The sequence below is a fragment of the Curtobacterium sp. NPDC090223 genome (assembly GCF_044746585.1).
GTDB lineage: Bacteria > Actinomycetota > Actinomycetes > Actinomycetales > Microbacteriaceae > Curtobacterium.
In genome coordinates, this window is record NZ_JBIVCN010000006.1 from 1 (window position 1) to 115,343 (window position 115,343).

Annotated in this window: 103 protein-coding genes and 1 tRNA gene (1 of these 104 running past the window's edge); 72 read left to right on the plus strand and 32 right to left on the minus strand. The window is 71.1% G+C overall.

All coding sequences use genetic code 11. The features are described 5' to 3' along the window. The 4 genes from ACIPJY_RS15010 to ACIPJY_RS15025 all read left to right on the plus strand — a co-directional run. On the plus strand, window positions 1–374 hold a 374-nt coding region (locus ACIPJY_RS15010; protein ID WP_400465186.1), incomplete at its 5' end, for an RHS repeat-associated core domain-containing protein. A gap of 594 nt (window positions 375–968) precedes the next feature. Beyond that, window positions 969–1,424: a hypothetical protein gene (locus tag ACIPJY_RS15015; protein WP_400465875.1), complete on the plus strand. Its 456-nt coding sequence runs from the start codon at window positions 969–971 to the stop codon at window positions 1,422–1,424. 1,594 nt (window positions 1,425–3,018) lie between these two features. Beyond that, the gene (locus ACIPJY_RS15020) at window positions 3,019–3,249 is read left to right on the plus strand and encodes a hypothetical protein (protein ID WP_400465189.1); all 231 of its coding nucleotides are present in this window, start codon (window positions 3,019–3,021) and stop codon (window positions 3,247–3,249) included. Window positions 3,250–3,292: 43 nt separating this feature from the next. Continuing rightward, window positions 3,293–3,514, plus strand: coding sequence for a hypothetical protein (locus ACIPJY_RS15025; protein ID WP_400465192.1), 222 nt, complete (start codon window positions 3,293–3,295; stop codon window positions 3,512–3,514). Window positions 3,515–3,619: 105 nt separating this feature from the next. Here ACIPJY_RS15025 and ACIPJY_RS15030 read toward each other — a convergent pair whose 3' ends face one another. From ACIPJY_RS15030 to ACIPJY_RS15040, 3 genes are read right to left on the minus strand one after another with little or no spacing between them, the layout of a single operon-like run. Next, complete coding sequence (locus tag ACIPJY_RS15030) at window positions 3,620–4,120, minus strand: DUF427 domain-containing protein (protein ID WP_400465195.1); 501 nt, start codon at window positions 4,118–4,120, stop codon at window positions 3,620–3,622. Then, the gene (locus ACIPJY_RS15035) at window positions 4,117–4,944 is read right to left on the minus strand and encodes an alpha/beta fold hydrolase (RefSeq protein WP_400465197.1); all 828 of its coding nucleotides are present in this window, start codon (window positions 4,942–4,944) and stop codon (window positions 4,117–4,119) included. Before ACIPJY_RS15035 ends, ACIPJY_RS15030 begins: the two co-directional genes overlap by 4 nt. Further along, window positions 4,944–6,329, minus strand: coding sequence for an FAD-binding oxidoreductase (locus ACIPJY_RS15040; protein ID WP_400465200.1), 1,386 nt, complete (start codon window positions 6,327–6,329; stop codon window positions 4,944–4,946). Before ACIPJY_RS15040 ends, ACIPJY_RS15035 begins: the two co-directional genes overlap by 1 nt. A gap of 246 nt (window positions 6,330–6,575) precedes the next feature. Here ACIPJY_RS15040 and ACIPJY_RS15045 point away from each other — a divergent pair, with 246 nt between their 5' ends. Together ACIPJY_RS15045 and ACIPJY_RS15050 are read left to right on the plus strand one after the other, a co-directional pair. Further along, window positions 6,576–7,148, plus strand: coding sequence for a TetR/AcrR family transcriptional regulator (locus tag ACIPJY_RS15045; RefSeq protein ID WP_400465203.1), 573 nt, complete (start codon window positions 6,576–6,578; stop codon window positions 7,146–7,148). A gap of 40 nt (window positions 7,149–7,188) precedes the next feature. Next, window positions 7,189–8,160: an AraC family transcriptional regulator gene (locus tag ACIPJY_RS15050; protein WP_400465206.1), complete on the plus strand. Its 972-nt coding sequence runs from the start codon at window positions 7,189–7,191 to the stop codon at window positions 8,158–8,160. Between the two features lies 1 nt (window position 8,161). Here ACIPJY_RS15050 and ACIPJY_RS15055 read toward each other — a convergent pair whose 3' ends face one another. Beyond that, window positions 8,162–10,162 carry a GMC oxidoreductase gene (locus ACIPJY_RS15055; protein ID WP_400465209.1) on the minus strand — a complete coding sequence of 667 codons (2,001 nt, stop codon included), beginning with the start codon at window positions 10,160–10,162 and terminating at the stop codon, window positions 8,162–8,164. A 40-nt stretch (window positions 10,163–10,202) separates the two neighbouring features. Further along, window positions 10,203–10,574 (minus strand): VOC family protein, encoded by a 372-nt coding sequence (locus ACIPJY_RS15060; RefSeq protein WP_400465212.1) that lies wholly within the window; start codon window positions 10,572–10,574, stop codon window positions 10,203–10,205. Window positions 10,575–10,620: 46 nt separating this feature from the next. On the opposite strand from ACIPJY_RS15060, the gene ACIPJY_RS15065 reads away from it, so the two are divergent. From ACIPJY_RS15065 to ACIPJY_RS15080, 4 genes are all read left to right on the plus strand, one after another. Then, window positions 10,621–11,298: a TetR/AcrR family transcriptional regulator gene (locus tag ACIPJY_RS15065; RefSeq protein WP_400465214.1), complete on the plus strand. Its 678-nt coding sequence runs from the start codon at window positions 10,621–10,623 to the stop codon at window positions 11,296–11,298. Window positions 11,299–11,303: 5 nt separating this feature from the next. Beyond that, window positions 11,304–11,813: a hypothetical protein gene (locus ACIPJY_RS15070; RefSeq protein ID WP_400465216.1), complete on the plus strand. Its 510-nt coding sequence runs from the start codon at window positions 11,304–11,306 to the stop codon at window positions 11,811–11,813. 297 nt (window positions 11,814–12,110) lie between these two features. Further along, window positions 12,111–13,064, plus strand: coding sequence for a manganese catalase family protein (locus ACIPJY_RS15075; RefSeq protein ID WP_400465218.1), 954 nt, complete (start codon window positions 12,111–12,113; stop codon window positions 13,062–13,064). 119 nt (window positions 13,065–13,183) lie between these two features. Further along, entirely contained in the window at window positions 13,184–14,956 is a 1,773-nt protein-coding gene (locus ACIPJY_RS15080; RefSeq protein WP_400465221.1) for a DEAD/DEAH box helicase, read from the plus strand. 155 nt (window positions 14,957–15,111) lie between these two features. Here the strand turns inward: ACIPJY_RS15080 and ACIPJY_RS15085 are convergent, their stop codons facing one another. Continuing rightward, window positions 15,112–16,044 (minus strand): NAD-dependent epimerase/dehydratase family protein, encoded by a 933-nt coding sequence (locus tag ACIPJY_RS15085; protein WP_400465223.1) that lies wholly within the window; start codon window positions 16,042–16,044, stop codon window positions 15,112–15,114. 128 nt (window positions 16,045–16,172) lie between these two features. Here ACIPJY_RS15085 and ACIPJY_RS15090 point away from each other — a divergent pair, with 128 nt between their 5' ends. The 4 genes from ACIPJY_RS15090 (at window position 16,173) to opgC (ending at window position 21,952) form a co-directional block, all read left to right on the plus strand. Further along, window positions 16,173–16,907 (plus strand): TetR/AcrR family transcriptional regulator, encoded by a 735-nt coding sequence (locus tag ACIPJY_RS15090; RefSeq protein WP_400465225.1) that lies wholly within the window; start codon window positions 16,173–16,175, stop codon window positions 16,905–16,907. Window positions 16,908–17,112: 205 nt separating this feature from the next. Beyond that, entirely contained in the window at window positions 17,113–19,071 is a 1,959-nt protein-coding gene (locus ACIPJY_RS15095; protein WP_400465878.1) for a glycosyltransferase, read from the plus strand. Then, window positions 19,068–19,469, plus strand: coding sequence for an ATP-binding protein (locus ACIPJY_RS15100; protein ID WP_400465227.1), 402 nt, complete (start codon window positions 19,068–19,070; stop codon window positions 19,467–19,469). Before ACIPJY_RS15095 ends, ACIPJY_RS15100 begins: the two co-directional genes overlap by 4 nt. Continuing rightward, window positions 19,466–21,952 carry an OpgC domain-containing protein gene (opgC, locus tag ACIPJY_RS15105; protein WP_400468225.1) on the plus strand — a complete coding sequence of 829 codons (2,487 nt, stop codon included), beginning with the start codon at window positions 19,466–19,468 and terminating at the stop codon, window positions 21,950–21,952. Before ACIPJY_RS15100 ends, opgC begins: the two co-directional genes overlap by 4 nt. Window positions 21,953–22,027: 75 nt before the next feature. Here opgC and ACIPJY_RS15110 read toward each other — a convergent pair whose 3' ends face one another. The 5 genes from ACIPJY_RS15110 to ACIPJY_RS15130 all read right to left on the minus strand — a co-directional run bounded on the left by ACIPJY_RS15110 (window position 22,028) and on the right by ACIPJY_RS15130 (window position 27,900). Continuing rightward, window positions 22,028–22,900: a hypothetical protein gene (locus tag ACIPJY_RS15110; protein ID WP_400465232.1), complete on the minus strand. Its 873-nt coding sequence runs from the start codon at window positions 22,898–22,900 to the stop codon at window positions 22,028–22,030. Between the two features lie 96 nt (window positions 22,901–22,996). After that, window positions 22,997–23,629 (minus strand): response regulator, encoded by a 633-nt coding sequence (locus tag ACIPJY_RS15115; RefSeq protein ID WP_400465234.1) that lies wholly within the window; start codon window positions 23,627–23,629, stop codon window positions 22,997–22,999. Then, a complete protein-coding gene (locus ACIPJY_RS15120; RefSeq protein WP_400465237.1) occupies window positions 23,626–25,020 on the minus strand; it encodes a sensor histidine kinase in 1,395 nt (464 codons plus the stop codon). Before ACIPJY_RS15120 ends, ACIPJY_RS15115 begins: the two co-directional genes overlap by 4 nt. A 110-nt stretch (window positions 25,021–25,130) precedes the next feature. Then, a complete protein-coding gene (locus tag ACIPJY_RS15125; RefSeq protein ID WP_400465240.1) occupies window positions 25,131–25,742 on the minus strand; it encodes a TetR/AcrR family transcriptional regulator in 612 nt (203 codons plus the stop codon). Window positions 25,743–25,746: 4 nt separating this feature from the next. Continuing rightward, window positions 25,747–27,900: an MDR family MFS transporter gene (locus ACIPJY_RS15130; RefSeq protein WP_400465243.1), complete on the minus strand. Its 2,154-nt coding sequence runs from the start codon at window positions 27,898–27,900 to the stop codon at window positions 25,747–25,749. A gap of 165 nt (window positions 27,901–28,065) precedes the next feature. Here ACIPJY_RS15130 and ACIPJY_RS15135 point away from each other — a divergent pair, with 165 nt between their 5' ends. After that, entirely contained in the window at window positions 28,066–28,530 is a 465-nt protein-coding gene (locus ACIPJY_RS15135; protein WP_400465245.1) for a MarR family winged helix-turn-helix transcriptional regulator, read from the plus strand. A 66-nt stretch (window positions 28,531–28,596) separates the two neighbouring features. Here the strand turns inward: ACIPJY_RS15135 and ACIPJY_RS15140 are convergent, their stop codons facing one another. From ACIPJY_RS15140 to ACIPJY_RS15160, 5 genes are read right to left on the minus strand one after another with little or no spacing between them, the layout of a single operon-like run. Next, entirely contained in the window at window positions 28,597–29,664 is a 1,068-nt protein-coding gene (locus ACIPJY_RS15140; protein ID WP_400465881.1) for a Gfo/Idh/MocA family protein, read from the minus strand. 35 nt (window positions 29,665–29,699) lie between these two features. Beyond that, entirely contained in the window at window positions 29,700–30,491 is a 792-nt protein-coding gene (locus ACIPJY_RS15145; RefSeq protein WP_400465248.1) for a ThuA domain-containing protein, read from the minus strand. Between the two features lie 35 nt (window positions 30,492–30,526). Further along, complete coding sequence (locus ACIPJY_RS15150; RefSeq protein ID WP_400465251.1) at window positions 30,527–31,393, minus strand: carbohydrate ABC transporter permease; 867 nt, start codon at window positions 31,391–31,393, stop codon at window positions 30,527–30,529. Further along, on the minus strand, window positions 31,386–32,369 hold the full coding sequence (locus ACIPJY_RS15155) for a carbohydrate ABC transporter permease (RefSeq protein ID WP_400465255.1): 984 nt from the start codon (window positions 32,367–32,369) through the stop codon (window positions 31,386–31,388). Before ACIPJY_RS15155 ends, ACIPJY_RS15150 begins: the two co-directional genes overlap by 8 nt. A 2-nt stretch (window positions 32,370–32,371) precedes the next feature. Further along, window positions 32,372–33,607 carry an extracellular solute-binding protein gene (locus ACIPJY_RS15160; RefSeq protein WP_400465258.1) on the minus strand — a complete coding sequence of 412 codons (1,236 nt, stop codon included), beginning with the start codon at window positions 33,605–33,607 and terminating at the stop codon, window positions 32,372–32,374. 134 nt (window positions 33,608–33,741) lie between these two features. Here ACIPJY_RS15160 and ACIPJY_RS15165 point away from each other — a divergent pair, with 134 nt between their 5' ends. Then, window positions 33,742–34,758: a LacI family DNA-binding transcriptional regulator gene (locus ACIPJY_RS15165; RefSeq protein ID WP_400465261.1), complete on the plus strand. Its 1,017-nt coding sequence runs from the start codon at window positions 33,742–33,744 to the stop codon at window positions 34,756–34,758. A 98-nt stretch (window positions 34,759–34,856) separates the two neighbouring features. On the opposite strand, the gene ACIPJY_RS15170 is transcribed toward ACIPJY_RS15165, so the two are convergent. Further along, the gene (locus ACIPJY_RS15170; protein WP_400465263.1) at window positions 34,857–35,006 is read right to left on the minus strand and encodes a hypothetical protein; all 150 of its coding nucleotides are present in this window, start codon (window positions 35,004–35,006) and stop codon (window positions 34,857–34,859) included. Window positions 35,007–35,161: 155 nt separating this feature from the next. Beyond that, window positions 35,162–35,620 carry a MarR family winged helix-turn-helix transcriptional regulator gene (locus ACIPJY_RS15175; RefSeq protein ID WP_400465266.1) on the minus strand — a complete coding sequence of 153 codons (459 nt, stop codon included), beginning with the start codon at window positions 35,618–35,620 and terminating at the stop codon, window positions 35,162–35,164. A gap of 119 nt (window positions 35,621–35,739) precedes the next feature. Here ACIPJY_RS15175 and ACIPJY_RS15180 point away from each other — a divergent pair, with 119 nt between their 5' ends. Continuing rightward, window positions 35,740–36,681, plus strand: coding sequence for an AraC family transcriptional regulator (locus tag ACIPJY_RS15180; protein ID WP_400465269.1), 942 nt, complete (start codon window positions 35,740–35,742; stop codon window positions 36,679–36,681). Window positions 36,682–36,813: 132 nt separating this feature from the next. On the opposite strand, the gene ACIPJY_RS15185 is transcribed toward ACIPJY_RS15180, so the two are convergent. Further along, the gene (locus ACIPJY_RS15185) at window positions 36,814–37,872 is read right to left on the minus strand and encodes a LacI family DNA-binding transcriptional regulator (protein WP_400465272.1); all 1,059 of its coding nucleotides are present in this window, start codon (window positions 37,870–37,872) and stop codon (window positions 36,814–36,816) included. Between the two features lie 160 nt (window positions 37,873–38,032). Here ACIPJY_RS15185 and ACIPJY_RS15190 point away from each other — a divergent pair, with 160 nt between their 5' ends. The 9 genes from ACIPJY_RS15190 (at window position 38,033) to ACIPJY_RS15230 (ending at window position 47,684) form a co-directional block, all read left to right on the plus strand. Then, window positions 38,033–39,328: an ABC transporter substrate-binding protein gene (locus ACIPJY_RS15190; RefSeq protein ID WP_400465275.1), complete on the plus strand. Its 1,296-nt coding sequence runs from the start codon at window positions 38,033–38,035 to the stop codon at window positions 39,326–39,328. Window positions 39,329–39,336: 8 nt separating this feature from the next. After that, on the plus strand, window positions 39,337–40,359 hold the full coding sequence (locus ACIPJY_RS15195; protein WP_400465278.1) for a carbohydrate ABC transporter permease: 1,023 nt from the start codon (window positions 39,337–39,339) through the stop codon (window positions 40,357–40,359). Continuing rightward, complete coding sequence (locus tag ACIPJY_RS15200; protein WP_400465281.1) at window positions 40,356–41,240, plus strand: carbohydrate ABC transporter permease; 885 nt, start codon at window positions 40,356–40,358, stop codon at window positions 41,238–41,240. The genes ACIPJY_RS15195 and ACIPJY_RS15200 overlap by 4 nt, the downstream gene beginning before the upstream one ends. Next, on the plus strand, window positions 41,237–43,777 hold the full coding sequence (locus tag ACIPJY_RS15205; protein WP_400465284.1) for a glycoside hydrolase family 3 N-terminal domain-containing protein: 2,541 nt from the start codon (window positions 41,237–41,239) through the stop codon (window positions 43,775–43,777). Before ACIPJY_RS15200 ends, ACIPJY_RS15205 begins: the two co-directional genes overlap by 4 nt. Window positions 43,778–43,988: 211 nt before the next feature. After that, a complete protein-coding gene (locus ACIPJY_RS15210; protein ID WP_400468228.1) occupies window positions 43,989–44,321 on the plus strand; it encodes a hypothetical protein in 333 nt (110 codons plus the stop codon). After that, the gene (locus tag ACIPJY_RS15215; protein ID WP_400465290.1) at window positions 44,318–46,219 is read left to right on the plus strand and encodes an alpha/beta hydrolase; all 1,902 of its coding nucleotides are present in this window, start codon (window positions 44,318–44,320) and stop codon (window positions 46,217–46,219) included. Before ACIPJY_RS15210 ends, ACIPJY_RS15215 begins: the two co-directional genes overlap by 4 nt. Before the next feature lie 95 nt (window positions 46,220–46,314). After that, window positions 46,315–46,809 (plus strand): hypothetical protein, encoded by a 495-nt coding sequence (locus ACIPJY_RS15220; protein WP_400465293.1) that lies wholly within the window; start codon window positions 46,315–46,317, stop codon window positions 46,807–46,809. Between the two features lie 51 nt (window positions 46,810–46,860). Further along, window positions 46,861–47,400, plus strand: coding sequence for a hypothetical protein (locus ACIPJY_RS15225; protein WP_400465296.1), 540 nt, complete (start codon window positions 46,861–46,863; stop codon window positions 47,398–47,400). Then, complete coding sequence (locus ACIPJY_RS15230) at window positions 47,397–47,684, plus strand: hypothetical protein (protein ID WP_400465299.1); 288 nt, start codon at window positions 47,397–47,399, stop codon at window positions 47,682–47,684. The genes ACIPJY_RS15225 and ACIPJY_RS15230 overlap by 4 nt, the downstream gene beginning before the upstream one ends. 274 nt (window positions 47,685–47,958) lie before the next feature. Here the strand turns inward: ACIPJY_RS15230 and ACIPJY_RS15235 are convergent, their stop codons facing one another. Continuing rightward, window positions 47,959–48,774 (minus strand): hypothetical protein, encoded by an 816-nt coding sequence (locus tag ACIPJY_RS15235; RefSeq protein WP_400465300.1) that lies wholly within the window; start codon window positions 48,772–48,774, stop codon window positions 47,959–47,961. A gap of 237 nt (window positions 48,775–49,011) precedes the next feature. Here ACIPJY_RS15235 and ACIPJY_RS15240 point away from each other — a divergent pair, with 237 nt between their 5' ends. The 7 genes from ACIPJY_RS15240 to ACIPJY_RS15270 all read left to right on the plus strand — a co-directional run bounded on the left by ACIPJY_RS15240 (window position 49,012) and on the right by ACIPJY_RS15270 (window position 57,566). Continuing rightward, entirely contained in the window at window positions 49,012–50,898 is a 1,887-nt protein-coding gene (locus ACIPJY_RS15240; protein ID WP_400465303.1) for an arabinofuranosidase catalytic domain-containing protein, read from the plus strand. A gap of 126 nt (window positions 50,899–51,024) precedes the next feature. After that, entirely contained in the window at window positions 51,025–51,783 is a 759-nt protein-coding gene (locus ACIPJY_RS15245) for a VanZ family protein (RefSeq protein ID WP_400465306.1), read from the plus strand. A gap of 164 nt (window positions 51,784–51,947) precedes the next feature. Next, on the plus strand, window positions 51,948–52,997 hold the full coding sequence (locus tag ACIPJY_RS15250) for a LacI family DNA-binding transcriptional regulator (RefSeq protein WP_400465309.1): 1,050 nt from the start codon (window positions 51,948–51,950) through the stop codon (window positions 52,995–52,997). A gap of 115 nt (window positions 52,998–53,112) precedes the next feature. Beyond that, the gene (locus tag ACIPJY_RS15255; protein WP_400465312.1) at window positions 53,113–54,375 is read left to right on the plus strand and encodes an extracellular solute-binding protein; all 1,263 of its coding nucleotides are present in this window, start codon (window positions 53,113–53,115) and stop codon (window positions 54,373–54,375) included. Then, window positions 54,372–55,340: a carbohydrate ABC transporter permease gene (locus ACIPJY_RS15260; RefSeq protein WP_400465315.1), complete on the plus strand. Its 969-nt coding sequence runs from the start codon at window positions 54,372–54,374 to the stop codon at window positions 55,338–55,340. The genes ACIPJY_RS15255 and ACIPJY_RS15260 overlap by 4 nt, the downstream gene beginning before the upstream one ends. After that, a complete protein-coding gene (locus ACIPJY_RS15265) occupies window positions 55,330–56,247 on the plus strand; it encodes a carbohydrate ABC transporter permease (RefSeq protein ID WP_400465317.1) in 918 nt (305 codons plus the stop codon). The genes ACIPJY_RS15260 and ACIPJY_RS15265 overlap by 11 nt, the downstream gene beginning before the upstream one ends. Then, window positions 56,244–57,566, plus strand: coding sequence for a family 1 glycosylhydrolase (locus ACIPJY_RS15270; protein WP_400465319.1), 1,323 nt, complete (start codon window positions 56,244–56,246; stop codon window positions 57,564–57,566). The genes ACIPJY_RS15265 and ACIPJY_RS15270 overlap by 4 nt, the downstream gene beginning before the upstream one ends. An 84-nt stretch (window positions 57,567–57,650) precedes the next feature. Here the strand turns inward: ACIPJY_RS15270 and ACIPJY_RS15275 are convergent, their stop codons facing one another. The 3 genes from ACIPJY_RS15275 to xylA form a co-directional block, all read right to left on the minus strand. Next, the gene (locus ACIPJY_RS15275; protein WP_400465322.1) at window positions 57,651–58,655 is read right to left on the minus strand and encodes an acetylxylan esterase; all 1,005 of its coding nucleotides are present in this window, start codon (window positions 58,653–58,655) and stop codon (window positions 57,651–57,653) included. Between the two features lie 116 nt (window positions 58,656–58,771). Then, on the minus strand, window positions 58,772–60,241 hold the full coding sequence (gene xylB, locus ACIPJY_RS15280) for a xylulokinase (protein WP_400465324.1): 1,470 nt from the start codon (window positions 60,239–60,241) through the stop codon (window positions 58,772–58,774). After that, complete coding sequence (xylA, locus tag ACIPJY_RS15285; RefSeq protein ID WP_400465327.1) at window positions 60,241–61,434, minus strand: xylose isomerase; 1,194 nt, start codon at window positions 61,432–61,434, stop codon at window positions 60,241–60,243. The genes xylB and xylA overlap by 1 nt, the downstream gene beginning before the upstream one ends. Before the next feature lie 130 nt (window positions 61,435–61,564). On the opposite strand from xylA, the gene ACIPJY_RS15290 reads away from it, so the two are divergent. From ACIPJY_RS15290 to ACIPJY_RS15335, 10 genes are all read left to right on the plus strand, one after another. Further along, window positions 61,565–62,746 (plus strand): Gfo/Idh/MocA family protein, encoded by a 1,182-nt coding sequence (locus ACIPJY_RS15290; protein WP_400465330.1) that lies wholly within the window; start codon window positions 61,565–61,567, stop codon window positions 62,744–62,746. 20 nt (window positions 62,747–62,766) lie between these two features. Further along, on the plus strand, window positions 62,767–63,462 hold the full coding sequence (locus ACIPJY_RS15295) for a ThuA domain-containing protein (protein ID WP_400465884.1): 696 nt from the start codon (window positions 62,767–62,769) through the stop codon (window positions 63,460–63,462). Further along, on the plus strand, window positions 63,459–64,544 hold the full coding sequence (locus ACIPJY_RS15300; protein WP_400465887.1) for a Gfo/Idh/MocA family protein: 1,086 nt from the start codon (window positions 63,459–63,461) through the stop codon (window positions 64,542–64,544). The genes ACIPJY_RS15295 and ACIPJY_RS15300 overlap by 4 nt, the downstream gene beginning before the upstream one ends. Before the next feature lie 79 nt (window positions 64,545–64,623). Next, window positions 64,624–65,649, plus strand: coding sequence for a sugar phosphate isomerase/epimerase family protein (locus ACIPJY_RS15305; RefSeq protein ID WP_400465333.1), 1,026 nt, complete (start codon window positions 64,624–64,626; stop codon window positions 65,647–65,649). An 11-nt stretch (window positions 65,650–65,660) separates the two neighbouring features. Beyond that, complete coding sequence (locus ACIPJY_RS15310; protein ID WP_400465336.1) at window positions 65,661–66,971, plus strand: ROK family protein; 1,311 nt, start codon at window positions 65,661–65,663, stop codon at window positions 66,969–66,971. Then, window positions 66,968–68,035 carry an NAD(P)-dependent alcohol dehydrogenase gene (locus ACIPJY_RS15315; protein ID WP_400465338.1) on the plus strand — a complete coding sequence of 356 codons (1,068 nt, stop codon included), beginning with the start codon at window positions 66,968–66,970 and terminating at the stop codon, window positions 68,033–68,035. The genes ACIPJY_RS15310 and ACIPJY_RS15315 overlap by 4 nt, the downstream gene beginning before the upstream one ends. 213 nt (window positions 68,036–68,248) lie before the next feature. Then, window positions 68,249–69,622 (plus strand): MFS transporter, encoded by a 1,374-nt coding sequence (locus tag ACIPJY_RS15320; RefSeq protein WP_400465341.1) that lies wholly within the window; start codon window positions 68,249–68,251, stop codon window positions 69,620–69,622. Window positions 69,623–69,978: 356 nt separating this feature from the next. Beyond that, a complete protein-coding gene (gene glmU / locus ACIPJY_RS15325; RefSeq protein ID WP_400465344.1) occupies window positions 69,979–71,406 on the plus strand; it encodes a bifunctional UDP-N-acetylglucosamine diphosphorylase/glucosamine-1-phosphate N-acetyltransferase GlmU in 1,428 nt (475 codons plus the stop codon). A 91-nt stretch (window positions 71,407–71,497) separates the two neighbouring features. Continuing rightward, window positions 71,498–72,475, plus strand: a complete 978-nt coding sequence (locus tag ACIPJY_RS15330; protein WP_400465347.1) for a ribose-phosphate diphosphokinase — start codon at window positions 71,498–71,500, stop codon at window positions 72,473–72,475. 8 nt (window positions 72,476–72,483) lie between these two features. Further along, complete coding sequence (locus tag ACIPJY_RS15335) at window positions 72,484–73,263, plus strand: putative protein N(5)-glutamine methyltransferase (RefSeq protein WP_400465350.1); 780 nt, start codon at window positions 72,484–72,486, stop codon at window positions 73,261–73,263. A gap of 153 nt (window positions 73,264–73,416) precedes the next feature. Here the strand turns inward: ACIPJY_RS15335 and ACIPJY_RS15340 are convergent, their stop codons facing one another. Further along, window positions 73,417–74,919: a molybdopterin-dependent oxidoreductase gene (locus ACIPJY_RS15340; protein WP_400465890.1), complete on the minus strand. Its 1,503-nt coding sequence runs from the start codon at window positions 74,917–74,919 to the stop codon at window positions 73,417–73,419. Window positions 74,920–75,176: 257 nt separating this feature from the next. Between ACIPJY_RS15340 and ACIPJY_RS15345 the strand changes: the two genes are divergently transcribed. After that, entirely contained in the window at window positions 75,177–75,773 is a 597-nt protein-coding gene (locus ACIPJY_RS15345) for a hypothetical protein (RefSeq protein ID WP_400465352.1), read from the plus strand. Between the two features lie 70 nt (window positions 75,774–75,843). Here ACIPJY_RS15345 and gndA read toward each other — a convergent pair whose 3' ends face one another. Then, entirely contained in the window at window positions 75,844–77,301 is a 1,458-nt protein-coding gene (gene gndA, locus ACIPJY_RS15350) for an NADP-dependent phosphogluconate dehydrogenase (protein ID WP_400465354.1), read from the minus strand. A gap of 112 nt (window positions 77,302–77,413) precedes the next feature. Between gndA and ACIPJY_RS15355 the strand changes: the two genes are divergently transcribed. Beyond that, a complete protein-coding gene (locus tag ACIPJY_RS15355; RefSeq protein WP_400465357.1) occupies window positions 77,414–77,941 on the plus strand; it encodes a gluconokinase in 528 nt (175 codons plus the stop codon). Between the two features lie 3 nt (window positions 77,942–77,944). On the opposite strand, the gene ACIPJY_RS15360 is transcribed toward ACIPJY_RS15355, so the two are convergent. Further along, complete coding sequence (locus ACIPJY_RS15360) at window positions 77,945–78,184, minus strand: hypothetical protein (RefSeq protein WP_400465360.1); 240 nt, start codon at window positions 78,182–78,184, stop codon at window positions 77,945–77,947. Between the two features lie 215 nt (window positions 78,185–78,399). Here ACIPJY_RS15360 and ACIPJY_RS15365 point away from each other — a divergent pair, with 215 nt between their 5' ends. The 3 genes from ACIPJY_RS15365 (at window position 78,400) to ACIPJY_RS15375 (ending at window position 81,445) form a co-directional block, all read left to right on the plus strand. Continuing rightward, window positions 78,400–79,686, plus strand: coding sequence for a sensor histidine kinase (locus ACIPJY_RS15365; RefSeq protein WP_400465363.1), 1,287 nt, complete (start codon window positions 78,400–78,402; stop codon window positions 79,684–79,686). After that, window positions 79,683–80,390, plus strand: a complete 708-nt coding sequence (locus tag ACIPJY_RS15370; protein ID WP_400465366.1) for a response regulator — start codon at window positions 79,683–79,685, stop codon at window positions 80,388–80,390. The genes ACIPJY_RS15365 and ACIPJY_RS15370 overlap by 4 nt, the downstream gene beginning before the upstream one ends. A gap of 146 nt (window positions 80,391–80,536) precedes the next feature. Then, entirely contained in the window at window positions 80,537–81,445 is a 909-nt protein-coding gene (locus ACIPJY_RS15375) for a sugar phosphate isomerase/epimerase family protein (RefSeq protein ID WP_400465369.1), read from the plus strand. Here the strand turns inward: ACIPJY_RS15375 and ACIPJY_RS15380 are convergent. Continuing rightward, window positions 81,429–81,710, minus strand: coding sequence for a hypothetical protein (locus ACIPJY_RS15380; RefSeq protein ID WP_400465372.1), 282 nt, complete (start codon window positions 81,708–81,710; stop codon window positions 81,429–81,431). The genes ACIPJY_RS15375 and ACIPJY_RS15380 overlap by 17 nt on opposite strands. A gap of 402 nt (window positions 81,711–82,112) precedes the next feature. On the opposite strand from ACIPJY_RS15380, the gene ACIPJY_RS15385 reads away from it, so the two are divergent. Then, entirely contained in the window at window positions 82,113–82,301 is a 189-nt protein-coding gene (locus tag ACIPJY_RS15385) for a hypothetical protein (RefSeq protein WP_400465375.1), read from the plus strand. Between the two features lie 97 nt (window positions 82,302–82,398). On the opposite strand, the gene uxaC is transcribed toward ACIPJY_RS15385, so the two are convergent. Together uxaC and ACIPJY_RS15395 are read right to left on the minus strand one after the other, a co-directional pair. Beyond that, entirely contained in the window at window positions 82,399–83,829 is a 1,431-nt protein-coding gene (gene uxaC, locus ACIPJY_RS15390) for a glucuronate isomerase (RefSeq protein ID WP_400465378.1), read from the minus strand. Then, a complete protein-coding gene (locus tag ACIPJY_RS15395) occupies window positions 83,826–84,866 on the minus strand; it encodes a LacI family DNA-binding transcriptional regulator (protein WP_400465381.1) in 1,041 nt (346 codons plus the stop codon). Before ACIPJY_RS15395 ends, uxaC begins: the two co-directional genes overlap by 4 nt. Window positions 84,867–85,036: 170 nt before the next feature. Between ACIPJY_RS15395 and ACIPJY_RS15400 the strand changes: the two genes are divergently transcribed. The 14 genes from ACIPJY_RS15400 to mfd all read left to right on the plus strand — a co-directional run bounded on the left by ACIPJY_RS15400 (window position 85,037) and on the right by mfd (window position 102,800). Beyond that, complete coding sequence (locus ACIPJY_RS15400) at window positions 85,037–86,377, plus strand: ABC transporter substrate-binding protein (RefSeq protein WP_400465384.1); 1,341 nt, start codon at window positions 85,037–85,039, stop codon at window positions 86,375–86,377. Then, complete coding sequence (locus ACIPJY_RS15405; protein ID WP_400465386.1) at window positions 86,377–87,384, plus strand: carbohydrate ABC transporter permease; 1,008 nt, start codon at window positions 86,377–86,379, stop codon at window positions 87,382–87,384. Before ACIPJY_RS15400 ends, ACIPJY_RS15405 begins: the two co-directional genes overlap by 1 nt. Continuing rightward, window positions 87,381–88,331, plus strand: a complete 951-nt coding sequence (locus ACIPJY_RS15410) for a carbohydrate ABC transporter permease (protein ID WP_400465388.1) — start codon at window positions 87,381–87,383, stop codon at window positions 88,329–88,331. Before ACIPJY_RS15405 ends, ACIPJY_RS15410 begins: the two co-directional genes overlap by 4 nt. 82 nt (window positions 88,332–88,413) lie before the next feature. Beyond that, on the plus strand, window positions 88,414–89,250 hold the full coding sequence (locus ACIPJY_RS15415; protein WP_400465391.1) for a sugar phosphate isomerase/epimerase family protein: 837 nt from the start codon (window positions 88,414–88,416) through the stop codon (window positions 89,248–89,250). Next, window positions 89,247–90,452, plus strand: a complete 1,206-nt coding sequence (locus ACIPJY_RS15420; RefSeq protein WP_400465394.1) for a Gfo/Idh/MocA family protein — start codon at window positions 89,247–89,249, stop codon at window positions 90,450–90,452. The genes ACIPJY_RS15415 and ACIPJY_RS15420 overlap by 4 nt, the downstream gene beginning before the upstream one ends. Further along, window positions 90,449–91,318: a sugar phosphate isomerase/epimerase family protein gene (locus ACIPJY_RS15425; RefSeq protein ID WP_400465396.1), complete on the plus strand. Its 870-nt coding sequence runs from the start codon at window positions 90,449–90,451 to the stop codon at window positions 91,316–91,318. Before ACIPJY_RS15420 ends, ACIPJY_RS15425 begins: the two co-directional genes overlap by 4 nt. Beyond that, window positions 91,315–92,586: a mannitol dehydrogenase family protein gene (locus tag ACIPJY_RS15430; RefSeq protein WP_400465399.1), complete on the plus strand. Its 1,272-nt coding sequence runs from the start codon at window positions 91,315–91,317 to the stop codon at window positions 92,584–92,586. Before ACIPJY_RS15425 ends, ACIPJY_RS15430 begins: the two co-directional genes overlap by 4 nt. Beyond that, window positions 92,583–93,926, plus strand: coding sequence for a D-mannonate dehydratase ManD (gene manD / locus ACIPJY_RS15435; protein WP_400465402.1), 1,344 nt, complete (start codon window positions 92,583–92,585; stop codon window positions 93,924–93,926). Before ACIPJY_RS15430 ends, manD begins: the two co-directional genes overlap by 4 nt. Before the next feature lie 41 nt (window positions 93,927–93,967). After that, window positions 93,968–94,885: a hypothetical protein gene (locus tag ACIPJY_RS15440; RefSeq protein ID WP_400465404.1), complete on the plus strand. Its 918-nt coding sequence runs from the start codon at window positions 93,968–93,970 to the stop codon at window positions 94,883–94,885. An 87-nt stretch (window positions 94,886–94,972) separates the two neighbouring features. Next, complete coding sequence (locus ACIPJY_RS15445; RefSeq protein WP_400465407.1) at window positions 94,973–95,518, plus strand: hypothetical protein; 546 nt, start codon at window positions 94,973–94,975, stop codon at window positions 95,516–95,518. Window positions 95,519–96,161: 643 nt separating this feature from the next. After that, the gene (locus ACIPJY_RS15450) at window positions 96,162–97,577 is read left to right on the plus strand and encodes an RbtT/DalT/CsbX family MFS transporter (RefSeq protein ID WP_400465410.1); all 1,416 of its coding nucleotides are present in this window, start codon (window positions 96,162–96,164) and stop codon (window positions 97,575–97,577) included. A 280-nt stretch (window positions 97,578–97,857) separates the two neighbouring features. Next, the gene (locus ACIPJY_RS15455; RefSeq protein ID WP_400465412.1) at window positions 97,858–98,490 is read left to right on the plus strand and encodes a 50S ribosomal protein L25/general stress protein Ctc; all 633 of its coding nucleotides are present in this window, start codon (window positions 97,858–97,860) and stop codon (window positions 98,488–98,490) included. 43 nt (window positions 98,491–98,533) lie between these two features. Beyond that, on the plus strand, window positions 98,534–99,118 hold the full coding sequence (gene pth / locus ACIPJY_RS15460) for an aminoacyl-tRNA hydrolase (RefSeq protein ID WP_400465415.1): 585 nt from the start codon (window positions 98,534–98,536) through the stop codon (window positions 99,116–99,118). A gap of 88 nt (window positions 99,119–99,206) precedes the next feature. After that, window positions 99,207–102,800 (plus strand): transcription-repair coupling factor, encoded by a 3,594-nt coding sequence (gene mfd / locus ACIPJY_RS15465; protein WP_400465418.1) that lies wholly within the window; start codon window positions 99,207–99,209, stop codon window positions 102,798–102,800. Between the two features lie 234 nt (window positions 102,801–103,034). On the opposite strand, the gene nhaA is transcribed toward mfd, so the two are convergent. Beyond that, a complete protein-coding gene (nhaA, locus tag ACIPJY_RS15470) occupies window positions 103,035–104,213 on the minus strand; it encodes a Na+/H+ antiporter NhaA (protein WP_400465420.1) in 1,179 nt (392 codons plus the stop codon). 82 nt (window positions 104,214–104,295) lie between these two features. Here nhaA and ACIPJY_RS15475 point away from each other — a divergent pair, with 82 nt between their 5' ends. From ACIPJY_RS15475 to ACIPJY_RS15505, 7 genes are all read left to right on the plus strand, one after another. After that, window positions 104,296–104,994, plus strand: coding sequence for a MazG family protein (locus tag ACIPJY_RS15475; protein WP_400465423.1), 699 nt, complete (start codon window positions 104,296–104,298; stop codon window positions 104,992–104,994). A gap of 311 nt (window positions 104,995–105,305) precedes the next feature. Further along, on the plus strand, window positions 105,306–106,550 hold the full coding sequence (hisS, locus tag ACIPJY_RS15480) for a histidine--tRNA ligase (RefSeq protein ID WP_400465426.1): 1,245 nt from the start codon (window positions 105,306–105,308) through the stop codon (window positions 106,548–106,550). A gap of 98 nt (window positions 106,551–106,648) precedes the next feature. After that, a complete protein-coding gene (gene eno, locus ACIPJY_RS15485; RefSeq protein ID WP_123654205.1) occupies window positions 106,649–107,932 on the plus strand; it encodes a phosphopyruvate hydratase in 1,284 nt (427 codons plus the stop codon). A gap of 261 nt (window positions 107,933–108,193) precedes the next feature. After that, window positions 108,194–108,730, plus strand: coding sequence for a septum formation initiator family protein (locus ACIPJY_RS15490; RefSeq protein WP_400465429.1), 537 nt, complete (start codon window positions 108,194–108,196; stop codon window positions 108,728–108,730). Between the two features lie 56 nt (window positions 108,731–108,786). Next, a complete protein-coding gene (locus ACIPJY_RS15495) occupies window positions 108,787–109,335 on the plus strand; it encodes a DUF501 domain-containing protein (protein WP_400465432.1) in 549 nt (182 codons plus the stop codon). A gap of 44 nt (window positions 109,336–109,379) precedes the next feature. After that, complete coding sequence (locus ACIPJY_RS15500) at window positions 109,380–110,855, plus strand: NAD(P)/FAD-dependent oxidoreductase (protein ID WP_400465434.1); 1,476 nt, start codon at window positions 109,380–109,382, stop codon at window positions 110,853–110,855. A 74-nt stretch (window positions 110,856–110,929) separates the two neighbouring features. Then, a tRNA-Leu gene (locus ACIPJY_RS15505) sits at window positions 110,930–111,003 on the plus strand. Between the two features lie 195 nt (window positions 111,004–111,198). On the opposite strand, the gene ACIPJY_RS15510 is transcribed toward ACIPJY_RS15505, so the two are convergent. Then, window positions 111,199–112,302: a fatty acid desaturase family protein gene (locus ACIPJY_RS15510; RefSeq protein WP_400465437.1), complete on the minus strand. Its 1,104-nt coding sequence runs from the start codon at window positions 112,300–112,302 to the stop codon at window positions 111,199–111,201. Between the two features lie 170 nt (window positions 112,303–112,472). Here ACIPJY_RS15510 and ACIPJY_RS15515 point away from each other — a divergent pair, with 170 nt between their 5' ends. Together ACIPJY_RS15515 and ACIPJY_RS15520 are read left to right on the plus strand one after the other, a co-directional pair. Continuing rightward, window positions 112,473–112,751, plus strand: coding sequence for a hypothetical protein (locus ACIPJY_RS15515; protein ID WP_400465440.1), 279 nt, complete (start codon window positions 112,473–112,475; stop codon window positions 112,749–112,751). A gap of 117 nt (window positions 112,752–112,868) precedes the next feature. Then, window positions 112,869–114,197 carry a threonine/serine exporter family protein gene (locus tag ACIPJY_RS15520; RefSeq protein ID WP_400465443.1) on the plus strand — a complete coding sequence of 443 codons (1,329 nt, stop codon included), beginning with the start codon at window positions 112,869–112,871 and terminating at the stop codon, window positions 114,195–114,197. 166 nt (window positions 114,198–114,363) lie between these two features. Here the strand turns inward: ACIPJY_RS15520 and ACIPJY_RS15525 are convergent, their stop codons facing one another. After that, a protein-coding gene (locus ACIPJY_RS15525) for a class I adenylate-forming enzyme family protein (RefSeq protein WP_400465445.1) crosses the window boundary here: on the minus strand, window positions 114,364–115,343 show its 3' portion. The gene runs 694 nt beyond the window's last position; only the last 980 of its 1,674 coding nucleotides appear in the window; the start codon falls outside the window, past its right edge — the gene reads right to left on this strand; it ends in the stop codon at window positions 114,364–114,366.

Consider the following 115,343-nt stretch of genomic DNA (forward strand, 5'->3'; position numbering starts at 1 on the left):
AGTGGCAGCAGAACCCCTACGGGTACAAGACCGGCATCCACTCCAGCAACAGCGACACGAGGTTGACAAAGTTCGGGTACCGGTGGCAGTCCGCAACGACCGGCCAGTGGCTCGAGCGAGATACACTCGACGCGCCGCTCGACCCCAACAACGCTAACCGATACGCATTCGTGGGGTGCGACCCCATTAATGGTGCCGACCCCACGGGGATGGGCTGTGGTTGGGACTGGACTCTTGAAGCGATCGCATTCGCTGGCCTAGCAGTTGCAGTATTCTCGGGGCCAGCCGGTTGGCTGGCAGTCGCAGGCCTAGGGTTCGGACTTGCAGGGAGCGGCCTCGGTACCATCCCGCTCTTCCTGGATGGTTGCGTTTAGAATTGGAGTCGAGCTGATGATCAAGTTGTGGGTATCCATTCTAATAGCGGTCGCCGCAGCTGTAATGACGGCGGTTCTATGGCTCGGTGATGGGGGATTGATAGCACGTATCGTCGCGCTGATCGTTCTTGCGGGCGCAATCGTCTCCGCCGTTGTCGCATGGCGCTCCAAAAGCGCAGCGCAGTCGAGTGGCAACCGCCGGCACGATGAGCGCTGACACGAGGCTAAAAGGAACGCGGGCCGCTCGTGTTCGGGCTACGGTCGATGAAACGGCGCGCAGCAGCTGACCTCGTCAACGAAGGACGGGGTGACGACCAGCTACGAGTACGCCTGCGCGGACATGAACAAGCTGCTGTCGCAGGCCACCAGCGGGGGAACGGACGGGACCACGAGCTTGCTCGTGGTCGACGGTGATGGGAACTCCGCCGCTGCCATCACCGACCAGGGCGCCAAGGCGTACACGGTGCAGTACGCCCCGTACGGCGGCGAAACCGTCACCTTCGGTAACACGAGCGCGCAGTGGAAACAAAACCCGTACGGCTTCAAGACCGCATCCGCTCCAGCAACACCGCAACCGGCCTCACCAAGTACGGCATGCGCTGGCAGGCCGCGTCGACGGGAGCGTGGATCCAGCGCGACACCGTTGACGCGCCTCTCAGCCCGTCCAACGCGAATCGCTGCGCCTTCGCCGGTTCCGATCCGATCAACAATTCCGATCCGACTGGCAAATCCGTAGCGGGCGATCAAGTTGGCATCCTTGCCGGCGCAGTTGCAGGCATAGCTACAACGGCTACAGTATGCGCTTTTACTGCGGGAGTTGGATGCGCAGCCGGAGCTTCCTTGGGTATCTTCTTGGGGTCTGCGGTGGGGCGCTGCGGGGTCGGCTGCTTCGACGGCTTACGATGGTGGAAGCGCTGCTCAAGTGGGCAACGCAGCTCTCGATGGCCTTGGAAAGGGAGCAGAGGCTGGATTCCTGCCAGCCTTGGTTCCCCTCTTCGCTTAGGAGGTATTTTATACATAAATGGAATCGAGAGCGATTTCTCAAAATAACGGTGATTTTCACACTGGCCGTAACGGTCATCTGGCTACTTTTGCCATTCGTCTCGCCGGCCTGGAAGCTGAGCTACGCAGTGAGCGTAGTGATCGCTCTAGTTGCGATATCGGTAAGTACTCTCGCGTATGCACGATTGCGCCGCAAGCCCTAAAGATCACTCGCGTGCAGGAATGGGGAAACGCAGACCGGTTCCACCCGATCGCCGACACCAGCTACCCCACCGGGCGGTACTACTTCGCTGGAGCGCAATCCCGCGACATCGCGAAGCAGACGGTTTCCGCGTGCACCGCATCCCGGTACCTTCAAGCGTGCCGGGGTGCGGTGCGTAAGGAGACGTAGAGATAGAGCGTTCGTCCTGCGTCTGAGCGCGTGCCGATAATGTATCGTATGGCGGTTGGCACCTGTGAACTGCCGTACGCATCGGTCGGCGATGCATCTCGAACTGGTCGGTTCCGAAGGCGTCGTCCCCGCGCAGCCGGAACCCCAACGAACGTAGGTGAAGGCGCGGCAATCGGTGCAGGTCTTGGACTCGTTGCAGGTGGCGTCTGGTGTTCTTGAGCGTGAAAGCCCAGGGCAGATCGGAACCCGCGCTTGGCAGGGTGCCGTCATTGGAGCTGTCGGATCGGGAAATGCCGTGGGAGGACCGGCGCTTTTCCTCGCACAAGGATGATCATGAAAAACACTGCTTCTCAACGCCGGGCGTCACTGAGTCTACTCGTCACAATATGCACATACTTTTTAGCTGTTGCTTTCATCGCACTACCATTCTTGAACGAAAATTGGGGACGGTACAGAGGCATCTCCATGACCTTGGCCTTCATCTTCCTGGTCTGGGGAAGCGCGTTCATCTGGATCCGCGTCCGCGCACTGAAGTCCGGCCGAAACGGTAAGTAGGAGGGGTGTCTCTCTGACGGAGCCAAGACCTTCATCGGCGGACCAGCGCTGCCGGCGGATGTATTGAACGCGACACCCTCGATTCGCCGCTCAGCCCCACCAACGCCAACGGGAATGACGTGATCAACACGGACGCGATGGGCGACTTCTTCTTCGTGACGCCTTAGATTGAGAATGGTTGAATATCGATGGACACCTACTCGCTCGTAGTCGGAATCATCGTGGTTGTGATCGCGATTGCCGTCGTGAGTCTTCGACGCCGAGTCGCCGACGCCTTTGACAGGTCCTCCCGGTCTCGGCCCGAATCACCACACCCAGCACTCCTGTCAAGCTCCCGCTTCATCGCGATCTGCGGCACGGTGTTCGGTGTGGTCGGTGCCGTGTTCGTGATGACTTCGTTCTGATTCGGCTCCTCTCAGTGGGCTGCGCACCCGGCCCGTGGTTGAAGGGCGTACATACTGGGCGGAACGAGTTCACGAGGTTCGGAATGCGCTGGCAGACCGCGAACGCCGGGGAATCACGGACGCACCACTCGACCCCAGCAACGCCAATCGCTACGCCCACCCAGCCGACGACCCCATCAACGGCAGCCATGGAAGGTGGTAATCGCAGCGCGGGTGTGGCCGCGACTGTTGGCGCGGCATCGGCGTACGCTCAGTCAGTGATCACACGAGCCCTCGGCGATGGATGACTGACATGCAGGGCCAGATGCTGGTCACAGGACTGGTCATCATGGTTGTCGGCGTTTCCATCTTCATGGCAGCGACGTCAGTGAGCTCGTCAATCGGACGTGGCGTGCGTTCTTTGTTCGGCATTCGACCAGGCGACCGCCGAAATTCCGTCTGGGGAGTGCGGGGTGCGGGAGTTTTCTTCTTCCTTTTCGGCGTTGCGCTGGGCTTGTTGGCTATCTCAGCGGGTACCGGTTGACAGCGACGAGTAGCGTTCACCGAGGAGTCGAGCGGGTTCTCCGATGATCATCTTTCTCCTGGTCGGCCTACTGGCCGTTCCGTTCGGCGTCTTCCTCATGATCTTCCGGAAGGCGGCCGCTGACTTCACGGAACGAGGACGCATCCTGCCCGAGCGTGTGCGGCCGAAGCCCCCTGCGTGGTTCATTGCAGTCATCGGCGGTGGCATGGTCGTGATCGGGCTCTACTTCGTCATCGCATCATCAGTCGGAATCGCGACCCGATGACCATGCGCGCCGCGTGATCGGCCGACCACGTGCCGGGCGGAAGTGGCGTGGCGGGCCCGACCCGGGCCTCCCGTCCGGCTCGTCACCACGTGCGAAGCCGCAGCGTCACCACCCGAGGGTGCCGGGCTCGCCCTTGAAGGGGCCGACCACCTTCGACGTGATCCAGCCGCCGTAGAAGTCACCGGCCTGCGCGTGGACGCGTTCACCGGCGACCTCGCAGGAGTCCATCTGGCCCGGGTAGATCGCGACGCGGTCCTGCAGCTCGGCGAAGCCGGGCTCGGGCGTCGGGTAGGTCCAGCCACCGCGGGGGACGGTCGTGTCGCCGCCGCGCACGTCGAAGTAGCTCGCCCGGCCCTTGAACTCGCACATGCTCGAGCCGCTGGTGGGGGTGAGGGCTCCCGGTGTGAAGTCGTCGGCGGGGATGTAGTAGACGGGCGGGTGGCTCGTCTCCAAGACACGGACGGCGGCGGTGGTGTCCGCGATCACGGCGCCGCCGAGCCGGACCACGATCCGCTCGGTGGTGGGCTCGACGCGGGGCGGGCGCGGGTAGTCCCAGACGGACTCCTGGCCGGGGCCGGGCTGCACGGGTGCGGGGTGACGGTTCACAGTGACTCCAGGAAGGCGAGGAGGACGTCGTTGAAGACGTCGGGCTGGTCGAGGTTGGTGGCGTGGCCGGCGTCCTCGACGACGACGACCCGGCCGTTCGGGTTCGTGCCGACGGCGGCCTCCGCGTGGGTGCACGGCCAGAGCTGACTGTCGCGCCCGGCGACCATGGTGAAGGGGACGTCGAGCCGTTCGACGACGTCGCGCCAGTCCTGCTGCCCGTGGTCCCGGAGCAGCCGGACGGTCTCCGGGGCGTTCGGGGTCCGGACGGCGGGGAAGCCGCCGATCCGCTCGATCAGGCGTTGGACGCCGGCGTTGCCCTGGTCGACGCGGAGGCCGCGGCCGGTGTCGGGGATGCCCTCGTCGAAGAAGGTGCCGCTGTTCTCCGGGGTCATGCCGTAGAAGCCGTGCGGCCAGTCCGCGGTGTTGATGAGCTTCGGCGTCTGGTCGATGGTCAGGACGCCCGCGATGCCCCTGGTGCCGAACAGGTCGATCGTCGCCCAGATCGTGCTCGCGCCCATCGACTGGCCGACCAGGACGGCGTCGTCGACGGCGAGCGTCTCGAGCAGCTCGTGCAGGTCGGCCCCGTGCCGGGCGACCCGCTGGCCCCAGGTCACGTCCTCGCTCTCGCCGTGGCTGCGACGGTCGAAGGCGATCACCCGGTGTCCGGCGGCGACGAGGGCGTCCTCCTGCAGTGCCCAGCCCGTCGCGGGCATGGCGTAGCCGGCGACGAGCACGACGGTGCGGGCGCCAGGACGAGCGGGACCGGAGTCGGTGTAGGCGAGGCGAGCGCCGTCGGAGGAGGTGATGGTGGCGCTGGTGGTCATCAGAAGGCCTTCCCGGGGTTGAGCGTGCCGGCGGGGTCCAGGGCGTCCTTGACGGAACGGTGCATCGCGATGACGCGCTCGCCGAGCTCCTGCCGCAGGCCGGGGAGCTTCAACAGCCCGACGCCGTGTTCGCCGGTCACGGTGCCGCCGAGCGCGAGACAGTCGGCGACGATCTGGTCGAAGGCCGTCTTCGCGCGGTCCTTCGCGGCGGGGTCCTCCTCGGGCGCGATGATCAGCGGGTGCAGGTTGCCGTCGCCGGCGTGCGCGATGTTGGCGATCGTGACGTCGTTCGCGGCCGCGGTCGCCTGGATCCGGCGCAGCATCTCGGGGACGGCGCTGCGGGGGACGCAGATGTCCTCGGTGAGGACCGGGCCCAGGCGCTCGAGCGCCGGGTAGGCGAGCCGGCGGGCCTGGAACAACCGGTCGATCTCCGCCGGGTCGGTGGCCCGCTCGACGTCGGTGCCGCCGGCGTCGGCGAACACCACGGCGACGTGGTCGGCGATCTCGTCCCCGGCGGCACCGCGCTCGTCGATGCGGGCGAGCAGCAGGGTGTCGACCTCGGACGGCAGGCCGAGGTGCATCCAGTCGTCCACGGCGCGGAGGCAGGTGCGGTCCACGATCTCCAGGGCGGCTGGGATGATCCCGGCCCGGGAGATCGCGGCGACCGCGTCCCCAGCGGCGCTGAGCGACGGGAAGTAGCCGATGACGGCGCGCTCGTCCCGGCCGGTGAGGGGGAGGAGCTTCACGGTGACGCTCGTGACGATGCCGAGCGTGCCCTCGGACCCCACCATGAGCGCGGTGAGGTCGTAGCCGGCGACGCCCTTCGCGGTCGTCCGGCCGAGTTCCACGACCGACCCGTCGGCGAGGACGACGGTCAGGCCGAGGACGTAGTCGCGCGTGACCCCGTACTTGACGCAGCAGATCCCGCCGGCGTTGGTCGCGACGTTGCCGCCGATGGTGGAGATCGCCGAGCTCGCGGGGTCCGGCGGGTACCAGAGGCCGTGCTCGGCGACGGCGGCGCGGAGGGCGTCGTTGATGACGCCGGGCTGGGTGACGGCGTAGCGCTCGTCGGTGTTCACCTCGAGGACGTCGTCCATCAGCTCGAGGGACACCACGATGCAGTCCGCGACGGCGTTCGCACCGCCCGAGAGCCCCGTCCCGGCACCGCGGGGGACGACCCGGACACCCGCCGCTGCAGCCCAGCGGACCGCGGCGACGACGTCGTCGGTGCTGCGCGCCCGGACGACCGCCAGGGGACGGGAGAACTCGGCCCACTCGGCATCGTCGTGGCTGTAGCGCTCGAGCGACGCCGGGTCGCGGAGCACCTGGTCGGCGCCGAGGAGGTCGTCGAGGGCGGACGTGTCCACCGGGGTCGTGAGGGTCATGCTCGCAGGTCCTTCCGGTGCTCGGCGGCGCGCTGCTGCTCCGCGCTGAGGCCCGGCCGACGATACCGCCCGCGTCAGGATCCGAGCCGGGAGCCGACGCGCAGTCCGGCCGCGCATCCCGGACAGCCCGAGGTCCTCGACCGCCGTTCTCCGGACACGTGCGTGCGTCGCGCCGGCGCAGGCCTATCGTCGAGACTCGGAAGTATCCACCAACACCGCTCCTCGCGCACCCGATCGGAACCCGCCATGCCCGCAGTCCTCAGTGACGTCGAGTGCCATCGCCGGTTGATGGCCGCAGCGGACGACCTGTTCAACCGGGCGGGAACGACGACGGTCGAGCTCGCCGACGTCGCGCGCAGGGCGGGTGTCCCGGCGGGCCGGGCGGCGTCGGTCGTGGTGTCGAAGGACGCCCTGGTCGAGGCGGTCCTGCACCAGCAGCACGACCGGTGGACGGGCAACCTGCTCCGTGCCGTCGACCCGATCGAGGACCCCCGTGACGCCCTCATCGGGATCTTCACGTTCCTCGAGCACTGGTTCGCCGAGGACGACTTCGCGGGCTGCGTGTTCATCAACGCCTACGGCGAGCTCGGCCGGACGAACCCGCGCATCCTCGACATGGTCCGGGACCACACGCGTGTCTTCACCGGGATCGTGGACGACCTGGTGGCGCGCGCGGGTCTGCCGGCGATGCTGACCGCGTCGATCGTGCTGCTGGCCGAGGGGGCGCAGGTCGCGGCGGCCACCATGGGCTCCGTCGCACCGGCTCGTGAGGCGCGAACGTCGGCCGCGATGCTCATCGGGCTCTACGGTCCGCAGTGACCGCTCGCGGCCGGGCGGGCTCGTGTGTGACGATGCTCACGTGACCGAGGAAGCCCCTGCCCGCGTGCGCATCGAAGCGCGCGGCACCGATCGTGGCGAAGCCGTGGAGATGTTCCGCGGGCTCTACCACGGTACGCGGTGGTCGACGGCTCCGGCGGGGGAGCGTCCGTTCTCGTACGCGCACCACGCCATCGGCGACGAGTCGATGACGCTGCGCACGTCGTCCTTCCACGGCGGGCGGCTCGACGGGGAGATCGTGCCGACCGGTGACGAGTTCATCGTCAACTGGGTGACGTCGGGCGGTGGCGTCGTCGACGTCGGCCACGCCGACGTGTCCGTCGCGCCGGGGACACCGGTGCTGTTCCCCGCCGACCGGCCCTTCCGGTTCTCGTACGCCGACTTCGACCAGAAGCTCGTCCACCTCGACCGCGGGCTCGTCGAGCGGGTCGCGGCAGAGCAGTCCGGGATCGAGCACGGAGCGCTCCGGGTGGACGGCGCCGTCGTCCCGGGACGCGACGCCGTCCGCACGTGGGGGCAGGCGATGGGACTGATCTCGCGCACCCTGATCGGTGCGCCGGCATCGCCGTTGCTCCGCGCGGAGATGTCCCGTCTCGCCGCCATCGCGTTCCTCGAGCTCTACCCGCAGCTGCCCGTGTCGCTGCCCCCGTCGCTGCTCGTGCCGGGGAACGCGCGGGTGCGGACGGCCGTCGAGTACATCCACGCCAACGCGCACCTGCCGATCACGCCGACCTCTGCCGCGAAGGCCGCTGGTCTCGGGATCCGGGCGCTGCAGGACGGGTTCCGGCGGGCGCTCGCCACGTCACCGAGCGAGTACCTGCGCGCGGTGCGGCTCGACCACGTGCACACCGAACTCCGTCGCGCCGACCCGGCAGAGACGAGCGTCCGGGACGTCGCGTTGCGCTGGGGGTTCGCGCACCTCGGGCGGTTCTCCGGCGTCTACGCGGCGCGGTTCGGGGAGTACCCGAGCACGACGCTGCGCGACGCGGACTGACCTACTCCGCCGTCATCTGTTCGACGCTCCGCATCGCCGTCGCGAAGATCGTCAGCACCGGGTTCACCCCGCCGTTCGTCACGTGCACCGAGCCGTCCGTGACCCGGAGCTCTGGGTGTCCCCACACCCGCCCGAACTCGTCCACGACCGAGTGCGACGGGTCGGACCCCATCCGGAGCGTGCCCGCCTGGTGCTGCCCGCCGGACGGCCCGACCGGGGCGCCACCGACCTCGACGGCCCGGACGGCCCCGGCGGCACGGAGCCACGCGGCACTCACCGCGCTGGTGGCGTCGCGGGCACGCAGGTCCTCCGGGTGCACGCTCCCACTGAGACGAGCGACGGGCACGCCGTACCGGTCGGTGACCCCGTCGTCGACGCGGACGCGGGACGTCGCCGAGGTGACCTCCTGGATCGGACCCATGAAGCGGGCGGTCCGCCGGACCAGGTGGCGCATGCCGTCCTTCGACGCGGCGCCGGCGCGGGGGAGGAGACCGGCGCCCACCAGGTACCGGTAGGTGTTCGACGGGGTGGCGACGAACTCGTTCGCGATCATCCCGCCGCCGACGAGTCCTTCCGTGCCGTGCCGGCGGTCGGTCGTCGCGATCGAGGGGCCGGGACCGACCAGGTCCTCGACCACGTCGTCGAACACCCCGGTCGCCCCGCCGTACACGTGCCCCTGCAGGTGGCGCCCGACCAGGTCGTTGCCGTTCCCGATGCCGTTCGGTTCGCGGTCGGTCCGGCTGTTCAGGAGCAGCCGTGCCGACTCGATCGCCCCGGCGGCCACGACGACCTCCGCGGCGTCGACGTCACGCCGCCAGTCCCGCCCGTCCCTGGTGCCGACGAGGGTCACGCCGACGACCCGCCCGGTCGCGTCCGTCCGGAGCCGGGCGGCGCGCGTGCGCAGCACCACCTGGGCACGGCCGGTGGCGAACGCCCTGGTCAGCATCGTGTTCTGCGAGCCGTTCTTGGCGTCGACCGGGCAGGCGAAGCCGACGCACTGGTTGCAGCCGGCGCAGGCACGTCGGTCGAGCCACGGCGTGCTGTTGACCAGCAGCGGGACGTGCACGGTCCCGAGGCCGAGGGACGCCGCAGCCGCCGCGAACCGCTCCCGTGCGGGTCCGGCGGCGACCGGTGGCATCGGGAACGGACGGGAACGGTGCCCGGCCCACGCGCCGTCGTCGCTGCCGCCGCTGACCCCGACCTCCCACTCGGCGCGCGCGTAGTACGGCTCCAGGTCCTCGTAGGAGATCGGCCAGTCCCGGAGCGCACTGCCGTCCGGGACGCCGTACGTCGACGCCATCCGGAAGTCGAGCGGCGCGAACCGCCACGCCTGCGCGCCGTAGACCCGCGTGCCGCCGCCGGCGGTGAACGCGTTGTTGTTCCACCCCGGCTCGGCCGGTCGGATCGGCAGTCGGGTGCGCCCGTCGTCGGTCACCCGGACGTCGCGGTCGTCGGTGGGGCCGGAGTGCGGTGCGAGCCCCCAGTCCGACCGGGGGTTCCGGAGGTGGTCGCGGGCCAGGGCGTCGATGGCGGGCCAGTCGCCGGCCTCCACCACGAGGACGCGGCGCCCGGCCTCGGCCAGGCCACAGGCGGCGACGCCACCGCCGGCCCCCGAGCCGATCACGATCGCGTCGTAGCGGTCCGCCAGCGCCGCCGGGTGCACCGTGACCGGCTCGGCCTCCGCCACCGGGACCGCGACCGGCCACCCGCCGAGCGGCTCCGGCTGCCAGTCGACCATCCGCCACGAGGCCGCGCCGTCGTTCCCGCCGTTGCCCGGGTCGGCGTAGAACCCACCCGCGACGAGCTCGGCGAACCAGTCCCAGTGCGCACTGGCCCCGCCGTGCGCGGCGACGTCGCGCAGGCGTTCGGCCCACTCCGGGCGCTCGGCGACCACCGACTCGAGGAACGCCAGACCCCCGGCCTGGCTCGCGGACGGGTCCTGGTCGCCGGGGACCACACGGTCCATCAGCTCCAGGAGCTGGTCACGGACGGGTTCGAGCACGCCGGACTCCTTCGTCGGGTGGGTGGGACGGTCGGGCGGTTCAGTCCAGGCAGAACTCGTTGCCCTCGACGTCCTGCATCACGATGCACGACTCCTCGTCGTCGTCGGCGGGCAGGAGCCGGACGCGGGTGGCGCCGATCGCGACCAGCCGGGCGCACTCGGATTCCAGCGTCTCGAGCCGTTCGGGGCCGACCAGCCCGGTCCCGACCCGCACGTCGAGGTGCACGCGGTTCTTGACGACCTTGCCCTCCGGCACGCGCTGGAAGTACAGCCGTGGTCCGACGCCGGCCGGGTCCACGCACGAGGACCCGTCGCCCTGGACGGTGTACCCGAGCACGTCGGACCAGAAGCGCGCCAGCCGCGCCGGCTCGGCGCAGTCGAAGGTGACCTGGAACTCCCGCACGGTCGTCATCGCCCCACCCTAGTGACACGAGGGCGGACCGGGTGTAGTTTTGAACATGTTCGAAAACGAGGGGAAGCCGCTCCCGAAGCGGGAACGAACCCGGGCCGCGATCCGCGCCGTGGCGATCCGGTCGCTCCGTGAGCAGGGCTACGACGCCACCACGATGCGCGGGATCGCGGCAGAGGCAGGGCTCTCGGTGGGCAACGCGTACTACCACTTCCCGACGAAGGACCACCTCGTCCAGGAGCTCTACGTCGACGTGCAGCAGGAGCACCGCGCCGTCGCACTCCCGCTGCTCGACACCACCGACGACCTCACCGCCCGGATCGGCATCGTGGTCCGCTCGGGCCTGACGAACCTCGGCGGGTACCACACCATCGCGCCGCAGTTCCTCGCCGCCGCGGTCGCACCGGACTCGCCGATCAACCCGCTGTCCGCCGAGTCGTCCGAGGCGCGGGACCTCGTCCTCGACCTCTTCCGCCGGGCCGTCACCGGCGCGCGGCAGAAGCTCCCCTCGGACCTCGCCGAAGACCTGCCGACAGCGCTCTGGACGGGCTACCTGCTCTTCGCCCTGTTCTGGACGTACGACACCTCGCCCGGGCAGAGCCGGACGAACCGGCTCGTCGACGCGATGCTCGGCGTGCTCCGCTTCGCCCTGCCGATGCTCCGGATCCGCCCGTTCCGCACCGCGGTCACCGAGATCGTCGGCATCGTCGCGGGGCGTGCAGCGTGACCCCCGTGGCACCCGCCGGCTGGTCGTGGTCGGACAGTCGCTGGCTCGAGGTCCGCGCCTTCGGGTGGATGCTCGGCGTCACCCTGCCGGCGACGGTCCTGATCGGCCTGGTCTGGACGGGAACGTCCTCGGGCTGGGACGTCGGCACCGTGTACGGCTCGTGGTGGGGTGCGATCGGGGGGACCCTGATGTGGGTCGTGATGGTCGACGTGGTCGCGTTCCTGCCGACGATCGGGGCCGCACTCGTCGCCCTCCCGTTCACGATGCTGCTCGGACGCGCGATGCGCCCGGTCCGCTCGCGGGTGCTGCACGTCGCGGCGACCTCGGCGCTCGCCGGGGTCCTCGCGGCGCTGCCGCTCGTGGCATTCCCGGACTGGCTGGTCGTCCTCGGGCCGGTGTCGGTCGCGGCCGGCGCCGCCGGCGCGCTCGCCCGCAACGGCGAGTTCCGCCGGGCGGACCGGCTCGCCGCAGCTGCGCAGACGGGGCCGGCCACGGCGGTGGTCCCGACTCCTTGACGGACTGGAGGCCCGGTGCCAGCTGGCACCGGGCCTCCAGTCCGTCGTCCGCTCGCGCCGGCCGCGGTGCGGAGCGCGCTGCGCAGGCCGCGGTGCGGCTTGCTCTCGCACAACCGAAACCGGCTCGAACCACGCCCGTCCGTGGTTCGAGCCGGTTTCCGTTGTGCGCCGCCACGGCGCACCGCGGCGCGGCGCGGCGCCCCGCTGCGCGTGGTGGATCACCCGACCCCGTGCCCAGGCGGCCGCGAGGAGCGTGAGCACCGTGCGGCGCCGACGCTGCACGGATCAGGAGTCAGCATGTACTTCCACGCACAGACCTGGATCAACGACATCGCGCCGGGCGACCCGGACCCGGCAGCCGCGAACGCCCTGCAGGAGGGGCTCGGCGGCCAGTTCGGCGAGATGCGCACGATGATGCAGTACCTCTTCCAGGCGATGAACTTCCGCGGCCCCGCTGCGAAGCCGTTCCGCGACCTCATCCAGGGGGTCGGCACCGAGGAGATCAGCCACGTCGAGCTCATCGGCACGACGATCTCCCGCCTGCTCGACGGCGCACCGGGGTACTCGGGCAAGGTCACCGACCCGGTCGACAAGCCCGGAGCGAAGGGTGCCACCCCGCTGAACATCGCGCTCGACACCGGCAACATCCACCACTACCTCGTCGGTGCGCAGGGCGCCCTGCCCGTGGACGCCGCCGGCAACCCGTGGAGCGGCAGCTACGTCTACAACTCCGGCAACCTGCCGCTCGACCTGCTCTACAACCTGATGCTCGAGTCGACCGGCCGGCTGCAGAAGTGCCGCATCTACGAGATGACGGACAACCCCACGGCCCGGGCCACCATCGCGTACCTGATCGTCCGCGACCAGGCGCACGAGAACGCGTACGCGAAGGCGCTCGAGTCGCTCGGCGTCGCGTGGAACACCCTGCTGCCGATCCCGAAGACGAACGCCGAGCGGTTCCCGGAGGTCAAGGAACTGGTGGACCTCGGCCTGCAGAGCAAGCAGTACAGCTTCGACCTCGACGGGGCGTCCGAGGCCGCGAAGATCTTCCGCGGCGCGTCGCCCTCGAGCGACGGGACGACCCTCGACGCGTCCGAGCAGGCACCGCAGGGCGTGCCGTCCTTCATCGCCCCGGAGCGGCTCGAGGAGTTCGCGCCCGGTCTCGACGCCGACCTGCTCGCGCTCATCCAGCAGACGGCCGAGCTGGAGCTCGACCAGGCGGAGACGCCGCTGTACGGTCCGGTCGCCTGATCCGGTGACCGGCTGACGGCCGGACGACAGGCACGGTGCGGCTCGGTACCGTGCCTGTTGTCCGTCCGGATGCCCACGGTTGGTCGTGCTCCGAGCCGTGGACCGGGTACCGTACCAGGATGAGTTCCGACACGAACAGCACCACCGAACCCGTCGACGAGGGGCCCGTGGTGACGTTCGCCGACCTGGGGCTCAGCGAACCCGTCCTCAAGGCCGTCAAGGAGATCGGGTACGAGACCCCCTCCGCGATCCAGGCCGCGACCATCCCGACCCTGCTCGAGGGGCGCGACGTCGTGGGTCTCGCGCAGACCGGTACCGGCAAGACCGCGGCGTTCGCGCTGCCGGTGCTGTCCCGGATGGAAGCCGGCAGCAAGCTCCCGCAGGCCCTCGTGCTCTCCCCGACCCGCGAGCTCGCCCTGCAGGTGTGCGAGGCGTTCGAGCAGTACGCGTCGCACATGCGCGGCGTGCACGTCCTGCCCGTCTACGGCGGCCAGGCGTACGGCGTGCAGCTCTCCGCGCTCCGCCGTGGCGTCGACGTCGTCGTCGGCACGCCCGGTCGCATCATGGACCACATCGCGAAGGGCACGCTCGACCTGTCCGAGCTGAAGTACCTGGTCCTCGACGAGGCCGACGAGATGCTCAAGATGGGCTTCGCCGAGGACGTCGAGACGATCCTCGCCGAGACCCCGGACACCAAGCAGGTCGCACTGTTCTCCGCGACGATGCCCGCGCAGATCCGCCGCATCTCGAAGCAGTACCTCAACGACCCGGCCGAGATCACCGTCAAGGCGAAGACGACCACGTCCGCCAACACGACGCAGCGCTACCTCATCGTCTCGTACGCGCAGAAGGTCGACGCGCTCACCCGCATCCTCGAGGTCGAGGACTTCGAGGGCCTGATCATCTTCGTCCGCACCAAGAGCGAGACCGAGACGCTGGCCGAGAAGCTCCGCGCCCGCGGGTACGCCGCCGCGGCGATCAGCGGTGACGTCGCACAGGCACAGCGCGAGCGCACCGTGAACCAGCTGAAGTCGGGCAAGCTCGACATCCTGGTCGCCACCGACGTCGCCGCCCGAGGCCTCGACGTCGACCGCATCACGCACGTCGTGAACTTCGACATCCCCGTCGACACCGAGTCCTACGTCCACCGCATCGGCCGCACCGGTCGTGCCGGGCGCAGCGGCGCGGCGATCAGCTTCGTCACCCCGCGCGAGCGCCGACTCCTCGTCGCGATCGAGAAGGCCACGCGCCAGCCGCTCACCGAGATGACGCTGCCCAGCGTCGAGGACGTCAACGTCACGCGCCTCACCCGCTTCGACGACGCGATCACCGCGGCGCTCGAGTCGCGTGAGCGCATCGAGGCCTTCCGCGACATCATCGCCCACTACGTCGAGCACCACGACGTCCCCGAGCAGGACGTCGCGGCAGCCCTCGCCGTCGTCGCGCAGGGGGACACCCCGCTGCTCCTCGACCCCGCCGAGGACGCCCTGCGCCGTCAGGTCGAGCGCGACCAGCGTCGTGACGAGCGCAAGGGCCGCGACCGCGAGGCCGACGGCGGCGACCGTCGTCGTCGCTCCGTCCCGATGACCCCGTACCGGATCGAGGTCGGCCGTCGCCACCGCGTCGAGCCGCGCCAGATCGTCGGGGCCCTGGCGAACGAAGGCGGCCTGCGTCGCGACGACTTCGGCGCGATCCGCATCCAGCCGGAGTTCTCCATCGTCGAGCTGCCGTCGGACATGCCGGGCGACGTGCTCGACAAGCTCCGCGACACCCGCATCAGCGGTCGCCTCATCGAGATCCAGCCGGACCGCCGTGGCGGCGCCGGCGGCGGCTACCGCCGCGGCCCGCGCGACGACCGCGACGAGCGTCCGGCGCGCAAGCCCCGCTACTGACACACCCCGAGACGGACGGGAGGCCCGGTGCCAGCTGGCACCGGGCCTCCCGTCCGTCCGTGGGGTGCGTTCTCACCCACCGCACCCGCGCTGGGCAGTCGAATCGCGCGTAGGTGGTCGGAAGAACCGACTGCCTACGCGCGTTTCGACATCCTTCACGGGGAGCCCAGCACGCCCGCCGCGGTCCGTCGGCACACCTCGTCCCACGGGGTCGGCTCGATGCCGAACTGCGCCCGGGCGGCACGGTCGTCGAGCACGTACGGCGCGGTCCACTGGTACCCCATCTCGGCGATCTCCCGCATCATCGGCGAGACCACCCCGAGGGCACGCAGCGCTCCCGTGGGCAGCCGTCGCACCGTCACGGGTGGCTTGCCGGCGGCGGCGAGCACGTCGGTGAGTGCCTGGACCTGCGTCCTCGGCGGGTTCGACGGGACGTTCCACAGCCGCCCGTGCGCCGACTCGTCCGAGGCCGCGGCGACGAGCGTCCGCGCGACGTCGAGCACGGCCGTGAAGGTGTGCGGCAGGTCCGTCCGGCCGATCATCCACGCGGTCTTCCCGGCGAGGGCCCCGGGCAGCACGCGGGTGACGTGGCCGTTCGCACCGATGCCCGGGCCGACGTAGTCTGACGCGCGGACCTCCACGGCGCGGACCCGGCCGGCGCGGTGGGCGTCGAGGGCGTCGCGCCACAGCCGGGCCCGGAGGACGCCCTTGTGGTCGGTCGCGGCATCCGGCAGGTCCTCGCGCATCGGGCCGTCGACGGGGCCGTACGGGTAGAGGTTCCCGGTGATCGCGTACACCGCACCGGTCCGCTCCGCCGCCGTGAGCAGCGAGGCGGCGAGCGGCGGCCAGGTCCGTTCCCACTGCGTGTAGTCCCCGGGGTTCGCGCAGTTGTAGAGCACGGCCGCACCCTCGGCCGCCCGGGTGAGCGCCTCGGGGTCCGCAGCGTCCAGGGCGACGTGACCGACGGCCTGCAGACCGGTGACGCGACCCGATCGGGTCGCGACCGTGACGCGCTCTCCGCGCTCGGCGAGGAGTGCGGCGACGTGCCGGCCGACGGGGCCGGCGCCGATCACCAGGTGGTGCGACATGGGGTGTCCTTCCGTCCGCGAATCCGAGAGCAGTGCTCTCCGTTCTTCGAGGATGACACGCGCCGCGACCCAGCGCAAGAGCACTGCTCTCGGTTGTGTGCAGTGCTCTCGCGTGCCAGGGTGGACGGATGGCAGACCGGGCACCGACCGCACGCGACCTGGCTCGCGAGACCGTCCGCGGACGCATCCTGAGCGCCGCGCGAGCACGCCTGACCGACGAGGGGCCCGCGCAGCTCAGCCTCCGGGCCGTCGCCAGGGACGTCGGCATGGTCTCGTCCGCGCTGTACCGGTACTTCCCCAGCCGGGACGACCTGCTCACCGCGCTCCTGGTGCAGGACTACGACGAGCTCGGCGACGCCGTCGAACGTGCCGACGCCGCCCACGACCGCCAGGACGTCGGCGGACGCTGGGTCGCGGCCTGCCGTGCGATCCGCGACTGGTCGGTCGCGCACCCCGGCGACTTCGCGCTGCTCTACGGCAGTCCGGTCCCCGGGTACGCGGCCCCGCAGGAGACGATCGAGCCCGCGACGCGCGCGACGATGGTGCTGGTCCGGATCGTGGTCGACGCCACGACCGGGAGGCCCGCCCCACCTGCCACGGTCACGCCGGCTCTCAGCCCGGCCGGGTCGGTGATCGACGGTGCGGTCGCGTACATCCGGTCGCGCGGCATCGCCGAGGACGCCCCCGCCGAGGCCGTGATGCGGACGCTCATGGCGTGGACCGCGGTGTTCGGGACGGTGTCGTTCGAGCTGTTCGGGCACTACGTCGGATCGGTGTCCGACCACGCGGCGTACTTCGACCTCGTGGTGGAGCGGCTGGCGGCGGACATCGGATTCCCCGTTCGGAACGGGGCGGCGGGCTGACAGACGCCGCCGGCCTGGGGTAGACAGGTCCCTACGCCGAGACCGACCCGACGGACGGAGCGTGACCGACCACCACGCCGCGATCAGGAGACACGTTGCAGCGCACCACGACGGCCGACGTCGGCTCGGGAGCCAGCCGGTGACCGCGCTCGACCTCAGCAGACAGGACCGCCGACGTCTCGCGCAGCGCACGGCGCGACGCCGCCTGGTCACGGTCCGCACCGTGGCGCTGCTGGCGTCCCTGGCGGGCATCAACTACGTCGCATGGCGCTGGGTCGCCTCGGTGAACTGGCACTCCTGGTGGATCGCGGTGCCCCTGATCCTCGCCGAGACGTACAGCGTGATCGACTCGCTGCTCTTCGCGTTCGGCGCCTGGAAGCTCCGGGAACGCGGCGAACCGCCGACGACACCGAGCAACGAGGTCACGGTCGACGTGTTCATCACGACGTACAACGAGCCGATCGACCTGGTCATGCGCACCGCCCGCGCTGCGAAGGCGATCGCGTACCCGCACTCCACGTGGATCCTCGACGACGGCAACCGCGCCGAGATGCGTGCCGCCGCCGAGGAACTCGGGCTCGGCGTGATCACCCGCGGGCAGGACTGGATCGACCGGCCCCGGCACGCCAAGGCGGGCAACCTGAACAACGCGCTGATGGCGACGCAGGGCGAGTTCCTGCTCATCCTCGACGCCGACCAGGTCCCCGACCCGGCGATCCTCGATCGCACGCTCGGGTACTTCAAGGACCCGCGGATGGCGCTCGTGCAGACGCCGCAGTGGTTCGAGAACGTGCCGGATGCCGATCTCCTCGGCAGCCAGGCGCCGCTGTTCTACGGTCCGATCCAGCAGTCGAAGGACGGCTGGAACGCCGCGTTCTTCTGCGGGTCGAACGCCATCCTCCGTCGTGAGGCGCTGATGCAGCTCGGCATCTCCCGCTACGTTCGAGAAGTCGAGGCCTCCGTCCAGCGCACGATCAGGACGTCCCGGAAGCTCCTGGCCCGCGCGCGCGAGACCGAGACCGACCCGCGCGTGCTCCGCGCCCTCGACGACGCCGAGTCGGTGGTCGACCGTGCCCGCGACCAGATGGCCGGCGGCGAGCCCCTCGGCGACGTCACGTACGAGTTCCAGCGGGGCATCGACGCCATCGCGTTCCGGTTCGCCGCGGCCGACCTCGAGTCGGTGCGGAACGACCTGCAGGAACTCGCGGCGATGTCGACGGACGCCAACACCTTCGCCGGCCTCGACGACGCCGCACTCGACGTCCTCGGGCAGCGGAACGCCTCACCCGTCGCCGCGATCGAGTCGATCGCGGTGCTCGCCCGCGCCGTCGATGTGAACCGCGGTGACGAGGCGCAGGCGATCATGCCGCTGGCCACGATCTCGGTGACCGAGGACATGGCGACCGCGATGCGTCTGCACGGCCTCGGCTGGAAGTCGGCGTACCACGACGAGATCCTGGCGAAGGGGCTCGCCCCCGAGGACCTGCCGACGATGCTCGTGCAGCGGCTCCGCTGGGCGCAGGGCACCATGCAGGTGTTCTTCCGCGAGAACCCCCTCGTGCAGAAGGGGCTGTCGTTCGGGCAGCGCCTGATGTACTTCTCGACGATGTGGAGCTACCTGTCCGGCTTCGCGGCGATCGTCTACATCGCGGCCCCGGTGCTCTGCCTGTCGTTCGGGGTCGTCCCCGTGCAGGCGTACAGCGTGGACTTCTTCGCCCGGCTGATCCCGTTCCTGGTGCTCAACCAGCTGCTGTTCTGGGTGGTGGCCGCCGGCAGACCGACGTGGCGTGGGCAGCAGTACTCGCTCGCGCTGTTCCCGGTCTGGATCGAGAGCGTGACCAGTGCCTTCGAGAACGTGTTCCGCGGCAAGCCCCTCGGGTTCCGCGTCACGCCGAAGGTCCGCGACGAGTCCGAGCAGAAGCCGCGCTGGGACCTCGTCCGGCCGCAGCTGATCGCGATGGCCGCGCTCGTCGCCGCGCTGGTCCTGATCGCGATCCGGTACCTGGCCGGTCAGGCCTCCGGGATCGCCCCGCTGGTGAACACCGCGTGGGTCGTCTTCGACCTGTTCGTCTTCAGCATCGTGATCCGTGCGGTGCTGTACCGCGGGCCGGGCAGCGGGCCGCAGTCCGAGCACGAGTCGAGCACGGTGGGTGGTCCACTGTGACGGCGTTCGACGTGCCTGCCGTGCCGGAGAGCCTCGACACCGTGCAGGACCGGTTCGGTGCGTGGTGGGACGGCCTCGGCGTCGACGACATGGCGCACCGGTTCGCCCTCGAGACCGCACTCGCCGAGATCGCCGCCAACATCGTCGAGCACACGGCCCGTGCCGACCGGGAGCACGGGCGCCGGTACTCCGTGGAACTCACCGCGACCGACCAGGAGTTCACCGCGGTGCTCCGCGACAACGGGCTGCCGGTCGACATCGACCTCAGTGCCGTGACGATGGCCGACCTCGACGCCGAGAGCGGCCGGGGGCTCGCGCTCGCCATCGCCGCGCTCGACCGCCTCGAACACCGGCACGAGCACGGACACAACGTCTGGACACTGGTGTGCACACGGTGAGGCGGACGCTCGTCCGTGTCGTCGCGGTCCTGGTCACGGTCGGCGTGCTCCTGCTCGGGGGAGCCATCCCGGCGCAGGCGGCCTCGCTGACCCCGTCCACCGGGAAGACCTGGTTCGGCCCGGACCTGGACTGGGGCTCGGACGCGCCGGACGGGTACGAGGGACGACTCGGTGCGACGCCCTCGAGCTACGCGGTGGAGATCGACTACCCGATCGACGCGAGCGCCCAGCGGGAGCTGCTGCGGTCGACGCGTGCCGCGGCGGCGCAGGGCGCGACCCTCGTGGTCAGCCTCGAGCCCGACGTCGCGCTGCGCTCCCTGACGACGGCGGACGCCCGGCACGCGAACGACCTGGTCGAGTCGATCCACCGGCAGTACGACACGCAGGTGCTCCTGCGGTTCGCCCCGCAGATGAACGGCACCTGGGTCCGCTGGGGACAGCAGCCGACGCAGTACGTGCAGGCGTTCCGCGCACTCGCGACGGCCGTGCACGGTGGGACGTCGGACGCGCTGATGGTCTGGTCCCCGTCGTACGGTGCCGGGTACCCGTTCGGCGAGTCCGCCGGGCGCCTGGCGGACCTGTCGGCGACGGACACCGCGAAGCTCGACACGAACGGGGACGGCCAGCTCACCGCCGCCGACGACCCGTACGAGCCCTACTGGCCAGGCGACTCGTCCGTCGACTGGGTCGGCATGTCGATGTTCTTCTTCGGCAAGGGGAAGGCGACCCAGGCCGCAGGGCGGGACGTCCCACTGACCAGGAACGACGTCCCCGAGTCCGGCGAGGTCGCGGCCCGGTTCGACGAGACCTGGGGGTACGAGCAGCGGCAGGCCGGCGACTTCTACGACCGGTTCGCCGTCGGCCACGACCGGCCGATGCTCCTGGACACCGGCGCGCTGTACGACCACTCGCTCAGGGGTGCCGCCGAGCTCGACGTGAAACAGGGCTGGTGGCGACAGGTCTTCACCGCGCTCGAGGATCGACCGCTCATCCGCGGCGTGACCTTCCTGGAGACGAACCGACGCGAACCCGAGGCCGGCAACCGCGTCGCGGACTGGCGCGACACCGCCCAGCCCGGGATCGCGGGGTCGTTCCGCACCGATCTGCAGGGCGCGGACCGCTTCGTGTTCGGCCCCGTCACCGAGCGCATCACACCGCAGGACGGCAGCGCCGCGACGAACCAGCAGCTCGACACCGGCGGCGACCAGATGGCGTGGATCGTCTGGTGCGCGGTGGGGCTCGCCATCGTGTTCCTGCTGAGCGGGGTGTTCGGCCGGCTCCTGCCGAGCTGGCGCTACCCGGACGACGGAAAGCCCGGGCGCGACCTGCGGCTCGACCTGTTCCGCGGGTTCATCATCCTGGCGGTCGTGATCACGCACATCGAGATCGGGGGTCCGTACTCGTACATCACGCTGCACGCCGTCGGGGCGATCACCGGCGCGGAGATGTTCGTGTTCCTCTCCGGCATGGTGCTCGGCATGACCTACCCGCTGGCGATCAAGAAGTTCGGCGAGTGGATCGCAGCGGTCGGCGCGTGGAAGCGCGCGCGGAAGCAGTACCTCGTGACGCTCGCGGTGATCGCGGTGGTCTTCGCGCTGAGCTTCGTGCCGTTCCTGAACACCGATGCGATCACGACGTTCACGGACCGGGGGACCGGTACCGGCGGCGTCGGTGCCGAGGGCCGCGTCTACGACCTGTACCCGAACGCCATGCAGCTGCTCGCGTACCCGCCGCCGTGGTACGCCATCCGGCAGTTCCTGCTGCTCGAGATGGGCCCGTGGCCGTTCAACATCATGGGGCTCTTCGTGGTGCTGAGCCTGTTCATCCCGCCGCTGCTCTGGGTGATCCGCCGCGGCTTCTGGTGGGCGGTGCTCATCGGCAGCTGGGCGCTCTACGTCTTCCAGGCGGTCGACCCGTCGTTCCGACCGCTGAACTCCCAGTTCGAGTCGGTGTTCCCGCTGCTCACCTGGCAGGTCGTGTTCACCCACGGACTCGTCCTCGGGTACTACCGGCGGCAGATCGTCCGTGCGCTGACCGGACGCCTCGGCAAGGTGCTGATCGGCATCGGCGTCTGCGGGTACGCGGCGTTCCTGGTGTACGTCTGGGCGGCGAACCACTTCGGCTTCACGCCGGTGCCGTTCCCGGCGTCGATGTACGACGACCTGTACAACACGGCGTACCAGCGGGTCGACCTGCAGTGGGGCCGACTGGTCGACATCGCGTTCTTCGCGATCGTGTCCTACGCCATCCTGACGGTGTTCTGGAAGCCGATCGCGGCGGCCATCGGGTGGCTGTGGATCCCGATCGGCCAGGCGAGCCTCTACGTCTTCGTCTGGCAGGTGTTCTTCGCCCTGGCGATCGCGTCGATCCCCGGTGTGGACTGGGGCAACGGGTGGATCGGCTTCGCCACGCACTCGGCGCTGATCCTGCTCGCCTGGTACATGGTCCGCAGGAAGTTCCTGTTCAGCGTCATCCCGCGCTGACGGCGCGCCACCTGCGGACGGGAGGCCCGGTGCCAGCTGGCACCGGGCCTCCCGTCCGTCGTGCGGGGCGACGCGTCAGCGCGTCGCGAGCGGCGTCGGGTCCACCGGATCCGGCGGGACCGGCAGCGATCCCCGGACCTGGTTCTGCGCCTGGCAGTCGCTCGTGCAGTTCGTCGCACCCTGGCTCAGCTCGACCGCGTCCTCGCCCAGCACCCCACCGAGCCGTCCGCCGGGTTGCACCGTCCAGGTCGTCGTCGTCGCGGTCTGCGACGTCTTCGTCGCCACCTGCGGGCTGTCCTTGCCGAGCAGCATCTGGTGTGCCGAGCTCCCGCTCGCCACGGCCGGGGTGCCGTCGCCGAAGTTGATCTTGCCCGTGTACGGGTTCGTGAAGTAGAACAGGCCGGCACCGAGCGTGTGCGTGAACGTCACCGGGGCGGCGAACTCGGTCTCCATCTGGAAGACCCCACCCTGTGCGCCGTCCTTCGCCTGGATCTTGAACTTGCCCGCCCCCGTGCCGAAGACCGCCACCAGGGTGTCGTCCCGGACCTCGAGCGAGGACAGCTTCGTGCCGGCGCGCTGCGCCGCGGTGAGCGACGGCACCTTCGACGCGAACACGACGGTCGGCTTCGTCACCATCCGCTGCGTGTCCTGGGCGCCGGTGAGCGTGTAGTCGTACACGCCGAGGTCGGCGACCCGGATGTCGAAGCCGTTGTGCTTGCCCCGGACGGCGATGGTGCCCGAGACGGCGACGTCCTTGAGCTTGAAGTCCTTGCCGGCAGCGGGGTTCGTCGTCGTGCCGTTCACGGTCACGGCGTAGTCGCCGCCGGTCGAGGTCTTGCCGGATGCCTGCGCCGGGGCGACCCCGACCAGGGCGACGGCCGCGACGGTGACCGCGGTGATGGCCGCGGCCAGGCCGGCGGTGCGGCGTCGGGTGAGCGTGTGGTCCATGGTGTGCCTCCTGGTGAGCGGGGCGGTTCGGCCCCTCGGCACGATCGTCGCCGGTCCGCACCGTGACCGGTATCGGACCTTGGTACTAGTACCCGGTCACCAGCCGTGGTCCCTCGCCCACAGCGCGGCGCTCGTCCGGTCCGCGACGCCGATCCGGCGGAAGACGCTGCCGACGTGCACCTTCACGGTCCGCTCGGCGATCCCGAGCTCGCTGGCGATCTGCCGGTTCGACAGCCCCCGGGCCAGCCGGACGAGCACCTCGCGTTCCCGTGGCGGCAGCGCAGGACCCGTCGCGCGGGGATCCGGGCCCGGCCGCGCGGTCGTGAGCAGCCCGCGCGCGACGCGCGGGTCGATCGGTGCCTCGTCCCTGGCCGTCGCCCGCACCGCGCGCACCACGTCGTCCGGGTCGGCGTCCTTGAGCAGGTAGCCGGTCGCTCCCGCGGCCAGTGCGGCGCGGACCCGGGCGTCGTCGGAGAACGTCGTCAGGACGAGCACGTGCGCGGACGGGACACGGGCACGCAGCGCCTCGGTCGCGGCCACCCCGCCCGCCCCCGGCATCGAGAGGTCCATCACGACGACGTCGGGCACGAGCGCGACGGCCTGCTCGACGGCGTCCTCACCCGTCGCCGCCTCGCCGACCACCTCGCAGTCCCCGGTCGTGTCGAGCACCGCGCGCAGGCCGTTGCGGACCAGCGCGTGGTCGTCGACCAGCAGCACCCGCACGGTCACGACCGGACACCGGTCGGCAGCGCGAGCTCCCAGGTCGTCCCGTCGCCCGGTGCGGACCGGAGACGGAGCGCCCCACCAGCGTCCTCGGCGATCTGCCGGAGCAGGGTGGTCCCGAGGTGGCCGCTCCGCCGCGTGCCGAGCACGGCGGCGGGGTCGAAGCCGATCCCGTCGTCGGCGACGCGGACGACCAGGTCGTCCGCGGTCCGGCGGACGACGACCTGGACGGAGGACGCCCGTGCGTGCCGGACGGTGTTCGCCACGGCCTCGCGGACGAACCGGACCGTCGCCAGCAGTGCGGCCGGCGGCGCGTCGACCGTGTCGGGCACGTCGATCACCACGTCGAGGCCGGCGGCTCCGCCCCGTGCGGTCGCGTCGTCGAGCGCCGCAGCCAGGCCCTCGCGGTCCGGGGCCGCCGGCTGGATGGCCGCCATCGAGGACCGGAGTGCGGACACCGCGTGCCGCAGGGTCGTCGCCGAGTCGTCGAGCACCGCCGCAGCGGGAGCACCGCTCGTCCGGGCCGCGGCTCCGAGGGTGAGTGCCAGCCCGGCGATGTCCTGGACCGGGCCGTCGTGCAGGTCCGCGGCGAGCCGACGGCGTTCCGCGGTCTCGGCGTCGATCGCCCGGACGAGCAGTCGTTCGCGCTCCCGCTGCCCGGCCCGGATCCGGAGCAGCAGCCAGAGCACGAGCGGCAGCAGCAGCGCGGTGCCGACGCCGACGGTGCCGAACGCGAGCGCCGCGAACGCGGACCGCAGCGAGGCCGCGCTCGCCAGCACCGTGTCCGACGGGTAGTAGACCTCGAACAGCAGCGGGTCGCCGGACGGCAGGTGCACCGCCTGGTACGCCTCGAGCAGCGGGCCGTGTCCGCGCTCGTAGCGGTTCTCCGGAGCGCTGAGATCGGACACCTCGGCGTCGGAGCGGTCGGTCTCGAGTGCCTCGAGGTCGTCGTCGGACAGTGCGAAGCGCTCGCCGACCAGGCGGGGTTCGTCCGACCACAGCACGGTGCCGTCCGGCGCCCAGAGCTTGACCCGCACGGCCGACGTCGCCGCGGTCACGTCACGGACGGCGGCGGCCAGGCGGTCGGCTGCCGCGCGGCGCTGGTCCACCGGCGCACCGGTGTCGGCGAGGGCGTCCCGGAGTGCGGGTTCGACCACCGCCCTGGCGACGGTCGCGGTGTCCTGGGTGGCGTCCTCGACCGCGAACCGCTCGGCGGTGCGCTGGGAGACCAGGGTGCCGACGGTCGCGATCGCCGCGCCGCCCAGGACCGCGGCGACGACGAGGCCGACCAGGACCCGCGTCCAGGGCGTCGCACGCCCGGACCGGCCGGGGTCGGCGGCGACGACGAGCACGCTGCTGTCGACGGCGTCTGGGGCGGGGGTCCGTCGTCGGTGCACACCGACACCGTAACCGGGGACGCCTCACCTTCCGCGCAGCGTCGCCCGTGTGACGGACGGGAGGCCCGGTGCCGGCTGGCACCGGGCCTCCCGTCCGCGGGTGGTGCGGCTCAGACCCGGGTCATCGCGCCCATCTCGGTGACGATCTCGCGCAGCCGTTCGGTCAGCTCGTCGCCGTCGGCCACCGTGGTGCGCTGCGCCAGCTCGATGAGCGCTCCCATCACGAGCGTCACCGCCGTGCGGGCGGTCTGCTCGTCGGTGCGCTCGGCGGCGACCTCGATGACCGCCCGGCGGGTCACGGCCATCCAGTCGAGCATCGTCGGCATCACCTCGGGGTGCCGGTGCACGAGGTCCCGGGCGCGGGCGCGGTCCTGCGGCAGTGCGACGGTGTGGGCGACGAGGTCGCACACGTCGGACACGAGCGCGCCGGAGGACGTCAGGAACCGCGTCCGGACCGTGGCCGGCACGCTGTTCGGGGGGAAGCCGAGCGCCGCGTCCGCCTTCGACGGGAAGTAGTTGAAGAACGTCCGCGGCGAGACGTCCGCCTCGGCGCAGATCTGCTCGACGGTGACCCCACCGAGGCCGGCGTCCGCCACGAGCCGGAGCGCGGCGTCGTGGATGGCCTGCCGGGTCTGCTGCTTCTTCCGTTCCCGGAGCGAGCACGGCCCGGACGCCGGGTCGGTGACCGACGCCGGCCCTGGTGCGGCCACGGTGGGGGTCACGACGTCACCGCCGGACGGTCGGCGTGGAGCCGGTCATCGGCCCCGTGAAGGACCCGGCCTCGGCCGCGGCCATCCCGGCGTCCGCCTCGAGCTCCGCCGACGCGGACATGTCCGCCCGCTCCTGCAGCGCGGAGCGTGCACGGAGCGGCGGCACCCGGAAGAACCAGGTCAGCACGAACGCCAGCAGGATGACCCCGAGTCCGACCCAGTAGATCGTCACGGCCGAGGCGTTGAACCCGCTCATGAACGGCCGGGTCAGGCGGCTGTCGGCACCGGTCAGGAACGAGGTGTCGTTCGTGGCCGACGCACTCGAGTCGTTCGACGAGTCGTTCAGGGACGCGATGATCGTCGGGACGGCCTGGTCGACGTAGTACGTGCGCTGGTCGTCGTCCGACCAGTCCACGACGAGGGCGCCGTCCGACACCGAGGCGTGTGCCTTCGCCGCGGCTGCGTCGAGTGCGCTGGCCTCGGCGGCCGGGGTTGCCGCGGCGACCTGCTGGTCGATGACGGTCTGGGCGGCGGCAGCGGGGACGGTGCCGGCGGTGACCTGCGCCTGGACCGCCGCGGTGACCTGCTCGGTGACGGCCTGGTCGGCGGCCTGCTTCGCCGCGGCCGTGCCGTCCTGCAGCCCGGCGTCGACCTGCGCCTCGATCGGGGTGACGATCGGCGTCCAGATCTGCCGCATCACGCCGCGGTTCGCGGGCGCCGAGGCGACCGTGGGGTCGAGCGCCGCGTCGAGCGCGCTGGTGAGGTCGGCGCGGTTCGCGGTGGCGTGCACGATGTTCGTCGGCATCACCGAGAACAGGATCGACAGCAGCACGGCGGTGCCGAGCGTGCCGCCGATCTGCCGGAAGAACGTCGCCGACGACGTGGCGACGCCCATGTCCCGGGCCTCGACGGACCCCTGCGACGCGAGCGTCAGGGACTGCATCACGGAGCCGAGCCCGAGGCCGATCAGGAACATGCCGATCATCAGGAACCAGAGCGGCTTGTCGATCGACATGAACGTCAGCACGACGTAGCCGGACGACACCAGCGCGGTGCCGATCACGGGGAAGACCCGGTACCGGCCGACGCGGGCGACGATCTGACCGGACGTGATCGAGGCGATCATCAGGCCGCCGACCAGGGGCAGCGTCGCGAAGCCGGACTCCGTGGGGCTGAGACCGACGACGATCTGCAGGTACAGCGGGATGGTGAGCATGGCGCCGAACATCGCGAACCCGACCAGGAAACCGATCACGGTTGCCATCGAGAACGTGCCGGAACGGAACAGCTTGAGCGGGATGATCGCCGCGTCGCCCATCTTCGACTCGATGAGGAGCAGTGCGACGAGCCCGACGACGCCGATCACGTAGCAGGCGATGGCGGCTGGGGAGCCCCAGCCCCAGGTACGGCCCTGTTCGGCGACGAGCAGGAGCGGGACGAGCGTGACGATGACGGCGGTCGCGCCCCACCAGTCGACCTTCGGCTTCTCGGTCTTGTCGTGCACCTTCGGCAGGTGCAGGAACACGATGACCATGACGAGCGCGGCGATGCCGATCGGCACGTTGATCAGGAGCACCCAGCGCCAGCCGGTGATGAAGAGGATCTCGCTGGTGCCGGCCAGGAGGCCACCGATCAGCGGGCCGATCACCGAGGAGATGCCGAACACGGCGAGGAAGTACCCCTGGTACTTCGCCCGCTCACGGGGCGCGAGGATGTCGCCCATGATCGCCAGCGGCAGCGACATCAGCGCGCCGGCGCCGATGCCCTGCACGGCGCGGAAGCCGGCGAGCATGAGCATCGACGTGGACATCGAGGAGAGCACGGCGCCGAGGATGAACACGACGATGCCGAAGATGTAGAGCGGGCGGCGGCCGAAGATGTCGGAGAGCTTGCCGTAGATCGGCGTCGCGATCGTCGAGGTGATGAGGTACGCCGTCGTCACCCAGGCCTGCTGGTCGAGCCCGTGCAGGTCGTCGCCGATCGTGCGGATCGCGGTGCCGAACACCGTCTGCCCGAGCGAGGACAGGAACATGCCCGCCATCAGGCCGTAGATGACGAGCAGGATCTGGCGGTGCGTCATGAGCGGCTGCTGGCCGTTCCCGGCGCTGCCGGGAGCGGGGGCGCTGTGACGCCCGCGGTGCACCGGGACGGGTGCGGTGGCGGTTGACATGGGTTCCTTCGGTCGGAGCGGTGTGGCGGCTGCGCGGGAGACCGGACGTGCCGTGCGCGCGGACCCGTCGGGTGGGCGCCGGCACCGGTCTCGACCTTGCAGCGACTGCAAAGTTACACCAGATGCTTCCAGCAAGCAACTAAATTTGCGCCGTACGCTGGGCCGGTGACCGACGACCGCGACGACTCCGAGCGCGCCCTCCGCCAGCAACTCGACCGACTGTGGGTCCGCCAGGCGCTCCGCTCCGTCCTGATCGAGGACCGCGGCGGGCTGGACCCGACCGCACGCGTGCTCCTCCGGGCCGTCGAGCACCTCGGCCCGGTCCGGTCGACGGCCGTCGCGGAACTCACCGGGCTGTCCCGGCCGGTCGTCAGTCGTCGCGTGGCGTCGCTCGTGTCGGCCGGTCACCTCGGCACGACGCCGGATCCCCAGGACGGCCGCGCGAGCCTGCTGGAGCTCGCCCCCGCCGGGCGTCGCCTGCTGGACCAGCTCGACGCGCACGGCGACGAGACGTTCGACGACATCGTCGAGGAGTTCGCCGACGACGACCTCCGCGCGCTCGCCGCGCTGCTCGGCCGGCTGAACGACCGCGCCGACGAGGTGCTGCGCGCGACGGTGCGCCGCCGCTGACCACCGACGGACGGGAGGCCCGGTACCAGCTGGCACCGGGCCTCCCGTCCGTCGGTGGTCACCATCTCAACCGGTGGCCGGCACCGCCGTCGTGAGCGCGTTCCGGACCGAGCCCCACGCCGCCAGGCGCTCGCGTGCAGCGTCGTCCCGCTCGGCTGCGAGTGCCTCGGCGTGCGCGCGTTCGAGCACCTCGTCGATCGCCACGCGCTGCCCCGACCTGGTCGATGCGATCGCGGCCTCGACCATGGCGAGGCTCATCACGTTGCCGTGCACCTCGCCGTCCGGGGTGACCCCGGAGCGGAGCGCGCGGACGAACGACGACAGTGCTCCGGCGATCTCCTCGCCGACCCCGTCCGCCCGGGCGGGGGAGCCCGGTGTGCCGTCGAGGTCGCTGGACGGGTCGTGGTCGCCGTCCCAGAGCGCGGTGCCCGCCGCGCCGGACGCACGCCAGTCGCCGTTCCACGAGGTCTCCGCACCCGGCGCGCACCACGAGCCGTCGTAGACGTAGCGGATGTCGTCCTCGAAGGTGAACACCGCTGCCGCCGCCGCGTCGCCGCGGTACCAGGACCAGGACGGGTTGTACGACTCGCAGTACACGGACACCGGGTCCCGCTCGAGCACGTACCGCGCGGAGTCGAACGGGTGGATCGCCATGTCGAGGAGCAGGACGTCGTCCATCTCCTCGCGGAAGCCGCCGAAGTGCGGCGCCTTCGCGAACCGGGTGCTCAGCGTGCCGAGGTCGCCGAGCCCGCGGACGTGCTGGCGGAACGCGACCAGGCGGTCGTTGTAGCGCCGGGACTGCGACACCATGAACAGCACACCGGTCGACTCGGCGGCGGCCGCGAGGGACAGTGCCTCGGCGACCGTCTGCGCGGCCGGCTTCTCGCCGAGGACGGGCAGGCCGGCGTGCAGGGCCTCGAGCGTGATCGGGTGGTGGGCGACGGGCACCGTGACGTCGAGGACGGCCTCGGCACCGGTCTCCGCCGCGAGCGCGGTGAGACTCGTGCCGACCGGGATCGACGGGTCGCCGGCGGTCGCGGCGCCGGCGCGGGCCGCGTCGAGGTCCAGGTCGACGATCCCGACGAGTTCGACCTCGGGGTCGGCGGCGACCGTGCCGAGCCAGGCCCGGCCCATGCCGCCGGCGCCGACCTGGACGACGCGGAGGGGCGTCACGCGCGGGCCTCCTCGACGGGTGCGTCGTCGAACGGGCCACGGTAGTGCTGGCCCTCGAAGTACTCGCCGAGGTCGTACCGGCGGAGCGTCGGGATCTCCCGGTCGCGCTCCGGGCGCGCCCACTCGGTCGCGTTCGCGATCACCCGTCGGACGTCGGGGTGGTGGTACACCGGGAAGTCCTGGTCGCCGGGGGAGAAGTAGAAGATCTTCCCGAGACCCCTGCGGTACGTCATGCCGCTCCGGAACACCTCGCCGCCGGTGAAGCCCGAGATGAAGACGAGCTCGTCGGGGGTCGGCACGTCGAAGTACTCGCCGTACATCTCCTGCTCCGGGATGACGATCGGGTTCGGGACGCCGCGGGTGATGGGGTGCTGCGGGTTGACCGTCCAGACGAGTTCCTGGTCGTGCTCGCTCCGCCACCGGAGCGTGCACGTCGTGCCCATCAGCTTCCCGAAGATCTTCGACCAGTGGCCGGAGTGCAGCACGACCAGGCCCATGCCGGCGAGCACGTGCCGGTGGACGCGGTCGACCACGGCGTCGTCGACGTCGGCGTGTGCCGCGTGCCCCCACCAGGTGAGGACGTCGGTCTCGGCGAGGACCTCGTCGGTCAGACCGTGCTCGGGTTGCTGCATGGTGGCGGTCCGGACGAGGGCGTCCGGGAGGTTCTCCCGGATGCCGTCCGCGATCGCCCCGTGCATGCCGTCGGGGTACCGGTCCGCGACGTGTTGCTCGACCTGCTCGTGGACGTTCTCGCCCCAGACGGTGATGCGGAGCGGGGTGGTGGTCATGGTGTCGGCCCTCCGGGGTCGTGGTGGTGCTGGGATCACTTGACGGCACCGCCGGTGGCCCCGGCGGCGATGAACTTCTGTGCCACGAGGAGCAGCACGATGGCGGGGATCGACGCCATCACCGCTGCGGCCATCACGGTCGACCAGTCGGCGGTGAAGGTGCCGATGTAGTTGTAGATGCCGAGCGTGATCGGCCGGACGTCACCGGTGGTGGTGAGGGTCAGCGCGAACAGGAAGTCGCTCCACGTGAACAGGAACGTGAACAGCCCGGCGGTGATCAGCGCGTTGAAGCTGATCGGGATGACGACCGAGCGGAAGGCCCGGAAGTTGCCGGCGCCGTCGACCTTGGCCGCCTCGATGATCGACGGCGGGATGTTCTGCATGAACGCCCGCATGATCAGGATCGCGAACGGGACGCCGGCCGTGGAGTCGGCGAGCATCAGCCCCGGGACCGTGTTGAGCAGGCCGAGGTCGTTGTACGCGGCGTACAGCGCGTTCGCCACGACGATGCCCGGGATCATCTGCGAGATGAGGATGCCGAACAGGACCGCGCCGACGCCCTTCACCTTGAACTGGGCGAGCGCGTACGACGCCGGGGTCGCGATGACCAGGCTCACGACCACGCTGCCGAGCGCGATCAGGAGACTCGTCACGAGTGCCCCGCCCTGGTCGGCGATCGCCTGCGCGTAGCCGTGCAGCTGCGCGTGGATCGGGAACCACGCGGCCTCGATCGCCGGGCCCGCCGGCTGCAACGAGATGTTGATCATCCAGTACACCGGGAACAGCATCACGGCGAGGATCAGGATCCCCACGCCGGACAGGACCCACTGCTTCGGGGTCGTGGCACGGGGTCGGCGGCCCTGGACCGTGAGTGCACGGGTGCGCAACGCGTTGTCAGTCATCGACGGCCTTCCGGTTCAGGCGCAGGTACACGATGGCGAACAGCGCCGAGATCACGATGAGGATGTTGCTGAGTGCCGCGCCCTGCCCGAAGTCGAACTGCTTGAACGACAGGTCGTAGGACTGCGTGGCGATCGTCTGCGTCGCGTTCGCCGGGCCGCCGTTCGTCAACCCGAGGATGATGTCGAGCACCTTGATCGTGTACACGACGCCGAGCACGAGCGTGACGCTGACGACCGGACGGAGCATCGGCCAGGTGATCGCCCAGAAGGCCTTCCACCCGGTGGCGCCGTCGAGCGACGCCGCCTCGTAGAGCTCCGCGGGGATGTCCTGCAGCCCGCCGTAGAGGATCGTCGTGTTGAACGGGATGCCGATCCAGATGTTGACGCCGATCACCGTGACGAGGGCGACGGCCGGACTCGTCAGCCAGGGGACCGACCCGACGCCGAACACGTTGAGGAACTGGTTCAGCACACCCGAGTCCTGGTCGAGCATCCACTTCCACACCGCGCTCGAGACGATGAGCGGCAGGAGCCACGGCAGCAGGAGCAGGGAGCGGAGGAGTCCGGAGAGCGGGAAGTTCCGTCGGAAGAACAGCGCGAGCGCGAGTCCGATGACGAACTGCCCGACGATCGAGCCGATGGTGAACAGCGCGGTGTTGAGCAGCGCCGTGCCGAACAGCTGCGACGACACCACGGAGACGTAGTTCGCGAGACCGACCCACGGGGCCTCGCCCGTGTAGAAGGTGCTCGTCGTGTACGCCTGGAAGCTCATGATGACGTTCTTGACGACGGGGTAGCCGAAGAACAGGAGCAGGAACAGCACAGCGGGGAGCAGGAACAGCAGCTGGGCGATCCGCTCGAAGCGGAGGCTCCTGCCGCGCGTTCCCGGCCCCCGCCGCCCGGGCCGCCGGGACGAGGCGGATGCCCCGTCGCCGACGGCCCGCTGCGGGGCGATGGGCTCTGCAGTGCTGGTCATGCTCAGTTGCTCGACTGCGCGTTCTTCAGCGCGTACGCGGGGGAGTCCTGCCCGGTGAGGGCGGACTGCACGGCGGTGTAGATCTTCGTGGCGGCCTTGGGCCAGTCCGCTCCGAGCTCACCGGTGCGGGCGCGGGCGCTCGCCACCAGGTCGACGAACACCTGCTCCTCGGGGACGTCCTTGCCGAACTGCTCGGCAGCCGACGTCTTCGAGGGGATCGTGTACCGCAGCTTCGCCATCGCGAGCTGGTTCTTGGCGTCGTTCATGCAGGCGACGACCTTCGCGGCGACCTTCTGCTTGGCGGAGTCGCCGGTGTTCGGGACCGTCCAGACCTCGCCGCCGAGCGGGGCGACCGCGGTGTCGCTCGCGGACTGCACCGGGATCTGGGCGATGCCGTAGTCGACCTTCGACGCCTTGAGGCCGGGGATCTGCCACGGGCCGTTGATCATCATCGCGGCCTTGCCGGCCATGAACTGGTCGTTGACGTCCGCCTGCGTCCAGTTCACGACGCTCTTCGACATCGAGCCGTCCTTGACCAGGTCGGTCCAGAGGCCCAGGGCCTCGGCGGTCTTCGCGGTGGCGATGTCCTTCTCGTCGCCGCCGTTCGACCACATGAAGGGCAGGAACTGCCAGGTGCCCTCGTAGGTGGCGTTCGCGTCGACGGCGAACCCGTACTGGCTGCCCGTGGTGAGCTTCGCCGCGGCGGTCTTCAGCTCGTCCCACGTCTTCGGCGGGGTGACGCCGGCCTTCGCGAGCACGTCCTTGTTGTAGAAGAGCGCGATCGTGTTGACGGTCGGTGCGAGCCCGTAGACCTTGCCCTCGTACGTGCCCGCCTGCAGCACGCCCTTCGCGTAGCCGTCGGTGGAGATGCCGTAGTCGGTGAGCGGCGAGAGGGCTCCGGTCTCCGCGATCTGCTGGAGGTCCGGGTTGTCGAGCATCAGGACGTCCGGCAGGGTCTTCGACGACGCCTGCTGCAGGACCTTCTGGATGAGCGAGGCGCCGGGGACCAGGCTCCGCTTGATCGTGACGTCGTTGGCGGCGCCGCACTTGTCGAGGTAGTCGCCGATGACCTTCTTGTCGTTGCCCTGGTTGTAGTAGTCCAGGACGGTGATCGAGGTCACCTTGCCGCCCGAGGAGGCGGACGACCCGCCGGAACAACCGGCGAGGACGAGGGGGATGGTCGCCAGCATGGCGACGGCGGTGAGGGCAGGGGTGATCCTGCGGTGTCGAGGCTTCATTGCTTCGCTCTTCTCTGGTGGTGGCCGAGTGCGCCGAAGCTAGCATCGAAGCGCTTTGATAGTAAAGCGCTTAGACGAACTTTTTCCGGACCGTGACCCCGATACAGTGAGCGGAGCCCACGACAGGAGACGACATGGCGACGATGCAGCAGGTCGCCGACCGGGCGGGGGTCTCCATCGCGACGGTCTCCTTCGTGGTGAACGGCAACAAGCGGGTCGCCCCGGCGACCCGGGCCCGGGTGACGGCCGCGATGCGCGAGCTCGGCTACCGGAACAACGTCGTGGCCCGGGCGCTCGCGAGCCGCAGGACGCGGATCATCGCGCTGCTGTTCCCGGTGCTCGAACACCGCCTCGGGCAGACGGCGCTGCAGTTCTTCACGAGTGCCGCCGGTCGCGCGTCGGAGCTCGGCTACCACCTGGTGCTCTGGCCGTCGGCAGCCACCGCCGACGACGTCCGCGACCTGATCTCCGGTGGGCTCGCCGACGGGGTCATCGTGATGGAGGTCACGATGCACGACCCCAGGATCGACCAGCTCACCCGGATGGACGTCCCGTTCGTGTCGATCGGACGGACGGCGGACCCGTCGGCGATCTCGTTCGTGGACATCGACTTCGAGCGCACCGTCGAGGACGCCCTCGACCACCTCACGGGTCTCGGGCACCGGCGGATCGGCCTCGTCGTCGAGGACCTCGACGGCACCGCCATGGCGGAGTACGGGCCGAAGGTGCGCTCAGAGGCGGCGTTCCGGGCCTCGGTCGAGCGGCGCGGCATCGTGGGCACGGTCGTGGCGTCCGGGGCCTCGGCGGAGGGCGGTCGCCGGGCGGCGGCGGAGCTCCTCGCCCGCGATCCCGACGTCACCGCGGCCGTGATCATGAAGGACGACTCGAACTTCGGGCTGGTGAGCGGGCTCCGTGCCGGCGGTCGGCGCGTGCCGGAGGACGTCTCGGTCATCGCGATCGTGTCCTCGGACGGCGCGGGCGCCGCGACGGAGCCCGTGCTCACGACGCTGAACGCCCCGGGTCCGGCGCTCGGCCGTCTCGCGGTGGAGTCCCTGGTCGACCGGCTGGAGGGCGTCGCGACCGACCGGACGCACGCGCTGGTGCCGTGCGAACTGCACGTCGCCGAGTCGACGGCGCCGGCGCGCTCCTGAGCGCGGCCGCCGGGCGGCGGCGGGCCCACCCACACGACGGGAGGCCCGGTGCCAGCTGGCACCGGGCCTCCCGTCCGTGCGTCGTGCGTTCCGCGACGTCAGCGCTGACGCGTCGTCTCCGTGAAGAGGTCGTCGAACAGCGTCTGGTCCTCCGTCGGCTGCTCACCGAACTTCCACTTCCGACGCAGCCGACGGAACGTCGTGATGCGGACCGGGTCGATGCCCGGCTCGGTGTCGTAGTTGCTCATCGCGCTCCTCCGTCCAGTTCCGTCCCCGGTGTTCCCCACGGCGTCGACGGTACGACGGTTCGGCTTGCACGGACCGGAATTAGGTAGAACACTTATCCAACTGCGCACGGTGGACAATCGTCCGGAGCGGCGCCGTCAGCCCTCTACTCTGCCGTTCAGGGGTTGGGTGCGCCGCCGTCGAGCGCGGTGATCACGCGGTCGATGATGCGGACGAACCTGGCCTTGTCGCGCCCGGAGAAGGAGGACATCAGCTCGTGCAGGTGCTCGTTCGTGCTGTCCATCGCAGCGTGGTACCGGCTGCGACTGGCGTCCGTGAGCCCGATCAGGCGGCTTCGTCCGTCCTCGGGGTTCGGCCGACGGACCAGGTGACCGGCCCGCTCGAGCCGGTCGACGGCACTCGTGACCGCCGGCCCGGTGATGCCCAGGTGCGACGACAGGTCCTTCACGCGGACCGGGCGCTCCCCGCTCTCGGCGCGGGACACGAACTGCACGACGGACAGGTCGATGCCGGAGATGCCCATGGCGTCGCGCAGGCGGTTGCGCAGCATCGCGAGCGCTCGGTCGAGTCGCGTCAGCGCGGCGTCGAGATCGAGGTCCAGGTCGCTGGCGGTCACCCGGTCGCCTCCTCTGCGCTGCTCGGCTGGGCGTCACGATACGCCCGGGGCACCGGGTCAGCGTATCCGGATAGCGCAGGTGCACGTGGACGAACCACCGCGGCGTGGCGGGCCGCGACGTGAGCGAGCTCATCCGGTTCGAGGTCGCCGGCCGCGATCCCGAGTCCGCGATCCGGGACCTGACCGCAGCAGAGGTCGGGCGGGCGTGGACGTCGCGCCGCACGGGCGAGGCGTACTCGTACCGGTACACGGCCGTCGGCGACGACGAGGTGACCATCCGCAGGTGCCGGGTCACGGGGTTCCTCCGCGGCGTCGTGGCACCAGGGGAGCACTACGTCGTCCAGTGGATCACGTCGGGGACCGCCGTGCTCGACGTCGCCGGCGAGCGGATCGACCTGTGGCACGACGCCCCGGTGCTCTCGCCGACGGAGCAGGAGTTCGTCTTCAGCGGGAGCGACCACGACCAGCGGATCGTGCACATCAGACGCTCCCTGGTGCGCGAGGTCGCCGCGGCACGCTACGACCTCGGCGACGGGCCGCTCCGCTTCGACCGGACCCGGGTGGACGACGACTCCGGCATCGGCCCGTGGCACGACGCGCTCGGGGCGCTCTCGCGGGCCCTCCGTGACGGGGTGGACTCCGCGGCGTGGGCGGACGCGAAGCGCGCTGCCGTCGAGGCCTTCCTCGGGATGTTCCCGCCGAAGGTGGACGCGCTGCCCGCGGCGCTGTCGGCCCCGAGGAACGCGCGGCTCCGGGCGATGGTCGAGCACGTGCACGCCAACGCGCGGGAGACCGTCACCGTGGCCGACCTGGCTGCGGTGGGCGGCCTCAGCGTGCGGTCCGTGCAAGAGGCCTTCGCGCGGGTGCTCGGCGTCTCGCCGCTCACCTACCTGCGGGGGGTCCGGCTCGACCACGTGCGGCAGGACCTGCTCGACCTGGACCCGCAGTCCGTGACCGTGGGGGACGTCGCGCGGCGGTGGGGGTTCGCGCACCTCGGGCGGTTCTCCGCGGTGTACCTCGAGCGGTTCGGGGAGTACCCGAAGCAGACGCTGCGGCGCTGACGCGTGGAGCGTGTCGTGCGTGGTGTGTGTTCCTTCCCATCACGCGCGCGCTGAGAAGATGAATCGCGCGTGGGTAGTCGGAACTTCCGACCTCCTACGCGCGATTCGACCTCCTACGCGCGATTTGACTGCCTACGCGGGTGCGGGGGCGGGGGCTGGGGCGCGAGTGGGGACCGGGCCGGTGCTCTGGCGCACGCGCAGGCTCGTGGACAGCCGGACGTGTTCCGGCGCCGGCTCCCCGCGGAGCATCGTGAGGAGCATCTCGACGGCGGCGGCACCGAGGTCGGCGAGGGGCTGTGCGACGGTGGTCAGCGGCGGCGTGGTGGTCGAGGCCTGTGGGACGTCGTCGAAGCCGATCACGGAGAGGTCCTGCGGGACCCGGAGCCCGAGTTCCGCCGCGGCGTGCAGCACACCGATCGCCGAGGAGTCGTTCGCCGCGAACACCGCGGTCGGCCGGTCCGGGATGCTCAGGAGCTCCCGCGCGACGGCCGTCGCCCGGTCTTCCTGGTAGTCGCCGGCGCGCACCAGGTCCTCGTCGACGCGGAGGCCGGCGTCGGCGAGTGCGGCGCGGTAGCCGGTCTCGCGCAGCTGGGCCGAGGCGAGGTCGGCGCGCCCGTGGATGTGCGCGATCCGGGTGTGCCCGAGCGCGAGGAGGTGGTCGACGGCACTCCGGGCACCGCCCTCGTTGTCGGTGTCGACGGTGGCGTGCCCCTCGGGGCCGGTGTGCGGGTCGATGGCGACGACGGGGATCGACGAGGTCGAGAGCGCCGTCGTCGGGGTGACCACGATCGCGCCGTCGATGAGGGTGCCGGAGAGCCGGGAGAGCGAGCGGCGCTCCCAGCCCGGCTGACTCGCTCCCGTCACGAGTCCGGCGTACGCCAGGAGCTCGTAGCCGGTGCCGGTCGCCGCGGTGGACACACCGCGGAGGAGCTCGGTGGAGAACGGCTCGAACTCCGGGACGAGGATGCCGATCACCCCGGTGCGCGAACTCCGGAGACTCCGCGCCACGAGCGAGGTCTCGTAGCCGAGCCGCTCGACCACCTCCTGCACCCGCAGCATCGTGGCGGGAGCGACGCCGTCGCGGTTGTTGATGACCTTCGACACGGTCGGGATCGACACCCCGGCGGCACGTGCGACGTCGGCGATCGTCACGCGGCCCGGGCCGGGATGCGTGCCGACAGCGGTCTCCATGTGCTCACCGTACCGCTCGTCGAGGCCCCTGCGGACCGATTCCGCAAGGTTTAGAAAACGTTATCGATATCGATTGACAAGGCGCCGGAGCGCCTGGCACGCTCTCTCCAGCGGCAGCCGATGTCGCGCATGTCAACGACGACACTTCAGGAGATCCACGATGACGAGGAAGATCCGAGCCGCGGCAGCCATCGCGCTGATCGGGGCCACCGCTCTCACCGCCGCAGGGTGTTCTGCCGGCAGTGACGCGGCGAGCAGCGACGGCAAGGTCACGATGACCTTCTGGCACAACTCGACCACCGGCCCCGGCAAGGCCTTCTGGGAGAAGACCGTCAAGGACTTCGAGCAACTGCACCCGAACGTCACGATCAAGATCCAGGCGATCCAGAACGAGGACCTCGACGGCAAGCTGCAGACCGCGCTGAACTCCGGGTCCGCCCCGGACGTGTTCCTGCAGCGCGGCGGCGGCAAGATGAACGCCATGGTCCAGGCGGGCCAGCTCATGGACATCTCCGGCTCGATCGGCAAGACCGCGAAGTCGCAGATCAGCGCCGGTGCGTTCAAGGGCTACGAGAGCGACGGCAAGACGTACGCGATGCCCGTCGACGTGAACCCCGAGGGCATCTGGTACAGCCAGGACCTGTTCGAGCAGGCCGGCATCACGGGCACTCCGACCACCATGGCGGAGCTGAACGCGGACATCGCCAAGCTCAAGGCCGCCGACATCCAGCCCGTGGCCGTCGGCGCGAAGGACGCCTGGCCCGCAGCGCACTGGTACTACAACTTCGCGCTCCGCGCCTGCAGCGAGAAGACGCTGAACGGGGCCGCGAAGGACCTGAAGTTCACGAACAGCTGCTGGGAGCAGGCGGGCAAGGACACGAAGGCGTTCTTCGACACGAAGCCCTTCAACGACGGCTACCTCACCACCGCGGCGCAGCAGGGTGCCGGCAGCTCGGCCGGCCTCGTCGCGAACCACAAGGCCGCGATGGAGCTCATGGGTGCGTGGGACCCGGGTGTGATCTCCTCCCTGACCCCGGACGGCAAGCCCCTGGCCGACCTCGGCTTCTTCCCGTTCCCCGAGGTCTCGGGCGGCAAGGGCGCACCCGGCTCGATGATGGGCGCGGTCGACGGGTACTCCTGCTCGGCGAAGGCCCCGAAGGTGCCGTGCACGCAGTTCCTCAACTACATGACCGGCAAGGACGTGCAAGAGGCGTACTACAAGGCCTTCAACGCGATCCCGGCGAACGAGTCGGCGCAGACCGTCGTCACCGAGCCCTACCTGAAGACCGTGCTCGAGGCCTACAACAAGGCCCCGTTCGTCTCGAACTACCTCGACACCCTGTACGGCCAGAACGTCGGCAACGCGCTGAACACCAGCGTCGTCAACCTGCTCGCCGGCAAGGGCACCGTCGACGACATCGTGACGACGGTCAACCAGGCCGCGGCGAAGGGCTGACGCCACCCATGGCCACCTCGATCGCTCCGCGTCCGCCCCGCTCCGGCGAGCGGGCGGACGCGGGCCGGGCCGGGACCGACGGCACACCGCCGTCGGCCCCGGCCGTCCGGCCCCGGAAGCCGACCGCCGACGTCCGCAAGCGGGTCGAGATCGCCCTGCTCGCCGGACCCGCGACGATCATGTTCGTCGCCTTCGTCATCCTGCCCGTCGGCCTCGCCGCGTACTACGGCTTCTACAAGTGGCAGGGCTACGGGGCACCGACGGACTTCGTCGGGCTCGACAACTACAAGATCATCTTCACCGACCCGGACTTCCGGGGCGTGCTGACCCACAACGCGTTCATCGTCATCGGGTCGCTGCTCGTGCAGGGACCGATCGCGATCATCCTGGCGCTGCTGCTCAACCAGCGGATCCGGGGGCGCGGCCTGATCCGCGTGCTCATCTTCGTGCCCTACGTCATCTCCGAGGTGATCGTCGGCACCGGGTGGAGCCTGATGCTCTCGTCGGCCGGCGCGGTCAACGACCTGCTGCAGACCCTCGGTCTCGGCGCGCTGCGGAACGACTGGCTGTCGAACCCGGACATCGCGATCTGGACGCTGCTCGCGATCATCTCGTGGAAGTACATCGGGTTCGCGGTGATCCTGTTCCTCGCGGGCCTGCAGAGCATCCCCGAGGAGCTCTTCGAGGCGGCGCAGCTCGACGGCGCCGGCTACTGGCAGATCCAGCGGCGCATCACGCTCCCGCTGCTCGGCCCGACCATCCGGATCTGGGCGTTCCTGTCGATCATCGGGTCGCTCCAGCTGTTCGACCTGGTCTACATCATCTGGGGGCAGTACATCGCCTCCACCGCCGGCACCTCGACGATGGCGACGTACATGGTCGCGAACGGCCGCAACTCCGGCAACTACGGGTACGGCAACGCCGTGGCCGTGGTGATCTTCCTCATCTCGCTGGTGATCGCACTCGTGTACCAGCGGTTCGTCCTGCGTCGCGACACCGCCGGCGCACTCACCGAGAAGGCCACACGATGACCGCCACCGCATCGATCGTCGCTCCGGGGCGCAAGGACCGGGGCCGGGGGAGCGAGGGCCCGGTCCGCCGCGAACGCAACCTCGGCACCTACTTCATCGCGCTGCTGTTCATCGCGGTCTGCATCGGCCCGGTGGCGTACATCGTGCTGGGCGGCTTCCGCACGAACGCGCAGATCACCGCGAGCCCGGCCGGGCTGCCGAGCCCGTGGCAGTTCACGAACTACGCCGAGGTGCTGTCGAGCGGGATCTTCTGGCAGCAGCTCGGGAACTCGCTGATCGCCGGGATCACCACGACCGTGGGCGTCGTCGTGCTCGGCCTGATGGTGAGCTTCGTGCTCGCCCGCTACCGGTTCCGCGGTCGCGGCGCGCTCTACTCGCTGTTCGCCGCCGGCCTGATGTTCCCGATCACCGTCGCGATCACGCCGTTGTACCTGCTCGTGAAGGACCTCGGTCTGACGAACAGCCTGGCCGGGGTGATCCTGCCGCAGATCGCCTTCGCGCTGCCGACGACGGTGATCATCCTGGTGCCGTTCCTGCGGGCGATCCCCGACGAGCTCGAGGAGGCGGCCGCGATCGACGGGGCGAGCCGCATCGGGTTCTTCTTCCGGATGGTCGTGCCGCTGTCGCTGCCCGGGGTCGTCACGACCGGGATCCTGGCGTTCATCGGCAGCTGGAACAGCTACATCCTGCCGCTGTTCATCCTCAACGACGCGGCGAACTACACGCTGCCGCTCGGGGTGCAGGCCTTCTCGTCGCAGTACTCCGTGGACACCGCCAGGGTCCTGGCGTTCACCTCGCTGTCGATGATCCCGGCGCTGGCGTTCTTCGCGGTGTTCCAGCGACGCATCGTCGGCGGCCTGACCGGGGCGGTGAAGGGATGACCGCGACGGACGCGACCCGCGTGGAGGAGGCGCCCAACAGCCTCCAGGCCGGAACGACCGACGCGACCAGCACGACCGACGCGACCAGCGCGACCAGCGTGACCGACCCGTCGGGCCGCGCCGAAGCGCTGCTCGCCCTGATGACGCTGGAGGAGAAGGCCGCGCAACTCGTCGGCTACTGGCTCGACCAGAACGGCCTCGTCGCGCCGATGCAGGGCGAGATGACCTCGGCCCCGGACGCCCCCGGTGCCTCGCTCGCCGACGTCACCCGGCACGGCCTCGGCCAGTTCACCCGCGTCTACGGCACCCGTCCCGTCGAACCCGACGAGCGCGCGGCCTGGCTGTGGGCGGAGCAGCGTCGGCTGCAGCGCGAGACGCGGCTCGGGATCCCCGCGCTCGTCCACGAGGAGTGCCTCACCGGCCTCGCCGCGTGGCAGGCCGCCACCTTCCCCACCCCGTTGGCGTGGGGTGCGTCGTTCGACCCGGAGCTGGTGGAGCAGGTGGGCGCGGTCATCGGCCGGTCCATGCGGCAGCTCGGCGTGCACCAGGGCCTCGCGCCCGTGCTCGACGTCGTCCGCGACCCGCGGTGGGGCCGCGTCGACGAGTGCATCGGCGAGGACCCGTACCTGGTCGGCACCGTCGGCACGGCGTACGTCCGTGGCCTGCAGGGCGCCGGGGTCGACGCCACGCTGAAGCACTTCCTCGGCTACTCCGCATCGCGGGCGGGGCGCAACCACGCGCCCGTCCACGCCGGTGCCCGGGAGGTCGCCGACGTCTTCCTGCCGCCGTTCGAGATGGCGTTGCTCGATGGTGGCGCCCGGAGCGTGATGAACTCCTACGCGGAGATCGACGGCGTGCCCGTCGCCGCGAACGGGGCGCTCCTGACCGACCTGCTGCGGGACCGGCTCGGCTTCGCGGGCACGGTCGTCGCGGACTACTTCTCCGTCGCGTTCCTCGAGGTCATGCACGGCATCGCCGCCGACCGTGGCGAGGCCGCTGCGCTGGCGCTCGAGGCGGGCATCGACGTCGAACTCCCCACCGGCGACGCGTACCTGGCGCCGTTGATCGAGCGGGTCCGCGCCGGCGACGTCCCCGAGGCGCTCGTCGACCGCGCGGTCCTGCGGGTGCTGCGGCAGAAGGAGCGACTCGGGCTGCTCGACCCGGACGCGTACGCGGACGCACCGCCCACCGACGTCGACCTGGACACCCCCGAGCACCAGGCGCTCGCGCGGCGTCTGGCGGCGGAGTCGCTCGTGCTGCTGGCGAACGACGGGGTGCTGCCGCTTCCGGCGTCGACCACCCGTCTCGCCGTCATCGGCCCGAACGCCGACCGCGCCGAGGCCCTGCAGGGCTGCTACTCGTTCGCGAACCACGTGCTCGCTGACCACCCCGACCTGCCCCTCGGCTTCGCGATCCCGACGGTGTTCGAGGCGTTGTCGGCGTCGTCGTCCGGGTCTGCCGCATCTGCCGGGTCTGCCGGGTCTGCCGGGTCTCCCGGGTCTCCTGCGTGGCCGCGCTCCGGCGTGGACGTGCGGTTCGCCGCCGGGTGCGCCGTCACCGGCGACGACCGGTCCGGCTTCGACGAGGCCGTCGCCCTGGCCACCGCCTCCGAGGTCGCCGTGGTCGTCGTCGGCGACCAGGCCGGCCTGTTCGGCCGCGGCACCGTCGGCGAGGGCAACGACTCCGAGTCCCTCGACCTGCCCGGCGTGCAGCGCGGACTCGTCGAGGCCGTCGTCGCCACCGGCACCCCGACCGTCGTCGTGCTGCTGACCGGCCGCCCGTACGCCATCGGCTGGGCGCTCGACGGCACCGGCCCGCGTCCGGCCGCCGTCGTGCAGGCGTTCTTCCCGGGCGAGGGCGGCGGGCTCGCGATCGCGGACCTGCTCACGGGCGTCACGGACCCCTCGGGACGACTGCCCGTCTCGCTGCCCCGGTCCGCCGGTGCGCAGCCGTACTCGTACCTGCACCCGCGGCTCGGCGGCGACTCCGACGTCACCGCCGCCGACTCGACGCCCGTCCGGCCGTTCGGCTTCGGGCTGACGTACACGACCTTCGTGCACGAGGACCTCGTCGTCGACGACACCGTCGCCACCGACGGCACGTTCACCGCGACCGTCACGGTCCGGAACGCCGGCGCACGCAGCGGGTCCGACGTCGTGCAGCTCTACGGGCACGACGTGCAGGCCAGCACCACCCGGCCCGTGGTCCAGCTGCTCGGGTACGCGCGGGTGTCGCTCGCACCGGGGGAGTCGGCCCGGGTCCGCTTCGCGGTCCCCGTGCAGCGGTTCGCGTTCACCGATCGACGGATGCGGAAGGTGGTCGAGCCCGGCGACGTCGAGGTGTGGGTCGCGTCGCACGCGGCGGCGTCACGGCCGGGAGGCCCGGTGGACTCCGGCGGGATCGTCGCGGTCTCCGACGGGTCGGCCCCGGAGCCCGTGCCCGGCTCCGCCACGGACCGTGCGACGGTCGCGGTGCGCGGGCCGGTGCACGAGGTGTCGCTCGCCGAGCCCCGCGTGGTGACCTGGACGGTGGTCTGAGGGGCGGGGGCGGTGGCGGGGCCGGTGGCGGGCGCCGCGAGAAAAGCGACAGCGCGCAGGCCGAAGCGCCGCGCACAATTCCGTGTGCTGTCGCCTTCCCCGTGAGCTGAGACGGATCGTCCGGGCGGCGGCAGGTCTTCTCCACAGGGCCGACGGCAGCTGACGTCCGAACTGTAGCAAGCGCTACGCTTGCCAGGACGGACGGGGGCACATGGGTCAGGGGTGGAAGGTCGACATCGCGGAGGCGCAGTCGACGATCGACGGAGTCGCGGCAGCGGGTACGACGATGCAGGATGCGGCGCTCGACGTCGATGCGGCGCTCCGTGATGTTGTCGCCGCGTTGACGGGGAGCGATCCTGTCGGTGTCGCTCAGGCCTTCGTCACCGCACGACAGGGAGATGCGACGGCCGCCGTCCGGATCGTCGAGCAAGGGATCGCGGCGGCGACCGACGTCATGACCGCCTTCGCCGAGGCCGATGCGACGATGGCCGACACGGCGACCGCCGCAACGCCAGACAGCGGGTCCGACTCGGAGCCACGATGAGTTCCGGTCTGATCGACGAGTCCGCGTTGCCGACGGTCACACCGACAGCAGAGCCGGTCAGCGACAGTGCGACCGCGCTCCGCATGGCGACCGCGCAGGTGCAGCGGAGCGCCGTCGCGGTCCGGGACTCGTGGCACGGCATCGGCGGTGTCCTGTCATCGCCGGGCGCGACGGATGCGCTACCGGACGCGATGCGCGGCGCCATCGAGAAGGCCGACGCCCTCGGGGCGGCGGGCGCCGCGGTCGCCTCCGCACTCGACGCCTTCGCCGAGGAACTTCGCGGGCTGCGGCGGACCAGGCGCGCCCTGCTGGCGGACATCGACGAACTCCGTGCACAGGTCGCCGCGTCGGACGGCGATGACTCGGTGCCAGCGGAGTACCGGGCGCTGAACGACGACCTGCACGTGCGAGCCGGGCGGCTCCACACCAGGTGGCAGACGGCGCAGGACGACCTCGGGCGGGCGATCCGCGGGCAGATCGGCGGTGGGCCTCTGCTCCTGCCACTGCTCAGCGGGAACACGCTCCCCGCGGTACTCACCCGGGTCGACTTCTCCGCCGCGTCTCGTGCGTTCGAGGACGCTGGTCGATTGCCGATGCTCGCCGTGCTCGCCGCGAAGGGGCCGGATGCGCTCGCGAGGTGGGCTGCGGACCACCCGGCGGAACCGCAGCGGCTGCTCGACCATCCGCCGAGCACGGACTCGGTGCGGGTCTGGTGGGCGGGCCTCACCGGCGACGAACGCACGGCGCTCGTCACGGGGCTGTCGGCCGTGGTCGGCAACCTGAACGGCGTCCGCTACGCCGATCGTGGGCGTGCGAACCAGCACACGCTCGATGTCGAGTTGCCGAAGGCCCGTGACCGCTACGACACGCTCACGGCGAGGATCAGCCGCGGGGAGTCCCTCAGCGCCGCGGAGGGGGCCGAGTACCAGCGGCTGGCGGAGCGCATCGGCGCACTCGAAGCCCTCGACGAGACACTCCTCGCCAGCACCGCCGCGGCGCCTCGGACGATCGTCGCTCTGACACTCGGCCAGCCGCCGCTCGCTGCGGTCGCGGTGGGCGACCTCGACACCGCGAGCAACGTGACGGTGGACGTGCCCGGGATGGGGAACACGGTTGCGGGCAGCATGCCTGGGTGGGCGCAGGGCGCAGCGAACCTCCGTGAAGCACAGGTCACCGCGGCGACCCGACTCGGTGTTGATCGGGACCTCGCGACCGTCGCTTGGATCGGCTACGACACCCCGGACATGCCACCGAGTCCCGAAGTTCTCGGGTCAGCAAAGGCCGAGGTCGGTGCGCACAACCTCAGTGGCTTCCTCGAAGGCGTGTCAGGAACTCGCTCCTGGGCTGGTGGGTCGAACCTGTCTGTCGTGGCGCACTCGTACGGAACGACCACGGCGACACTCGCGGTGGCGAAGACCCCTGTCGCGAACATGACTCTTCTCGCTTCCGCCGGAATCGACCCACGTGTCCCGGACGTGCATGCTGTCGAGGTCCCACACGGGCACGTGTGGGCCTCCCAGGCGAGCGACGACTACATCGCCAACATCGGACGCGGAGCGGTCGAAGCAGCCCGGCCCGGTTTCGGCGGCGACCAGCCGATCAACACCGGCAACCCGTTCACCGCCAACCGCGGCCTCCTGCTCGAGCTACCGAGCACGCACCCGCTCAACCCAGGGGACACCAGCTGGGGAGCCAGGACCTTCTCATCGAACGATGAGTCCATCGACGGCCAGCACTACGCTGGATCGAGCGGTCACAGCGCCACCCCGAAGGCCGAAGCGGAGCTCCAGGGGGAGAAGACGGACGAAATCGGCTACCTCGACCGCGGTACCGCGTCGCTCCGCAACACCTCGTACACCTCGCTCGGCTACACCCCCGGTGGAAAGGAGATCCCGTGATGCAGCGGATCAGCACCGCCGCCGCCGCTGGTGCGGTCGCAGTGATCCTGCTCACAGCCGGATGCGCGTCGTCCGAACCAGGAACGGAGCCGACCATGACGAAGACGACGACCGCCAGCGGGGGCGCGGCTGAGGCCGCGTGGACCACCGCGAATGCACTCGCAGAGTCGACGCAGGCGGCCGTGCGTGGAACGTGGCTCGCATCCGACTCGGCAGCGGAATCCTGCGGGAACGACGGCGTCCACTGGGGGATCACTCGCCTCGGCCCCGGGACCGACACCCGAGCGCGTTCCGCGGCCCTGGACCGGATCGAGGAGTTGTGGAACGAGGCCGGCTACGACCCTGACCGAATCATCATCGGAGGAGACGCCCCCGGGACGGAACTCCGGTATCCGCGCTCGGGAACGCTCGACACCGGCTTCTTCATCGAGTTCGGGACGACGGAGCACGGCAGCACCCTCCAGATGCAGACCCCGTGTGCTGCCGGTGATGCCGACGCGTTGAACCGCGCGAAGTACGCGGAACGGCACACGAACACGCCGCCGGACATCCCCGGCGCAGCAACTCCGTCGACTGCGACCGGGTCCTGAGCCCTCCTGATGTCGCGGCACCACCACGCGCAGTGCCGGACGCTCCCGGCGTTGGTGCTCGTGTTCGCGCTCGCCGGTTGTGCGAGCGCGACCACGCCGCCGAGACTCCGGGCGACCGATCCGGCGGGTGCTGAGCGCGAGTGGGACCGGATGAACGCCGAGGCGGAGGCCACCCAGGCGCTCATCGGAGGCGACTGGCGTTCGGTGGACACGGCCGCCCGACCCTGTGGCGCGGACGGGGTCCAATGGGTGATCACCCGGTTCGGGCCCAGCACCGACACCGATGCTCGTGACGTCGCCCTCGACCGCATGGGGACCCGTTGGCGGGCGAAGGGGTGGAACCCCGTCCGTTCGGACATCACCGGGGACGCCCCGGGGAAGCAGCTCCGGTATCCCGCCGCGAACACCCTCGCAGACGGGTTCTTCATCGAGTTCGGCATCACCGAGCACGCGAGCACCCTGCAGCTGCAGACGCCGTGCACCGCCGGCGACGCGAACGCGCTGAACCGTGAGAAGTACGGGGAACGCCACACCAACACGCCGCCGGACATCCCCGGGACCGCGGAGCCGTCAGCGGGGCGCACCTCGTGAGCCCACGGCCGAGCACGGACGCAGCGCAGGCAGGAGCGGTACACGACCTCGGACGGAGCTGGTGGACCGCCGGTCCGGGGATCGCATCGATCGTGTTCAGTGCCGTGGCGTTCACCTCGGAGCAGCTCATGCTCGCCCAGAGCTGGGGATTCGTCGCGAGCGCCGTCCTGCTCTTCGCTCTGCTCATCTGGATGCTCCTGCCGGTGTCCACGACCTCGGGCTCGGAGCCGGCCATGACGGGCTCGAGGACCGCCGAGCCGCCGGAAGCGACAACACGCGCGTGATCGCGCGGCGCTTCGTCCGGGGCGGTGTCGCTTTCGCCGGGGCCCGGGCAGTTTCCCGAGGAGGCGTGACGTTCTCGGTCCTCGGTACGTCTTCTCACCGTGCAGGACTCCACGGACGACGAGCAGCCGACGACCGGCGTTCTCTGTTCCGGCACCTTCGACCGGTGGCGTTGCGTCCGGTCGGAGGGGCACGACGGGCCGCACCGGTGCCGGACGGCCCGGTCGTCGACCGAGTGGAACGAGCGGGCGTCCGGGCACCGACTCCGGGGACTGACTAGATCCGGGCCATCTGCGGTGCCGGCCGCGTCGGCTCCGGTGTCTGCACCGACCGCGGGTCGGTGACGGACCCGACGAGGCCGTCGACGCACCGGCGCTGGAACTCGTCGAGCGGGATCTCGTGCGCGCCGAAGCGGGGCATGTGGTCGGTGATGAACCCGCAGTCGATCATGTCCACGCCGGCGCCGATCTCGCCCATGACCCGGGCGAGCAGGACGGTGCCGGCACGGCTCTCGTGATGGAAGATGCTCATGATGCTGAAGGTCGAGCCGATCTCCATTCCCCAGAGGCCCGCCAGCACTTCGCCGTCGCGGTGGGCAGCGCACGCCCGGACGTGTCCGGCGCGGTCGAGCTCCTGCCACGCGGCGACGACCGCCGGGGTGATCCAGGTCGACTCCCGCTCGGCGCACCCGGCGATCACCGGGTCGAACGGCGCACGCAGGTCGATGGTCAGGTCGCTGTTGCGGCTGTAGCGCCGCACCCGGACGGGCACGTGCACGCTCTCCGCGTCGATCACGGCGCGCGGCTGGACGAGTGACCACACGACGTCGTCGGGGCGTTCCTCGAGCCCGAGGGGCACGTACCCCCGCAGGTAGTTGCCGAGCACGTCCGCCGGTGTGGCGGGCCCGGCGCCGAGCAGCTCCTCGTTGAGTCGCCGGCGGGTCTCGGGGTCGCTCGCGAGCCGGACGAGCGTCCGCGCTGCGACGTTGGGGAGCCGGCCGAGCTGTCGCGCGGTCACGGAACGGGCGCCGGTGGTGAGCCGGGAGAGGACGGTACCTGCGCTGCGTTGCGCAGGGGACTTCGGGTATCCCATGGTCCGGACACTAGCGCGGGGGCGTTGCGGCCCGCAGACGGGAACCCGCAAGAATGCCGCTCGCGCCGGCCGCAGTGTCGAGGAGTCGCTGCGGCGACTCGGGGCGGGATGCCGCAGGACGGCGTCCGCGGTACACTGGGCAAGGTTAATCGATTAAGCGCGCTCGTCAGTGCATGAGGCCGCGCAAACCCGACGGTCGACCACATCCCCAAGCAACGACGCTCGGAAGGAACCACCATGCACATCGGGTCGATCTCGAGACCACGGCGCATCGTCGCCGCGGCACTCGGGGCTCTCGCTCTCGTCAGCGGGAGCCTCTTCGCAACGACGGTCGGTGTCGGCAGTGCTGCCGCCGCCACCAACGGTCCCTGCGACACCTACGCCGGCGCCGGCACCTCGTGTGTCGCCGCGTACAGCTCCACGCGGGCGCTGTACTCCTCGTACAACGGGCCGCTGTACCAGGTGCAGCGCGCCTCGGACGGTGCCACCACCAACGTCGGGCTGCTCGCCGCCGGTGGGTACGCCAACGCCCAGACGCAGGACGCGTTCTGCTCCGGCACGACCTGCACCATCTCGAAGATCTACGACCAGACGGCGAACCACAACGACCTGACGGTCGCGCCCGCGGGTGACGCCGGCGGTGCGAACGTGGCCGCGAACGCCACCGCCCTGCCGATCACGGTCGCCGGTCACAAGGCCTACGGCATCTACATGCCCCCGGGGGTCGCCTACCGCATCTCGAGCACGCTGGCCAAGGGCACGGCACGTGGTGCCAGCCCGGAGTCGATGTACGAGGTCGCGAGCGGCACCAACGTGAACCACGGCTGCTGTTCCGACTTCGGCAACGTCGAGACGCAGGAGAAGGACACCGGCAAGGGGCACATGGACGCCCTCAACCTGTCGATGCTCAACGGCTCGGGCAGCGCCGGTCGTGGCCCGTGGGTGCAGGCCGACCTGGAGAACGGTGTCTACGAGGGCAAGACCGCGATCAACACCGCGAACACCGGGAACAGCTCGAAGTTCGTCACCGCGCTGCTGAAGAACGACGGCGTCGCGAACTTCGCGCTCAAGGGCGGGAACGCGCAGTCCGGGTCCCTGTCGAAGTGGTACGATGGGGCGCTGCCGACCGACAAGGACGGCGACGGCCAGGGCTACACGCCGATGAAGCTCGAGGGCTCGATCGTGTTGGGCGCGGGCGGGGACAACTCGAACCGCGGCACGCAGTCGTTCTTCGAGGGCGTCATGACCACGGGGTACTCCACCGACGCGGCTGACAACGCCGTGCAGGCCAACGTCGTCGCGCAGAACTACCAGGGCGTCTCGACCGGCGGCGGCCCGGGTGCCGCGATCACCGGACCCGGCGGCAAGTGCGTCGACGTCGACGGTGACGACACCGGCGGCAACACCGCGATCGTGCAGCTGTACGACTGCCAGTCCCTCGCGGCCGACCAGCACTGGCTCGGCAACGTCTACGGCGCACACACGCTGTCGACGCTCGGTCGCTGCCTGGACGTCAACGGCAACGGCACCGCGAACGGCACGCACGTCGAGCTCTACGACTGCAACGGCGTCGGCGGGCAGCAGTGGATCGTGCAGCCGGACGGGTCGATCAAGAACCCGCAGTCCGGACGCTGCCTGGACGACCCGTTGGGCAACACCGCGAACGGCACGGCGCTGCAGATCTACGACTGCAACGGCAACCAGGCGCAGAAGTTCGTCGCCGCGGTCCCGATCAAGACCATCGGGTCCAAGTGCGTCGACGTGGCCGGCAACGACCTGCAGCAGAACGGCCAGCAGGTCCAGGTCTACGACTGCCAGACGCTGCTGACCGACGAGCAGACCACGGACCAGCAGTGGGCCTACAACCAGGCCGACCACACGGTCCGCACGCTCGGTCGGTGCCTGGACGTCGACGGCAACGCCACCGCGAACGGCTCGCACCTGGAGCTGTACTCGTGCAACGGCGTCGGCGGGCAGCAGTGGATCCCGCAGGCGAACGGCTCGGTGCTGAACCCGCAGTCCGGCCGCTGCCTCGACGTCCCGTCGGGCAACACCGCCAACGCGACGCCGCTGCAGCTGTACGACTGCAACGGTCAGGCGCCGCAGGTGTTCAGCTTCAACTGAACCGCGTGACGGACACCAGGCCCGGTGCCAGCTGGCACCGGGCCTGGTGTCCGTCCGTGGTCACGTCCCGGACCGCGCCCCCGTGATCGCGGCAGCGGCACCACGGACCGATGGGAGGATCTCCTGGTGATCACGACCTTCCTCGTCAACCACGCGACCGCAGTGCGCGTGCTCTTCTGGGTGGTCGTGGTCGTGTTCGCGCTCATCGGCTTCGTGGTGCACCGCCTCGGCGCCAGGCGGGTGCTGGTGGCGCTCACCGCGGTCAGCCTGGTCGCGGCGTTGGCGTTGGCGTTGACGATGACGCCGGCGGGCGAGGGCGGGAACGGGGTCGTCTGCACCGTGCAGTTCTCGGTCCCGTTCCGGGGGATCGACACGCTGGCCAACGTCGCACTGCTGTTCCCCGTGACGCTCTTCGCCGCGCTGCTCACCGGCCGACCGGTGGCGGTCCTGACCGCGGCATCGGGGCTCTCCGCCGCCATCGAGCTGGTCCAGGCGCTGCTGCCGGCGCTCGGGAGGGCGTGTGACACGAACGACTGGTTCATGAACAGCGTCGGAGCCGTGCTCGGCGGCGTGGTGGCCGCCGGCATCGTCGTCGTCGAACGCGACAGCGCAGCAGCGCCGTGCGGTCGCCCCGGTAGGCGTTCGGGTGCCGATTGTCCACATCAGGTCATCCCGGGCACCGATCGGGTCCGCGTTCCCGTCGTGCGTCCCACCCGCTCCGAACACCGAGTGCAAGTCGAGTCCCGTGGGTCGTCCCGCTGCTCTTCGGGTGAGTGCGGGGCGGCTCACGCCCGTGTGCGGCGCCGGTTTGGCGCGTCGGGCCGTGCCGGCGTGGCCCGTTCGGCAGCGCATCTGCCGGTCGTGACCGCGAAAGCGACACCGTGACGCCCGATGCGCGGCGCGTTCTGCGCGGAGATGTCGCTTCTGCGTGTCCGGTTCCGGCCGCCGACGGCACGTGCCGCGGACGAGGGCTTGCTTCATCGATTAAGCACGTGCATGATGTGACGAGTTAATCGATAAAGCACCTCGACCCGAAGGAGGCGATCCCCATGCCGAAGTCCGTCACACTGAAGGACGTGGCCGCGAAGGTCGGCGTGACGTCCGCCGCCGCGAGCATGGCGCTCTCGGGGCACGAGCGCATCAGCGAGAAGACCCGCGCGGCCGTCAAGCAGGCAGCGGACGAACTCGGGTACGTCCCGAGCTCGGCCGGGCGGGCGCTCCGCAGCCAGCGCGCCGACGCCGTCGCCCTGGTCGTCCCGAACTCGTCCGCGCACGTCTTCGGGCACCTGTACTTCATGCACGTGCTCACGGGGATGTCGACGGCAGCCAACGCCCACGACGCCCAGGTCATCGTGTCGACGAACGCCGACACCAGCTCCGGCGACGTGGCGTACGAGCGGGTCATGCGCTCGCGGACCGCCGACGGCGCCATCGTCACCAGTGCCGCGGTCGACGACGACCACGTGCAGGGGCTCGTCGCCAGCGGCCTGCCCGCCGTCCTGATCGGCAACTACCCGCACCTGGCCGACGCGGTCACGGTCGGCATCGACGACGTCACCGCGACCGAGCGCCTGGTCGACCACCTGGTCGAGGTGCACGGTCGCCGCCGCCTGGTCCACGTGACGGGCACGCTCGACCACCAGACCGGCCTGGACCGTCGGCAGGGCTTCCTGTGCGCGGCCGAGCGGCACGGCCTGACCGACGTCACCGTGATCGAGGGCGACCTGTCCGAGACCTCGGGCGCCGCCGCGATGGAGCAGATGCTCGCGGGCGACGCCGACACCCGGCCGGACGGGGTCGTCTTCGCGAACGACGACATGGCGGTCGGGGGCCTGCACACCCTGCGCCGCGCAGGCGTTGACGTCCCCGGCGACATCGCGGTCGTCGGCTTCGACGACTTCGGCCTGGCCCGGGTCACGACCCCGGGCATCACGACCATCCGCGTCCCGGCCGAGGAGATGGGCCGAATCGCGACCGAGCGGCTCTTCGACCTGGTCGACCACCGTGGCGGCAGGTCCGCCCGCACCGAACTCCCCGTCGAGCTCGTCGTCCGCGCCTCGTGCGGCTGCGACCCCGATGCGGAACGCGTCCGCACCTGACCGACGCACCCGGCACCACCCCACGCAGCACCCGACATCCCACCCGCAGCACCGAACACCCATCCTCACCCCGCATCACCCCTGCGAGCACAGCAACGCAAAGGAGCGTTCCCCGATGAAGCACGCACGCACCACCCTGGCGATCGGCGCAGTCGCCGCCGTGGCAGCCCTCACCCTGAGCGGCTGCTCGGCCGGCGGCAGCGCCAGCACCGACGGACCCGCCACCCTCAAGGTCTGGACCGGGTTCACCGGCGGTGACCGCCCCGGCTACGCCACGATCGTCAAGGACTTCGAGAAGTCCCACCCGGACATCAAGGTCGACATGACCGTCCAGCCCTGGGACACGATCCAGCAGAAGCTCCCGTCCGCCTGGCTCACCGGCCAGGGCCCCGACGTCGCGGCGGTCAGCTCCGACCCGAACGCCGTCGCGCAGTACGTCAAGACGAACTCGGTGCTGCCGATCACCGCGACCGGCAGCGGCGACGGCAAGATCAACACGTCCGACTTCGCGCCGGGCACCGTCAAGGAGTTCACCTACGACGGCAAGCTCTACGGCGTCCCCGCCAACTTCGCCACGCTCAGCCTGTACTACAACAAGAAGCTGTTCGAGGCGGCCGGCATCACGAACCCGCCGTCGACCGTCGCCGAGATGGCCGAGGACGCCCAGAAACTGACCACCGGCGGCAAGTACGGCATCGCGCTCGCCGACAACCAGACGATCCAGATGTGGCCGGTGCTGCAGTGGCTCGAGGGCGGCGACATCGTCAACGGCAAGAACTGCAGCGTCGTGCAGTCGAGCGACGGCAAGCAGAGCCTGAAGACCTGGGCCGACCTGGTCGCGAAGGACAAGGTGAGCCCCGTCGGGCTCACCGGCGCCGAGGCCGACTCGCTGTTCTCGGCGGGCAAGGCCGCGATGGAGATCAACGGCCCGTGGGCTGCCTCCGGCTACAAGTCGGCGGGCATCGACCTCGGGATCGTCAAGGTCCCGGTCGGCGTCGACGGCAAGTCCTCGACGCTCGGCTCCATCGCCCCGCTGTCGATCTCGGCGAAGACGAAGTACCCGAAGCAGGCGCAGGAGTTCCTGGCCTACTGGACGTCGAAGACCGCGCAGCAGAAGTTCTCGCTGCAGACCGGCTTCCCGCCCCTGCGCACCGACCTGTCCGACGACGCCCAGCTCAAGGCGGACCCGACCGTGTCGGTCTTCGCCAGCCAGGTACCCGACGCGCGGCTGTACCTGCCGCACGTGCCGAACGCCACCAAGGTCGACTCCGACGGCTACGTCCCGCTGATCGGCGAGATCACCCGCGGCAAGTCGATCGACGACGCGACGAAGACCGCCGGTCAGACGATCGACGGCCTGACCGGCTGCAGCAAGTGACCGACCAGCTCACCGGGTCGGCCCCGCCACGCACGCCGCGTGGCGGGGCCCCGGCCTCCGGCCGGAACACCGGACGGGAGGCCGGGCCCACCCGCCGCCGAGCGCGCCGGTTCCAGCCGGCCTGGCTCTTCATGGCCCCGTCACTGCTCATCCTGGGCGCGTTCGTCGTCTTCCCGATCCTGCGATCGCTGTACTACTCGTTCTTCGACTGGACCGTCGGCGCCGCGTCGCAGCCGTTCGTCGGGTTCGGGAACTACGTGAAGCTGTTCCACGACCAGCAGTTCTGGAACGCCCTGCGGATCACGCTCGAGTACACGATCGTCTCGGTCGTCCTGCTCGTCGTCCTCGGGTTCGTCGCGGCCCTGCTGCTGCAGCGGGACACCCTGGCGAACCGGATCGTCCGGTCGGTGTTCTTCTTCCCGACGATCGTGTCGCTGGTGACGATCGGCCTGGTGTGGAAGTTCCTGCTCGACCCGGACATCGGCCTGGTCGGCGGCATCACCGCGGCCCTCGGTCTGCCGAGCGTCGCCTGGCTGCAGTCGACCGCGCTCGCCCTGCCGACGATCATCTTCGTGTCGGTGTGGAAGAGCATCGGCTTCGCGATGATCCTGTTCGTCGCCGGGCTCAAGGGCGTGCCGGCCGAACGGTACGAGGCCGCCGAGCTCGACGGCGCGAACCGCTGGCAGACCGTCTGGCGGATCACCCTGCCGAGCATCCGCCCGACCATGCTCTTCACCTCGATGATCCTGACGATCCAGTCGTTCCAGGTGTTCGACCTGGTGTACGTGATGACCGGCGGCGGCCCGGTCTTCCACACCGACACACTCGTGAACCTGCTCTACCGCGACGGGTTCGTCAACTACCAGACCGGCTACGCGTCGGCCATCTCCTGGGTCCTCTTCGTGATCATCATGCTCATCTCCCTCCTGCAGCTGAAGCTCTTCCGGTACGACGATGTCGACTGAGGCGCGCGTGCGGCGACCGTCCCTGACGGAGCCGACCCGGGCCTCCAGTCCGGCCACCGGCCACACCAGGCGACCCGGTCGCCGGAGCGGCACCGCGCGCACCGGCTCCGTGCTCAAGTGGGTGTACCTCGGCATCGGACTCGTGTTCGCGCTCGTGCCGTTCATCTGGATGGTGAGCGGGTCGTTCCGGTCGGAGTCCGACCTGTTCGGGCACCCGGCCAGCCTGTTCCCGACCAGTGTCACGCTGCACGGCTACATCGGGGTCTGGCAGCAGCTGCCGTTCCTGCGGCTGCTGTTCAACTCGTTCCTGTTCACCGTCGTGACCACGGTGCTGACGCTGTTCTTCGACTCGATGTGCGCCTACGCCCTGGCGCGGATGCGGTTCGTCGGGCGCAACGTCGCGTTCGTGCTCGTCATCGCGACGCTGATGGTGCCGTTCCAGGTGACGCTCATCCCGGTCTTCGTGGAGCTGTTCCACCTGGGCTGGCTGAACACCTACCAGGGGCTCATCATCCCGCGTGCGACCAGTGCGTTCGGCATCTTCCTGTTCCGGCAGTTCTTCATCGACATCCCCGCCGAGCTCGACGAGGCCGCCCGCATCGACGGCGCCGGACACTGGCGGATCTACTGGCAGGTCATCCTGCCGCTCGCGAAGCCCGCGATCGCCACGGTCGCGGTGCTGAACGGCATGGCGCTCTGGAACGACCTGCTCTGGCCGCTCGTCGTGACGACCTCGAACGACATGCTGACGCTGCCCGCCGGCCTGACGCTGTTCGGGGGAGCGCACGTGACCGACCACGCGGTGCTGCTCGCCGGTGCGGTGATCTCGCTGCTGCCGATCGCCCTCGGGTTCTTCTTCGCGCAGAAGTTCTTCGTCGCGGGCGTCGCCACCACGGGGCTGAAGTGAGCGAGGCGACCCGGCCGGGCACCGGGGTCTCGCCACGGGTGCGGGCCTTCGCTCCCGGGACCTTCACGTTCGTCACCGGCATCGAGGACACCTGCGTGTACCCGCCGTCGCGCTTCGCCATGGTTCCGCTCGACGAGCACGAGCTCACCGGGCACGACCTGGCGTGGCGCGACGACCTGGACACCGTGGCCGCGCTCGGGGCCACGGCCCTGCGGTACGGGGTGGACTGGCCGCGCGTGCACGTCGCACCCGGGGTGTTCGACTGGGCCGTGCTCGACGAGCGGCTGGCGTACGCGGCGTCCCTCGGGATCACGGTCATCGCCGACCTGGTGCACTACGGCACGCCGACCTGGCTCGAGGACTCGTTCGCCGACCCGGGGTACCCCGCGGCGGTCGCGTCCTTCGCGGGGGCGTTCGCCGGCCGGTACGCGGGGGTGGTCGACCACGTGACACCCCTCAACGAGCCGATCACCACGGCGTCGTTCGCCGGGCTGCGCGGGGTGTGGCCGCCGGCGCTGACCGGGTGGTCCGGGTGGACGCGCGTGGTGCTCGGCATCGCCGCGGGCATACAGCACGCCGTGGCCGCGGTCCGGTCGGCGAACCCGGACGCGGTGGTCGTGCACGTCGAGGCGTCGTCGTTGATCACGGCGGCTGTTCCGACACCGCCCCTCGTCGCCGAGGCGGCACTGCTCGAGGCGCTCGGGTTCCTGCCGACCGACCTTGTTCTCGGTCGCGTGGACCCGACGCACCCGTCCCACGCGTGGTTGCTCTCCCACGGGGCGTCCACGGCGGAGCTGGACGAGCTCGTCGACGGCGCCGTGGCGATCGACCTGCTCGGCGTCAACTACTACCCGGACCTGTCGCCCCGCCGGCTCGAGGACGGCCCGGACGGCACCGTCCAGCACGCGTACGACCGCTGGACCGAGGGGCTGGTCGACTCCCTGACCCGGTTCGACGCGCGGTACGGCCTGCCGATGGTCGTCACCGAGACGTCGATCGAGGGCGACGACTCCGTGCGGTCGGCCTGGGTCCGGGACTCGGTCGCCGCGGTCCGGTCCCTGGCGGACGCCGGTGTCGACGTGCGGGGGTGGACGTGGTGGCCGGTGTTCGACTTCGTGGACTGGTCGTACGCGTCCGGTGGGCGGAACGTCGAGGAGTTCGCCGTCGCCCCGGAGGTCGTCGCCGAACGAGCCGCGTCCGGCCGGAAGACGCCGTACCTGCGCCGGATGGGTCTGGTCCGGCTCGAGGAACAGCCGGACGGCACGTTGACCAGGGTACGGACGGGCGCTGCCGAGGCGTACCGGGACGTGGCGGGGTAGCGCTCGGTCGCGCGCGGCCCGGCGCTCCGGGTGCGGTCTTCGGGCCGGGACGGATCCCGCCTGCAGAGGACGAGACCCGCGCCGTCAGCCGCGCGGCTCCGACAGTGCACGCAGGAACGCCGCCTGCCGCTCCCAGTGCCGAAACCCGCCGCCCTCGTGCCCGTTGTACGGGTACACCTCGATGGCCCTGTCGGTCGAGGCCAGCGCGTTGTACGCCGCGAAGGTCGTCCGCGGCGGCACGACCTCGTCCATGAGCGCGACCGAGAACAGCGCCGGCGCCGTGATCCGCGCCGCGAAGTTCACCCCGTCGAGGTACGACGCCGTCGTCCACACCGTCTCGGCGGCGTCCCGGTGCACGGCCAGGTACCGGACGAGCTCCTGGTACGGGTCGCTCATCGCCACGAGCGCCCCGTGCTCCCAGTCGCAGAGGAACGCGACGTCCGGCATCACCGCGGTGACCGGGCCGACGTGCGCCTCGACCAGCGCCGCCGCCGCGATCGCGATCCCGCCGCCCTGACTCCCGCCGGTCAGGGCGATCCGGTCCGGGTCGACCCCGGGCAGGGTCCGGACGGCGTCGACCAGCCGCACCGCGTCGGTGTACACGCGACGGTAGTAGTGGTCGGCGGGGTCCTCGATGCCGCGCGTCATCCACCCGCCGATGTGCGGGCCGGAGCCGTGCGGGTCCGGGGTGTCGCCGCCGCCCCACCCGCTGCCCTGGCCGCGGGTGTCCATCACGACGTGCACGTAGCCGGCGAGCGCCCACGCGACGCGCTCGCCGGGGAGTGCCCGCCCGCCGTTGTAGCCGAGGAACTCGACGACGGCGGGCAGCGGCTCGTCGCCCGCCCCGGCCGGCCGCGTGACCCAGGCGCGGACGGGGTCGGCGGCGAAGCCGGGGAAGGTCAGGTCCTCGACGACGAGCGCGGTGACCGGGGTCTCGGCCGGGGTGGTCACGGCGCGGGCACCCGAGCGGTCGGCGGCGGTCCGGGCCGCCGCGATCGTGTCGGCCCAGAACGCGTCGAAGTCGTCCGGCACGCGCACGGTGGGGCGGTGGGTGCGGAGCTCGTCGAGGGGGAGATCGGTCAGCGGCATGGTGGTGTCCTCGTCGGTGGGAGTGGTGCTCGCCCGAACCGTACGCCCGGACGACGACTGCGCAGCGTGGCGGCTGCGCAGTCGTCGTCAGGGCGAGCAGTCGTGCGTCGGAGGGGTCAGGACGCGGCGACGGCGTCGCGGTAGCGCTCGAGCACCTCCGGGTGCGGGTCGGCCGGGACCGTCGTCGTGGTGACCTCCCACGTCGGCAGCGCGCCGGTCAGCGCCCATGCTGCCTGACGCGCGGCCCCGGCGGCGACGTACTCGCCGGGTTCGGGCAGGTGCACGTCCCGACCGAAGACCTGCGCGGCGATCGTCCGGACGGCCTCGTTCCGAGCGGCTCCGCCGATGAGCAGCAGCCGCTCGACGGTCACGCCCGACGCCTCGACGGCGGCCAGGCCGTCCGCCAGGGCGCAGAGCATGCCCTCGACGGCCGCCCGGGCGAGGTGCTCCCGGTCGGTCGTCGCCGGGGTCATCCCGAGCAGGGACGCGGTCGCGTCCGGCCGGTTCGGCGTGCGTTCGCCGACGAAGTACGGCACGAGCACGAGACCGTCGGCACCCGTCGGCGCCTCGAGCGCGAGGCGCCCGAGCTCGCCGTGGTCCACGCCGAGCAGGCCGCCGATCACCTCGAGCACGCGGGCCGCGTTGAGCGTGGTGACGATCGGGAGGCGCGACCCGGTTCCGTCAGCGAAGCCCGCCACGGTCCCGCTCGGGTCCGCCACCGCGGTGTCGGTCACGCCGAAGACCGTCCCGCTGGTCCCGAGGGACACCGCGACGTCGCCTGCGGCGAGTCCGAGGCCGAGCGCTGCCCCCGCGTTGTCGCCGGTGCCGGCACCCACGACCAGTCCGCCCGGGGCCGTCCGACCACCGGGGAGGTCCACGGCCGCCGCCAGGGTGCCCATCGACCGGTCGGGCGCGACGACCCGGGGGACCACGACGTCGCCGTCCCCGCGGTCGCCGGCGACCCGCATGGACCGGCCGAGTGCGAGCTCGAACAGCGCCTCGTCGTACGCCCGTCGGACCGGGTCCCAGTACGCCGTGCCGCTGGCGTCCGAGCCGTCGGTCGCGAGCGCGTCGAGGTCGGGTCCGAGCGGGCTCTCGCCGACCGGGCCGTACCCGCGCAGCCGCCACGACAGCCAGTCGTGGGGGAGCGCCACGGCCGCGACCCGGCGTGCGTTCTCCGGCTCGGCGTCGCGGAGCCAGCGCAGCTTGGTGCCGGTGAACGAGGCCACCGGGACCAGACCCGTCCTGGCGACCCATGCCTCCCGTCCGAGTTCCTCGACCATCTGCGCGGCCGCGGCCGCGCTGCGGACGTCGTTCCAGAGGAGTGCGTCCCGGACCACGCGTCCGTCGGTGTCGAGCGCGACCATGCCGTGTTGCTGGCCGGCGATCGCGATGCCCGCGACGTCGTCGAGCCCGCCGGCGTCCGCGACGGCGGCGCCGAGGGCGTCCCACCAGTGGCGGGGGTCGACCGACGTGCCGTCCGGGTGGGCGGCTCGGCCCTCCCGGACGACGGCGCCGGTGTCGGCGTCGCGGATCGTGACCTTGCAGGACTGGGTCGACGAGTCGACCCCCGCAACCAGTGTCATCAGCCGCGAGCGCCCATGAGGTGGTCGACGGCGAGCTGCTGCAGCCGGACGAAGCCGAAGCCCTTGCCGCCGAAGTACGCGTCGGCGTCGAAGTCCTCGAACGCTGAGCGGTCCGCCAGGAAGGCGTCGTAGGACTCGCCCTCGTCCAGCGTCGGCGTGGACAGCTCGTCGACCTTGGCCGCGGCGAGCGCCGCCTGGACCTCGGGGTCGGCGCGGAAGGCCTGCGCGCGCTCCTTGAGGAGCAGGTACATGCGCATGTTCGCCGCGGCGGAGTCCCAGACGCCGGAGATGTCCTCGGTGCGGGACGGCTTGTAGTCGAAGTGGCGGGGGCCGTCGTACGCGACGCCGCCCTGCGGGGAACCGTGCTCGAGCAGGTCGACCAGGGAGAACGCGTTCTGCAGGTCGCCGTGGCCGAACACCAGGTCCTGGTCGTACTTGATGCCGCGCTGGCCGTTGAGGTCGATGTGGAAGAGCTTGCCGGAGTACAGCGCCTGGGCGATGCCGGCCGTGAAGTTCAGGCCGGCCATCTGCTCGTGGCCGACCTCGGGGTTCACGCCGAACAGCTCCGGACGCTCGAGGGTGTCGATGAAGGCGATCGCGTGGCCGAGGGTCGGCAGCAGGATGTCGCCGCGGGGCTCGTTCGGCTTCGGCTCGATCGCGAAGCGGATGTCGTAGCCCTTGTCGGTGACGTACTGCGCGAGCAGGTCGACGGACTCCTTGTAGCGGGAGAGCGCGGCCTGCACGTCCTTGGCGGAGTCGTACTCGGCGCCCTCGCGGCCACCCCACATCACGAACGTCTTCGCGCCGAGCTCGGCGGCGAGGTCGACGTTGCGCAGCACCTTGCGGAGCGCGAAGCGGCGGACCTGCCGGTCGTTCGAGGTGAAGCCGCCGTCCTTGAAGACCGGCGCGGAGAAGAGGTTCGTCGTGACCATCGGCACGACGATCCCGGTCGACTCGAGGGCGCCCTTGAGGCGGTCGATCTGGGTCTGGCGCTCGGCGTCGGTCGAGCCGAACGCGAACAGGTCGTCGTCGTGGAAGGTCAGGCCGTAGGCGCCGAGCTCGTCGAGCTTCTCGACCGCCTCGACCACGTCGAGCTGCGGGCGGGTCGGGCCGCCGAACGGGTCGGAGCCGTTGTAGCCGATGGTCCAGAGACCGAAGGAGAACTTGTCGTCACGGGTGGGCGTCGTCGCCATGGTTGTCACCGTTCTTCGTTGAACACGGGGCCGCGCGACTCGTCGCACGGATCTCGGCAAAATGTTGCCGCGCCCAACATAAGCGTTAGGGTGGATCGTGGCAAGGACGTGATCGCAAGGGAGCGAGCGGATGGCACAGGAACGACTTCGGGTCGCGATGGTGGGACACGGCTTCATGGGAGCCGCCCACTCGCAGGCCTGGCGGACCACCCCGAGGTTCTTCGACCTCGGGGTCGAACCGGAGATGGCGGTGGTCGTCGGGCGCGACCCGGACCGCACCGAGGCCGCCAGGGTGCAGTACGGCTGGCAGGCCGCGTCGACCGACTGGCGCGCGGTCGTCGCGGACCCCGACATCGACGTCGTCGACGTCGTGTCCCCGGGGTCGTCGCACGTCGAGGTCGCGATCGCCGCACTCGAGGCCGGCAAGCACGTCCTCTGCGAGAAGCCGCTCGCGAACACCGTGGCCGAAGCCGAGGCGATGACCGCCGCCGCCGACGCCGCCCGGGCCCGAGGGGTCCGCGCCATGGTCGGCTTCAGCTACCGCCGGGTCCCCGCGATCGCCTTCGCACGGGACCTCGTGCAGGCCGGCCGCATCGGCACCGTCCGGCAGGTCCGCGCGCTCTACCTGCAGGACTGGCTGACCGACGCCGACGGACCGATGACCTGGCGGCTCGACAAGGCGCTCGCCGGCTCCGGCTCGCTCGGGGACATCGGCGCGCACGCCATCGACCTCGTCGAACACGTCACCGGCGCCCGGCTCGCCAGCGTCTCCGGCACCCTCGAGACCTTCGTGACCGAGCGCCCCCTGCTCGCCGACGGCGTCGGGCTGTCCGGCACCGCGTCGAGCGAGCGCGGCCAGGTCACGGTCGACGACGCCGCGTTCTTCATCGGCCGGCTCGGCGGCGGCGCTGCCGACGGTGCCATCGGCACGTTCGAGGCCACGCGCTACGCCACCGGACGCAAGAACGGCCTGACGCTCGAGATCAGCGGGTCCGAGGGTGCGATCCAGTTCGACCTCGAGGCCATGAACGAGCTCCGCCTCTACGAGTCCTCGGCCCCGGCCGGCGAGCAGGGATTCCGGCGGATCCTCGTCACCGAACCCGAACACCCCTACGCGGCTGCGTGGTGGCCGACCGGGCACCTCATCGGGTACGAGCACACCTTCAGCCACCAGGTGAAGGACTTCGTCGACGCGATCGTCGCCGGCACCGACCCCTCGCCGTCGTTCGCGGACGGCCTGCACGTGCAGCGCGTGCTCGACGCCGTCGAACGCAGCGCCGCCGACGGCAGCAGCTGGACGGCGATCCCGTGACCGACCCCCGGAAGGACACCATGCAGCAGCGCCAGGCACTCGTCGTCCGAGGCGGGTGGGACGGGCACCAACCCGTCGAGACCACCGACGCGTTCGTCCCGTTCCTGCGGGAACACGGGTTCGACGTGCGCATCGAGGACTCCACCGCGGTCTACGCCGACGCGTCCGTGATGGACACCGTGGACCTGGTCGTCCAGGTCGTCACGATGTCGACGATCGCCGACGACGAGTTCGCCGGACTGCAGCGGGCCGTGCTCGCGGGCACCGGGCTCGCCGGCTGGCACGGCGGCATCGCGGATGCGTTCCGGAACACCGCCGACTACCTGCACATGATCGGCGGGCAGTTCGCGCACCACGCGGGCAAGCACCCGTCCGAGCGCACCGGCGAGCAGTCGGACAACTACATCTCGTACACGGTGCACATCACCGACGTCGGCCGCGAGCACCCGATCACGCGGGGCATCGAGGACTTCGACCTGGTCACCGAGCAGTACTGGGTGCTCTCCGACGAGTACAACGACGTGCTGGCGACGACCACGCAGGCGGCGCGCGACTTCGACGCCTGGAACCGTCCGGTCACCGCGCCGGCGATCTGGACCCGGCAGTGGGGCGACGGCCGGGTCTTCGTCTCGGCGCCCGGCCACCGTCTCGAGGTCGTCGAGTCCCAGCCGCTCCGCACGGTCATCGAACGGGGACTCCTGTGGGCAGCACGATGAGGGTCGGCATGGTCGGCGTCGGCAACATCAGCCGGCAGTACCTGCAGCACCTGCCCGACCTGGCGGACCTGCGCCTGACCGCGGTCGCCGACCTGGACACCGAGCGCGCGGCGGCGGTCGCCAGCGAGCAGGGCGTCCTGGCACTCGGCGTCGACGAGCTGCTGACGCACGACGAGGTCGACGTGGTGCTCAACCTGACGATCCCGGCGGCCCACGCCGAGGTCGCCGAGCGGGCGCTCGCCGCGGGCAAGCACGTCTACGGCGAGAAGCCGCTCGCGACCTCCACCGCCGAGGCCGCGCCGGTGCTCGACCACGCCCGTGCCGCGGGCCTGCGCGTCGGCAGCGCCCCGGACACCGTGCTCGGCACCGGCATCCAGACCGCCCGCGCGGCACTCGACGACGGGATGATCGGCACCCCGGTCGGCGCGGCGGTGTCGTGGAGCGCCCCCGGCCACGAGCTGTGGCACCCGGCGCCCGCGTTCTACTACCAGCCGGGCGGCGGTCCGCTGCTCGACATGGGGCCGTACTACCTGACCAGCCTGGTCTCGTTCTTCGGTCCGGTCGTCCGGGTCAGCGGCAGTGCCACCCGGTCGACCCGCGAGCGCACGGTCGCCACCGGCCCGGCCGCCGGCACGCCGATCCCAGTCGACGTCGACACGCACGTGGCCGCGGTCCTCGAGCACGAGAACGGGGTCGTCTCCACGGTGACCGTCTCCTTCGAGGTCTGGGCGACCCGGTCCCCGCTCTTCGAGGTGTACGGCACCGCCGGGACACTCGCCGTGCCGGACCCGAACGCGTTCTCCGAGACGGCGTCCATCGCCACCGCCGACGACCGCACGTGGCGGGAGCTCCCGGTGCGCGCGGGCTACGCCGACGCCGGGCGCGGGTACGGGCTCGCCGACATGGCACGTGCGATCGCCACGGACCGTCCACACCGGGCGTCCGGGGACCTGGCGTACCACGTGCTCGAGGTGATGGAAGCGGTTGCGACCGCCTCCCGGGAGCACACCGTGGTGCCCGTGGCCTCCCGGCCGGAACGGCCGGCCACGGTCCCGCTCGGTGCACGACCGGAGACCTGGTGACACGGACCGGACCCGGCGACGGCGCCGGGACCGGACCCGGCGACGGCGCCGGGACCGGTACGAGACGGAAGGAAGCAGCATGACGGACGGACCACGAGCCTCCAGGCCGGTCACCCTGTTCACCGGCCAGTGGGCGGACCTGCCCTTCGAGGAGGTCGCCCGGCTCGCCGGCGACTGGGGGTACGACGGGCTGGAGATCGCCTGCTGGGGCGACCACCTCGACGTCCGGCGCGCCGCGACCGACCCGGCGTACGTCGCCGACCGGCACCGGATCCTCGCGGAGCACGGCCTCGGCGTGTGGACGATCGCGAACCACCTGGTCGGCCAGGCCGTGTGCGACGACCCGATCGACGCCAGGCACCAGGACATCCTGCCCCCGCACGTGTGGGGCGACGGCGACCCGGAGGGGGTCAGGCAGCGCGCCGCCGAGGAACTGCAGTGGACCGCCCGCGCGGCCGCCGCGCTCGGCGTCGACACCGTGACCGGGTTCTCCGGGTCCTCGATCTGGAAGACCGTCGCCGGGTTCCCGCCCGTGCCGCCGGGGATGATCGACGCCGGGTACCAGGACTTCCACGACCGTTGGTCCCCGGTGCTCGACGTCTTCGAGGAGGTCGGGGTCCGCTTCGCCCTCGAGGTCCACCCGTCCGAGATCGCCTACGACTACTGGACCGCGAAGCGCACGCTCGAGGTCTTCGCCGACCGCCCGGCGTTCGGGTTCAACTTCGACCCGTCGCACTTCGTGTGGCAGGACCTCGACCCCGCCGCGTTCCTGCTCGACTTCGCCGACCGGGTCTACCACGTGCACTGCAAGGAGTCGGTCAAGCAGCTCGACGGCCGGAACGGACGGCTCGCCAGCCACCTGCCGTGGGGCGACCCGCGCCGTGGCTGGGACTTCGTCACGGCCGGCCACGGGGACGTCCCCTGGGAGCGGGTGTTCCGCGTGCTGAACCACATCGGGTACGCCGGACCGACCAGCGTTGAGTGGGAGGACGCCGGCATGGACCGGCTCGTCGGCGGCCCGGAGGCGCTGGCGTTCGTCCGGCGGCTCGGCACCATCGCCCCACCGGACGCCGCCTTCGACGCCGCGTTCTCGCAGTCCCGGTGAGCGGGGTCACGATGCCAGCCGACGTGCGTGCCGACCGGCCGCGGCGGAACACCGCCCGCGTGCTCCGGATCGTGCACGAGGACGGGCCGCTGACGCGCGCCGAACTGACCAGGCGCACGGGGCTGAACCGGTCGACCACGCTGGCGCTCGTCGGCGAGCTCGTCGCCCTGGGGCTCGTGCGCGAGTCCGAGAGCGCCGGTGCGCCGGGCGTCGGGCGTCCGAGCCCCGTGGTCCGCGCCTCCCCGGACGTCGTGGCCGTCGCCGTGACCGTCGAGATCGACGCCGTCACCGTGGCACTCGTCGGCCTCGACGGGAGCATCCGGCACCGCGTCACGGAGCACACCGACCACCGCCCGACCGCCGCCGAGGCCGTGCGCATCGTCGCCGGGCTGCTCGACGGCCTGCGCGACGCGATGCGGCCGCTCCGCACGGTCGGCATCGGCGTCTCGATCCCCGGCACCGTCCGCGTCGAGGACGGCCTGGTCCGGTACGCCCCGCACCTCGGGTGGCGCGACGAGCCCTTCGCCGCGCCGCTCGCCGCCGCGACCGGACGGCCCGTGCGGGTGGCGAACGACGCCAACCTCGGCGCGCGGGCCGAGCACCTGTACGGCAGCGGCCGGGGCGTCCGCGACCTCGTGTACCTGAACGGCGGCGCGAGCGGCATCGGCGGCGGCGTGATCAGCGCCGACCGGCCCCTCAGCGGCGCCGACGGCTACGCGGGCGAGCTCGGGCACACCTTCGTGGCGGACAACGGCATCCGCTGCCACTGCGGCGCGTTCGGTTGCCTGGAGACCGAGGCCTCCCGCGCCGCTCTCGTCGCCGTCACCGGCGTCGACGCGGACGACCTGCCGGCCCTCGCCGCCGCGCTGGACGCCGGGGGGCCCGAGGTCGACCGGGTCGTCGACCGCCAGGTCGCCGCGCTCGCCACCGGGCTCCGCAACGCGATCCACACGGTCAACCCCGAGGTGGTCGTCCTCGGCGGCTTCCTCGGCGTCCTGCTCGGACACGTCGGTGACCGGATCGTCACCGCGGTGCGCGCGCAGTCGATGGCCGCGATGGCGGACCGGGTGCGGATCGTGCCCACCGCGCTCGGCGCCGACGTGCTGCTCCGTGGGGCGGCCGAGCTCGGGTTCCGCGACCTGCTCGACGACCCGCAGCGCGCCGACCCGGCCCACGCCACCACCGGGACCGACCGGCCCGGCACCGCGCCCGACCGCCCCGCGCCCGACCGGCCCGCGCCCGACCGGCCCGGGACCGACCGGCCCGGCACGGCTCCCACCCCCTCCGACTCCGACACCCACCAGGAAGCGACCACCCCATGACCACCACCACGCAGCACGGCAGCACGCAGCACGGCAGCACCCAGCGCGTCAGCGTCCTGCTCGGCCAGGACGACCTCACTGTCGAGGACCGCCCCGTCCCCGCCGTCGACCCGGGCGACGTGCTCGTGCGGGTCGCCGCCGTCGGGGTGTGCGGCTCCGACGTGCACTACTTCCGGCACGGCCGGATCGGCGACTTCGTCGTCGAGGAGCCCCTCGTCCTCGGCCACGAGCTCTCCGGCACGATCGTCGCGGTCGGTGACGGCGTCGACGAGGCCCGCATGGGGGAGCGCGTCGCGATCGAACCGCAGCGCCCGTGCCACCGGTGCGCACAGTGCCTCGCCGGCCGGTACAACCTCTGCCCGTACATGCGCTTCTACGCGACGCCGCCGGTGGACGGGGCCTTCGCCGAGTTCGTCACGATCGAGGCGGAGTTCGCCCACACGCTGCCCGACACCGTCTCGTTCGAGGCCGGCGCCCTCCTCGAACCGCTCTCCGTCGGCATCGCGGCCGTCCGGAAGGCGGGCATCGTCCCCGGATCCTCCGTCCTCATCGCGGGCGCCGGTCCGATCGGCATCATCTGCGCACAGGCCGCCAGGGCGTTCGGTGCGTCGCGCATCGTGATCAGCGACCTCGTCGCCGAGCGCCGGGAGCGCGCACTGTCCTACGGGGCGACCGAGGTCGTCGACCCGACCGTCGTGTCCGTCGCGTCCGACATCGCTCCGGTGGACGCGTTCATCGACGCGAGCGGGGCACCCCGTGCGGTCGCGGACGGCATCCGCGCCGTCGGTCCTGCGGGCGCGGCGGTCCTGGTCGGGCTCGGCAACTCCGAGATGACGCTGCCCGTCGAGCACATCCAGAACCTCGAGGTCACGGTCACCGGGATCTTCCGCTACACCGGCACGTGGCCGGTCGCGATCGAGCTCGTGGCGTCTGGCCAGGTGGACCTGGACTCGCTGGTCACCGGCCGCTTCGGGTTGGACGACGTCCGCGAGGCCCTCGAGAGCGACACCGACCCGGCATCCCTCAAGTCCGTCGTCTACCCGTCCGGCGTGCCGCGCGCGTAGCGCGCGCCGCGCGCTGCGCTCGCGCGCCGCGCCGCGCTCCCGCAGCGTGCGAGGTTCCGTACACGGTGGCAGCCTCCGCGTCTCGCACCGAGTACGGAACCTCGCACACTGCGGACTGGAGGCTCGGCTCGCCACCGGCACCGAGCCTCCCGTCCGGTCCGTGACCCGGAACGGGGCCACCGGAGCGTCACCCGGACGCGCTACGGTTCGCGCATGACCGTCGCTCCGCCGCCGCAGCGCACCGATCGCCGCGCCCTCGTGTCCTGGGCCCTGTGGGACTGGGGCTCGGCGGCGTTCAACGCCGTCGTCACGACGTTCGTCTTCAGCACCTACCTGGCGAGCCGCGCGTTCGTCGACCCGGCCCTGGTCGCCGCAGAGGACTCCTCCGCCGCGGCCCGCCAGGCCGTCGAGCGGGAGCTCGCGCACAACGCGGCCGTGGTCTCCGCCGCGCTGACGATCGCGGGCGTCGTCGTCGCGCTCGTCGCCCCGGCGGTCGGACGCCTCGCGGACTCGTCCGGGCACCGCCGCCGCTCGGTGCTCATCGCGACGATCGGCATCGCGCTGAGCATCGGCGCGATGGTCTTCGTCGCGCCGAGCCAGCCCTTCCTGGTGCTCGGCGCCGCCCTGATCGGCATCGGGACCGTGGCGTACGAGATCGCCTGCGTCGGCTACAACGCGATGCTCGGGCAGGTCGCCTCCGGCCCGCGGACCGGCCGCGTCTCGGCGATCGGGTGGGCTGCCGGGTACTTCGGCGGCATCGTGCTGCTCGTGGTCCTGCTCGTGCTCTGCATCCAGGACTTCGGCGGGTCCGGCACCGCGGGGCTCCTGAACCTGCCCGCCACCGTCGCCACCGGGCAGTGGGACGTCCGCGTCGCGATCGGCATCGCCGCGATCTGGCTCGCCGTCAGCTCGGTCCCGCTGTTCCTGGTCATCCCGGAGGCCCCCGCCGACCAGACCCGCACCGGCACCCTCTTCTCCGCCTACCGCGACCTCGGCCGGGACATCGCCCGGCTCTGGCGTGAGCGGCGGAACGTCCTCGCGTTCCTCGTCGCGAGCGCGGTCTTCCGGGACGGCGTCGGCGCGGTGTTCACCTTCGGCGGGATCATCGCCGCGCAGGTCTTCGGGTTCACCGCCTCGGGCGTGATCGTGTTCGCCATCGTCGCGAACGTCGTGGCCGGGGTCGCCACGGCGCTCTCCGGCAGGCTCGACGACCGCTTCGGGTCCCGGGCCCTCATCACGGTGTCGCTCGTCGGGCTCGTCGTCTGCGGCACCGCCGTGCTCTTCGTCGGGAGCGCCCCCGCGGGGTTCTGGGTGCTCGGGCTCGCACTGTGCGTGTTCGTCGGGCCGGTGCAGGCGTCCTCGAGGGCGTACCTCACCCGCCTCGCGACCCCGGGCAGAGAGGGCGAGCTCTTCGGGCTGTACGCCACGACCGGTCGTGCGGCGGCGTTCATCGCGCCGGCGATGTTCGGCATCGCGGTGACGATCGGCGGGTCGACGCGCTTCGGCATCATCGGCATCGTCGCGGTGCTCCTCGTGGGCCTGGTGCTGATGGCGTTCGTCCGGGACGAGGGGCGCGCGGGGCGCTGACGCGCGGGCGGGCGCGGCGCGGCGCGGCGCGCGCGCGGGCGCGGGCGCGGGCGCGGGCGCGGGCGCGCCGCGCGGCCGCGGCGGCGGGCGGCGCAAGTGTTTCGACACGACGCCCGTCGATCGACTTCTGCGGTGTCGACTCTTGCGGACGCACTGGATGCGGCTGCATGTTTCGACAGGACCCCCGTCGATCGACTTCTGCGGTGTCGACTCGTACGGACACATGGACCGGGTCCGCCGCACATCGGACGGGAGGCCCGGCACCAGTCCGTCCACAGGCTGCGGATCCGCGCATGGTTCTGCACAGGGCCGTGGTCGGCTCGTCCTCGGAGGCCCCGGTGCGCCAGGATGGGGACATGACCGACCAGCGGATCGCCGTCGTCGTCCTCGCCGCCGGGCAGGGCACGCGCATGAAGTCGTCCACTCCGAAGGTGCTCCACCGGCTCGCCGGGCTGCCCCTCATCGCCCACGTGCTGCGCACCGCTGAATCGCTGCAGCCCGCGCACGTGGCGGTCGTCGTACGGCACGAGCGCGAGCTGGTCGCGGCCGAGGTCACGGAGCGCATGCCGGACGCCATCGTCGTGGACCAGGACGACGTCCCGGGCACCGGTCGCGCGGTCGAGGTCGCCGTGGCCGCCCTGCCCGCCGACTTCGACGGTGCCGTCGTGGTGCTCTCCGGCGACGTGCCCCTGGTCGAAGCCGAGTCGCTCCGTCGCCTCGTCGACGTGCACCACTCCGGTGCCAACGCGGCGACCTTCGTCAGCGCGATCGCCCCGGACCCGACCGGCCTCGGCCGCATCCTCCGCGACGAGCACGGCGGGTTCGCGGGCGTCGTCGAGCACAAGGACGCCACCGACGAACAGCGCGCGATCACCGAGACGAACGCCGGGATCTACGCGTTCGACCTCACCCACCTCCGGACTGTGCTGCCGACGCTGACCACGGCGAACGTGCAGGGCGAGAAGTACATCACCGACGTGCCGGCACTCATCGCGGCCGACGGCGGTCGCGTCGACGTCGTGACCTTCGACGACCCCTGGGTCCTCGCCGGCATCAACGACCGCTCGCAGCTCTCGGACGCCGCCCGCGTGCTGAACGCCCGCATCGTCCGCCGACACCAGCTCGCCGGCGTCACCGTGCAGGACCCGGCGTCGACCTGGATCGACCTCGACGTCTCGATCGAAGCCGACGCCGAGATCCTGCCGGACACGCAACTCATCGGCGCGACGGCGATCGCCGCTGGTGCCGTCGTCGGTCCGGGCACGACGCTCCGCGACACCGAGGTCGGCGTGGGTGCCACCGTCAACCGCACCGACGCCACGCTCGCGGTCATCGGTGACGGCGCCTCGGTCGGGCCGTTCGCGTACCTCCGCCCCGGCACGATCCTCGGCGACGGCGGCAAGATCGGCACCTTCGTCGAGACCAAGAACGCGAAGATCGGCCGGGGCAGCAAGGTCCCGCACCTGTCCTACATCGGCGATGCCGAAGTAGGAGAGGACTCGAACATCGGGGCGAACACGATCACGGCGAACTACGACGGCGTGCACAAGCACCGGACCGAGGTCGGGTCGAACGTCCGCACCGGGTCGCACAACGTCTTCATCGCCCCGGTTAGGATTGGGGACGGGGCGTACACCGGTGCAGGTACGACGGTCCGCAAGGACGTACCGGCTGGGTCGCTCGCGATCAGCTACGCCCCACAGCGCAACACCGACGACTGGGTCGAAGAACACCGACCCGGCACGCCGGCGGCCGAGGCAGCTCGGCGCGCGCGAGGCGAATGACACCTTCTCGACGGCGATCCGCCGCCACAAGAGGGCTCGGTGACGGGCCCTGGACACACGGCCCCTCGGGGTCAGGGAGTGAGTACGGCACTTGTCCGGAATCAAAACGACCGGCCAGAAACGACTCGTCCTCGTCTCGGGGCGAGCGCACCCCGCTCTCTCCGAGGAGATCGCAGAGGAACTCGGCGTCGACCTGGTCCCCACCGACGCCCGGACCTTCGCGAACGGTGAGCTCTACGTCCGCTTCGACGAGTCGGTCCGCGGCTGCGACGCCTTCGTCATCCAGTCGCACACCGCACCGATCAACGAGTGGCTCATGGAGCAGCTCATCATCGTCGATGCGCTGAAGCGTGCCTCGGCGAAGCGCATCACGGTCGTCGCGCCGTTCTACCCCTACGCCCGCCAGGACAAGAAGGGCCGCGGTCGCGAGCCGATCTCGGCGCGACTCGTCGCCGACCTGTTCAAGGCGGCCGGTGCCCACCGGATCATGAGCGTCGACCTGCACGCCGCACAGATCCAGGGCTTCTTCGACGGCCCGGTCGACCACCTCTTCGCGATGCCCGTCCTGCTCGAGCGCTTCAAGGAGATCCTCGACCCGTCGACGCTCACCGTCGTCTCGCCGGACATGGGGCGCGTCCGCGTCGCCGACATCTGGTCCGAGAAGCTCGGTGCGCCGCTCGCCATCATCCACAAGCGCCGCGACCCGCTGGTGCCGAACCAGGTCACCGTGCACGAGATCGTCGGCGACGTCTCCGGCCGCTGGTGCCTGCTCGTCGACGACCTCATCGACACCGGTCGCACCATCGCCAAGGCAGCAGAGGCGCTCAAGGCCGCCGGTGCGATCGGCGTCGTCGTCGCGGCGACCCACGCCGTGTTCTCCGACCCCGCCACCGAGCTCCTGCAGAGCGAGTTCATCGACCGCGTGGTCGTCACCGACACCCTCCCGGTGCCCGAGGACAAGCGCTGGGACCGCCTCGAGATCCTGCCGATCGCGCCGCTGCTCGCCCGCGCCATCCACGAGGTCTTCGACGACGGCTCCGTGACCTCGATGTTCGACGGCGCCGCCTGACGGCTCCCGTGCCGCACCCTGCGCGTGACGCCCTCGCCGCCCGACTCCGGGCGGCGGGGAGCGTCTTCGCCGAGGACGAAGCCGACCTCCTCCTGGCCGCAGGCGACGGCGAACCCGTCCGACTGCGCACCCTGGTGCAACGTCGTCTCGCCGGGGAGCCGCTCGAGTACGTCCTCGGCTGGGCGGCGTTCGACGGCCACCGCATCCGCGTGACTCAGGGCGTCTTCGTCCCGCGCACGCGCACCACGGTGGTCGTCGAGCAGGCTGCCCGACTCGTGCAGCGCTACGACCGCGTCGTCGACCTCTGCTGCGGTGCCGGTGCCGTCGCCGTCGCCCTCCTCGAGCGGGTCGGGGCACTCGACCTCGTCGCGTCGGACATCGACCCGGACGCCGTCGACGTCGCCGCGGAGAACATCGGCGACCGGGGCATCGTGGTCCAGGGCGACCTCTTCGCGCCGCTGCCCGAGCGGTTCCGAGGTGTCGTCGACGTCATCGCGGTGAACGCCCCGTACGTCCCGACCGAGGCGATCGCGACCATGCCCGCCGAGGCCCGGGACCACGAGCACCGCGTCGCACTCGACGGCGGCGCGGACGGCCTCGAGCTGCACCGCCGGATCGCCCTCGGTGCGGGGGAGTGGCTGCGGCCCGGTGGCGGGGTCGTCATCGAGGTGTCCGTCGCCCAGTCATCGACGTCCGCCGCTGCCTTCGCTTCCGCCGGCTTCGTCACGCGCATCGAGCACGACGACGACGTCGACGGCACCTGCATCGTCGCCACGCTCCCCGCCTGAGCGCCGCCGCGCGGCCGCGCCGCGCGCCGCGCCCGCGCGCCCGCAGTGTGCGAGCTTCCGAACAGTGTGCGCCGCCCCCGGCCTCGCACCGTGTACGGAACCTCGCACACTGCGGCCCGGCGGCCGCGCGCCGCGCCGCCGCGCGGCCGCGCCTCAGCGCACCGTGACCGTCACCGTGTCCCAGCCCGTGGCGCCGTTCGGCGCCGGGGGCCGCTGCACGCTCGTCTGCACCTGACCGTCGGTGCTCACGGCCCGCACCCGCACCTCGTGCGAGCCCTTCGTGGCGGTCCACCGGTACACCCACTGTCGCCAGGTGTCGGCGGACACGGAGTCCGCGAGCTCGGCGTCCTGCCAGTCCTCGGAACCGACCTTGACCTGCACGGCCTTCACGCCCGTGTGCGGCTGCCACGCGACTCCGGCGATCGGGACCAGGTCACCGACCTGCACGGTGACGCCGTCGGCAGGGGTGTCGATCCGCGACTCGAGCTTCACCGGGCCACGCTCCGACCAGCCGCGCGGCGTCCAGTACCCCTGCGCGTCGGCGAACCGGGTGACCTCCATCTCGGTCACCCACTTCGTCGCCGACACGTACCCGAACAGCCCCGGGACGACCATGCGCACCGGGAACCCGTGCTCCGCCGGGAGTGGCTCGCCGTTCATGCCGACGGCGAGCATCGCCTGGGTGCCGGTGTCCCGCAGCACGTCGAGCGGCGTCCCCGCGGTGAACCCGTCGATGCTCCGGGAGAGCACCATGTCGGCGTCGCCCGTCGGGACCGCCTTCGCGAGGAGCTCGCGGATCGGGTAGCCGAGCCAGAGCGCGTTGCCGATCAGGTCCCCGCCGACCTCGTTCGACACGCAACTCAGCGTCGCCATGTGTTCTTCGAGGGGAAGTGCCAGCAGCTCGTCCCAGGTCAGTTCGATCTCGTGCTCGACGGCACCGTGGATCCGGAGCGTCCAGTCGGCCGGGTCGATGGAGGGGACGCGGAGCGCGGTGTCGATCCGGTAGAAGTCTGCGTTCGGCGTGACGTAGGGCGTGATCCCCGTGACGTCGAGCGAGGCACCCGACGGTACCGCCGGTGCCGTGGTCTTCGGCGCGGGCAGGTGCACCGCTCGCCGGATGGCCGCTGCGCGCTGCATCGCCGCGGAGCCGAGCCGTGCCCCGGTCCCGATGACGAGCGCGAGGGCTCCGGCGGTCACCGACCACGCGATGAAGGCACGCCGCTCGGGCAGGGCTGCTCCGGATCGTGTCGGCGTCGCCGCGACGAGCTCCCAGCGGCGCAGCCGTGTCATCACGAGACGCAGGACCACGACCGCCGCGGCCACGCCGATGATGCTCGGAGCGCCGTCGAACGTCCCGGCGCCGGACCTGGTCGTCACCGCCAGGAGGGACAGCGCGCCCCCGGCGGCGAAGACCAGCGCGCCGAAGGGTGGTCGAGTTCGTTCGAGGATCCCGGCGCCGGCCGAGATCGCGGTCATCAGCACCGCCATCAGGGCGAAGAGCGCGACCTTGTCGCCGGTGCCGAACAGGGCGACCATCGTGTTCTTCGCGCCGGCCGGGGCCAGGTCGATGACGGCCGAGCCGACTGCGACGAGTGGGCTGCCGGCCCCGCCGAGCACCAGCGCGCCGAGTTCGGCCGCGCCGAGGAAGGCGAGCATCGCCACGACACCGGTGACCGCGGCCAGCAGGCGTGGCCGGAGCGAGGTTCCACTGCTGGGCACGTCCCGATCGTAGGTCGGTCGTCCTGTGAACGGTTCGTGCCAGCGGGTTGCCGTGCGTTCACCCCTCCTCGGTGTCGTCGCTCGGTGCGGCGTGCGAGGATCAGGGTGTGCTGAGCCGACCCGACCGTGTCCCACGGGACGGACGTGCCCGGCACACGAGATCTCCGGCCCAGCGTCTCTCGATCGTGCGCTGGGTGATCGTCGGCGTGTGGGCAGCGCTGCTCGTGGCGCGGATCATCGTCGTCGCACGGACCCCCGAGGCCGACCTCACCGCGTTCGGCATCGCCGAGGTGGTCGTCATCGCGCTCGGTGTCGGCGTCATCCTGGCCGGGGTGCTCCGCATGCAGGGCATCCGGCGCCGACGCGAGGACGAATCGCTCGCGCTGGCGATCCGCCGGATCGACCCGACGGTGTGGCTGGTCCCGGCTGCTCCCACGAACGAGCTCCGGACCATGGTCGAGGAGTCGCGGTCAGAGGTCACCCTCGGGCACCGCGTGACCTGGGCGTTCGGTGCGACCGAGGCATCCCTGTGGGAACTCGACGAACGACGCGCCACCCGGCTGCTCGTGATCCGGTGGAGCCGGGTCATGCACGTCGGGCTCGAGGACGTCCCGACGCCCGGGGACCGGAACGCCTGCGCGATCGCGATGCACTACGTCCGCGCCGACGACTCGATCGCGGTCGCCACGTTCTACGTCCGGACCGCCCCGGGCTCCCGGCGGTTGCTCGGTCGCGGACCGAAGCTCGAACGCCTGCTGGCCGAGCTGGCGCGGGAGCGCATCGTCGCCTGACGGCCGCCGCGGGCACCGTACGCAGAACGGGCCCCGTCGTGTGGCGGGACCCGTTCCGAGCATGCGAGCTTCAGTGCGTGGACGGCTCCTGCTCGACCTCTCGACGGTCGTCGTCGGACCACAGCGTGTGGAACGTGCCGTCCTTGTCGATGCGCTGGTACGTGTGCGCACCGAAGAAGTCGCGCTGCCCCTGGATGAGCGACGCGGGGAGTCGATCGGACGCGAGCGAGTCGAAGTACGACAGCGCGGACGAGAACCCGGGCGCGGGGATCCCCGACGCCGCGGCGATGCCCACGATGCGGCGCCAGGCGGCCTCGCCCTCGGCCACCGCGTTCGCGAAGTACGGGTCGACCAGCAGCGACTCGAGTTCCGGGTTCTCGGCGTAGGCCTCGACGATGCGGTTGAGGAACTGGGCGCGGATGATGCAGCCACCGCGCCAGATCTTCGCGATGTTGCCGAGGTCGATGTCCCAGCCGTACTCCTTCGCTCCGGCGATGATCAGGTCGAAGCCCTGCGCGTACGCGACGACCTTCGACGCGTAGAGCGCCGCACGCACGTCGTCGGCGAAGGTGTCCGGTACCTCGGCGATGGACGGGCGGTTCTTGATGGACTTCTGGACCGCTGCGCGCTGCGACGGCTTCGACGACACCGCGCGGGCGAACACCGCCTCACCGATGCCGGAGACCGGGATGCCGAGGCCGACCGCGTTCTGCACGGTCCACACGCCGGTGCCCTTGGAACCCGCTTCGTCGCGGATGACGTCGACGAGGGGTTTGCCGGTGTCGGCGTCCTGCTGCTTGAGGACCTCGACGGTGATCTCGATCAGGTAGGACTCCAGGTCGCCGCCGTTCCACTCCTGGAAGACCGCGACGAGGTCCTCGACACTGAGGCCGCCGACACGGCGGAGCAGGTCGTACGACTCGGCGATGAGCTGCATGTCGGCGTACTCGATGCCGTTGTGGACCATCTTCACGAAGTGGCCGGCGCCGTCGGTGCCGATGTGGGTCACGCAGGGCTCACCCTCGGCGACCGCGGCGATCGACTTCAGGATGGGGCCGAGCGTCTCCCACGCCTCGGCGGAGCCGCCGGGCATGATCGACGGGCCCTTCAGGGCGCCCTCTTCACCGCCCGAGATGCCGGTCCCGACGAAGTTCAGCCCCTTCTCGCGCAGGTCGTGCTCGCGCCGGATGGTGTCGTGGAAGTTCGCGTTGCCGCCGTCCACGATGATGTCGCCCGGTTCGAACTTCTCCGCGAGCTGCTCGATGACGGCGTCCGTGCCCTTGCCGGCCTGCACCATGATGATGGCGGTCCGCGGCTTGGACAGGGAGGCGACGAAGCCGTCGATGTCCTCCGACGCGATGAACCCGGCGTCACCGTGCTCCTGGAGGAGTTCCTCGGTTCGTGCGTAGGTGCGGTTGTACACCGCGACGGTGTTGCCCTCACGCGACGCGAGGTTGCGTGCGAGGTTCGACCCCATGACGGCGAGACCGACCACGCCGATGTTCGCCTGTTCGTTGCTGTCAGCCACGTCCACTCCTTTGTCCTGACGTTTCCGACCAACCTACGGTCCCCGGGCTGGGACCGCATCGGTGTTACGGGAACCTGTGGAAGACGTTCACCGAGTTCCCTACGGTGGAGGGATGAGCGACCGATCCGTCCGACCGCCCGTGCTCGTGATGGGGGTCTCCGGCTCCGGCAAGTCGACGGTCGGCGAAGCCCTCACGGCCGCCCTGCGCGACCGGGGCGAGTCGTGCGAGTTCGTCGACGCCGACGGGCTGCACCCCGCCGCCAACAAGGAGAAGATGCGGCAGGGCATCCCGCTCACCGACGAGGACCGCTGGCCGTGGCTCGACGCCTGTGCGGCGCGGATCGCCGAGGTCGAGGCCGGCGGGGACCGCTGCGTGATGGCCAACTCGGCGCTGAAGCGGGCGTACCGGGACCGCCTCCGGGAGACCGCGCCCGACCTCTTCATCGCCTACCTCGACGGCTCGCGCGAGCTCGTGCACGAGCGGCAGACCCACCGGCACCACGAGTACATGCCGAACTCGTTGCTCGACTCGCAGTTCGCCACGCTGGAGCGCCCCGAGGACGACGAGGCCGCCGCGTCGATCCCGATCCACGGTTCCGTGGACGAGACCGTCGCGGCGATCCTGGCCGTCCTGCCCTGACGGCTACTTCCGGCTGAGCTCGGACAGGCGGGACCGGTACTCGTCGGCGCTGATCTCACCGCGGGCGAACCGGTCGGCCAGCACCGACCGTGCGTCGGCGAGCGCCCGCCAGCTGCCGCGCCGGAAGACGCCGAAGACCAGGAACACCACCAGGAACACGAGGAAGAAGAACGCGGGGAAGACGAAGAACGGGAACCCGCCACCGTGCATGTAGGGCGCGGCGACGGCGAGAGTGGTGAGCATGACGGCCTCCTGAGGGCGGTTCGGATGTCGCAGTTGCGACCCTCCAAGGCTCCGGTCGGGAGGCCGGGCTCGCGTCCGTCCTGCGAGCCCACTTCCGCCTGCTCCCGCAGTCGTAGTGCGCCACGCTCTCCACAGCGGACTACGCCCGGGGGAGTAGTCCACAGGTCCGGCTGGCGCCGGATGCCTGCGGCCGGGGGCGACCATAGGCTCGACGCATGACCACCGACACCCCGCTGTCCGACCGCCCCTGGGCCGGTCGACGACGATTCGCGCGGGTCGGTCGTGTGCTCCCGGTGGCCCTGGTGCAGATCGTCGGCACCGTCGTGGCCTCCCGGTTCTCCGGCGGCTTCGCGGACGGCACCGGGCCGCCGTGGGCACGGCACGTCGGTGCCGGGGCCGATGCGGTGGCGCTCGGTCCCCTCGCGGTGGGGCTGCTCGTCGCGGGCGTCGTCGTCCTGCCGGCCCGGTGGCGGTGGCCCGTGGCCGTGCTCGCCGTCACGCTCGCCACGACGATCGGCTTCGCACTCGTGGTCAGCGCCCGCGGACCCTTCGTGGCGGCGCTGACCATGGCCCTCGCGAACGCGTGGTTTCGCGGGTACCGCATCCCGGTCTACGTCGCCGCGGGCATCGCCCAGGTGGTGCTCCCGTCGGCGGACACCCTCGCCGGGCGGGCACCCTTCCCGACGGTGACCACGATGACGCTGAGCCTGGCGTGGCTCACCGCGACGATCGCGATCACCGAACTCGTGCGGGTCCGTGTCGCGCGCGCCGCCGATGCCCGGAACGCCCGGGCGGCCGCCGAGCGCCAGCGCGCGGACGACGAACGCGTGCGGATCGCGCGGGAGCTCCACGACTCCGTGGCGCACAGCATGTCGCTCATCAACCTGCAGGCCGGGGTCGCGCTGCACCTCGGCGCCGAGCTGCCGGAACAGACCAGGGACTCGCTCACGAACATCCGCGACACGAGCAGGCACGCCCTCGTCGAGCTCCGCACGATCCTCGGCGTGCTGCGCTCCGTCGACGGTCCCGCCGGGTCCGACCGCAACCCGACGCCCGGGCTCGACCGGGTGCCCGACCTGGTGGCGCGGGCCGGAGACGCCGGCGTCGACGTCCGGCTCGTGCAGCACGGCGACCTCGGTGCCGTCGGGGGCGTCGTCGACCGCAACGCCTTCCGCATCGTGCAGGAGTCCGTGACGAACGTCATGAAACACGCAGCAGGGCACTCCGCGGTGGTCGTCGTCGACGTCGGGGTGGATCTCCTCGAGATCAGCGTGACCGACGTCCCGCCCGCCGCCGACGGCCCGGCGTCCGACTCCCTCCCGCGCAGGCCGGAGGCGGCGCCCGGAGTGCACGGCAACGGCATCACCGGGATGCGCGAACGCGCGGCGGCGGTCGGGGGCACCCTCGACGCCGGGTCGACAGCGGACGGCGGATGGCGCGTCACGGCGCGTCTGCCGCTCGGGGAAGCACGTCCGCGCCCCGGGGAAGCAGGGACCGGATGACCACCGACACCGCAGTCACGAGCACTCCCGAGCCGGAGCCGATCCGGGTCGTCCTCGTCGACGACCAGGGACTGATCCGTGCCGGCCTCCGGGCGCTCGTCGACGCCGAACCCGGCATGACGGTCGTGGGCGAGGCGCCGGACGGTGACGCGGCCGTCGACGTCGTCACCCGTGCGCTCCCGGACGTCGTGCTGATGGACATCCGCATGCCGGGGACCGACGGCCTCGACGCCACGCGGCGGATCTCCGCGGACCCGGCCCTCGCCTGCGTCCACGTGATCGTCCTCACCACCTTCGAAGAGGACGACTACGTCTTCGAAGCGATCCGCGGCGGGGCGGCCGGCTTCCTCGTCAAGGACACCGAGCCCGCCGAACTCCTCCGCGCCATCCGCACCGTCGTCGCGGGGGAGTCGCTGCTCTCCCCGGGAGCCACCCGTTCCCTGGTCGAGGCGTTCGCGACCCATGCCAAGCCCACGTCGCTGGCTCCCGGGCTCGACGTCCTGACCGATCGCGAGCGAGAGGTCATGCGGCTCGTCGCCGCGGGGCTGACCAACGCCGAGATCGCCGAGCGGCTCTTCGTCAGCCCGGCCACCGCCAAGACCCACGTGTCCCGCGCGATGATCAAGCTCGGCGCCCGGGATCGCGCCCAGCTGGTCGTCTTCGCCTACGAGACCGGTCTCGCGACCCCCGGCTGGACCACCTGACGCTCCTCGGCGCGGGCTCGACGACGGCCACGCGACGTCGGAGCGCCTGAGCGGTGCGACAGCGGTTCGACAGTGCTGCGCAGCGCAGCGCATGGCAACAGGTGGCAACGAGCCCGCCCGTTCCGGAGCCGGAGCAGCATGGGCGCATGGCCTTCAGCGGGATCGGCATCGTCGCCGGAGCGGAACTGACGGAAGCGGCACGACGGGCCGGCGCAGACCACGTCGAGCCGGCGATCACGGGGAACCTCGCCGTCCCCGCAGACGACCAGCACCGCGACGACCCACACCGCGACGACCCACACCGCGACGACCCACACCGCGACCACCCACACCGCGACCACCCACACCGTGACCGGTGGCGCCGGAACGAGGTCTACGCCGGTGCGCGGTTCCGCTCCTTCGCACTCTTCGTCCCTCCGGACCTGCCCCTCCTGACCGCACCAGTCGAGCGCGTCGACGACTACTTCGCCCAGGTGCTGCCGATCGTCGCCTCGGTGGCGGAACCCGGCGCGGTGATCGTCTTCGGCTCGGGCACCGCCCGGACCGCCCCGGAGGGGATGCCGCACACGGAAGCCCACGAGCGCTTCGCCCGGGTCGTCCGGTCAGCGCGGGACACCGCCGCCGAGCGCGGCCTGCGCATCGTCCTCGAACCGTTGAACCGCGCCGAGACGAACCTGGTGCACACGATCGCCGAGGCCGTCGCGTTCCTGGACGAACACGACCTCGGCGACGTCGACGTCGTGGCAGACCTGTTCCACGTCCAAGCGGAGTCCGAGTCCTTCGACGTGGTGCGTGCACTCGCCGGGCGGATCGGCCACGTGCACGTCTCCGACCACGACCGGCAGCCCCCGGGCGACGCGGAGGGGGCGTGGCCGTGGCCGGCGTTCCTCGCGGCCGTGCACGACGGCGGCTACCGCGGCGCGGTGTCGCTCGAGTGCCGCTGGCACGAGGACCCCGAGCCGCAGATGGCAGCGGCCCTGGCCCTCGTCCGAGCAGCGACGGGCAACGGCGGACAGCGGTGGGGTCACCCCACAGCCGTCAGGGCATCAGGATGATCTGGACCGTGGCGATCACCAGCAGGACACCGATCGGTACTCCGGCGATCATCAGCGCTGCACGGACTTGCGTCCGTCGAATGGTGCGCATTCCACCTGACGCTTCCGCGATCTGCGTCGCGGCCACGAGCTCCGGGGCGGCCGCGGGCGGTGCCGGAGCGGGTGCCGGACGATCGTCCTCGAACGCTGGAACCTCCACGACGAGTGCGTTCTGATCGATGCGCGACGGCAAGTGCTCGTACTGCGGGTGCGAGTTGGCGTTCACGATCGTTCCTTCCGTCGCGGGCGAGACGCGTGGGTCCAGACCTCTTCGGCCGAGCGGGCATCCGCCGCTGACGGCCGACTCTCGGTCGGGCGCGTCCCCTGAAGGTAGTCAACGTACGGCGCGATCGTGATCGTCGTCGTCGCCGGCGTGCTCGTGCTCATGAGGTCCTCGTTCCTCGTCGTTGAGACTCTCTGCGGGAACCGTAACCGGCGTACAGATCCAATCGGAACACATTTCACATGCTCGTGATCGAACCGTTGCGTTGATCGCGCACCCTGTTCCCCAGCCCGGGCGGAGGCTTCGGATCGCGGCCAGCGCCCGCTTGGAGATCCTGGTGTGCAGGCGTCGCACTTCTCCGGCATGCTGTGTGCATCCGGTAGAACGACACAAGGAGCGCACATCATGTGGGACGTCCTCAGCAGTCTCGTGCTCTCGATGTGGGGTGCGTTGGTGTTCGGGTTCGCGATCGTCACAGGGGCACTGTTCTGGCAGCTCACGAAACCACTCAGATGGTCGAAGGAAGCCCGGCGCGACGCAAGGACCGGCGCACATCGCGACGAGAACGACTCGATCGATGAGGGCAACGACTGACACACGGTCGGCGCAACAGCACGCACGTGGTGGAGAGCCCGGACTACCGGTCGGCAGTCGTCCCCATCGCCTGGCCACACCGTTCGCGAGACACGCCCTAGAGCTTGAACGTCGCCTTCGGGATGTCCGACACGATCCGTCGTGCGGTGCGGACCGCGTCCTCCTCCGAGATCTGGTGCGTGACGACGAGCCCGGCCAGGTACGCGGCGTCGGCGCGCCTGGCCATGTCGTGCCGCGCGGGGATGGAGCAGTACGCGCGGGTGTCGTCGATGAACCCGGAGGTCTTCGTGAACGACGCCGAGTCGGTGATCGCGCCCCGGTAGCGCCCGATCGCTGCCGGGGTGTCGATGAACCACCACGGTGCGCCGGCGTACACCGCGGGGTAGAACCCGGCGAGCGGCCCGATCTCCCGCGAGAAGACCGTCTCGTCGACGGTGAAGAGCACGAGGTGGAACCCGGGGGCGGTGCCGAACGCCTCGAGGAGCGGGCGCAGGGGCTCGGTGAACGAGCCGATGGCGGGCAGGTCGTGTCCGGTGTCCGGTCCGAAGCGCTCGAGCGTCGGGGTGTGGTGGTTCCGGATCACCCCGGGGTGCAGCTGCATGACGAGGCCGTCGTCGACGCTCATCTCGGCCCAGCGGAAGAGCATGTCGCGCCGGTACGCGGTGGCGTCGGCCGCGGTGATCGACGACGGGTCGGCCAGCGCCGCGGCGTGGATCCGCGCACGCTCGGCGGCGGGCAGCGGGGCGGAACCGGCGTCGATCACCCCGGTGTCGGTCGCCGTCGCGCCGTGCTGGATGAAGTACTGGCGACGTGCGCGCAGCGCTGCCAGCAGCCCGTCGTGGGAACCGGTGTCGATGCCGGCGGCCACGCCGATCGACGTGACCACGTGCCTCCAGTCCGGTCGTGACGGGTCGAAGACGGCGTCCGCGCGGAAGGTGGGGACCACCCGGCCGCTGAAGGTCGGGTCCGCCGCGAGCCGCGCGTGCGCGGCGAGGTCCGCGGTCGGCGCGTCCGTGGTGGCGAGCACCTCGATGCCGAAGGAGTCGAAGAGCGCACGCGGTCGGAAGGAGGGCTCGAGCAGCGCGGATGCGATCCGGTCGTACTGCGCGTCGGCGTTCTCGGCGGACGGTTCCTGGTCCAGACCGAAGACGTCGTGCAGCTCGGTCTCGAACCAGTACCGGACCGGTGTGCCGAGGAAGTCGTCCCAGTGCGTTGCGAGCTGCCGCCAGATGGACCGCCCGCTCGGGTCCGACTGCGAGTCGCGGCCGAGCGCGTCGAGCGGGACGCCGTTCGCGTGCAGGAGCCGCAGGACGTAGTGGTCCGGGGTGATGAGGAGCGCCGCCGGGTCCGGGAACGGCTCGTCAGCGGCGATCATCGACGCGTCGACGTGGCCGTGCGGGGAGATGATCGGGGCGTCCTTGACCGCGTCGTAGACGGTGCGCGCGATCGCGCGGGTCGCCGGGTCTGCGGGGAACAGCCGGTCGGGGTGCGGTGCGAGCAGCGGGGCGGTCGGGGCGTGCTGGGTCATCGTCGACTCCTCGGGGACGGGGCGGGTCCGGTGGACTCGCGGACGGTCAGGTGGGTGGGCAGCGCGACCGCGCCACGCATGCGCTCACCCGGCAGCTGCTCCGCGGGGATGGCGCCGAGCCGGCCGAGCAGCATCGTGATCGCGACGCGTCCGGCGCGTTCGATCGGCGAGGTCATCGTGGTGAGCGGCGGGTTGCAGAAGTCCGCGCCGAAGATGTCGTCGCAGCCGACGATGCTGATGTCCTCGGGGACACGGATGCCGCGCTCCCGGAGCCGGCCGAGCATGCCGATCGCAATCAGGTCGTTGAAGGCGATGCACGCGGTGGCGCCGGCGTTGACCGCGGCGTCGGCGGCCGCGGCTCCGGAGTCGACGAACGGCGCGTGCGGGCCGATCCGCGCGACCCGGACGTCCAGGCGCTTGGCGACCTGCACGAGCGCCTTCCAGCGGCGTTCGTTCGACCACGAGCTGTCCGGCCCGGCGACGTACAGGACGTCCCGGTGCCCGAGCGACACCAGGTGCTGCACGGCTTGCTCGACCCCGCCCGGGGTGTCGATCAGCACGGAGGGCACGCCGGCCGGGCGGCGATTGACGACGACGAGCGGGATCCGTTCGGCGTACCGGGCGATCTGCGTGTCGGACAGGCGGGACGCGGTGAGCACCACGCCGTCGGCCTTCGCGGCGACGGCGCTGAGCGCTGCCGTCTCGGCGTCGGCGGACTCCTCGGTGTCGACGAGCAGCTGCGTCCACCCGGCGGCGGCGAGCTGGTGCTGCGTGCCCCGGATGACGTCGAAGTAGAACGGGTTCGTGATGTCGGAGACCAGCACCGCGACGGCGCGGGTGCGACCGGACGTCAGCGCCCGGGCCTGCGAGTTCGGCACGTAGCCGAGTTCGCGGGCGGCGTCCTGGATGCGCTGCTGCGTGACCCGGTTCACCCGGTCGGGCATCGAGAGCGCACGGGAGACGGTGGACGGGGCGACCCCGGTCGCGTCGGCCACGTCACGGATCGTGACGCGGTGGGACGTGTCGATCTCGGTCACACGCGGCCTCCTGACGGGTGAACGGTGCGGAGCGGCGGTGCTCCGATGACCAGAACGTATGCGGCCGTGGCAACAAGTGGCAACCGGTTGCCGGATGTTGCCACGGCCGCAACAGTGGTGGTCACCCCGGGCAGTGCCGCCCGGACGGAGGCTCCGAGGAGGAAACCCCCATGAAGACACGGACCCTGATCGGTTCCGTGGTCGTGGTCGCCCTCGCCGCGCTGTCCCTGCAGGGATGCGCGATCGTGAACGGCAGCGGCGACGACCCGAACACCCTCCGCGTGATGATGGGCGCGGACACGACCTACCCCAAGGAACGCAAGCAGTGGCAGCAGGACACCGCCGCTGAGTTCAAGCGCACCACCGGAGCGGACATCCAGTGGGAGACGTACTCCTCCGCGCAGGAGGAACTGACCGCGATCCAGACGAGCGTCATCTCCGGGCAGGGCCCCGACGTCTACGCGATCGGCACCACCTTCACCCCGACCGCCTACGCCACCGGTGCCTTCGTCCAGATGGGCGCGAAGCAGTGGGAGCAGGTCGGTGGCAAGGACCAGTTCGACCCGGCGTCCTTCGGGATCTCCGGACCGAGCGCCTCGAAGCAGATCGGGATCCCGTTCGCCAGCCGTCCCTTCGTGATGGCGGTGAACAAGGACCTGCTCGCGAAGGCCGGGATCACCGAGATGCCGACCACCTGGGACGAGCTCACCGCGGACGCGAAGGCGACCACCAGCGGTGACGTGCACGGCCTGGCCGTCGCGTACGCCGACGGCTTCGACCCGTGGAAGTTCGTCTGGGGCATGGCCGAGAACGCCGGCAACACGATCGTCGACGGCTCCCGGGCCGAACTCGACGCGGACGCCGTGCAGAACGCCTACCGGACCTACTTCGACTGGGTGACGAAGGACGGCGTCGTCGACAAGGCCGCGATCGGCTGGAACAACGCGCAGGCCCTCGCACAGTTCACCGACGGCAAGGCCGCGTTCTTCCCGATGACCACCACCACGGCGATCAACTCGTTCGCGGGCACCAAGGTGGACGGCGACTACGAGTTCGCGCTCCTGCCCACGGTCCCCCCGGGGGCGACCGAACGCCCGGCCGACGGGATCGAGGCGGCGAGCATCCTCTCCGGCGACAACTTCGTCGTCGCCGACTACGGCACGAAGCAGGACCTGTCGTTCGACTTCATCAAGCAGGTCAGCTCGAAGAAGGCCCAGCTCGAGTACTACGACCTCTTCGGCAACCTGCCGACGAACGTCGCCGCCGCCAAGCAGCTCGCGGACCAGAACCCGCAGCTGAAGCCGATCATCGACGCCGGGAAGCTCTCGAAGCCGACCGCCTTCACCGGGGCCTGGTCGGACATCCAGCTCGCCCTCGTGGACGTCGTCGTCCAGTCGATCCCCTCGCTGAAGAGCGGCGAGGTCACCGACGACCAGCTCCGGAAGCGCCTGCAGGACGCGCAGAAGGACGCCCAGTCCACGCTCGACCGTCAGAAGAACGGAGGTCTGTGATGACGACCACGCAGGCCCGACCCCAGACACCGCCCGAGGTGCGCCCCCACGGCACCACCCCGCTCTACAAGCGCGAGCGTCCGCTCTGGATGCTCATCCCCGGCGGCGTCCTGATGCTCGCCATCATCGTGGTCCCGCTGCTCGTCGGCTTCTACATCGCGATGCTCGACCTGGACCAGTACACGCTCCGGCAGTGGTTCAGCGCACCGTTCGTCGGCTTCGCGAACTTCGCCGAGGCGATCACCAACTCGCCGCTCCTGCACTCGATCTGGATCTCGGCCTCCCTCGCGGTGCTCGTCACCGCGGTGACCGTGCCGATCGGCGTCGCCGCCGCGATCTCCACCCAGGACCGGTTCCCGGGTCGCGGTCTGGTCCGATCCATCTACCTGATCCCGTACGTGCTGCCGGCGTTCGTCGTCGGGACGTTCTTCCGGACGATGCTGCAGCCGCAGGGCGTCGTGAACGCGATCTTCCACACCGACGTCCTCTGGCTCAACGGTGCCGCGTCCTACTGGGCGCTCGCCGCGGTCATGGTCTGGACGTCGTGGCCGTTCGTCTACCTGCTGAGCCTGGCCGGCCTCCAGGCAGTCGACCTGGAGGTCCACGAGGCCGCGTCGCTCGACGGCGCGACCTGGTGGATCAAGCTCCGCTACGTGGTCTTCCCCTACCTGCGCGGACCGCTCAGCCTCGCGGTGATCATCGCGATCCTGCACAACATCAACAACTTCACGCTGCCGTTCGTCCTGTTCGGCATCCCGCTGCCCTCGAGCGTCGAGGTCATGCCGGTCCTGACGTACATCGCGAGCTTCCAGTCGTTCCGCTTCGGCCTGTCCGCCGCGATGGCGATCTGCTCGCTGGTGATCGTCGCCATCCCGTTGTTCGTCTACCTCCGGGCGGTCCAGCTCGACACGGGTGACGACGCCGGGCCCAGCCGCAAGCAGCGTCGCGCGGACCGTGCCACGCTCGCCGCCCCGGCCGCAGCCGACATCGAGGGAGCACGCGCATGAGCGGCTACAGCGCCACCAGGACCCGCCCGACCGCGACGCTCACGGAGAGCATCACCTCGGCGGGGAGCACGAAGCGCCACAAGCTTCCGTACGACACCGACGTCACCCGGCTCCTGCCGCGCTGGCTGCTCGTCACCGTGATCACGGTCATCATCGCGTTCATCGCCGTCCCGGTGCTCTACATCCTCTTCGGCTCCGTGAACTCCGACGTGGCCGTCGCCCGCGGCGAGTACTTCCCGTCCGAGTTCACGCTCGCCAACTACGTGAACATCTGGTCGACCGTCGCCCTCGGCGAAGGGCTGGTCAACAGCATCCTGACCGCCGGGGCGGTCGCGGTCGCCAGTGCGGCGCTCGCCGTGTCGACCGCGTACGTGCTCGTCCGGTTCCGGTTCCTCGGCCGCCTGACGTTCCTCCGCGGCCTGCTCGCGCTGCAGTCCATCCCCGGCACGCTCCTGCTGCTGCCCGTGTTCGTGGTGTTCTCGAACATCGCGAGCGCGACCGGCGTGCAGATCATCGGCACGCGCTGGGGCCTGTTCGTCACCTACCTGACGTTCGCCCTGCCGTTCTCGACCTGGGTGATGGTCACGTACCTCCGTGGCCTGCCCAAGGAGCTCGAGGAGGCCGCCCGCATCGACGGCGCCTCGTCGACGAAGATCCTCACCAGGATCGTGCTGCCGCTCTCGTGGCCCGGCATCGTCGTCTCCGCGATCTTCGCCTTCCTGCTCGGCTGGAACGACGTGCTGTTCTCCACGATCATGACGACCCCGAACACGCGCACCGTCGCGGTGGTCCTGCAGGTGCTCGGCACCACGCAGGAGGGCGGGGCCGTCCCGATCTACGGCCAGATGATGGCCGCGTCCATCGTGTGCGCGGCTCCGGTCGTCGCGCTCTACCTGATCTTCCAGCGCTACCTGGTCGGCGGCTTGACGGCTGGGTCCGTCAAGTAGCTGCAGTTTGTCCACAGATCGGACTGGAGGCCCGGCGCGGTTCCGCCCCGTCGGTCACCCTGGTCTTCATGAAGGGAACGAAATGACCCAGCCCAGTTGGGAGCTCACCGGTTTCGGCGACGAGATCGACGCCGACCCCGCGATCCAGGTCGCGGTCCTCCAGGCACTCGGCGCCAGCGCGATCGAGGTCCGCAGCGCCTGGGGCGTCAACGTGGTCGACCTCGACGACGACCAGCTCGCCGGGTTGCACCGCCTGTTCGACGAGCGTGGGCAGAGCGTCTCCGCGATCGCCTCCCCGATCGGCAAGGTCTCGGTCGACGAACCGGTGGAGCACGAAGTCGGTCGGCTCGGCCGGGCCATCGCGGCCGCGCACGCCCTCGGCACGACGAACATCCGGATCTTCTCGTTCTACTTCGAGGGACGCGCCCCCGAAGCCGTCCGCGACGACGTCCTGGTGCGGATGCGGGCCCTGGCCGACCTCGCTGCGAAGGAGGGCGTGACGCTCCTGCACGAGAACGAGAAGGACATCTACGGCGACGTCCCCGCGCGCGTCCTCGACATCGTCGAGAGCGTCGGGTCCCCAGCGCTCCGGCTCGCCTGGGACAACGCGAACTACGTCCAGTGCGGCGTCAAGCCCTTCACCGACGGCTGGGCGCAGCTCGCCCCGTACGTCGACTACCTCCAGGTGAAGGACGCCATCGCCGCCGACTCGTCCGTCGTGCCCGCCGGCGAAGGCGACGGGGAACTCCTCGAGACCCTCACCGCCCTGCGCGACTCCGGGTACTCCGGGTACGCCTCCCTCGAGCCGCACCTCAGTGACTTCACCTCCCTCGGCGGGTTCTCCGGCCCCGCGGCGTTCGGCCGCGCAGGACGAGCCCTCCGCACCCTCACCGACCAGATCGGAGTGACCCTGCGATGACCGCAGACACCACAGCACCCCTCAAGCTCGCCGTCGTCGGCGCCGGCGTCATCGGTCGCCACCACGCCCGCGTGGCGCTCGCGAACGACGGCCTCGACGTCGTCGCCCTCGTCGACGCCATCCCCGAAGCGGCCACCAGCGCCGCCGACGAGATCGAGGCATCGGGAGCACCGCGACCGCTCACCACGTCGACCATCGAAGACGCCATCGCCCAGACCGACATCGACGTCGTCGCGATCTGCTCGCCGTCCGGCATGCACGTCGCCCTCGCCGAGGCCGCGCTGGCAGCGGGCAAGCACGTCGTGATCGAGAAGCCGCTCGACACGACGATGCCCCGCGCCCGGCAGATCGCCGCGCTCGCCGCCGCTGCACGTGCGCGCGGACTCGTCGTCAGCGTGATCAGCCAGCACCGGTTCGACCCGGCGTCCGTCGCCGTCGCCACGGCGGCGCACGGCGGTGGCTTCGGCCGCGTGACCTCCGGCGTCGCGAGCGTCGCGTGGTACCGCTCGCAGGGGTACTACGACTCCGGCGACTGGCGCGGCACCTGGGAGCTCGACGGCGGCGGCGCGGTGATGAACCAGGGCGTGCACACCGTCGACCTGCTCGTGTGGACGCTCGGTCGTCCGGTGGAGATCTCCGCCCAGGTCGGTCTGCTCGCGCACGACCGGATCGAGGTCGAGGACACGGCGGTCGCCACCGTCCGCTTCGACAACGGTGCCCTCGGGGTCATCCACTGCACCACCGCCGCGTACCCGGGTCTCTCCGCCCGCTACGCGATCTACGGCACCCACGGTTCCGCGATCGTCGACGACGACCGTCTGGCGTACTTCCACGTCGCGCCGGACGCCGCGACGCTCGAGTCCGCGTCGACCACGGCCAACGCCACCGCCGTCGCCGACGCCGTCGACCAGAAGGCGGACATCGTCCCGCCGGAGCACGTCGTCGGCGGCCCGCAGGAGTCCGAGCACTTCCTCGCCGGCCACGGACGCCAGTACAGCGACATCGTGGACGCGATCCGCAACCACCGGGAACCCGGCGTGACGGTCGACGCCGCACTCGTCTCGCTGGCCACCGTCCGCGGGCTCTACGTCAGCGCGACGCTCGGGCAGCCCGTCCGCATCGACGATGTGATCGAGGGCAGGTACGACGACGTCGTCCCCGTCGTCGCAGCATCCGCAGCAGCAGAAGGAGCAGAACGATGAAGTTCTCCGTGTTCACCGCGTCCACCCCGGACTGGACCCCGGAAGAAGCTGCGACGGCCCTCGCCGAGCAGGGCTGGGACGGCATCGAGTGGCGCATCGTCGACGACCGCACCGACGGCGCCTCGGGCTTCTGGGCGGGCAACAACGCCACGTGGCAGTTCACCGGCATCCAGGACCGCGTCGGCGACATCGCCCGCATCACGGACGCCGCCGGCCTGGAGTACTCGGGCATCGGCGGCTACCAGCAGGCCGCGGACCACGACGGCGTCGAGACGATGCTCCGCGTCACGAGCGAGCTCGGCGCCCGGCAGGTCCGCGTCAGCATGCCGGTCTACCGGCAGGAGAAGGAGCGCACCGGCGAGACCTACTCCCAGGTCTTCGACCGCACCCGCGCCGACCTCGAGTGGGCGGTGTCCCGGGCGACCGAACTCGGCGTGAAGGCGCTCGTCGAGCTGCACCACATGACGATCACCCCGTCGGCGTCGGCGGCCCTCCGGCTCGTCGACGGCCTGGACCCGGAGCACGTCGGCGTCATCCACGACCTCGGCAACCTCGTGATCGAAGGCCACGAGGACCACCTCGCCGCGTTCGAACTCCTCGGCCCGTACCTGGCGCACGTCCACGTGAAGAACGCCCGCTGGGTCGACACCGGCGACACCAGGGCCGACGGCAGTTCGATCTGGCAGCACGAGTGGGCGCCGCTCCGCACCGGTCAGGCATCGGTGTCGGACTACTTCACGGCGCTCGGCACGCACGGCTACGACGGCTGGGTCACCATCGAGGACTTCTCCACCGACCTCCCGCTCGACGCCCGTACCGCCGACAACCTGGCGTACCTCAAGTCCCTCGCCCCGGTGTCGGCATGACCGAGCGCCGTCCGGGCATCGTGCACCTCGGGGTGGGGGCGTTCGCACGCGCCCACCTCGCCTGGTACACCCAGCACGCGTCCGGGCAGGCGTGGGGGATCACCGCGTTCACCGGTCGCACACCGGACACGGCCGATGCCCTGACGGCGCAGGACTGCCGGTACACGCTGGTCACCCGGGCCGCGGACGGCGACTCCGCCGAGGTGATCGACACGATCGTGGCCGCGCACCCGGGCAGCGACTCCGAGGCCTGGACCGACGCGGTCGCGTCCCCGGAGACCGCGATCGTCACGCTGACCGTCACCGAACAGGGGTACCGATCGGGGTCCGACGTCCCGGCACGGCTCGTCGCCGGCCTCGACGCCCGGCGCCGAGCCGGCGCCGGACCGGTCGTCCTGATGAGCCTCGACAACCTCACCCACAACGGCAGCGTCCTCCACGACGCCGTCCTCGGTGCGGTGGCGGACGACGCCCTGCGCGCGTGGATCGACGACCACGTCGCGTTCCCGAGCTCGATGGTGGACCGCATCACCCCCGCCACGACCGAGTCCGACGTGGCCCGGCTCGCACAGCTGCCGGGGGCGCTGCCGGACGACAGCGTGCCGGTCGTCACCGAGCCCTTCGCGGAGTGGGTCATCGAGGACACGTTCCCGGGCGTGGAGCGCCCCGCGTGGCAGACCGCCGGCGCACGCATCGTCGACGACGTCACCCCGTACGAGCAGCGGAAGCTCTGGCTGCTGAACGGCTCCCACTCCCTGCTCGCCTACCTCGGCCTGCAGCTCGGGCACGAGACCGTCGCCGACGCCATGGCCGACCCGACCTGCCGCACGGCGGTCGAGCAGCTGTGGGACGAAGCCGCCGAGGAGCTGCCCCTGCCCGCACCGGAGATCACCGACGCCCGAGCGGCACTCGTCGAGCGGTTCGCGAACCCGCGCATCCGGCACACCCTCTCCCAGATCGCCTCCGGGGGCTCCGAGAAGCTCCCGGTCCGCGTCATCGACGTGCTCCGGCGCCGGCTCACCCGCGATCCGTCCGCCGGCATCGGCCCCGGTGCGGCGACCCTCGTGGCCGCGTGGTGGTTGCACGTGAGCACGCAGCCGGACCTCGTGAACGACCCGGGCGCTCCCGGTGCAGGCTCGGACGTGCACGACGTCCTCGCCGTGATCGCCCCCGACCTCGACACCACCCCCGTCGTCGCCGCGGTGACCGCCGCTGCCGACCGCATCCGCGCGGCCAGTGCCCGCGCTTCCGAAGGAGTACCAGCATGACCACCACCGACCCCGCGACGCCCGTCCCCGGTGCGGCGGACGACCGAACCACCGGTACCACCTCCGGCCGCCCCGACACGTGGGCGTCCGCGGATCGCGGGCAGCTCATCGAGAAGGCCGAGGTGATCGTCACCAGCCCGGACCGCAACTTCGTCACGCTGAAGGTCACCACCGCCGACGGCGTCACGGGCCTCGGCGACGCCACCCTGAACGGCCGTGAGCTCGCGGCCGCCGCGTACCTGACCGAGCACGTCGTCCCGCTGCTCGTCGGCCGTGACGCCAGCCGCATCGAGGACGCCTGGCAGTTCCTCTACCGCTCGTCGTATTGGCGCCGTGGTCCGGTCACGATGGCCGCGATCGCCGCCGTGGACATGGCGCTCTGGGACATCAAGGCCAAGGTCGCCGGGATGCCGCTCTACCAGCTGCTCGGCGGCGCATCCCGAACCGGGCTGATGGCGTACGGGCACGCATCCGGCAAGGAACTCCCGGAGCTGTTCGACTCGATCCGTGCGCACCAGGAAGAGGGCTACCGCTCGATCCGCGTGCAGACGGGTGTGCCCGGGCTCGAGTCGATCTACGGCATCGCATCGAACAAGACCACCGAGGGCAACACGGGCGTCCGCTACGACTTCGAGCCAGCACAACGTGGCGCGTTCCCGGCGATGGAGGACTGGGACACCCGCGCCTACCTCCGGCACGTGCCCACCGTGTTCGAGGCCGTGCGCAACGAGTTCGGCCCGGAGCTGCCGCTGCTGCACGACGGCCACCACCGGATGACCCCGCTGCAGGCCGCCAAGCTCGGCAAGTCCCTCGAGCCCTACGACCTCTTCTGGCTCGAGGACTGCACCCCGGCGGAGAACCAAGAGGCCCTCAAGCTCGTCCGGCAGCACACGACCACGCCGCTGGCGATCGGCGAGGTCTTCAACACCATCTGGGACTTCAAGGACATCATCCGCGACCAGCTCATCGACTACGTCCGTGGCGCGGTGACCCACATGGGCGGCGTGACCCCGCTGAAGAAGACGATGGACTACGCGGCGATGTACCAGATCAAGTCCGGGTTCCACGGGCCGACCGACATCTCGCCGGTCGGGCTCGCCGCGCAGATGCACCTCGGACTGGCGATCCACAACTTCGGCATCCAGGAGTACATGCAGCACGGGGACCGCACCAACCAGGTCTTCGAGCAGACGTTCACCTTCGCCGACGGCTACCTCCACCCGGGCGACGAGCCGGGTCTCGGGGTGAGCCTCGACGTCGACGAGGCCGGCAAGTACCCCTACGAGCAGGCCTACCTGCCGTTCAACCGCCTGGCCGACGGCACCGTCCACGACTGGTGAGCCGACGCGATCGGTGAGCGGGCGCGGGTAGCCTCCGGGGCGTGGACATCGACACGCTCGCGGAGGCCGCCCGTGCTCTCCTCCGGTGTGCGCCCGCGGACTTCGTCGCCGAGCGCACCGCACGGCAGCGCAGCGTCCGCACCGAGGACCGAGCGCTCGCGGCGGCGATCGGGAAGCTCCGGAAGCCCGCGCCGGCCGCCTGGGTGATCGACCTCCTGGCGCAGGACGGCTCCCTCGACGAAGCGGTCGACCTCGGCCCCGCCATCCGTGACGCTCAGGCGGCCGCCGACCCGAAGGAGATCGCCGCGCTCCGCAGGCAGCGGTCGAGCGTCGTCGGGGCGCTCGCGCAGGCCGGAGCCGACCTCGCCTCCGACGCCGGACACGCGGTGACGCCCGCCGTGCTCGACCAGGTCCGCGCCACCATCGAGGCGGCGATGGCCGACCCGCACGCGGGGGCAGCAGTGCGGTCGGGGCTCCTGGTGCAGCCGCTGGAGAGCGCCGGGTTCGACGACGTCGACCTCGACGGCGCCCTCGCCGTGCCGGACGCGGTCCCGGACGCCTGGTCCGGCAGCGATGCCCCACCCATCCCCATCGCGGAGGGGAGACGAAAGCGCAAGACGAGCCGGGCCTCCAGGCCGGACACCCGTGACGCGCCGGAACCGACACCCGAGCGCGAACCCGAGCCGGAGCGCGACCCCGCTGCCGACCGCCGTGCGGCGCGTCAGGCCGAGACGGCCGCGCGGGCCGAGTCCCGCGATGCCGACGCCGCACTCGACGCCGCTGCGAGCGACCTCGACGCCGCCGAGGAACGTCGAGCCGGCCTGCAGCGCGAGCTCGAGGACGCGACCGCGGAGATCGAGCGCCTCGAACGCGCCCGTGACGAGGCCGAGGCCGCGAGCGACCAGGCGCGGGAGCTCCTCGCGGCCGCGCAGCGGCACCGCCGCGAGCTCGGCCGCTGACAACGCGGATTGCGTGACACCGCACGCGTCCGGACGGTGCGGCGAGGATCTGGTTCGATCGGTCTTGAAACCGAAGGAGCCTCAGCGATGTCGCGAGATCGTCAACCCCTCCGAGAGCACGGCTTCCGTGTCGTCACGATGGTGATCGGCATGGTCGTCGGACTCGCCGCCGCGTTCTTCATCGTCCCCGCGATCACGGGGCGGGAGAACCGCGGGCCGTTCTGGGCGTACGGGCTCGGCTTCGCGCTGGCGATCCTCATCGGCGGCGGTGCGCTGGTGCTCGGACTCGCCATCGGTCAACGCATCGTCGGAGACCGCATCGAGGCGGCGGTCCGCGAACCCGGTGCGAAGTGGCGGCACGGTCGGTTCACGTTCGTGCCAGGAGGAGTGACGTTCGAGCGCTATCGGTGGCAGCTGCGCATCCCGAGCGGGAAGAAGACCACGTTCACCGGTGTCCGCCTCGGCGAGGACACGGGGAGACGACCGCCGTGGCGCCACCTCTGGACGATCAACCCGCAACTCCACATCGTGACGCTCGACTCCGAGCAGGGACGGTACGAGGTCGCGGCGATGCCGAGCCGTCTCCGAGCGTTCGAACGGCGCCTCAGCGAGCCGCAGCTCGACCCCCACTGAGCGCGGCGCGCACGGTCCGGACTCATCCGGCGAGCCGCCCGGGGGCGCACTCATCACCTCGGATGAAAACCACGGCCGAGGCTCGCTGACCGGCTGAGCGTCCCCATACGCTCGGCGTCATGACCTCCACCATCCGCCGGTTCCGGCACCTCCTGGCCCCGGCCGCTGGTGCCGTGTACCTCGTGCTCTGGGGAGCGCCCCGCGCCCAGCGCGCGCCACCACCGGACGGGAGGCCCGGTGCCAGCCCGCACCGGCCCTCCCGTCCGGCACCCACGCGCGTTCCCTCCCATCGCGCGCGCACTGGGAACACGAATCGCGCGTAGGGGGTCGAAAGAACCGACCCCCTACGCGCGTTTCGACTTCCTACGCGCGAAACGACTACCCCCGCACGCCCCTCGCCCAGATCGTTACGCAACAGTTGTCGTCTTTGACGAATGCCGTTGGAGCGGTCTAATCTCGGGAACCATGCTTCGGGCCGGCGATGGTCCGCCGGGGCCGAGCCCCGGGTACAGGACTCGCATCATCGCCGACCTCTCGCCGCCCGCAGCCACTGCGCGGGCAGCGCAGACCGGCGCGCGGCGCACCCCGGAGACATGCCGCGATGCCGGGTCGAGCACTCCGGGGCACACCAGAGAGACGACGCATGTCGGACGTCAACCGCAACCGCGCTGCCACACTCACACCGCCGGGCGGGGTCACCGCCCAGCCGCACGACACAGCAACACCGCACGACACGGCAACACCGCACGACACAGCAACACCGCACGACACAACAACACCGCACGCACCGGGTCTCCTCGCCCGTCTCGGCATCCCGCACCCGCTCCGCTGGGGCTTCCTCGGCGTCCTGGTCTTCATGACGGGCGACGGCATCGAGTCGAACTTCATCGCCCCGCACATCGCCGGCGCCCTCGGCACCGGCGGCACCGACAGCGCCGCGATGGTCATCGGCCTGTACGGCGTGGCGGTCCTCGTCGCCTCGTACTTCGCGGGCGTGCTGTCCGAACTCTGGGGCCCGCGCCGGGTGATGACCATCGGCGCAGCGCTCTGGGTCGTGTTCCAGATCACGTTCCTCGCGGCGCTGCCGACCGGGTCCGTCGGGCTCATCGCGCTGACGTACTTCCTGCGCGGCCTCGGCTTCCCGCTGTTCGCGTTCTCGTTCCTCTGCTGGGTGAACCACACGGTGGCCCGCGAGCGGAACGCCACCGCCGTCGGCTGGTTCTACGTGGTGTTCACCGGTGGCCTGCCGACCCTCGGGTCCCTCATCGCGATCGGCAGCATCCCCGCGTTCGGCGGCGGCGCCACGGGGGAGAGCTGGTCGATGGCCCTCTCCCTGCTCTTCGTCGTCGCCGGCTGGGCGTTCGTCCGCCTCGGCGTGCACGAGCCCACCGGTCTCGGTCGCATCGCCCCGCGCGAGCACTCCGCCGCACGGGTCATCGCGAGCGGCATCGAGGTCTGCATCCGCCGGCCCAAGGTCCTGCTGGCAGTCGTGATCCGCCTGGTGAACACCGCGCCCGAGTTCGGCATGTTCGTGATCATGCCGGCGATCATCGGCACCGAGCTCGGCTGGGGACAGTTGAAGTGGCTCACCATGACCGTCATCGTGTACGCGGGCAACATCCTCTTCAACGCGTTCTTCGGTGCCCTCGGCGACCGCATCGGATGGATCCGCACCGTGAAGTGGTTCGGCATCGCCGTCTCCGCGGTCGGGCTCCTCGCCTGGTGGTACGTCCCGCACCTCGTGCCCGCCGGATCCGAGTGGGGCTTCTGGCTCGCGACCGCCGCCGGCACGGTCTTCGGCATCATGCTCGCCGGCTTCACGCCGATGGGTGCGATCGTCCCCGCCTTCGCCGGCGAGGAGCGCCGCGGCGCGGCGATGGCCATGTACGCGACCGCCGCAGGCGGCGCGACGTTCCTCGGCAACGCCGTCGTCAGCGCGGTCCTGCCGTGGGGCGGGCCGGCCGGCGTGGTCTGGACGTTCGTCGTCCTCTACGCCCTCGCGTTCACGGTCCTGTGCTTCCTCAAGGTGCCGCGCGAGGCGGAGGCGTCGGGGCACTAGACCGGACCGAAGGGCGGACTGGAGGCCGTGCTCCCGCTGGCACCGGACCTCCAGTCCGCCCCATGGGCACGTCGCAACGCGTGTGCGACACGCCCGGACGGGTCCTGCTAGACTTGCGGACGACTTCGGCGAGGGTCGCGTACGCGCGGCCGTGATCGACGCGGTGGGAGACCCGGCTGACCTCTGGGAACGTTCCTCACGCGTGCACGCGTTCGAGTTGCAACACCACAGACCCCACGATGCCGGCATCCCGGTGTCGTTCCCCAGACCAGGAGGCACCATGGCCGACTACACCAAGCTCGCAGCGGAAGTCCGCACCAAGTTCGGCAAGGGCGCTGCGCGCAAGATCCGTGCCAACGACAAGATCCCCGCGGTCGTCTACGGCCACGGCACCGAGCCGGTGCACATCTCGCTGCCCGGTCACGAGACGATGCTGCTCGTCCGTACCGCGAACGCGGTCGTGGACCTCGACATCGACGGCACCGCGCAGCTCGCCCTCGTCAAGGACGTCCAGCGTGACCCGGTGCGCCAGATCATCGAGCACATCGACCTCGTCGTCCTCCGCCGTGGCGAGAAGGTCACCGTCGACGTCCCCGTCGTCATCGAGGGCGAGTCCTTCTCCGGCACCATCCACGTGCAGGACCTCAACACGGTCTCGCTGCTGGTCCTCGCGACCGACATCCCCGAGCACGTCGTCGTCGACGTCGAGGGCCTCGAGGACGGCGCGCAGATCCACGCGTCGCAGCTCACCCTCCCCGAGGGCGCCGAGCTCGAGACCGACGCCGAGGCGCTGGTCGTCGCGATCGTCACCCCGCGTGGCACCGCCGACGACGACGCCGCCGACGAGGCAGCGGCCGAGGCCGGCGCCGAGTCCGGTGCCGAGGGCGGCTCCGAGCCCGTCGAGTCCGAGTAACACCCCGTCGAGACATCTGGTCGACGCTGATGACGCGGTGCGCATGACCGAGCGACTGCACGTCGTGGTCGGGCTCGGGAACCCCGGGCCGGACTACGCGGGCAACCGTCACAACGTCGGCCAGATGGTCCTCGACGAACTCGCTGCCCGCATGGGTGCGAGCTTCAAGAAGCACAAGACCCCGAACCAGGTCGCCGAGGGGCGCCTGGTGCCGGGTGGTCCCCGCCTGGTGCTCGCCAAGCCGGGGTCGTTCATGAACACCTCCGGCGGTCCGGTCTCCTCGGTGCTCGGGTTCTACGGCGCCACGGCCGCCGACCTGATCGTCGTCCACGACGAGCTCGACCTGCCGTTCGACACCGTGCGTCTCAAGGGCAGCGGTGGGCACGGTGGGCACAACGGGCTCCGCGACATCATCAAGGCCACCGGCACGAACGAGTTCTCCCGGGTGCGCGTCGGCATCGGCCGCCCGCCCGGTCGACAGGACCCGGCCGACTACGTCCTCCGCGACTTCTCCCCGACCGAGAAGAAGGCGCTGCCGATCCTGGTCGCCGACGCCGCGGACGCGGTCGAGGCCGTCGTGGACCTCGGGCTGGTCGCGGCGCAGCAGCGCGTGCACGCGCCGTCCTGACCCCCGCCGACACCGGCCACTGCTCGCCCGCGTTCGCCCGTCGCGCATCGCGCGGTCCTTGTCGAACGTCGCCGGTACCATGTCCTGAGTGACGATCTCGGGCATCATCCCTGCGCTCTCGCGCGCCTCCGCGTTCGATCGCGTCCTCCGCGCCGCACCCCGTGACGCCGACTTCTCGGTGGTCGACGGCCTGCGCGTGCCGCTGCTCGCCGCGCTGATGGCCGAGCGCACGGGGCCGCAGTGCGTCCTCGTGATCACGGCCACCGGACGTGAAGCCGAGGCGGTCCGCGGCGCCCTGTCGAGCTACCTCCCCGAGGCCCAGGTGCTCGAGTTCCCCGCGTGGGAGACCCTGCCGCACGAGCGTCTGTCGCCGAGCGCGCAGACCGTCGGCACGCGCATCGCCACGCTCCGGGAGCTCCAGGCCTGGGACGACGCGCCCGCTGCCGACCGGCCGACCACGGTCGTCGTCGCCAGCGTCCGCGCGGCGCTGCAGCCCATCGCCGGCAACCTCACCGCACTCGCGCCCGTCGTCCTGCGCACCGGGTCCCGCGGCAACGACCTCGGCGCGATCGCCGCGCAGCTCGTCGACCTCGCCTACGCCCGCGTCGACCTCGTCACGCGCCGCGGTGAGTTCGCGGTGCGCGGTGGCATCCTCGACGTCTTCCCGCCGACGGCCGACCACCCCGTGCGCGTCGACTTCTTCGGCGACGAGATCGACGGCATCAAGGCGTTCTCCGTCGCCGACCAGCGCTCCACCGACGACGACCTCGGGTCCGTCGAGCTGACCGCCTCGCGCGAGCTCCTGCTCAGCGAGGACGTGCGGCAGCGTGCACGCGAGATGCTGCACGAGTTCCCCAACCTGTCCCAGATGCTCGCGAAGGTCGCCGAGGGCATCCCGGTCGAGGGCATGGAGTCCCTCGCGCCGGCCCTCGTCGAGCAGCTCGTGCCGATGACCACGTACCTGCCGGCCGCCGCCACCATCGCCGTGTTCTCGCCGGAGCGTGTGAGCGGCCGTGCGCACAGCCTCGCCGAGACGAACCAGGAGTTCCTGCAGGCCGCGTGGAGCGCCGCCGTCGCCGGTGCCCAGGCACCGATCGACCTCGACGCGGGCAACTTCCTGACGGTGCCGCAGCTCCGTGCCACGCGGGGCGACCGCACGTGGTGGACGATCTCGCCGTTCGACAGCGGCGCCGACGAACCGCTCAGCGACGCCGATGCCGCCGCAGAGGCCGGGGAGTACGTCCGCGTGCGCGCCGACGCCGTCCCGAGCTTCGCCGGCAGCGCGGACGGTGCCATAGCCCACGTCAAGGCGCTCACCGACGACGGCTGGGCCGTCGTCGTCACCGCGCAGGGACAGGGACTCGTCGAGCGCGCCGTCCAGGTCCTGGCGGACGCCGGGGTCGCCGCACGGGCCGAGGCAGTCACCGCGCCGCCGCAGCCCGGGGTCGCGATCGTCACGACGGCCGTGGTCGAGCACGGCTTCTCCATCCCCGATCCCCGCATCGCCGTCCTGTCCGAGGCCGAGTTCTACGGTCGCACCGCGCAGCAGGGTGCCCGCACCGTCAAAAAGCTCGCGAGCCGGCGCAAGAACGTCGTCGACCCGCTGCAGCTCAAGCCGGGCGACGTCGTCGTGCACGCCACGCACGGCATCGGCAAGTTCGTCGAGCTGGTCTCGCGTGAGGTCTCGTCCGGCGGCCGCAACGCCGTCAGGACGCAGCGCGAGTACCTCGTGCTCGAGTACGCGCCGTCCAAGCGTGGTTACCCGGGCGACAAGCTCTTCGTGCCGACCGACCAGCTCGACCAGCTCTCCCGCTACGTCGGCGGCGAGTCCCCGAGCCTGTCGAAGATGGGCGGATCGGACTGGTCCGCGGCGAAGAACAAGGCGCGCAAGGCCGTCCGCGACATCGCCGTCGACCTCGTGAAGCTCTACTCCGCGCGCATGGCGTCGAAGGGGCACGCGTTCGGCCCGGACACCCCGTGGCAGCGCGAACTCGAAGAGGCCTTCCCGTTCGCCGAGACCGCCGACCAGCTGACCACCATCGACGAGATCAAGCGCGACATGGAGCGCCCGATCCCGATGGACCGCCTGCTCTCCGGTGACGTCGGGTACGGCAAGACCGAGGTCGCGATCCGCGCCGCGTTCAAGGCCGTACAGGACGGCAAGCAGGTCGCGATGCTCGTCCCGACCACGCTGCTGGTCCGCCAGCACATGGAGACCTTCCAGGAGCGCTTCGCCGGGTTCCCGGTGCACCTCCGCGCGCTCAGCCGGTTCCAGACCGAGAAGGAGTCGAAGGAGACGCTGGCGGGTCTGGCCGACGGCACCGTCGACATCGTCATCGGCACGCACCGGATCCTGTCGCAGGGCGTGCAGTTCAAGGACGTCGGCCTGGTCATCATCGACGAGGAACAGCGCTTCGGCGTCGAGCACAAGGACCAGCTCAAGAAGCTCAAGACCAACGTGGACGTCCTGGCGATGTCCGCGACCCCGATCCCGCGCTCGCTCGAGATGGCGGTGACCGGCATCCGCGAGATGTCGACCCTGGCGACCCCGCCCGAGGACCGCCACCCGATCCTGACCTTCGTCGGCCCGCAGTCCGACCTGCAGGTGGCCGCGGCGATCCGGCGCGAGATGCTCCGCGAGGGGCAGGTGTTCTACGTGCACAACCGCGTCAAGGACATCCAGTCGGTCGCGGCGCACCTGGCGGAGATCGTGCCGGACGCCCGCATCGCCGTCGCGCACGGGCAGATGTCCGAGCAGACCCTCGAGCAGGTCATGGTCGACTTCTGGGAGCGCCGTTTCGACGTCCTGGTCTCGACCACGATCATCGAGACCGGCCTGGACATCGCGAACGCGAACACGCTCATCATCGACCGCGCCGACAAGTACGGTCTGTCGCAGCTGCACCAGCTGCGTGGTCGTGTCGGTCGTGGGCGGGAGCGCGGGTACGCGTACTTCCTGTACGACGCCGACAAGCCGCTGTCCGAGACGGCGCAGGACCGCCTCGAGACCATCGCGGCGAACAACGAGCTCGGCGCGGGCATGCAGGTCGCGATGAAGGACCTCGAGATCCGTGGCGCCGGCAACCTGCTCGGCGGCGAGCAGTCCGGGCACATCGCGGGCGTCGGTTTCGACCTGTACCTCCGGATGATCGGCGAGGCCGTGTCCCAGTTCCGTGGGGACGTCGCCGAGGGCCAGACCGAGCTCCGGCTCGAGATCCCCGTCGACGCCCACATCCCGGAGGACTACGTCGAGTCCGAGCGGCTGCGGCTCGAGGCCTACCAGAAGCTCTCGGCCGCGTCGGCCCCGACGGCGCAGCACGACGCGATCGACATGGTGCTCGACGAGCTCACCGACCGGTACGGCACGCCGCCGCAGGCTGTGCAGACCCTGGTCGAGGTCTCGCGGCTCCGTCGCATGGCGCAGCAGGTCGGGCTGTCCGACGTGGTCGTGATGGGCTCGAACCTGCGGGTCGCGGGCAAGGAGCTCGCGGACTCGTCGCAGGTCCGGCTCAAGCGGATGTTCCCCGGCGCGAAGTGGTTCCCGCAGCAGAACGCGTCGAGCATCCCGATGCCGCGCCCGCACGACCAGGCGCTGCCCGACGACGCCCTGATCCGGTGGGTGGAGAGCATCCTGACGGCGGTGTACGGGGCGGCCGCTCCGGCGGAGGCGCCGGCGGCGTAGCGCGCGGGTGCGCCCGCACTCCCGCGCGCGCGTGCCCGCGGGTGGCGGTGGGCGCGTCCGTACTCCTGCGCGCGCCTCTTTCGACACCGCAGAAGTCGATCGACGCGTGCCGTGTCGAACGATGCGGACTCAGGCTCTGCGTCCGCATGGTTCGACAGCGCGGGAGTCGATCGACGCGTGCCGTGTCGAACCATGCAGACCCACCGCGAGCGCCCCGCCCCGAGCCCGGCGGCGCTACTCGGTGGACTCGGCCTCGGAGAGCTCCCGCCGCCCCCGGTACCGACGCGCCCGGACGCTGACGAGCACCGCCGACGCCACCATCGCGATGCCCGACCCGACCAGCACTGCGAGCACGCCTTCGTCGACGATCTCCTCGTTCGCGGCGAACGCGAGCTCGTTCATCAGGAGCGAGACGGTGAAGCCGATGCCGCCGAGCACCCCGACGGTGACGATCGACATGAAGGACAGCGACGGACGCCCCGGCCCGCGGAACACCCGCGTCGCGACGGACCCGAACAGCGTGATGCCGATCACCTTGCCGACGGGCAGCGCCAGGACGACGGCCCAGAACGTGGGGGAGAGCTCGCCGATGCCGACCGACGGGATGACCACCGCGGCCGAGGCGAACGCGAACACCGGCAGGACGACGGCGTTCGACCAGGGTTCGACCCGCTCGTGCAGCGTGTGCCCCGGACGCCGCGGCAGTGCGAGCCCGAGCGCGACCCCCGCGATCGTCGCGTGCACGCCCGAGTGGTACACGAGCCACCAGGTCAGGAGACCGAGCACGACCATCGCCGCGATCAGCCACCCCTGCCCGGGCCGACCCGGGCGGAGCATCCGGCCGAGCAGCCAGAACACCACGAGGACGACGACCGCACCGCCGAGGGCGAGGAAGTCGGTGTCGTGCGCGAACACCACCGCGATGATGACGATCGCGATGAGGTCGTCGAGGACCGCCAACGCCAGCAGGAACACCCGGATCGTCGACGGGAGCCCCCGTCCGAACATCGCCAGGACCCCGAGCGCGAACGCGATGTCGGTCGCGGTGGGGATCGGCCAGCCGTGCGTGTACTGCGTGCCCGCGGTGACCGCGAGGTAGACGCCCGCGGGGACGAGCACGCCGCCGACGGCCGCGATCGCCGGCACGATCGCGGTCCGCACGTTCGACAGCTCGCCGACGACGAGTTCGTGCTTCAGCTCGATCGCGACGAGCAGGAAGAACACGGCGAGCAGCCCGTCGCTGATCCAGTGCGCCACCGAGAGGTCGAGGCCGACCGCACCCCACGGTGCGTGCAGCTGCAGCACGTGTTCGAGCCCGGGGCCGACCGGGGTGTTCGCGAGGACGAGCCCGAGGACGGCGGCGGCGAGGAGCGCGACGGCGCTGAAGCGGGGAGAGCGGACGACTGCCAGCATGGGACTCCGTACGAGGTCGGGAAACGGTCCGTCGACCAGACTTCCCGACACGCCGGAGTCCACGATACCGGATACTGGCCGGATGACCGCCGTCTCCGATCTCACCGCCGTCGTCGACCGTCTGCTGGACCCGGAGGACGGGTGCGTCTGGAACCGCGAGCAGACCCACCGCACCCTCGCGCGGTACGCGGTCGAGGAGGCGTACGAACTCGTCGACGCGATCGAGGACGACGACGTCGACGGCCTCCGCGAGGAACTCGGTGACGTGCTCTACCAGGTCGTGCTGCACGCCGGGATCGCCGAGCGGGCCGGCCAGTTCGACCTCGAGGACGTGGCGGCGGCAGCACGGGACAAGATGGTCCGCCGCCACCCACACGTGTTCGGCGACGAGCGTGCCGACACCGTCGAGGAGGTCGTCCGGGTCTGGCGCGCCGCGAAGGCGGCCGAGAAGTCGTCGCGGACGAGCGCGTTCGACGGGGTACCGCGAGCGATGCCGCCGCTGGAGCGAGCGGTGAAGCTGCTGGAACGCCTGGAGGAACGTGGGGACGCCGACACGGTCGTCGCGTCGGTCGTGGGGCTGGCCGGGGGCGGCGCCGTGCACGGCGCCCCGTACGACGAGGCGTCCGACAGCACGTCCGACGGCACCCCCGGCGTCGCGTGGGGCGTCGCCATGCTGGCGTCCGTGGCCGCCGCGGAGCGCGACGGGATCGACCCGGTGGAGAGCCTCCGCGCGGCGGTCCGGCTGCTCGAGGCGGAGGGGCGTACCGCCACCGCGGAGTGAGCACGGCGATGTGCGCACGGCGCTGTGAGCACGGCGCTCGTGCGAACCACGAGCCGGAGCAGCAGGGGAGAGAGTGCGGGCGTCCTCCCAACCCGAAAAAAGGAGGACGCCCGCGAGCGGGCGCTCGACGCCATCAGGGAAGTTGGCGCCGACAGGGATGCCCGCTCGAACCGCGGGGCACACTGCAGCACGTTGCCCACGCGATCGGTCCGGCAGCGGATCAGGCGCTTCCGAACCGAGGTTCTGCATCCAGTATGTCAGTGGTCCGGATGGTCCGCAAGTCCCGGTCACCGATCTGACAGGATTGACCCATGGCGACGACCGTGACGGCACCCCGTGGCATGCGTGACTTCCTCCCCGCGGACAAGGCGCGTCGGGAGCACGTCCTCGGCGTGATCCGCGGCGTGTACGCGCGGCACGGCTTCGACGAGATCGAGACCCCCGTGGTCGAGGACGCCGCGCGGCTGCACTCCGGTCTCGGTGGGGACAACGAGAAGCTCGCGTTCGGCGTGATGCGGCGCGGGCTCACGGTCGAGGACCTCCGGAGCGCCGAGGCCCCGCTCGACCTCGCCGACCTCGGGCTTCGGTTCGACCTCACGGTCCCGCTCGCCCGCTTCTACGCCTCGCACCGCGCCGAGCTGCCGACGGTGTTCCGTTCCGTGCAGATCGCGCCTGTCTGGCGTGCCGAGCGTCCGCAGAAGGGGCGCTACCGGCAGTTCGTGCAGTGCGACATCGACATCCTCGGCGAGCCGGGGCAGCTCGCCGAGATCGAGCTCATCCGGGCGACGACGGCCGCGCTCGACGCCCTCGGCGTCACGGGCACGTCGATCCGCATCAACGACCGGCGGATCCTCATCGCGCTCCTCGCCTCGTGGGGCATCACCGACCAGGCGGCGGCGGACCGGGCGCTCATCACGATCGACAAGCTCGACAAGATCGGCCCGGACGGTGTCGCGCGCGAACTCGTCGACACGATCGGCGTCGACGTCCCCGACCTCGAGCAGACGATCCGTGGGCTCGAGTCCGCCGACTGGGAGAGCGTCACCGGCGCACCCTGGCTCGCGGAGGACGCGTTCGCCGACCTGCTCCGCCTGCGCGCGGCGCTGCCGGGCGTCGACCTCCGCTTCGACCCGACGCTCGTCCGCGGCATGGGCTACTACACGGGCACCATCTTCGAGGTGGCGCACCCGGACTTCGGCTACAGCCTCGGCGGCGGTGGACGGTACGACGGCATGATCGGGCGATTCCTCGGCCAGGACGTCCCGGCGGTCGGCTTCTCGCTCGGGTTCGAGCGGCTCGTCGACCTCGTGACCCTGCCGGAAGCGGCGACCTCCGACGCGGTCGTGCTCGTGTACGACAAGGACGTCGACCCCGTCCGGCTCGCGGCGCTCAAGGGCGAGGCGCTCGAGCAGCACCAGCGCGTCCGGCTGGAACGACGCACCAAGAACACGAAGAACCTGCTGGCGGGGCTGGCGGCGCAGGGCTTCGGCGCGTTCGCCACCGTGCAGGCCGACACCACCTCGCTCGCGGGTGTGGAGTTCCGCCCGCTCGCCTGACTTCTCCACAGTCCGTCGACACCGCGCGAAACCGTTCACCCGGCCTCGGTAGGATCGACCCCGCAAGAACCACAACCGCAACGTGTAGGGAGTACCCCGTGGCCGTGATCGATGCCGTAGGAGCACGCGAAGTCCTCGATTCCCGAGGCAACCCGACGGTCGAGGTCGAGGTCCTCCTCGACGACGGCGTCGTCTCGCGCGCGCTCGTCCCGTCCGGTGCCTCCACCGGCGCCTTCGAGGCATATGAGCTCCGCGACGGAGACGCTTCCCGCTACGGCGGCAAGGGCGTCCTCAAGGCGGTCGAGGCCGTGCTCGACGAGATCGGCCCGGCGCTCGAGGGCTTCGACGCCACCGACCAGCGCCTCGTCGACGCCGCGCTCATCGAGCTCGACGGCACCGAGAACAAGTCCCGCCTCGGCGCGAACGCGATCCTCGGCGCCTCGCTCGCCGTGGCCCGCGCAGCTGCCGACTCGGCCGACCTGCCGCTCTTCCGCTACCTCGGCGGCCCGAACGCGCACACGCTGCCCGTCCCGCTGATGAACGTCGTCAACGGTGGCGCGCACGCCGACACCAACGTCGACATCCAGGAGTTCTTCCTGGTGCCCTACGGCGCCGAGTCCTTCTCCGAGGCACTCCGCTGGGGCGTCGAGACGTACCACGCCCTCAAGGGCGAGCTGAAGAAGCAGGGCCTCGCGACCGGCCTCGGCGACGAGGGCGGCTTCGCGCCGGAGCTCGCGTCGAACCGTGCGGCGCTCGACTTCCTGGTCGCCGCGATCGAGAAGGCCGGCTTCACGCCCGGCAAGGACATCGCGCTCGGCCTCGACGTCGCCTCGACCGAGTTCTTCGCGGACGGCAAGTACAACTTCGAGGGCAAGCAGCTCTCATCGCAGGAGTTCACGAGCTACTTCTCCGACCTGGTCGCGAACTACCCGCTCGTCACCATCGAGGACCCGCTGGCCGAAGACGACTGGGAGGGCTGGACCCACCTGACCGCCGAGCTCGGCGGCAAGGTGCAGATCGTCGGCGACGACCTCTACGTCACGAACCCGAAGCGTCTGCAGCGGGGCATCGACGAGAAGGCCGGCAACTCGATCCTGGTCAAGGTGAACCAGATCGGCACGCTGACCGAGACCCTCGACGCGGTGTCGCTCGCGCAGCGTCACGGCATGACCGCCATCCTGTCGCACCGCTCGGGTGAGACCGAGGACACCACCATCGCCGACATCGCGGTGGCCGTCGACGGTGGCCAGATCAAGACCGGCGCCCCGGCCCGCTCGGACCGCGTCGCGAAGTACAACCAGCTCCTCCGCATCGAGGAAGAGCTCGGCGACGCCGCGGTCTACGCCGGCCGCACCGCGTTCCCGCGCGCCGCGGCCCTGTAGCCAGCCGCCCGCCGGACGCGAGTCGTCCGCTCGACGCGCCCCGTGCCTCCCGTCCGGAGACACGGGGCGCGTCCGTGTGGCCCCCTGTCCCTGCGCGACGCCCCCATCTGCCCGAAGCGCCGCGGAAATCGGCGTCGTCTCGTGCACATTGCGGCGCCTCGGACAGAACGTGGCGCCACGCGCCCGGCCGCCCGGCTGAGAAGGGGCCGAAACGGGGCGCGGCGGCGTGGACCACGCCCGCGGCCGGGTTATCGTCGTGACGTGCCCAGCCAGAAGCCCCGCGTCCGCCGCGTCCCCGTGGCGATGCCCGAGGGCGGCGCAGCCGACCAGCCGTGGTGGCGCTCGATCCGGTTCTCCGGGTTCAGCCTGCTCATGCTCGCGATCATCGTGCTCTTCGTCGTGGTGCTCGCGCCCTCGCTCCGGACGCTCATCCAGCAGCAGGAGCAGATCACCCAGAAGCAGCACGAGGTCGCCGCGCAGAAGTCCGACGTCGCGCAGAAGAAGAAGGACGTCGCGCGCTGGGACGACCCCGCCTACATCGAGGCCCAGGCGCGCGACCGCCTGCTGTACGTGTACCCGGGTGAGCAGAGCTTCCTGGTGATGGGCGAGGGCACGGGGTCGACCGACGAGACCCCCACGACGGACTCCGGCACCCCCGTCAGCGCGAAGGTGCAGACGCCCAAGGTCGACTGGGTGCAGGCGATGATGTCGTCGGTGCTGAAGTCGGGCCTCTCCGACGAGACCACGCAGGAGCTCGTCGCACCCGACGTCTCCGGCTCGGGCAACTCCTCGAACTGACCGTCCGTCGTCACACGGTGCGGGGAGCCCTGGAACTCGGGTAGCCTCTTGTACCCGTGACGACCCCTCCGTTCGACCCGCCGTCCGACCACGACGTGCAGGTGGTGTCGGCCCAGCTGGGCCGCCCCGCTCGTGACGTCGTCGGCATCGCGGCACGCTGCGTCTGCGGCAACCCGACGGTGGTCGCCACGAAGCCGCGGCTGTCGAACGGCACACCGTTCCCCACGTTGTACTACCTGTGCCACCCGGCGGCCACCGCTGCCGTCAGCACACTCGAGGCGACCGGGGTCATGCCCGAGCTCGCCGCGCTGCTCGACGACCCCGCGACCGCCGAGCGCTACCGCGCGGCGCACGAGGCCTACCTCGCGGACCGCGAGTCCATCGAACACGTCGACGAGATCGACGGCATCAGCGCTGGCGGCATGCCCGTCCGCGTGAAGTGCCTGCACGCGCTCGTCGGCCACACACTCGCTGCCGGACCCGGCGTGAACCCCATCGGCGACCTCGCGCTCGAGCGCGCGAACTGGTCGCCCGACCGGTGCGAATGCCGGGCGTATGATGAGGGTGCAGACGCCGGAGTCGGGGCGGGTGGTGGCGAATTCTGACCAGCCGCCCGGCAACCACCCCCACTCCAAGGAGACCATTCCCCGTGCCCAAGATCCTCGTCGTCGGCGGCGGTTACGCCGGCTTCTACACCGCATGGAAGCTCGAGAAGCACCTTCGCCAGGGCGAAGCAGAGGTCGTGATGGTGGACCCGCTGCCGTACATGACGTACCAGCCGTTCCTGCCGGAGGTCGCCGCCGGTTCCATCGAGCCGCGTCACGCGGTCGTCTCGCACCGTCGTCACCTGAAGAAGACCCGCGTCGTCACGGCGAAGGTCACGAAGGTCGACCACGCCACGAAGACCGCGACGATCACCCCGGAGATCGGTGAGGCGTGGGAAGAGTCCTACGACCAGATCGTGATGACCGCCGGTGCCGTCTCCCGCACGTTCCCGATCGCGGGTGTCGCGGACGAGGCGATCGGCCTCAAGACCATCGAAGAGGCCGCCGCGATCCGCGACAAGGTCCTGACCAACTTCGCCAAGGCGTCGAACCTTCCGGCCGGTCCCGAGCGTGACCGTCTGCTCACGGTCGTCGTCGTCGGCGGTGGCTTCGCCGGCATCGAGGTGTTCGCCGAGCTCCGCTCGTTCGTCACCGACCTGCTGAAGAGCTACCCGCAGCTGTCCTTCGACGACACGCACTTCCACCTCGTCGAGGCGATGGGCCGCATCATGCCCGAGGTCTCGCTCGAGACCTCGCACTGGGTGCTCAAGAACCTCGCGCAGCGCGGTGCGAACGTGCACCTCGACACGCAGCTCGCGTCGGCCGTCGGTGGCGTCTGCCAGCTCAAGGCCAAGGACGAGTCGATCCAGACCGTCGAGTCCGACCTCATCATCTGGACCGCCGGCGTGATGGCGAACCCGATGGTCAAGGGCACCGACTTCCCGCTCGAGCCCCGCGGTCGCATCACCGTGCAGCCCGACCTGCGCGTCGTCGACGAGGACACGGTCATCGCGGACGCATGGGCCTGCGGCGACGTCGCAGCCGTGCCGGACCTCACCGGTGGTGGCGTCGGCGGCATGTGCGTCCCGAACGCGCAGCACGCGGTCCGTCAGGCCAAGCAGCTCGCGAAGAACCTGGTCGCGACGCTCCGCGGCGAGGCGACCGTCGACTACAAGCACGAGAACCTCGGCGCCGTCGCGGGTCTCGGCATCGGCATCGGTGTCTTCCAGTCCGGCAAGTTCGCCATGAAGGGCTTCCTGGCGTGGGGCGCCCACCGTGGCTACCACGGCATGGCGATGCCGTCGTGGGAGCGCAAGTGGCGCGTCATCGGCGACTGGGTCGGCGGCTTCTTCCTGGGCCGCGACATCGCGTCCCTCGACGACCGCGAGACCCCGCGCGCCGCGTTCGAGGCGTTCGCGTCCCGTCCGAAGCCGGCCGCGACCGAGGAGCCGAAGGCCGTCGCCCCGGCACCCGAGGCAGGGACCCCCGCCGGCGCTGCCGGTCCGGCGTACGCCACCCCGGCCGAGGACGTCTCCAAGGACGCAGCACCGGTCGACGGCGAGAAGGCCGCCGCGAAGTAACACTCCGCACAAGCCGCAGGGCGGTCACCCCACGGGGTGGCCGCCCTGTTGCGTTGACTAGGCTGTTGCAGCCCGCCCCCGTGGCCCAATCGGTAGAGGCACGCGACTTAAAATCGCTGAGCTGAGGGTTCGAGTCCCTCCGGGGGTACCGGCAGGCGGTCGCGATCCGGCGAGACGCCGCACATCGGCCGAGACGCCGCCGGACTCGGCGGCGTCTCGCGCGCCGAGCGGCGTCTCGCGCGCCGGGCGGTGTCTCGCGCGCCGGGCGGTGTCTCGCGCGCCGGGCGGTGTCTCGCGCGCCGAGCGGTGTCTCGCCGGCTGCGGGGCGCCGGGCCGCGCGGGGTCAGTGCAGGCGGTAGCCCGTGACCATCGGGCACGTGAAGGGATCGCGTGCCGCGAGCCCGACCCGGTTGAGGTAGGCGACGACGATGCCGTACGACTTGCCGAGGCTCGCCTCGGTGTACGGGATGTTGTGCTTCTCGCAGTGCGCCTTCACCATCGGCTTGGCCAGCCGCAGGTTCGGCCGCGCCATGCTCGGGAAGAGGTGGTGCTCCGCCTGGTGGTTGAGGCCACCGAAGAGGTGGTCCGCCCAGATGCCGCCCGTGATGTTGCGGGAGGTCCGGACCTGGCGGGAGAGGAAGTCGATGCGCGCACCCTCGGCGATGATCGGCATGCCCTTGTGGTTCGGCGCGAACGAGCCGCCCATCATCACGCCGAAGACGGCGAGCTGGACACCGAGGAACGCGAAGCCGACGCCGAGCGGCATCAGCGTGAAGATAGCCCAGAAGTACAGCGCGAAGCGTGCCACGAGCAGGACGGCCTCGATGATGCGGTCACGGCCGGTGCCCTTGATGTGCTGCCCGGTGACGAGGGCCTTGACGCCCAGGAAGTGCAGGTTCGCGCCCTCCATCGTCAGCAGCGGGAAGAACGCCCAGCCCTGCACGCGGGTGAGCGCGCGGAGCAGTCCGCGGCGCTCGGCGGCGTCCTCCTCGATGAAGGACACCGTGTCCTGCGCGATGTCGGGGTCCTTGCCGATGGTGTTCGGGTTGCCGTGGTGGCGGTTGTGCTTGTTCATCCACCACGTGTAGGAGAGCCCGACCAGGAAGGTGCCGAGCACCCGCCCGGCGTGGTCGTTCCACTTGCGCGATGCGAACACCTGACGGTGCGCGGCTTCGTGCGCCAGGAACGCGAACTGGGTGAACAGGGCACCGAGGACCGCTGCGGGGATGAGCTGGAACCACGAACCGCCGAGCATGGCGACGGCCACCCAGCAGACGGCGACCAGGCCGACGAGCACGGCGAAGACGGTCCAGTAGAAGCCGACGCGGCGTTCGAGGAGCCCGGCGGACCGGACCTCTTCGAGGAGGTCCTTGTACGTGGAGGTCCCGGAGGTCGCTCCCGGCGCGCGGGGTGTGGTGGGTCGGTACAGGGTCGATGAAGACGGCATCGGGGCTGCTTCCATCAGGAACAGCCCTTCGGCCGAACTCAGAGTTCCCGCAACTGCGGTTGCAGGAAACCTATGGGCTGAACCTGAGCAGTGACCGTGGAGTGCGCGTACCGTATGGCCGAGGTCGTCCCCCGTCTCGTGGCGATTCCCGGGCCGGGAGGTCCCCGCCCGTGAAACACATCATCTACGGCCTCGCGTCCGTGCTCACCACCGACGACGCCGCCTACGCCGTGCTCGAGTACGCCGCGGCCCTCGCCCAGGCCGGGCTCGCGGACACCGTGCACGTCCCGACGGTCGACCGGTGGGGGATGGCGACCACGTCGAGCATCCTGCTCGCACCGGCGATCGGCGTGCTCGTGCAGTCGGCGCCGGACGACGAGCTGCACCCGGAGACCGACGGGTTCACCACCGAGATGCGAATGCGCACGCGGGCGGTGCAGACCACCTGACCATCGTGGGAGGTGCCGTTGCCGGAGCTGGAGCCGGACTCCCCGAACCGGACCCCGACTCCCCGAGCGGGACCACCCGGATGCACCCGTCGACGCCAGCCCCGTTAGCATGCTCCGGTGGTGGGATTCGGCAGTGCGATCGCGAACCTCCGTGGCGTCCTCCGGCAGCCCGAGGCGCACGTCGAGGTCGTCGACGGTGAGACCGTCCCGGTCGGGATGCTCCTCGGCACGCTCGGGGCCCTGCTCCTCGACGCGGGCAGCTCCGTCACCGACGTCCGCTCGGCGCTCGAGAAGGCCCGCGACGCCGCCGGCATCGGCCCGGAGCTCGCGGTCGGGGTGCTCCCCGCGCTCGTCATCGTCAGCGAGACCGCGACGGGCGCCGCGACGATCGTGAACGCCGAGGGCGTCGAGCTCTCCTTCCGCCAGGCCGCCCGGGCGAACCGGCTCGTGCTCGGGCTCGAGGGCGGGTCGATCGCCCTCGCCGAGATCCCCGCGCGGGTCCGTGCGATCCGTGCTGGCACCCGCCCGCCGGCAGCGCTGCCGTGGATCGCGGGGAACGCGCTGACCGCAGCGGGCCTGGCGGTGGTGTTCCGCTGCCCGTGGTGGGCGATCCTGGTGGTCCTGGGTGTCGGCGCGGTCGTCGGGGTGATCGGACTGCTGCTCCGCCGCTCCCGCGAGGCCGTGGCCGTCGTGCCGTTCCTCGCGGCCTTCGTCTCGACGACGGTCGTCGGGCTGGTGGCCGCCGGCACCGGGTTCGACCACGTCCCGCTCTTCGCCGTCTGCGCACCCGTCGCCGTGTTCGTGCCGGGGGCGCTCATCACGAACGCGCTCCTCGAGCTCACGGCGGCCGACATCGTCACCGGCTCCGCGCGGCTCATGCAGGGGCTCATCATCCTGGGCTTCATGGCGGCCGGGATCGCCGCCGGCAGCGCCTTCACCGGGCTGCACGTCGACCCGACCTCCGCGGCCCTCGTCGGCGAGGTCGCCGGCGTCGGCACGGACCTCGCCGGGTGGGAGTCCGTGCCGCCCTACTGGCTGTCCTGGGTGGCGGTGGTGGTGCTCGCCGTCGGCATCGGCCTGGTGTTCGGCGCCGGCTGGAAGCTGACGGCGGCGTCGATCATCGTGATGGTCCTGGCGTACGCGCTGGTGTCCGGGCTCGCGCCGCTGGTCGGGAGCGTCGTGGCGACGGGCATCGCGGCGGCCGTGCTGTTCGTCGCGACGCGGGGGCTCGAGCGGCTGGTACCGGTGATCCCCGCGACGGTGTCGTTCCTGCCGGCGTTCCTGCTGCTCGTCCCGGGCACGGTCGGCCTGGTCGCCGTGGCCACGTTCGACCCGGAGTCCATCGCCACGCCGCTCGCCACGTTCGTGAGCCTGTGCGTGGGCACGAAGATCGGCGGGCTGCTGCCTGGCCTCTTCGCCCGCCGGACCCCGACGCGGGGCGCCTAGGCAGTCGAACCGCGCGTAGGTGGTCGAATCGCGCGTAGGCAGTCGGAAGTTCCGACCCCCTACGCGCGATTCGACTTCCCAACGCGGGGGATGCGGGAAGGAACGCGCGTGGTGAGGGGTCCGGCAGGGGCTGCCCACTGTGGGGGAGTGGGAAGGAACCCGCGGCTCAGGGCTCGATGAAAGCGGACCGGGTCTCGGCGGCGGTGGCCTTCGCCAGGTAGTGCACCTTCTTGCCCGTCGCGTTGTACGGCAGCTCGGTGACGAACCGGTACCGCCGCGGCCGCTTGTACCGCGCGAGCCCCTGGTGGCTGCCGGCCCACGCCTCGAGTTCGGTCGCCGCGGCCACGTCGTCGGCGGGCAGCCCCTGCTCCGCGCGGATCACGAACGCCACGACGACCTCGCCCCAGCGGTCGTCCGGCACCCCGACGACGACGGAGTCCGCGACGCCCGGGTGCTCCTGCAGCACGGCCTCGACCTGCACGGGGTGCACGTTCTCGCCGCCGGAGATGATCATGTCGTCCTTGCGTCCGACGATGGTGACCCGCTCGTGCTCGTCCCACGTCGCGAGGTCGCCCGGGTAGAACCAGCCGTTCGCGAACTTCTCCGCCTCGAGCCCCGGGTTCCGGTACGAGTAGCCGGACTTCACCGTGCGCACGGCGAACTCGCCGATCTCGCTGCCGTCCTTCGGCACCGTGTCGCTCGGGTCCGCGAGCTTGTCGGAGTAGACCCGGACCACCGCGACGTCGTCGTCGGTCGAGGCCCGACCGGTCGACCCGGCACCGTCCGGGAAGTCCTCCGGCCGCAGGAACGTGTTCCAGAACGTCTCGGTCGTGCCGTACCCGTTGAAGATCCGCGGCGAGAGCAGCTCCTGGTAGCGGAGGGCCGCGGCACGGTCGAGCGGGGCGCCCATCGTGACGATCCCGCTGAGCGAGGACAGGTCGCGCGGTCGGCGCTCCTGCGCGTTGGCGAGCTGCACCAGGTTCGGCGGCGCCCCGATCAGGAACGTCAGCCGCTCCGACTCGACCAGGTCGAGCACCCGGTCCGCGTCGAAGTGCCGGAGCGTGGTGAGTTCGGCCCCGACGTAGAACACCGGGTTCGGACCGCCCGAGTAGAGGCCGCCGCGGTGGAACAGCGGCGACATGTTGA

Coding starts and splice junctions, on each gene's coding strand:
- ACIPJY_RS15155 (WP_400465255.1), bottom strand. CDS start 32,369: ATGACCAGCACTGCAGAGCCCATCGCCCCGCAGCGGGCCGTCGGCGAC.
- xylA (WP_400465327.1), bottom strand. CDS start 61,434: ATGGCGACGACGCCCACCCGTGACGACAAGTTCTCCTTCGGTCTCTGG.
- ACIPJY_RS15080 (WP_400465221.1), top strand. CDS start 13,184: ATGAGTTCCGACACGAACAGCACCACCGAACCCGTCGACGAGGGGCCC.
- hisS (WP_400465426.1), top strand. CDS start 105,306: ATGGCGACGACCGTGACGGCACCCCGTGGCATGCGTGACTTCCTCCCC.
- ACIPJY_RS15140 (WP_400465881.1), bottom strand. CDS start 29,664: ATGGGCCGGGCCTGGCTCGGCACGGTCGCCGCCGACCCCGAGGTCGAA.
- ACIPJY_RS15195 (WP_400465278.1), top strand. CDS start 39,337: ATGGCCACCTCGATCGCTCCGCGTCCGCCCCGCTCCGGCGAGCGGGCG.
- ACIPJY_RS15090 (WP_400465225.1), top strand. CDS start 16,173: ATGGCAGACCGGGCACCGACCGCACGCGACCTGGCTCGCGAGACCGTC.
- ACIPJY_RS15340 (WP_400465890.1), bottom strand. CDS start 74,919: ATGCTCGCCTTCCTCGGCGCGGCCGAACTCGGCGCGCTGGTGCTCGGC.
- ACIPJY_RS15275 (WP_400465322.1), bottom strand. CDS start 58,655: ATGCCGCTGACCGATCTCCCCCTCGACGAGCTCCGCACCCACCGCCCC.
- ACIPJY_RS15430 (WP_400465399.1), top strand. CDS start 91,315: ATGACCGAGCGCCGTCCGGGCATCGTGCACCTCGGGGTGGGGGCGTTC.
- ACIPJY_RS15185 (WP_400465272.1), bottom strand. CDS start 37,872: ATGGAGACCGCTGTCGGCACGCATCCCGGCCCGGGCCGCGTGACGATC.
- ACIPJY_RS15265 (WP_400465317.1), top strand. CDS start 55,330: ATGTCGACTGAGGCGCGCGTGCGGCGACCGTCCCTGACGGAGCCGACC.
- ACIPJY_RS15250 (WP_400465309.1), top strand. CDS start 51,948: ATGCCGAAGTCCGTCACACTGAAGGACGTGGCCGCGAAGGTCGGCGTG.
- ACIPJY_RS15065 (WP_400465214.1), top strand. CDS start 10,621: ATGTTCGAAAACGAGGGGAAGCCGCTCCCGAAGCGGGAACGAACCCGG.
- ACIPJY_RS15150 (WP_400465251.1), bottom strand. CDS start 31,393: ATGACTGACAACGCGTTGCGCACCCGTGCACTCACGGTCCAGGGCCGC.
- ACIPJY_RS15215 (WP_400465290.1), top strand. CDS start 44,318: ATGAGTTCCGGTCTGATCGACGAGTCCGCGTTGCCGACGGTCACACCG.
- ACIPJY_RS15160 (WP_400465258.1), bottom strand. CDS start 33,607: ATGAAGCCTCGACACCGCAGGATCACCCCTGCCCTCACCGCCGTCGCC.
- pth (WP_400465415.1), top strand. CDS start 98,534: ATGACCGAGCGACTGCACGTCGTGGTCGGGCTCGGGAACCCCGGGCCG.
- ACIPJY_RS15320 (WP_400465341.1), top strand. CDS start 68,249: ATGACCGTCGCTCCGCCGCCGCAGCGCACCGATCGCCGCGCCCTCGTG.
- ACIPJY_RS15310 (WP_400465336.1), top strand. CDS start 65,661: ATGCCAGCCGACGTGCGTGCCGACCGGCCGCGGCGGAACACCGCCCGC.
- ACIPJY_RS15220 (WP_400465293.1), top strand. CDS start 46,315: ATGACGAAGACGACGACCGCCAGCGGGGGCGCGGCTGAGGCCGCGTGG.
- xylB (WP_400465324.1), bottom strand. CDS start 60,241: ATGACACTGGTTGCGGGGGTCGACTCGTCGACCCAGTCCTGCAAGGTC.
- ACIPJY_RS15385 (WP_400465375.1), top strand. CDS start 82,113: ATGTGGGACGTCCTCAGCAGTCTCGTGCTCTCGATGTGGGGTGCGTTG.
- ACIPJY_RS15365 (WP_400465363.1), top strand. CDS start 78,400: ATGACCACCGACACCCCGCTGTCCGACCGCCCCTGGGCCGGTCGACGA.
- ACIPJY_RS15360 (WP_400465360.1), bottom strand. CDS start 78,184: ATGCTCACCACTCTCGCCGTCGCCGCGCCCTACATGCACGGTGGCGGG.
- ACIPJY_RS15060 (WP_400465212.1), bottom strand. CDS start 10,574: ATGACGACCGTGCGGGAGTTCCAGGTCACCTTCGACTGCGCCGAGCCG.
- ACIPJY_RS15040 (WP_400465200.1), bottom strand. CDS start 6,329: ATGACCCTCACGACCCCGGTGGACACGTCCGCCCTCGACGACCTCCTC.
- glmU (WP_400465344.1), top strand. CDS start 69,979: ATGACCGACCAGCGGATCGCCGTCGTCGTCCTCGCCGCCGGGCAGGGC.
- ACIPJY_RS15025 (WP_400465192.1), top strand. CDS start 3,293: ATGATCATCTTTCTCCTGGTCGGCCTACTGGCCGTTCCGTTCGGCGTC.
- ACIPJY_RS15510 (WP_400465437.1), bottom strand. CDS start 112,302: ATGCCGTCTTCATCGACCCTGTACCGACCCACCACACCCCGCGCGCCG.
- ACIPJY_RS15370 (WP_400465366.1), top strand. CDS start 79,683: ATGACCACCGACACCGCAGTCACGAGCACTCCCGAGCCGGAGCCGATC.
- uxaC (WP_400465378.1), bottom strand. CDS start 83,829: ATGACCCAGCACGCCCCGACCGCCCCGCTGCTCGCACCGCACCCCGAC.
- ACIPJY_RS15085 (WP_400465223.1), bottom strand. CDS start 16,044: ATGTCGCACCACCTGGTGATCGGCGCCGGCCCCGTCGGCCGGCACGTC.
- ACIPJY_RS15020 (WP_400465189.1), top strand. CDS start 3,019: ATGCAGGGCCAGATGCTGGTCACAGGACTGGTCATCATGGTTGTCGGC.
- ACIPJY_RS15295 (WP_400465884.1), top strand. CDS start 62,767: ATGCAGCAGCGCCAGGCACTCGTCGTCCGAGGCGGGTGGGACGGGCAC.
- ACIPJY_RS15240 (WP_400465303.1), top strand. CDS start 49,012: ATGCACATCGGGTCGATCTCGAGACCACGGCGCATCGTCGCCGCGGCA.
- ACIPJY_RS15475 (WP_400465423.1), top strand. CDS start 104,296: ATGACCGCCGTCTCCGATCTCACCGCCGTCGTCGACCGTCTGCTGGAC.
- ACIPJY_RS15190 (WP_400465275.1), top strand. CDS start 38,033: ATGACGAGGAAGATCCGAGCCGCGGCAGCCATCGCGCTGATCGGGGCC.
- ACIPJY_RS15015 (WP_400465875.1), top strand. CDS start 969: ATGCGCTGGCAGGCCGCGTCGACGGGAGCGTGGATCCAGCGCGACACC.
- ACIPJY_RS15445 (WP_400465407.1), top strand. CDS start 94,973: ATGTCGCGAGATCGTCAACCCCTCCGAGAGCACGGCTTCCGTGTCGTC.
- ACIPJY_RS15455 (WP_400465412.1), top strand. CDS start 97,858: ATGGCCGACTACACCAAGCTCGCAGCGGAAGTCCGCACCAAGTTCGGC.
- ACIPJY_RS15035 (WP_400465197.1), bottom strand. CDS start 4,944: ATGACCACCAGCGCCACCATCACCTCCTCCGACGGCGCTCGCCTCGCC.
- ACIPJY_RS15450 (WP_400465410.1), top strand. CDS start 96,162: ATGTCGGACGTCAACCGCAACCGCGCTGCCACACTCACACCGCCGGGC.
- ACIPJY_RS15375 (WP_400465369.1), top strand. CDS start 80,537: ATGGCCTTCAGCGGGATCGGCATCGTCGCCGGAGCGGAACTGACGGAA.
- ACIPJY_RS15110 (WP_400465232.1), bottom strand. CDS start 22,900: ATGGACCACACGCTCACCCGACGCCGCACCGCCGGCCTGGCCGCGGCC.
- ACIPJY_RS15045 (WP_400465203.1), top strand. CDS start 6,576: ATGCCCGCAGTCCTCAGTGACGTCGAGTGCCATCGCCGGTTGATGGCC.
- manD (WP_400465402.1), top strand. CDS start 92,583: ATGACCACCACCGACCCCGCGACGCCCGTCCCCGGTGCGGCGGACGAC.
- ACIPJY_RS15415 (WP_400465391.1), top strand. CDS start 88,414: ATGACCCAGCCCAGTTGGGAGCTCACCGGTTTCGGCGACGAGATCGAC.
- ACIPJY_RS15145 (WP_400465248.1), bottom strand. CDS start 30,491: ATGACCACCACCCCGCTCCGCATCACCGTCTGGGGCGAGAACGTCCAC.
- ACIPJY_RS15205 (WP_400465284.1), top strand. CDS start 41,237: ATGACCGCGACGGACGCGACCCGCGTGGAGGAGGCGCCCAACAGCCTC.
- ACIPJY_RS15300 (WP_400465887.1), top strand. CDS start 63,459: ATGAGGGTCGGCATGGTCGGCGTCGGCAACATCAGCCGGCAGTACCTG.
- ACIPJY_RS15355 (WP_400465357.1), top strand. CDS start 77,414: ATGAGCGACCGATCCGTCCGACCGCCCGTGCTCGTGATGGGGGTCTCC.
- nhaA (WP_400465420.1), bottom strand. CDS start 104,213: ATGCTGGCAGTCGTCCGCTCTCCCCGCTTCAGCGCCGTCGCGCTCCTC.
- ACIPJY_RS15170 (WP_400465263.1), bottom strand. CDS start 35,006: ATGAGCAACTACGACACCGAGCCGGGCATCGACCCGGTCCGCATCACG.
- ACIPJY_RS15425 (WP_400465396.1), top strand. CDS start 90,449: ATGAAGTTCTCCGTGTTCACCGCGTCCACCCCGGACTGGACCCCGGAA.
- ACIPJY_RS15200 (WP_400465281.1), top strand. CDS start 40,356: ATGACCGCCACCGCATCGATCGTCGCTCCGGGGCGCAAGGACCGGGGC.
- ACIPJY_RS15290 (WP_400465330.1), top strand. CDS start 61,565: ATGGCACAGGAACGACTTCGGGTCGCGATGGTGGGACACGGCTTCATG.
- ACIPJY_RS15400 (WP_400465384.1), top strand. CDS start 85,037: ATGAAGACACGGACCCTGATCGGTTCCGTGGTCGTGGTCGCCCTCGCC.
- ACIPJY_RS15235 (WP_400465300.1), bottom strand. CDS start 48,774: ATGGGATACCCGAAGTCCCCTGCGCAACGCAGCGCAGGTACCGTCCTC.
- ACIPJY_RS15165 (WP_400465261.1), top strand. CDS start 33,742: ATGGCGACGATGCAGCAGGTCGCCGACCGGGCGGGGGTCTCCATCGCG.
- ACIPJY_RS15255 (WP_400465312.1), top strand. CDS start 53,113: ATGAAGCACGCACGCACCACCCTGGCGATCGGCGCAGTCGCCGCCGTG.
- ACIPJY_RS15075 (WP_400465218.1), top strand. CDS start 12,111: ATGTACTTCCACGCACAGACCTGGATCAACGACATCGCGCCGGGCGAC.
- ACIPJY_RS15405 (WP_400465386.1), top strand. CDS start 86,377: ATGACGACCACGCAGGCCCGACCCCAGACACCGCCCGAGGTGCGCCCC.
- ACIPJY_RS15315 (WP_400465338.1), top strand. CDS start 66,968: ATGACCACCACCACGCAGCACGGCAGCACGCAGCACGGCAGCACCCAG.
- ACIPJY_RS15410 (WP_400465388.1), top strand. CDS start 87,381: ATGAGCGGCTACAGCGCCACCAGGACCCGCCCGACCGCGACGCTCACG.
- ACIPJY_RS15420 (WP_400465394.1), top strand. CDS start 89,247: ATGACCGCAGACACCACAGCACCCCTCAAGCTCGCCGTCGTCGGCGCC.
- ACIPJY_RS15305 (WP_400465333.1), top strand. CDS start 64,624: ATGACGGACGGACCACGAGCCTCCAGGCCGGTCACCCTGTTCACCGGC.
- ACIPJY_RS15210 (WP_400468228.1), top strand. CDS start 43,989: ATGGGTCAGGGGTGGAAGGTCGACATCGCGGAGGCGCAGTCGACGATC.
- ACIPJY_RS15130 (WP_400465243.1), bottom strand. CDS start 27,900: ATGTCAACCGCCACCGCACCCGTCCCGGTGCACCGCGGGCGTCACAGC.